Below are 115,343 nucleotides of genomic sequence, written 5' to 3'. Positions count from 1 at the left end.
ACGCCATTTCAGACTGCGGGCCACCCACGCGCTCACAGCTCGACCATCCGCCTTGGTGCCCGTGCGCGTCGACACGTCCGATCTCGCCTCGCTCAAGGAGTAGCCTGAGATCCGCGCGGCTGAGACTGTCGCCGCTCGGGTGGTTGTGATGAATCGTCACTGACCCTGGCACGCCATCAAAAGCTGGCACATCCAGCCGATTTTCAAACTCCCCGCCGAACGACACCGCGGTCCCATCCGCCAGCACCGCCACGCCATGTTCCTTGCCCGTCTCCGTCCCCTTGCGCATCACTTCATCGCGCGCCCGATTGTGGATCGGCCCGAGGTCAACCGGCGTCAGATCGTCCGCCAGGGCGGCTAATTCTTCGGAGCGCATGGCCGGCGATCCTACCATGTCCTCCACGCGACCAATCCGGTCATCCCCAGGCCGCCCCGCGTTTCATCTGCGTGATGGGCGATTCACCCCGCCCCGTGTGTCTCGCGCACGAATCGGCGGATGCGCGCGATCAGCCGCTCGACATCGTCCAGGGTCGTCTCCGGATTCATGAAGACGAGGCGCAGATAGCGCTGGCCCTGGAACTGGGTCGAGGTGACATAGAAGTCGCCCTCCACGAGCAGTTGTCGGCGCAGTTCCAGTTGGCGCGCATCGGTGCCGGGGAGCCGGAAGCAGAGGATGTTCGATTCGGGGGCCACGGGGAGATCCAGATCCTCGATGCCGCTCATCCGGCGATAGGCATCGGCGGTCAGTCGATACTGCCGCTCGACATAATCGGCCAGCCCTCGTTCACCCAGGGCGGCGAGCACCAGATAGAACTTGAGCCCCAACCCGCTCTTGGTGCATTCGACCGCGCGCGGGAGGAAGTCGAAGCCGGGCTGTTCCTTGTCGTGGAAGAGATAGCTCGCCTCTTGGCTGAAGGCGCTGTCGAGGGCGCGGTGATCGCGCACCAGCAGGGCGGCGCAGACGGCGGAGGTGCGCAGCATCTTGTGGGCGTCCCAGGTCAGCGAGTCGGCCAGCTCGACGCCATCCAGCAGGTGTCGATACTCGGGCGAGAGGAGCGCGGATGCCCCATGGGCGCCGTCGACATGGAACCAGATGCCTTCGGTCCGACAGAACTCACCGAGCGGTCGCAGCCGATCATGGACGCCGACGGCGGTGCTACAGGCATTGGCGACCAGCGCCAGTGGGGTTCGGCCATCCGCGTGCACTTGGGCGAGTATCCGGGGAAGCGCGTCGGGATCCATGACGCCGCGCGCATCGGTGGGGACTTGGTAGATGTTCCGCGTCCCCAATCCGAGGATGCCGACCGCACGCTCGATACTGTAGTGATTGTTGCCCGGCGCCAGCAGGGCGAGATCATCGCGGTTGCCCTCGCGCCAGGCATCGGGCCGCACCTTCGAGCGGGCCGCGATCAGGGCCGTCAGGTTCGCCAGCGATCCGCCATGGGTCAGCACACCGCCGCCGTAACCGGCCGCGCCCAACCGTTCCAGATCCAGCGGCGCCGGGGTCCAACCGACCTTTTCCAGCATCCAGTTGATGACGAAGTATTCGATGGCGGCAGCGCCCGGACCCATCTCGTAGATCGCCATGGGGTTGTTGGTCAGGGCGTCGATCAGCGCCCCGAGCGCGGCGCCTGGATGCGGGGCTGCGACCTGATGCCCCAGGTAGCCGGGCTGATGCAGATTGATGATGGTCTTGAGATAACGCCCCATGAAGTCGTGCAGTGCCGCGCCCTCCAGTCCGCCCTGGCGGGCGAAGTGGTCGAGTCGCAGTTCATCGATCAGGGTCGCCAGAGGGCGTTGTGCCAGCACGGGCACGGCGCGGGCGCGCGCTCGGGCGACCTGGTGATCCAGTGCGGTGGCGACGATGTCCAGGTCCGAGCGGAAGGTCATGGGCGGTAAAGAGGGTGTCGTGATATGGATGAGCGTGATGGTAACCTTGGTCATCACCATCTGGAATGGATCGAGCGCATGCCAGCACCGATCTGTTGACTGATATCTGGAAACCCATTGGTGGAATTGGTGGAATTGGTGGAATCGATAAGGAGATTCCGAGGCGCGTGAGTTCCGGCCTCCACGCATTCGATGCGCCCAAAGCTGGCGTGAGCCCGTCTTCGACGGACGCGCCGAACTCTTTGCCTTGTGGCGACCGCTCCACGACGGCTGGCTCGTCACCCTCTCCTTGAGCAACACCCAGGTCGCGCCGGAGATCACGGACAGCGCCAAACAGACCATGGAAAACAACTGGCAACTGCGCGATGGGCGCGTCGTCGCCCGCAAGCGGGCTCCTACAAGCGTTGACGCTTGGTAAACTCATATCCGGAAATCACCTTCACCGCGAACGGATCGATGATTCAGGCGTTGACGCTGGCCCGATCCTCCGTGGGAACCTCCAGAACCGTCTGGAGCAAATCGATGGCCCCGGTTTTAAAGCCAGTCTCGCAATAGGCGAGGTAGTAATCCCACAGACGCCGGAAGCGGGCGTCATAGCCCAGCGCGTCGATGTCCCCGGAGACCTCGTGGAAACGCGCGCGCCAGCGACGCAGGGTCTCGGCGTAGTCGTCGCCATACCAACAGGTTTCCTGGGTGATCAATCCAGCGTCCGCGGCGAGTTGGACCATGTGTTGCGGCGACGGCAGCATGCCGCCCGGAAAGATATAAATCTGGACGAAATCCGGCGTGCTTCGATAGATCGGAAAGATATCGTCGCTGATGGTGATGACCTGGAGCGCGATCCGCCCGCCCGGTCGCACCAGTCGCCGCAAGGTCTGATAGTAGGTCGGCCAGTAGGCTTCGCCGACCGCCTCCATCATTTCGATGGAGACGGCATGATCGAATTGGCCATGGATATCGCGATAATCCTGTAGGCGCAGTTCGACCCAATCCGTCAGACCCGCCGCCGCCATGCGCTGGCGCCCGTAGTCGAGTTGCTCGCGCGAGAGTGTCACGCCCGTCACCTGCATGCCGCGTCGGGCGGCGACCTCGGCAAAGCCGCCCCAGCCACAGCCAATCTCCAGGATGCGGTCACCGGATTTGGCCCCCAGCGCCGCGAGCAGACGCTCGTACTTGCGCTGCTGGGCCGCTTCGAGCGACTCGCTCCCGGCATCCTCGAACAGGGCGGAGGAATAGGTCATGCTTGCGTCGAGCCAGCGCCGATAGAAGTCGTTCCCCAGGTCGTAATGGCGGGCGATGTTGCGCCGGCTATTGCGTCGATGATTGTGGCGCTTGCGATGGACCAGACGATCCAGGGCGCGCGACCACCGCATGCCGCGCCAACCGGACTGCATGTGCTCCTCGTTATTCAAGAGGACTTCGAGCAGCGCGGGCAGATCCGGCGTGTCCCAGTGGCCCTCCACATAGGATTCGCCAAACCCCAACTCGCCGCGCGTCAAGAGGCGCAAAACCAGCATCCAGGGGCGTTTGAGATCCAGCACGCCCGCGCCGCCCTCGAAGCGTCCGCGATAGAGCGTGGCGGTGCCGTCCGGAAAACGCACCATCAGTTGACCGAAGGCGATGCGACCACAGAAGCCGCCAAACAGCCGGGCGGCCAGACTCAATCCGCCTGGCGCGGGACTTTCCAGAATTTCTTCCGCGGACATCAGCTTATCTCCTCTCTCGGTGGTTCCGGTTTCGGGTAATACGTCCCGCCACCGAGCCAGATCCTCAAGGCATGCCAGTGAATCAGGATCACGACTTTGAGGGTCAGCAACGGATAGGCAAACGCGGCCCGCAGCAGGCTCGCATCGGAAAATTCGCGCTCCGTTCCGCGTTGCACGGCCACCAGCATGAGCGCGTCGTCCTGATACTCGCGGATGACGATGTCATGCCGGCCCTGATGGCGGGAAAAACGAAAATGGTAGTCGGCGTTCATGTCGATGAACGGGGACACATAAAACTGCTTGGCGTGGGCGTCGCGAATCGGCCAGGTCATGGCGGCGCCGTCCTGGTGCAGCAGATAGCCATGCGACTCGCCGAAGGTGTTGCTGACCTCGCAGAGCACGGCGACCGGCTCGCCCGCCGGATTGAAGCAGGTCCAGGTGCTCATCGGATTGAAGACGTGCCCGAGTACCCGAGGGAAACACTGAAGCTCGACCCGCCCGATGTCGAAGTGGTGGCCGCGCTGGCGCAGACGGTCCAGGAGCCAGGGCTTGAGCGGCTCGCCGGTACGCGGCCCGTGATCGACATCGTAAAAGGAGAAGAGATTGAAACGGTTGTGCGAGAACCAGCGGGAGCCAGCCGCCGCCTCGCCAACCCGCTCGACATCGACCAGCAGGCTGAAAACGCGGTAGACGAAGCGATAGCGGACCGGGAAGAGTCGGCGGTGCATGACGTCGCCGAATAGGAGTTGCGCGGCGGGTTGGGTCATGCGCTGGCCGCTCCGCTGTTCTCCCAGGGCGGCTCCACCCCCAGACCAGCCGCCACCTCGACCGCCGCGCGCAAACCGTCCTCGTGAAACCCATAGCCCATCCAGGCGCCGCTGAACCACAGACGATCGCGCCCCTGAATCTCGCCCATCCGCCGCTGGGCCGCGAGCGCGTTCGGATCGAACATCGGATGATCGTAGTCGAACTCGGCGATCACGCTCTCCGCGCGCGGCGCCTCCAGCGGATTCAGGCTGACAAAAATGTCGCGCCCCGCCGGCAGCGCCTGAAGGCTGTTCATCCAATAGGTCACCGTCACCGGACGGGTCGGATCCTCGCCCGGCTGCTGGAGATAATTCCAGGAGGACCAGACCCGCCGACAGCGCGGCATGAGTTTGGTATCCGTATGCAGATAAACCTTGTTGCCGCGATACGCGAAGCAGCCCAGCAGCTCGCGCTCCATTTCGGTCGGCGATTCGATCAGCGCCAGCGCTTCGTCGGCATGACAGCCCAGAACCACCGCGTCGAAGGTCAGCCGCTCGCCCGCGACCGTCTCCACCTCCACGCCCCGATCCAGCCGTCGTACCCGTCGCGCCTCGGCGTTCGTCCGACACTGACCTTTGAATTGCGAAAGGATTTTGTCCACATAGGTTCGGCTACCGCCGCTCACCGTCTCCCACTCCGGACGATTCGCGAGATCCAGCAGGCCATGATTGGCGAAGAAACGCGCGAAGGACAGAAAGGGAAAGGCCCGCATATCCTGCGTGGGGCAGGACCAGATCGCCGCCGCCATCGGCAGCAGATAATGGTTGGCGAAGCGCTCGGAGTAGCGTCCGCGCGCCAGAAACTCGCCCAGGGTCAGGGTCGCGCCAGGGTTGGCATCGATGAATGCCTTGGCGGCGGCATTGAAGCGCGGGATCTCGGTGAGCATCCGCAGAAAGCCGAGGTTCAGGAGATTGCGCCGCTGACCGAACAACGTATTGACGTTCGACCCGGCATACTCGATCCGTCCGCCGTCCAGACTGGCCGCAAAGGACATATCGGTCGGATAGGTCGCGACCCCGAGATGCGCGAACAGACCGCAGAGCAAGGGATAATTGCGCCGGTTGAAGACCATGAATCCGGTATCCACCGGAGCCGGCGCGCGGGCGTCGCCGACATCCACCGTGTGGGTGTGTCCGCCCACGTACTCGTTGCGCTCCAGCAGCGTCACCGCATAACGTCGATCCAACAGCCAGGCCGCCCCGAGCCCGCCAATCCCGCCACCGACCACCCCAATGGTTTCCACTGACATCGTTCTTTTTTCCTCGCGATTGATCCGTCGACCGCCATTCCCGAAACGCCGGGGGCATGTCCATGGTTGGTCCAAATATTGGCGCCAGGCATCGACACCACAAGGGGGAAATACGGATACGTGGATGTCGCGGATCCGCTTGATCGGATCCCACGGGATCTATCCGGAAATGACTTGACCAAGCGTCAAACCTCGTAGGAGCCCGCTTGCGGGCGACGGAGGCACGCATGGAAGGCGTCTTGGCGGATCACGTCGCCCGCAAGCGGGCTCCTACGGGAGGATCCTTCACGGAAATCGCCTTAATGGCCGACCCGTTTCAATGACCAACTCGGCAAGCCGATCATTACTCCCCGGCGATGGTCATGCGATCGATCAGCCAGGAGCCAGTGCGCGTACTGCCGGGAAAATCGCAATCGTTGCCGACCGCGACCAGTCCGGCGAACATCTTCTTGAGATTGCCGGCGATGGTGATCTCTTCCACCGGATACTGGATCTCGCCGTTCTCGACCCAGAACCCGGACGCGCCGCGCGAGTAGTCGCCAGTCACCGCGTTGACGCCATGGCCCATCAACTCGGTGACCATGAGTCCGGTTCCCAGCTCGCGCAGCATGGCCGCGCGGTCCTTGTCGCCCATCTCGATACGCAGATTGCGCACCCCGCCAGCATTGCCGGTGGTCGGCAAACCGAGCCGGCAGCCGGAATAGACGCTCAACAGATAGGTTTGCAGCACGCCGCCGCTGACCAGATCCTTGGCGCGGGTCGCCACGCAATCGCCGTCGAAGGGCGCGCTGGCGAGTCCGCGCGGCAGGTGGGGTTCTTCATGAATGCGGACGAACTCGGGGAAGATACGCTCGCCCAGATGATCGAGCAGGAAACTGGAACGGCGGTAGATACTGCCCCCGCTGATCGCCGACATCAGGCTGCGCAGCAGTCCGGTCGCGACATCGGCGCGAAACAACACCGGCGACTCCTGGGTGCCGAGACGCCGGGCGCCGAGTCGCGCGACGGTCCGTTCGGCGGCCCGTTCGCCCACTTGGCGCGCCGGCTCAAGATCCAGCGCCGAGCGCGCGGTGGTCCACCAGGAATCGCGCTGCATCAGGTCGCCTTCCTGACCGATCACGGCACAGTCGAGACTGTGACGGGTGGTCGGATAGCCGCCCATGAAACCCTGCGTGTTGCCGGCGACATGGATGCCGAACTGGGTCGAGAGACTGGCGCCCTCCGAATTGACGATCCGCGGATCGTAATCGCGGGCGGCGTCCTCGCAGGCCACCGCCAGCGCGATGGCCTCCTCGACCTCGATCGACCAGGGATGATAGAGATCCAGTTCAGGGAAATCGGTCGCCATCAGCTCGGGTTCGGCGAGATGGGCGCAGCGATCTTCCTGGGTGTGCGTGGCGATGGCGCAGGCGGCCTTGACGGCATCGCGCACCGCGCCGGGGCTGAGATCCGAGGTACTGGACGAGCCCTTGCGATGGCCGAAATAGACAGTGATGCCCAACCCGTTATCCCGGGTATGCTCCACCGTCTCGACCTCGCCGAGCCGCACCGCGACCTCCAGGCCCGCGCTGCTGCCGACCGATGCCTCGGCGGCGCTCGCGCCCTCGCGTTTGGCCTCCTTCAGCAGATCTTCGATGATGGTTTGCAGGCGCGCCATGCGCTCGGCGGTGTCTTCGGTTGGGGTAATGGGCATAGGGGCAGTTGTCGGTTGTCAGTTGTCAGTCAGCGGTTGGCATGGCCAGTCCTGACTTTTCGGGGAACGTCGGCAAGCCTTGTATGAATCGGCCGGGCCGCAGGTATGCGAGGCAGGGTATCGAAAATGACAGGCTAGAACACCGATTTTTTCACCTGGCCCCAGGAACAGACGGCATTGCTCAGGGCGGGGCGGTTCGCCGCGCTGGACATCGCGAATCCTGCCGACGAGGTGGCGGCCCTTGGAAGACGATAAACCCAGCGGATCTCAATCACGACCAACCGCGACCGATCCAGTCGACACCCTGTCATCGACCGCCAAGCGTCGATCCTCGCGCAGCAGTCGCTCGCATTCCCCGGCCGGCAGCGGGCGGCTGAACAAGAAGCCTTGAATCTCTTCGCACTGATTCGACAGCAGATAGCGCAGCTGGGCCTCGGTCTCCACCCCTTCGGCCACCACGGTCAGGTCCAGGGAGTGAGCCAGCACGATGATGGCGTGCGCGATCGCTTCGTCATGCGCATCGCTACCCAGCGGCGTCACGAAGGAACGATCGATCTTGAGCCGATCGAGGGGAAAGGTGCGCAAGTAGCCCAAGGAGGAATAGCCCGTGCCAAAATCGTCCACCGCCAGCTTGACGCCCAGGCGACTGAGTTCGTTCAGTCGCAGGGTTGCATGGGAGACGTCCTCCATCAAGGCGGTTTCGGTAATCTCGATCTCCAGTTGTCCAGGCTGAAGGCGGTTCAGGGCCAGCGCCGCGGCGATGCGTTGAGTGAAATCCGGAAGGCGAAGCTGACGGGGAGACACATTGATCGCCATGATGCCTGGCGCAAGCCCCAGGGCTTGCCAGTGGGCGTGTTGCGCCAAGGCGTGATGCAGAACCCAGTCGCCGATGCCCAGGATGAGCCCCGATTCCTCCGCCACCGGGATGAACTCCGCCGGGCCGATCGCCCCCTCCTCGGGACTGTTCCAGCGCAGCAGCGCCTCCCAGCCGGAGATACGTCCGCTGAGCAGATCCACACGCGGCTGATAATGGAGGTGAAATTCCCGCCGCTCCAGCGCCTGACGCAGCAGGCCATGGAGTTGATGGCGGCGCAGCGCCCTTTCCGCCACCGGGCCATCGTAGAACTCATAGGTATTGCGCCCCGCCGCCTTCGCGCAACCCAGCGCCAAGTCGGCCTTGCGGACCAACGGGCTTAACTCCTGGCCATCCAAGGGGATGAGGGCGATCCCCAGACTCACGCTCTGGCGATACTCCCAGTCGTTGATGAGAATCGGCGTGTCCAGTGCCGTGCGAACGTCCTCGGCCACCCGAATGACCTGATCGCGGTCCACGTTTTCCAACAGGGCCACGAGTTCGTCGCCGCTAAAGCGCACTAGGGGCGTGCCGGGCGGAAGACATTCGACCAGCCGAGCGCACACGGCCATCAGGAGCAGATCGCCGAACTCGTGGCCCAGACTGTCATTGACTTGCCGAAAGTGGTCCAGATCCATCAGCAACAAGGCGGCGCCAACGCTTACGCCACCGGACGCCGACAAGGTGGCGGCCAGGAGTTCCGGCAACTGCATGCGGTTGGGCAGCCCGGTCAAGTCATCGTAGGTCGCCATCGTCCGCAGCAGGTATGCCTGTTGCTGGTGACCCGTCAGATCGCGCACGAAGGCCGTGATCCTGGGTTTTCCGCCGCTGTCCAGCCAGTTCAATCGAATGTCCGCGGTAAACTCCGTGCCATCTCGCCGCCGCAACAGCGTCGATAAACACTGTTCCGTGGCGGGATCGAGCCGTTGGGGCAGGTTCTTGAGAAACTGGCACAATTCGTCGCGTTGCTGGCGATCGGGGATCAGATCTCCCAACACCCGGCCCATCAAGTCATTGGCCGGATAGCCCACCATGAGCGCCAGGTGCCGGTTGACGTAGAGAAAGCGACCGTTGGCGTCCATGATCAGGATGCCTTCGGGGGCGTTTTCGATCAGCTGCCGGCAATCTTCCGATCCACTGAACAACGTCTGTTCGGCGTCTGCCTGGTCCGCTACGTCTACGTCACGGCGCAGGAGACAATGCAAAAAGGACATTGCCGAACGGGATCTCCAGTGGCCACGATGCCTCATACGCTCGGCTCTCCCGGCCGTGATCGCGGGCCGTTGGCGAACGCCAGAATGGCCCCGGCGAGTTCCTGCAACGGCAGTGAGCGGTCCACGCCGCCCAATTTCACCGCCTCCCTGGGCATGCCATACACCACGCAGGTGGCCTCATCCTGGGCGACGGTCCAGGCGCCCGCGTCGTGCATTTCCTTGAGTCCGCACGCCCCATCGTCGCCCATGCCGGTCATGATGATCCCCATGGCGTTGCGGCCGGCGCTGCGGGCGGCGGAGCGAAACAGGACATTCACGGAAGGTCGATGGCGACTCACGGGTGGGCCGTCCACCACGTCCACCTGATATTGGGCGCCGTTGCGCTGAAGCAGCAGATGACGCCCCCCGGGGGCGATGAGGGCGCGGCCGGGCAACACCCGATCACCCTGCCTCGCCTCGCGTACCTCGATTTCGCACAGATTGGTTAGACGTTGCGCGAAGGCGGCGGTGAACTTCTCGGGCATGTGCTGGACCACGACCAGGCCGGGCGCGGTGCGGGGGAGACTGGTCAGCAACATTTCCAGCGCCTGGGTACCGCCGGTCGAGGTTCCGAGCGCGACGACTTTCTCGGTCGTCTGGTGCATGGCCTGAACCGGAGCGGCGAGCACCACATCGGCGGAATGCTTGGGAGGGGCGGCCACCATCGGTGGCAGGCGTTTCAGGTTGGCCTTCGCGGCGGCCCGCACCGCCGCCGCCACCTCCTTGCCTGCGCCGGTGAGAAAGTCTCTCAGTCCCACGTGCGGTTTGGTAATGATGTCCATGGCCCCCGCCGCCAGCGCCTGAACGGTCGTCTGCGCCCCCGATTCCGTCAGGGAGGAACAGATCACCACCGGCGTCGGGCGCTCGGCCATCAGCTTCTTCATGAAGGTAATGCCGTCCATGCGGGGCATCTCCACGTCCAGCACGATGACATCCGGCCAGTTGCGGTTCATTTTCTCCAGGGCAAATAGCGGATCGGCGGCGGTGCCGATGACCTCGATGTCCGGCTCCGCGTCCAGGAGGCTGGAGAGCACCTGTCGCACGGTCGCCGAATCGTCCACGATCATGACCTTCACGGATGGGCTCATGCGGCTTTCTCCGCGCAGCGGCACTCGCAGTGGTCCGCGCAGGATCCTCCCGCGTGCTTGAGCCAGGCCAGACCCGTGGCAAGGTCGAAAACGAGCTGGCGATGACCCCGTCCCCCCACATGTTCGGCGACCACGCGATGGCCGTACTGCATGGCCAACTCGCGCCCGGCGGCGATGTTGCGCTCCTGGATCCGGATCGGGATGGATTTCGACGACAGTCCCGAGCGGCAGAACATATTGCCGGCACCGAACAGCTTGGCCTCGAACGCCTCCGGTCGCTGACCCGTGGCGCAGAGCTTGGCCTGCAGCAGTTCCATGGCCGTATCGGCATAGCAACCCTCGCGATCCACCCGTCTGACGCTCGGGGAGTGGGAGAGCATGAAATGGCAAATGCCGCCGATGTGCAGAGTCGGATGCCACAGGGTAATGGCAACGCAGGAGCCAAGGGTGGTGCGCAGGCGGGTGCGCCCGCCGCCGAACCAGACTTCGCAGGGATGGATATAGATGTCTTGCATGCGTTGCGCTCCGAGGTCACGCTTTTCGGTAGACGGAAGGCGCCACGCCTTCCAGGCCATTCGCCAGTCCGTGGAGACTCTCCGAATGGCCGACGAACAGCCAGCCACCGGGTCGCAGCCGGGTGAGCAGTCGCTCCACCACCTGGCGTTTGGTCTCGGGCTGGAAATAGATCATGACGTTACGCAGGAAGATCGCGTCAAACATCCCGATGGCGGGCAACGGCTCGGTCAGATTGATCTGCGCGAAACGCACCTGGGCACGGAGCAAGGACGAAACGACGAAGCGGCCTTCCTGGCTGCCGATTCCCTTGAGGCAATAGCGTCGCAGGTGATCCCCGGACAGCCCGGCGGTACGTTCCAGGGAATAGAGGCCGGAGTCGGCCTGCTCCAGCACCCGGGTGCTGAGGTCCGAGCCCAGCACCTCCCAGGGCGCCTCCCCCAACGCGTCCGCCAGGACCATGGCCAGGGTGTAGACTTCCTCGCCGCTGGAACAGGCGGCGCTCCAGACGCGGAACATCTGTCCCGGCGGATGCTTGGGCAGCAGACGCTCGCGCAGCAGCTCGAAATGACGCGGTTCGCGGAAAAAATAGGTCTCGTTGGTGGTGAGCAGATCCACGGCGATCTGCCGCTCGTCCGGATCGGCGGACAGCAGGCGATAATAATCGCCGAAGCTGGCCAGTCCGTGGAAGCGGAGTCGTTTCGCCAGTCGCCCCGCCACCAGGGTTTTTTTGGCCGGGCCGAGATGAATGCCCGCGATGCCATGAATGAATTTCCTGAAGTGAGCGAATTCCAGATCGCTCAGGCTGGACGTGTGCATAGCGCGGTCTTCACTCGTGATGGAACGTTTCGCCTGACGCGACTCGCGGCCATCCCGTCCGATTTTCGTCCGGGCTGGCACGCGCGACCGCGCCACTTTATGGTCCGCTTGCTGCCTGGGTCGCACGTACCACGGCCACCAGGCCCTCGGTGCCGAGGACGCGCTCGACGTCGAGCAGGATCACGAAGCGCCCGTCGACCTTGCCCATGCCGCGGATGAAGTCGGTCTTGATCCGGGCGCCGAAGACCGGGGCGGGTTCGATCTCGGCGGCCGCGATGTCCAGCACCGCCGAGACGCTGTCCACCACCACTCCTACGTCCTGCACCCCCTCGTCCGCCCGCGTCTCGACGATGACGATGCAGTTGCGCTTGCCCGTCGGCGCCACCTGGCCATGGAAGCGCACCGACAGATCCACCACCGGCACCACCGCCCCGCGCAGGTTGATCACGCCCCGGATGAACGCGGGCAGCATGGGCACGCCGCACACGCCGCCGTACTGGATGATTTCCTTGATGGTCAGGATGCCGATGCCATACACCTGCCCGCTCACCGTGAAGGTGAGATACTGGTGCGCGCTCTCTTTCTCGCGCGTCCCGGCCTCCCCGACGGGGGGGCGGATGTCGGTTGCAAGCGATCCCATGACGGTCTCCTCAGAAGCTCACGAACTCGGGATCCAGCGTCGGCGAGGCGACGGCCTGGTGCTTGCTTGAGAAGCTGGACATCGCCTTGGGCCGTCCCGCCGCACTCACCTTGGCGGGCGTCGCCGGGAGCGCCGGTTCCGCGCCGGTCTTGAAGAACCGCATCATCCCCTGGAGCTGCTCGGCCTGACCGCTCATCTCCTCGGCGGTGGCGGCCAGTTCCTCGGAGGCCGAGGCGTTCTGCTGGGTCGCTTGGTTGAGCTGATCCATGGCGCTGTTGATCTGGCGCACGCCGGTGGACTGTTCGCTGGAGGCCGCCGAAATCTCCTGCACCAGGTCCGAGGTCTTGGCGATGGCGGGCACGATCTGCTCGAGCAGGCGCCCGGCCGTCTCGGCCAGGTCCACGCTGGAGCTGGCCACCTCGCCGATCTCCTGGGCGGCCTCCTGGCTGCGCTCGGCGAGCTTGCGCACCTCGGCGGCCACCACCGCGAAGCCCTTGCCGTGCTCCCCGGCGCGCGCCGCTTCGATGGCGGCGTTGAGCGCCAGCAGGTTGGTCTGGTAGGCGATGTCGTCGATGATGCCGATCTTGTTGGCGATCTGTTTCATGGCGCCGACCATCTCCTTGACCGCCGCCCCGCCCTCCTTGGCCTCCTGACTGGCCTTCGCGGCCATGCCGTCGGTCACCAGGGCGTTTTCGGTGTTCTGGGCGACCGAGGCGGACATCTGTTCGATGGAGGCCGAGGTTTCCTCCACGCTGGCCGCCTGTTGCGTGGCCCCCTGGGACAGCGATTGGGCGGTCATGCTGACCTGGTCGGCGGCACTGGCCAGATCGGCGGCGGTGGCGCGCACGTCGCGCATGGTATGCGCTAGGCGGGTGACGGTGTTGTTGACGCTGTCGCGCAACTCCTGCAGCCGCCCCCGATACTGAACCTCGATCGTCTCGCAGAGGTTGCCCGCTTCCATCAGCGCCAGAATGCGCACGACTTCGTTGACCGGACCGATCACCGCGTCCAGCGTGGCATTGATCCCCTCGACGATCCGGCGAAAGTCGCCCCGGTGGCGAGCGGCGTCCGCGCGCACGTCGAGCTGGCCCGCCAGCGCCGCCTGGGACAGCGTGCCCGTGTCGGCGATGACGCTCTTGATGGCACCGACACAGGTATTCACCGCCGTGGCGATGGTATCGTAGGTCTCCTTGACCGCCTGCGTGTCGCCATCGGCGGGCGCGGTCTCGATGCTGAAGTCCACCTCGCCCTCGGCGAGGTGACCGAGCCCCGCCACCAGCTTCAGAGTCTCGGCCTGCTGGTAGTCGGACACCTTTCTGGCCACGCGGGCGCTCTGTTTGATCGCCGTCTGATCGACGATGAACTCGAAGGCGCCGACGATGTCGCCGTTTCGGTTACGCACCGGGGTACCGGTATAGTCGATCTCCAGATCCCGGCCTCCGGGGTGGGCATCAGCCTCGCTGGAGGCCAACTGGCCGCTCGCCATGGCACGGGCAACTGCGCAGCGCTCGGTGCGGCAGTCAGAGGTCTTGAAGTGGTCGTAGCACTTGGTGCCCCGTACCTGCGCCGGGAGTTTGTTGCCGATCCTGGCGCCCATTTCGGTGATGTACTGGACGTTGAAATCGCGGTCCACCGCCATGGCCGGAGCGGGCATGAGATCCAAAAATCCCACCAGGCGGTCCAGGGTGGCGTTGATGCCATCCATGATCGTGCGGTATTCGCCCGCATGCTTGCCAGCGTCGGCGCGCTCGGAAAGCCGGCCCAGCTCCGCCGCCCGAATCAAGTGACGGGTGTCGGCGGAAAGTGCCTGTAGGCTCTCCTGGACCTTGCGTACCGCGCGCAGCAACTGGCCCGTTTCGTCCCGGCCGGTTGCCTCGATCCGCATGCTGAGGTCGCCTTCGGCAAGCTGGTTGGCAGCCTCGACCGCGCGACCGATCGGACGCACGATGGAACGGGTGATGAAGACGGCGAGGATGAGTAGCGCCGCCATGGCGGTCGCGGCGATCCCGCCCAGCGTCATGGCGACTTTCCAGAAGGCCGCGTCCACGTCGTCGATGTAGACGCCGGTACCGATCACCCAGCCCCAGGGGGCATAGAGTTGCGCTGTGGAGAGTTTTTCCACCGGCTTCGGACTGTCCTGCCGGGGCCAAAGGTATTCCAGATAACCCCGGTCGCCACGCTGGGCCATCTCCACCAGTTCGTACAGGACGCGCACGCCATTGGGATCCTTCACATTCGAGACGTCCGTCTCCTCCGTTTCGGGCTTGATCGGCTGAACCAGCATCCGATAGTCCGTGCCGATCACGAACAGATAGTTGCTCTCCTCATAGCGTATGGCCCTGATCGCCTGCTTGGCGGCGGCCTGGGCGGCCTCCTGGGTCATGGCCCCGCTCTCGGCCTGTTTGCCGTAATGGTCCAGGGTGGTCAGACCGACCTCCACCAGATTCAGGAGCTTGTCCTGTTTTTCATGGATCATCGACGAACGCAGGATCGACAGTGAAACCGCCGTGATGGCCGCGAGTACCACCAACACGATCACGATGAGCAGGTTTAGCTTGGTACCGATGCGCAGCTGGTTGAGACTCCATCTCGGGGATCGGTCGACGAGGAGATTGGGGGTGTTTGAGATCTGTTGATTCACGCTTGCACCTATGATGATGGATCGGATTTCAGAGTGGGTTGGCGACGCTCACCCGAGCGCGTTGACATGACCACCTTCAGGCTCGGCCGTCAGCATTCCCGACGCCCCGTTCGCCACCCCGGCCTGGGCCGTCCGAGCCACGGCCACCAGGCCCTCGGTGCCGAGGACGCGCTCGACGTCGAGCAGGATCACGAAGCGCCCGTCGACCTTGCCCATGCCGCGGATGAAGTCGGTCTTGATCCGGGCGCCGAAGACCGGGGCGGGTTCGATCTCGGCGGCCGCGATGTCCAGCACCGCCGAGACGCTGTCCACCACCACTCCTACGTCCTGCACCCCCTCGTCCGCCCGCGTCTCGACGATGACGATGCAGTTGCGCTTGCCCGTCGGCGCCACCTGGCCATGGAAGCGCACCGACAGATCCACCACCGGCACCACCGCCCCGCGCAGGTTGATCACGCCCCGGATGAACGCGGGCAGCATGGGCACGCCGCACACGCCGCCGTACTGGATGATTTCCTTGATGGTCAGGATGCCGATGCCATACATCTGACCAGCCACGGTGAAAGTGAGGTACTGGCTGCCATAGGCGTCGCCACTTGTCATGTCGGCCTCCGGGCGGCGGTTGCCTTCAGGTACGAGCTGTCCCATGACGGTCTCCTCAGAAGCTCACGAATTCGGGATTCTGGGCATGCGAAGCCACGGATTGCTGATGACCGAAGGGCTTGGAGACCGCCCTGGTTCGGCCCGGCGGGCTCGCCTTGGCGGTCGCCGCCTGGACCGCCGGTTCCGCACCCGTCTTGAAGAACCGCATCATCCCCTGGAGCTGCTCGGCCTGACCGCTCATCTCCTCGGCCGTCGCCGCCAGTTCCTCGGAGGCCGAGGCGTTCTGCTGGGTGGTCTGGTTGAGCTGATCCATGGCGCTGTTGATCTGGCGCACGCCGGTGGACTGTTCGCTGGAGGCCGCCGAGATCTCCTGCACCAGGTCCGAGGTCTTGGCGATGGCGGGCACGATGGCGTCGAGCAGACGCCCTGCCTTCTCCGCCAGTTCCACGCTGGAGCCGGCGACCTCGCCGATCTCCTGCGCCGCTATCTGACTGCGCTCGGCCAGTTTGCGGACCTCGGCGGCGACCACCGCGAAGCCCTTGCCATGCTCGCCGGCGCGGGCAGCCTCAATGGCGGCGTTGAGCGCCAGCAGGTTGGTCTGATAGGCGATGTCGTCGATGATGCCGATCTTCTGCGCGATCTGTTTCATCGCCGCGACCGTCTCGCGCACCGCCACGCCGCCCTCGGCGGCCTCTTTCGCGGCCTTGGCCGCCATGCCGTCGGTGACGGAGGCGTTCTCGGTGTTCTGCGCGACCGAGGCGGACATCTGTTCCATCGAGGCCGAGGTCTCCTCCACGCCAGCCGCCTGTTCGGTGGCGCCCTGCGAGAGCGTCTGCGCGGTCATGCTCACCTGATCGGCCGCCGAGGTCAGATCGGCGGCGGTGGCGCTCACATCGCGCATGGTCTGCGCCAACTTGGCGACCGTGTTGTTGACCGTGTTGCGCAACTCTTCCAGTTGCCCCTGATAGCTCGTCTTGATCGTCTCCGACAACTGTCCGTCTTCCATCAGCTTCAGAATTCGCATCACCTCGTTGACCGGGCTGACCACGGCGTCCAGCATGCCGTTGATCCCGTCGACGATCCGCCGGAAGTCGCCCCGGTGACGGGTCGCGTCGGCGCGCAGGTCGAGTTGACCGTTGAGCGTCGCATCGGACAGCAACCGGGTGTCGGCGATGAGTGCCTTGATGTTGCCGCGCACCTGCTCGATGGTCTCGTTGATGAATGCCTTCTTGCCGGGGAAGGCTTGCAGCGGCGCATCCATGTTGCCCTCGCCGAATTCCTTGACGCAGCCGATCGACTCCCGATAGACCGAGATATGGCCGGCGGCCATCTGATTGGCACCCTCGGCCATGGCCCGAAAGGAACCGTTGAAGCGGGAGGCATCGATCCGCGCGTCGATGTCGCCCTGGTCATGCTCGGCGGACATGTGGCTCATCTCCTCGATGATCTGCTGGATGGTCTCCGACATCGTCTTCATCGCCGCCATCAGGCTGCCGGTGTCGCCGGCCTTGAGGTCGATCCGTGAGCCGAGATCGCCGGCCGCGATCCGGTTGGCCACCTCGGCGGCAAAATCGGGCTCGCCGCCCAACTGTTTGAGCAGATTGCGGGTAATGACCACACCGATGAAGGTGACTGTCACCAGGGTCAGGGCGAGGATGAGCAGCGACAGGTTGGTGGCGTCGCGGCGGGTATTGAGTGCCAGGTCGGCGGCCTTGTTGGCCAGATCGACGTTATAGGCGAAATGCTCGTCGAGTATCGCACCGAGATCTTTGGCAATACGGCGGTTTTCCTCCATCAGTTCGAGCGCCCTCTCGGTGTTGTTGGCGCGCGACTGGATCAGCAGGGGTTCGAGTGAGGCGAGATATTTGGCGTACAGTTCCTGCTCCTGGCGATGGAAGGTTCTGTCGGTCTCGTCCGAGATCATGGCCTCATAGGCCCGTAACGCCTCCTCGGTCTTGCGCCGGCTCTCGGCGATGGTCTGTTCGACCTCCTCCATTTTGGCCGGGTCGGTATTGATGATGTGACGCAGGACGAGGATCCGCAGAGTCGAGAAATGCGCACGCAGATCGTCGAGCGCGACCAGACTGGGCACCGAATTGACGGTGCTGTAGTTGGCCGCCTCGAAGACCTTGCTCATCTGCTGGTGACTGACGAAGGCGAGCAGACCGATACCGATCAGGGCCGCGCCAACGAGGAGGCCCATTTTTCGGGCGACGGTCATCTTTCTGGAAAGGGTGAGTTTCATCTGAATGTCCTGTTAAACCGCATAATCAGGTGCGTCTATGACGAGGGATCGGTTTCAGAGTGGGCTGGCGACGCTCGCCCGCGCGCGCTTGTGAAACCGCCTTCACGCTGAGTTGCCACTTGGATCAGCTCATGAATGTCCAGAATCATGGCCACGTCGCCACTGCCCAGGATGGTGGAACCGGCAAAGAAGCCCCGCAGGTGACTCAACAACGGTCCTAGCGGCTTGATGACGGTCTGGAATTCGCCCATCAACTGATCCACCACCAGTCCGACCTGCTGACCGGCGTAGTGAATGACGACAATGTTCTGACGGCGAGTGGGCTGGCCGCCGACCTTGAAGAGTTCGCGCAGGCGCAGAAATGGCAGAACGCGGCCACGCAAGTTGAGGCAGTCGTGCCCCTCTCCCACCGCTGCGGTCTCGAAGCGCAGGCACTCGACCACGCAATCCAGGGGGATGATGTAGGCGGACTCGCCGACCCCGACCAGGAAGCCGTCGATGATCGCCAGGGTTAGCGGCAGACGGATGCTGACGGTGGTGCCCATCCCTGGCCGGTTGTCCAGGCTGACCGTGCCACGCAGGGCATCGATGTTACGGCGCACCACGTCCATGCCCACGCCGCGCCCGGAAAGATTGGTCACCTGCTCGGCGGTGGAAAAACCCGGTTCGAAGATGAGGTTGTCGATCTCTTGCTCGCCGAGGACTTGGTCCGGCTGAACCAAGCCGCGCTCCACGGCCTTGGCGAGGACGCGCTCGCGATTCAGGCCGCCGCCATCGTCGCTGATTTCGATGACGATACTGCCCGATTCGTGATAGGCGTTGAGCCGGATCGCGCCTTGCGCCGGCTTGCCCTGCTGCAATCGCCGCTCGGCCGGCTCGATACCATGATCCATGGCGTTGCGCACCAGATGCATCAGGGGATCGCCAATTCTCTCGACCACCGCCTTGTCCAACTCGGTTTCGGCGCCGGTGATGACCAGCTCGATGTCCTTGCCCAGTTCCTGGGAGACGTCGCGCACCACGCGGCGGAAGCGGTTGAAGGTCTCGCCGATCTCCACCATGCGCAGGCGCAGGGCGCTGTCGCGGATGGACTCCACCAGTCCGCCCACCGCCGTGTTGGCCTCGACCAGTCCGCGGTTGCGGCTACGTCGCGCCAGTAACTCCGCCGCCGCCCCGGCGATCACCAGTTCGCCCACCAGGTTGATGAGTTCGTCCAGCTTGGCGGCGTCCACCCGGATGACCCGCGCCTCGCGGTTTTTCGCCTCGCGGGACCGGCGCTGCTTATCCAGGGCGGCGTCCACGACCTCCTGACGCACCACTTCGCGCCGCACCAGAATCTCGCCCAGGGGTGGCGTCGAGAGGGTCGCGGGCGTGTCGTCGTCGGTGGCATTGTCCACGTCCTGTAACAACAGACCTTCCGCCAACTCCCGGTCCGTCAGGCTGCCGCAGGCCACCAGGATTTCGCCCAGACGCGCGTTGTCTTCCGGTAGGTTCTGAATCAGCTGGAGGTAGGCGCCGATTTGGCTATGCGGCGACAGAATGGTCAGGGTGCAATCGGCCTGGACGAACTCGAAGGCGGATTCGATGGTCGTCTTGTCCGCCTCGGTGGCGAGACGGATCTCGAAGCCCAGATAGCAGGTTTCGGGATCCATCTCCGCGGCGCCGGGAAGCGCGTCACTCACGGTTTCCACATGAATGATCTCGCCCAGGGTGCCCAGGTAACGCACGAAGGAGAGGGGATCGTAGCCGTTGCGCAGCAGGTCCGGCCCGAAACGCACCGAAATGTGCCAGGTCTCGTTCTCCACCCGGCCCCCTTCCATCCGTTCCAGGATGACGGCGCCCGCGTCGGACCGCACGATCTCGCTCGCCGGCGGCGGATCCAGATAGCCCCCCAGACGAGCCACCAGAGCGGCGTCGGCGGTGGCCAGGTCGGCATCCATGGTTTCGTGTCCGTCCGCCAGCCCCTCGATCAGGGTGGCGAGATGGTCCTCGCAGCCCAGCAGCAGGGCGGCGAGTTGGTCGTCCATCCTCAATGCGTTATCCCGCACCCGGTCCATGACGCTTTCCGCCACATGAGCGAAGGCAACGATGTGCTCCAGGCCAAACATGCCGGCCGAGCCTTTGATGGTGTGCATGGCGCGGAAGACCGCGTTGATGGCGTCGGCGTCGTCAGGGGCGGTCTCCAAGGTCAGCAGGGCGTCTTCCATGGCGGCCAGCAGTTCCCGACTCTCTTCGACGAACGTTTCCAGTGCCTTGTCCATGTTCATGAACGCATCCTCAAGGGTTGGACACCAGCACAACGGGATCGCCGAACCGGCCGATCAGGTTGCAGAAATCCAGGATCTCCACAACCGCCGGGCTGTGGTTCAGATAGCGCAGCGTCTTGCCGAGACGGGCGGCCTCCTGTTTGCCCAACAAGAGCAGTTGCAGCCCGGCGGTATCCAGCTCGGTCACGGCGGACAGATCGACCTCCGGATTCGCCGCGCGGGCCAGCGTCTCCAGGAGGCGCAGCTTGATCTCAATGGCGTTGTAGATGGTCACCTCGCCTTCAAGGCGCAGACCGGGGTGTCCGTTCGTCTCGCTCATGGCGTTCTCCCGCCTCAGGGCAAGACCAGCTTGGCCACGGCACTCAACATCTGCTGCGGCTGAAAGGGCTTCACGATCCAGGCCTTGGCCCCGGCTTCCTGGCCCTTGAGCTTCTTCTCCGCCGTCGACTCGGTGGTCAGCATGATCACCGGCGTAAACTTGTAGGCAGGATTGGCCTTGAGCTGTTTGACGAAGGAGATTCCATCCAGATTCGGCATGTTCACGTCGCTGATGACAAGGTGAATCTTGCGCCCATCCAACTTGGCGAGGGCATCCTGCCCGTCGCAGGCGTCCACCACGTCGTAGCCGGCGCCTTTCAATGCAATGGCGACGACCTGGCGAATGCTTGCCGAGTCGTCCACGATCATGACGGTCTTGCTCATGTCAATCTCCATCTCAAAAAAACGTGATATCCGAACTCTCGTTTGAGGAGGACTGGACCCCCTCGTGATTGTCCATCTGCTCGGCGGTGGTGTAGGTGCGGCACAACTCGTCCATCCAATGCGTCGCATCGATGGCCTCGGACTTGACGCCGCGCGCGCGCAGGGTCTGGGTCTCTTCCAGATAGGTCGTCAGGCGCTCCATGTCGCCCGTGGTCTGGCGCAGGATCTGGCTCACGCGATCCTGGAATTGCAACGCCACCAGCACCTCGGCGATTTCTTCCTGAACGGCGCCGTTTTCGTGCTGGAGCACCTTGGCGGAGCTGGACAACCCGTCCGCGCCGCGCTGGAAGTTGTCCACGACCTCATGGATCGCGCGCTCGGCCCCCTGCGCCAATCGGGCATCCTGCTCCGCGTACTGTTCCGCCGTGAGGCGGGTTTGCAGGATGGCTTGGTTGATGGCCCGCACCCGGTCGCTGATATTCCTGCCGGTCTCACCCGAGAGCCCCGAGAGATTGCGCACCTCTTGCGCGACGATGGCGAAACCGCGTCCCGCCGTCCCGGCACGGGCCGCCTCGATGGCGGCGTTGAGCGCCAGCAGGTTGGTTTGGCCGGCGATTTTGGCCACGGCGGCGGCCATGGCTTGAAGGTCGGAGGTAAAGGCCGACAAATCCTGAATTTGCGTGAGCAATGCCTCCTTGGCCTTGGCGGCGGCGCGCAGGGCCACCACCACCTGATCGAGTTCCCGACGGCTGTCCGACAGCATGGCCAACAGGCTGCCCGTCCCCTCCCCGACCAGATCGCCCGCCGTCTGGTGCGACACGTTCATGGCGGTTTCCAGTCGCGCATGGAGACCGGCAAACCGCTCGGCCAGACGGGTGATGGCCTCCTCGGTCTGGGACCGGGCGGTCTCCACCTGACGGCACCAGATGGGCAGCACCTGCACGCACAGGTCGTCCAGTCCCTCGACGGCGGCGGGCGGCGGCGGGCGCTCCGCCAGGCTTTTGGCCTGAGCGGCGACGGCGGCGGCGCGGGCGATCCGTCCCCCGCGGGCGGTCGCGACGCTGCCGGCGGCGCCGACCACGCCCAGAACGCCGGCCCAAACCAGCGGGTTGACGGCAGGCGCGGCGATGACCGCCCCAGCGCCCAGGCATCCCATCGCGGCGGGGAGCGCGATCCGCCACCAGCTTAGTCCACCCGCTTCAGGATTCGACATGCGCGCGGCTCCCGACGATGACGCCCTGTTCCCGCCAATACCCCCGGTCGCTCAACAGGGACAGCAACAGGGGGAACTCCAACGATTTGTCGAAATGCCAGTCGGCTCCCCGGTCCAGGCTGTGTCGCCGTAAGTCCGGGTCGTTGCTGAACACGGCCACTTTGGTGTCCATTCCGGCCGCGCGCAGTCCCTGCAACAGATCCAGACCATTGCCGTCGGGCAGCGAGAGATCCAGCACCAACAAGTCCGGCCGACAGCCAGCCAGAAAGCGGCGCGCTTCGGCGAGCGTATTGGCGTAGGCTAGCAGGGACACGCTGGGAAACTCCTCCAGCATGTCGAACAGGCGCCGCCAGACTGCCGGACTGTCATCGACGATCAGGACTCGCATGGCTATCTCGCCTCGATTTTCAAGACTTGCAGCTTACCCCCGGGGCCGCGAGGAAACGATCAGGCAAGACGACGTTGCGAGGTCAGAGAATCTCCCGCCGACGGTCGGGTTTCCCTGACAGACGCGCGCGCGACCACGACCGGCGCTTGACGATGCGATCGATGTCACGGATCTCGTGGAAGAAACCGAGGAGCAACCAGCAACAAACCGCCTACACTTCTCTCGGGCTTGCGCGGTGGGCCGCGGCGATCGCCTCCGACCGACGATCATCGATTCGCGATGGCGTTCGAGACACGCGGCATTCAGTGAGAAACGGCAAGCCGGCGCGCAAGCGATCGCTGGACGATGGATTGCCCTCGGCGGGCGGTTCGCTGTGTTTCCGGGGTCTGTCTCCCCGTCACGACGTCGATCTTGGGAGATTCGCCAATGTGCATCGGAACCGCGCGCCTGTTTGGCATCCTGTGGCTGGCGATCTCGATCCTGGGGGCGGTCCCGCGGGCACTGAGCGCCGAGCCGCTCGTGATCGGGGGAACCGGCGGGGCGCTCGGCACCATGCGGCACCTGATCGATGCCTATCGAGCGCTGCATCCCGACCGTCCAGTGACGCTCTTGCCCAGTCTGGGCACGGGTGGCGGCGTGCGCGCGCTCAGCGATGGACAGCTTGATCTCGCACTCGCCGCGCGTCCCTTAACGGAATCGGAGCAGGCGCTCGGACTGCGCGTGCTTCGCTATGCGCGCACGCCGCTCGTCTTTATCGCCCAAGAGACGATCCCGGAGCGCGGGTTGACGACCGAGACCCTGATCGAGATCTACCGGGGCACCCGCGTCAACTGGTCCGATGGCCGTCGCTGTCGACCGGTGCTGCGGGCAGCGAACGATGTGGATACGCAGATTCTGCGCGAGTTCGACGCCGATCTCGCGGCGGCGCTCGACGCGGCGTTGCAGCGTCCGGATCTGACGATCACCCTCACCGCCCAGGAGAACGTCCTGGCCATCGAGCGGATTCCCGGCGCCTTCGGGTATGGGGCGCACGCACAGGTGTTGAGCGAGGCCCCGCACCTGAAGATCCTGCGTTTCAATGACGTGGAGCCGACCCTGGAGACGCTGGCCAGCGGCCGTTATCCCTTGGCGGTGGTCTTTTCGCTGGTGGCGGCCGCGGATCCCGAGGACGACGTCAGGCACTTCATCGAGTTTGTGTTTTCCACGCCCGGCAGCGCGATCATCGAGGCCGACGGCGGCCTGGCCGTCACGCCAGCGCCATGAGCGCACTGTTCAGCCTCGTCCGGGGACATTTCGCCAATCTTTTCTTTGGGGGACTCTCCACCGTGGTGCTGGCCCTGGTCATCGCCGTCCCCAGCGTCCACTATTTTCTCGAAAAACAGTATCTCGCCGGTATCCTCGCCACCCTGTCCGAGGTCACGGCCAATCAGATCATGGAGCGCGTGATTGCCCCGAATCCAACGTACTGGATCTATGAGGAAAGCCGTCTGCAAACGCTGCTGCATCCGCAAATGCGGGGGATCTCGATCTGCCAATGCGTCAACGCGGACGCCGATCGGTTGATCCTCGCCGTTGGGGATCGTCCGGCGCCCCCTGCCCTGCGCCAGCGCACGGCGCTGTTGGATGCGGGCGTCGTCGTGGGGTATCTGAACACCAGCGTGTCGCTGCGGCCGCTGCTCTGGCGGAATCTGACATTGGCGCTGATCGCCGGCGCGGTCGGAGCGCTTGCGGTGGCCTTCTTCAGCTATTTTCCACTGCGCCGGCTACGCCAGGCCGAGCAGACCGTTTGCTTTCTGGCCGAGCATGACGCACTGACCGGACTGCTCAACCGCTATGCCCTCGAACCCGTGTTCGAGCAGGAGGTGAAACGGGCCACGCGCTACGGCTTGCGCTTGTCGATGCTGCTCTTCGACATCGACCATTTCAAAATCATCAACGATGTACACGGCCATTGCGCAGGGGATCGTGTTCTGCGCCGGCTGGCCGAGCTGGTGGCGGGCACGATCCGCTCAAGCGACTATCTGGTACGCTGGGGCGGGGAGGAGTTCCTGCTCCTCCTGACCCATACCGACCAGGCCGAGGCCCGCGAACTCGCCGAGAAACTGCGTGACCTCGTCGCGCGCGAGGATTTCTCGCTTGGCGAGCCGGTGACCATCAGTCTCGGACTCTCGACCTATCGCTCAGGAATGTCGCTCCATGCGTACGTCGAGCGCGCGGATCAGGCCATGTATCGCGCCAAGAACGCCGGCCGCAATTGCTGGATCGACGCGGAGGCGGGCGACAGGGCGACGGATGAACGCCAGGATGGGATGAACGCACTGGAGCCGGATTAGGACATGAGGCCGTGTTGGATGGCGTAACGCATCAACTCGGTGTTTGATTTCACGTCCAGCTTCTGCATGAGTCGCATTTTGTGGGTACTGACGGTTTTGGGAGACACATGCAGTGCTTCGGCAATCTCGCTCAGACGCTTGCCCTGAACGATCCGAAGAAAAATGTCGTACTCCCGGTCGGACAGCCGTTCACAGGGAGGCACATCGCCCGCCAGACCCGTTTCGAACACCAATCGCTGAGCCAGGTCGGACGAGACGAAATGCCCACCGCTCGCCACCTGACGCACGGCGGCCAGGAGGATGGCCGGTTCGCTGTCCTTGGTCACATAACCGCCGGCTCCGGCCTTGAGCACGCGGGCCGCGATCTGACTTTCGCCGTGGATGGTCAGCACGAGCACGGGCAATCCGGGATGCTCCTCTTTCACGCGTTTCACCAATGCGATCCCGTTGGGTCCGGGCATGCTCATGTCGGTCAACAGCAGATCGCAGTCGGCGGTTCTCAGCCAGTCGATCACCTGCCAACCGTCCGCCACCTCGCCGACCACGCGGATATCCTCGTTCAAGGCCAGAATCTGGAGCAACCCCTGGCGAACCACGGCGTGGTCATCGGCGATCAGCAGACGGATCATGATGCTTGCCCGCTTTTGATGGGGAGAACGATCTCGAGGGTCGTCCCTTGTTCCGGTTGGCTGTCGATTTTCAGCGTGCCACCGTAGATGATGAGACGCTCGCGGATACCCATGAGCCCGAACGCATTCTTGTTTCTCACCACGGCCGGGTCGAAGCCCCGACCGTCATCGTGCACGTTCAGGTAGAGCAGGCCGCCGGCCGACCTCATCCGGATGTCCACACACGTGGCTTGGGCATGTCGGGCGACGTTGGTGAGGGACTCCTGAAGGATGCGGAAAACGGTGGTCGCCTGGTCGTTGTTCAGTTCAAGCTCCGGGTCGAGCATGTCGAGATGACAGAGCGTTCCCGTACGTTTCCGGTAATCGGCCACAAGCCATTCCGCCGCGGACAGGATGCCAAAATCCAAGACCATGGGCCGCAATCGGCTAATGGCGCTACGCGTCACGGCGATGACGCGATCGATCAGTTGCTTCATGCCCTCCACCCGCTTGGTCAGTTCGGCGTTCTCCTTGGCGAACAGCATCTCGATCAGATTGGCGTCGAGACGCAGGGCGGTCAAGTATTGGCCAAGATCGTCATGGAGTTCCCGGGCGATATGGGCGCGCTCGTCCTCCCTGACCTTTTCCCGATAGGCCGCCAGTGCGCGCAGCTTGGTTCTCGATCGCAGCAGATCCTGTTCCTGCTTCTTCTGTTCGGTCATGTCGCTCAGGATCGCCAGGCATCCGGGCGTCTCGCCCTTCGCCATCGGTCGGCGACTGGTTTCCAGCCTGATCCAGCGGAAGCCGGTGTCCGCATGCCGCAGGCGCAGTTCGCAGGACTGTCTTTCGCTCCCGGTCCAGAGCTGTCCGTGGCATCTGTAATAGCTGTCTTGATCCTCGGGAAGAATGAAACTGCTCAGGGGCTGGCCGACCAAGCTGTCTCGCGTCGCCTCAAGGAGGCTGGCCGCGGCGCGGTTGGCCTCCAGAATCAATCCGGTTTCAGTGAGTTCCAAATACCCGAGCGGAGCCAGGTCGTAGAGGTCGAAAAAACGTGCCCTGGAAACCTCTAGCGCCTCCCGTGTCCGACAGAGTTCCTCGTTCTGCATCGCCAGCTCGATCCGATAGATGCGCAACTCATCGAGCAGCCGTTCCGTCTCTTCGGGCGTCCATGCCTGGAAGGCTGGGCGATCCATCGCATCCCCATGTTCCTCGGCGCGCTGGCGCGGACTGGCCTGAACGGATTGCTCGTGCGTCGAAGAGGGCGGCTGGCCGCAAGAGTCTTGGCGATCATTCGGCTTCTGAGTCATGGGAGTCCTCCCGAGATTCCCTCGGTTTTTCGCCTTCCAAGGGCAGTGGGCCATGCTACCTTTTTTTCTTCCTGTTGCGCGTTGATCCAGCCTTTCAGAAACTGGACAGGCGAAGTGTAACTGCCCTTGCGGTTGAATCTTGACTTGTAGAGGATTGTCGGCAAGCCTTGAGTTTAACGGTCGCGCCGATCGTGTGCGAAGCAGGGTATCGAAAATGACAGGCTACAACACCGATTTTTTCACCTGGACCCAGGAGCAGACGGCATTGCTCAGGGCGGGCCAGTTCGATGCGCTGGACATCGCGAACCTTGCCGACGAGGTGGAAAGCATGGGCAAGTCGCAAATCAGGGAACTGACCAACCGCTTGGCCGTGCTGATCGGACATTTGCTGAAATGGCAATTTCAGATGGAACGCACGCAAGCGAATGAGCGATCCTGGCGATTGACGATCGAGGAACAACGCGACCGGTTGCGCGATCATGTCGAGGATAATCCGGGTCTGAAAAGCCCCGCCATTCTGGAAACCGCGCTTGCCCGCAGCTGGCGCGACGGGCGCCGCCTCGCGATCCGGGAAACCGGACTCGATGACGAGGTGTTCCCAACGCGCCGGCTCTACACGCTCGATGAATTGCTGGATCCTGATTACTGGCCACAACCAGACCTAAAACCATCGACGGATCGAATCGCTTGAACTCGCTACCGTCGGGCATCTATGAACGACTCCTCGATGAAGATCTGCGTGAACTGCTCGACGCCAAGCCCGAGTTGAGGCCCGTGCTGCGTGCGCTCGATGATGAGTCGGCGCCACATGCCTATGCGCAGTTGATCAACCAACTCCTGGTCCAGGCGCTCCGGATCACCGCCGTGGAGCAGCGCATCCCACTCTTGAACCGCATCATCGAACTTTTGTCGTCCACCGACGGTCTCGACTATCTGGCGCGTAAGCGTCTGCTCAGAGCCGATAAATCCCTGCTAACGGCAATTGGTGCTGGGAGCGAGCGATTGCCACGCCCTCAGACGCCGCTAGCCACCAGCACACTCCTCACCGGTCTTGGACATGACCCACCACTGGAGCACGAACTGCGCGCCGAGATGGCGACCGCTGACAGGGTCGATATCCTGATCTCGTTCATCAAATGGTCGGGATTACGGTTGCTAATGCCCGCGTTCGAGCGGCTCGCCGAACGCAAGGTTCCGATCCGTATTCTCTCCACCAGCTATATGGGTGCCAGCGACCCAACCGCACTGGAATGGTTGGCGCAACAACCGAACATCAGCGTCCGCGTCTCCTATGACACCGGCGGCACCCGACTGCATGCCAAGGCGTACCACTTTGTACGCGAAAGCGGCTATTCCACCGCCTATATTGGCTCCGCCAACATGTCGCACGCCGCCATGACCCTGGGTCTGGAGTGGACCGTCAAAGTTACGGCGCAGGACATGCCGCAGATCCTAGCGCGGTTCGTTGCCGAATTCTCCGCCTACTGGGAAAGCCTCGAATTCGAGTCCTATGAAAAGCAGGACTTCCACCGCTTCCGTCAAGCCATCGCGGCACATCAGGCGCGCGCGCACCACGGCACGCCATTTTTTGCCGAGATCACACCACGGCCGTTTCAGTTGCGCATCCTTGAAGCCCTGGACGCCGCCCGCCAGCGCGGCTCGCGCCGCAATCTGATCGTGTCGGCGACGGGGACCGGCAAGACCGTGATCTCGGCGCTGGACTATCGCCGTCACAGCGAGGCCGCTGGCCGCCGGGAGCCGCTGCTCTTTGTCGTGCATCGCAAGGAAATCCTAGAGCAGGCATTGGGCTGCTTCCGCACCGTGCTGCGCGATCAGAATTTCGGCGAACTCTGGGCTAACGCACAGGAACCCAGTGAGTACCGGCATGTGTTTGCATCCGTGCAGACGCTGAATCACCGACAGCCTTGGAACCGGCTCGGCGCTGACCATTTCCGGTACATCATCGTCGACGAGGCTCACCACGGGACGGCTAGCAGCTATCGGGCACTTTTCGACCATTTGCAGCCGGAGATGTTGCTGGGTTTGACCGCGACCCCGGAGCGCATGGACGGCAGCAGCATCCTGCCAGACTTTGATGATCAGCCCGCGGCGGAGATTCGCCTCCCCGAAGCACTGGAAGAAAAACTGCTGTGCCCGTTCCACTACTTCGGCGTCAGCGACAGCATCGATCTCAGCGACGATCAGCTCTGGCGCAACGGACGCTACGATCGCAGCGCGTTGGACAACCTGTTCACCGGCGATGACTTTCGCGCCCGCCAACGCGTGGACACGATTCTGCAGGCACTGCAGCGCTACCAACCGGATCTCTCGACCGTGCGCGCGGTCGGTTTTTGCGCCGGCGTCAAGCATGCCCGGTACATGGCGAACCAATTCAATCGGGCCGGATACCAGGCCGCCGAACTCTTGGGCGATACCCCGATTGAGCTTCGCGCCGAGCGTCTGCGCGCCTTCCGTGACGGTCAAATGCCGTTTCTTTTCACGGTCGACGTGCTTAGCGAAGGTGTCGACGTGCCTGAGATCAATCTGGTGATGTTCCTGCGCCCCACCGAAAGTCTGACGGTGTTTCTCCAGCAACTCGGCCGCGGGTTGCGTCACGCACCCGAAAAAGACTGCCTGACCGTGCTCGACTTCGTCGGTCAGACGCATCGTCGCTACCGACTCGACACCAAATTTACCGCCCTGCTGTCGAATCGACGCCAGCGCATCGACCGCGAGATCGAAAATGATTTCCCCAGCCTGCCGCCCGGTTGCTCCATCCAACTTGAACGGGTAGCGCGGGAGCAGGTACTGAACAAGATCCGTGCGGTGCTCAATCACCTGAACCACTTTATCCCAGAGACCATCCAGACCTGGCACCAGGAAATGAGAGAACCGCTAACCTTTGGTCGCTTTATTGAGGCCACCGGACTCTCTCCCATCCAGGTCCTCGCGAAACACAGTTGGTCAGAATGGAAGGCGTTGGCAACAAGGCAAGCGGCACCCGCAGACCCGGATCTGGCCCAGGCGAAGAAGGCGTTAGCGCGGATTGTGTTGCGAACCGATCCGGCGCAACTGGCCGCCATCGAGGAATTATCGAAGCATCCTGATATGGCAGATCCGGCAGCCCGAGACGGTGAGGCACGCGCAACGGCGCTACACTATTTGCTGTGGGGCAAAAAGGCCGAGGAGATCGGCGTGCAGACGCTCGCCGAGTCGTTGGCCAAATGGCGCGCCAATCCCAGCGTCGCCGCCGATGCCGCCGAGATTGCCGCCTGGCGCAGGACACACCAAGCCATTCCGCTACAGCCAATTGAGCTGCCCTTTGACTGTGATCTTCAGCGACACGGTGCTTACGGTCTGGCCGAGATCAAGGCCGCTTTAGGGCTGGCGAGCATTCATCAAACCGGACCGGTTGGCCAGGGCGTGATCCACGCTGGGCATCTGAAGGCGTATATTCATCTCGTCACCTTCCAGAAAGACGACCGCGATTTCTCGCCGACCACCCGCTATCGGGACTACCCGATCAGCCCTAGCCAACTGCACTGGGAGAGTCAGTCGACCGCCACGCAAGACAGCGCCACTGGACAGAACTACATCCATTTTCAGGAACGCGGCTATACGGTCCTGTTCTTCGCTCGGCTGCAAAAACGAATCGACGGCGAGACGGCGCCCTTCCTCTTTCTCGGTCCGGCCAAATCGCTGCTGGCTTATCAGGGGGAGCGACCGATCCAGATGACTTGGGAACTGCGGCATCCGATGCCCGCTGCGTTGTTCGAGGAGGCGCGCCCGGCGTAACAATCGGCACGCTTTGTTTCTCGTCACACCGCCTCAATCCGGCATTTGGAACCGCAAAAGCGCAAAGGATACAAATAAAAACAAGGACTTGCAATGCGCATCCAATCACCCTTTGGGTGACTGCCGTCATCGAGTCAAGAAATTGAAATTCTTCGCGTTCTTTGTGCTCTTTGCGGTTCAACGACTCTTTTCAGGTTTCATCCTGACTCGTCCCGCCCACCGTCAACGCATCCACCCGCAAGGTCGGCTGACCAACCCCGACCGGCACGCTCTGGCCTTCCTTGCCGCAGGTGCCGACCCCTTCGTCGAGCTTCAGATCGTTGCCGATCATGCTGACGCGGGTCAGCACGTCCGGCCCGTTGCCGATCAGGGTCGCGCCCTTGACCGGACGGCCGATTTTGCCGTTTTCGATCAGATAGGCCTCGCTGGCGGAGAAGACGAACTTGCCGGAGGTGATGTCGACCTGACCGCCGCCGAAGTTGACGGCATACAGCCCCTTCTTGACCGAGGCGATGATCTCGGCGGGATCGTGCTGGCCGGCCAGCATGTAGGTATTGGTCATGCGCGGCATGGGCAGATGGGCGTAGGACTCGCGTCGGCCGTTGCCCGTCGGCGCGCTGCCGGTGAGCCGGGCGTTGAGCTTGTCCTGCATGTAGCAGCGCAGGATGCCGTCCTCGATCAGGACGGTGTTTTGGGTGATGGTGCCTTCGTCATCCATGTTGAGCGAACCGCGCCGCCCCGCCAGGGTGCCGTTGTCGACCACGGTCACGCCCGGCGCGGCGACTCGCTCGCCGATACGCCCGGCGAAGGCCGAACTGCCCTTGCGGTTGAAATCGCCTTCGAGTCCGTGACCGATGGCCTCGTGCAGCAGCACGCCGGGCCAGCCGGCGCCCAGCACCACGGTCATGGTTCCGGCGGGCGCGTCCTCGGCATCCAGATTGGTCAGGGCCAGACGCACCGCCTCGCGGGCATAGCCCAGGGCGCGATCCTCGGCCAGAAAATACCCCAGATCCGTGCGGGCGCCGCCACCGCTGGACCCCTGCTCGCGCCGCCCGTCCTGCTCGACGATGACGTTCACGCTCATCCGGATCAGCGGGCGGATGTCCGCCGCCAGACTGCCGTCGTCGGCGAGCACCAGCACGGTATCCTGAGCCGCGACCAAGCTCGCGGTCACCTCGCGCACCCGCGGATCGAGACGGCGTGCCTCTTCGTCCACCCGATGCAGGAGTGCGACCTTTTCCGGATCGGCCAGACTCTCGATCGGGTTGATCGGGGCGTAAAGCCGCCGCTCGGCCAGCGCATGGCCGACCTTGACTTGGGCCTCCTGACCGCCACGGGCAATCGCCCGCGCAGCCTCGGCTGCCTGCGCGAGGGCCGGGAATTGCAGTTCGTTGGAATAGGCAAACCCGGTCTTCTCGCCGCTGACGGCCCGCAGCCCCGCCCCCTGCTCGATACTGAAGTTGCCATCCTTGATGATGCTGTCCTCCAGCACCCAGGACTGGAGCCGGCTGGACTGGAAATAGATATCCGCCGCATCCACGCAAGAGCTGGTCAGTCGGCCCAGCAGACGGTCGAGATCGTGTTCGACGAGCCCTGCAGGAGCCAGGATGCTGTCGCGGGCAATGGCAATCGGGTCATTCATAGGCGGAACGGGCTCGATAATGAGTCATTTAGTTGTCAGTGTGAACGGGTGGCAGTGATCAGGGCGTGTCATTAATTGTATTCGTGTGGAATTGTCGCCACCCCCCACTGTTCCAGGGCTCGGATCGATGCGCTCGACGCGGATGTTGCGCGGCATCGCCGTAGGGGCGAATTCATTCGCCCGTACCTGCATCCGCGCAACCGACGTGGCAAATCGCTTCGCCCCTACAGGCTTCCAACAACTGCCAACCGCCCCCTTAAAAACTGCGTCCTCAAAAGGAGCATTAAAAGGCGCATTTCAAACGCCGGTGATCGATGGTGGGGAAGTTGCGCCGGACCGAGTCCTGAAACTCGCGGTCGACCGCGCAGCAGATGCAGCCGCGACCGCGCGGTATCTGCGCCAGCACCGTGCCCCAGGGGTCGACGATCATGCTGTGTCCATGGGTCTCGCGTCCGTTCAGATGGAAACCGCCCTGTGCCGCAGCGACGACATAGACCAGATTTTCGATGGCGCGGGCACGCACCAGGGTCTCCCAGTGCGCCTTGCCGGTGATGGCGGTGAAGGCGGACGGGATAGCCAGCACCTCGACGCCACTGTCGAGCATCTTGCGGAATAGCTCGGGAAAGCGCAGATCATAACAAACCGCAATTCCGAGACGCCCGAATGGACTGTCCAGCACCACCAGTTGATCGCCACCCTCGATGGAGGCCGACTCGTGATAACGTTCGTCGGCGCCGGGCAGGGTGACATCGAAGAGATGGATCTTGTCATAGCGGGCCATCCGCGCGCCCTGTTCGTTATAGACCAGACAGGCCGCGCGCACCTTGCCGGAATCCTCTGCGACCATCGGGATGGTCCCGCCGACCAGCCAGATGCCATGCTGTTTGGCAAGACGCGACAGGAACGACTGAAGCGGACCCTCGCCATCGGTCTCGCGCAGCGCCAGTTGATCCTGGCCGTGCTTGCCCATGAAGGCGAAATTCTCCGGCAGGACGACGAGACTGGCGCCGTTGTCGACCGCCTCCTTGATCAAACGCTCCGCCTCGAACAGGTTGGCGTTGACATTGGGACCGGTCGCCATCTGGACCGCGCCGAGCTTGGGTTTTTTTGTCATGATGCTCACCGCTCGGTCCGACGCTCGCGAGGGCGGATCGGACCGGCTGTTAATCGGCTGCTGAATCGATTCCAGTGACGCGGATGCCAGTCCCTGGCCCCGCCGCGCCAGCCATGGCCGGGCCTTGCCAATGGCGCAAGACGGATCGGCCGGAACCGCGTCACTGTTGGAACGATACCACCAGACCCACCACCCCGAAACCGGAAGCTCATTCCAAATCCAGAAACAGGTTTTTTTCGGGTGCGGGCGGCGACGTTTCGGCGTCCTCGCCGATCACGCTCGCTCCGATCAGCGGCTCCCAGCCAATGCGTGTGAAGGCGGGCTCGCTCCAGGGTCCGGTGACCCGATAACGATAGCGACCGAGACGATCGATGGGATTGCCCGCCACCCGGTCGACCAGATAGACGGCGGCGCCGACCACCGGGCCGCCGGCAACCGCGCTCGCCAGCGCGACGCTCGAACCGAGTTTGGGTTCGACCGTCACCGTTTGATCGAACCGCTGGGCCACCAGATCGGCGAGACCCTCGACCATGACCTTGCCCGCCGGTCCGTCGATGACGAAGCCGTCGAAACCGGCCTTGCCGTCGCCAAGCCTGATCCGTCCATCCATTTTTTCAAAGGCGAATCCCTGTCCATAGAGATCGGTAAAATCCATCGCCAGGCGTCGATTCAGTGCCGCGAAATTCAAAAATCCAAGCAGCCGTCCGAGTCCTGGCTCCACCTCCAGAAGCCGTCCCTCTCCCACCTGAAGCGCAATATTGCCGTTTGCTTTCGGCCAGTCGAAATCGCCGAATCCACCCGGCCAGTTCAGTTGCAGCGTCGCCGTGACCTGACCGGCCTCCAGCGCGCTTTTGTCATCGATCACGCGCAGGAGCGCCCCCAGATCCACAGACTTCAAAGCCAGTGCAATCCGGCTGTGTCCGCGTTTGCCGGAGCGCAGCGACTCGCCCTCGCCGCTCAAATCGAGAAGGCCGCCATTCAGGATCAGACGCGGAAGCCGGATCCCCAACGGATCATGACGCAGCCCCAGATCGAGCCTGCCCAGCGAGGCATCGCCCCAGAGCAGATCGCTCACCCGCAGATCGAACGCGGGGAGTTTCATGGGTCGAGACCCTTTGGTGTCCGCCACGCGCGTCCGTTTGCTGTCCTTGGAACTGGACAGCAGTGGCCTTAAATCCAGCCGATCAAGTGCCAGATCCAGCGGGCGGCTCTCCACTGTCGGCGGGAATCGAATCCGCCCGACGAGTTCATCGGCGCTCACCCGAAGCTCCCAGCCATCCGTCGGCGGGGCGATGTCGAGCGCCAGCCCGTGCAGATCGACATCGCCCAGACGCAGACGGTCGATCCGCAGCTGCACTCCGGCCACCTCAGGCGTCCCGCCATCCGCGCGTGCGGCCCCGGACGCCGCGCTCGCACGCGATTGCGTGGACTCGAACCAATCCATCCAGGCCGTCAGGTCAAGCTCTTTCAGCACGCCATCGAGGAAAACGCCGGCCCGCTCCGACGCGGGGGCCGAGGTTGCGCCAAGCCGCAGATGCGCGCCGGTCAGACGGGGCGTGTCCAGCCCCAGATCCAGGCGCAGGTTGGCTCCCAGATCGCCAAGATGACCAGCCACCTTCAGGGACTGGCTTGGCGTCAGGGTTCCGGCCAATTCCAGATCCCGCGCGGCGGGAGCCGGTTTTCCCAGTGGCGGCGGCAGCGTGATGGACAGACCCTGCAAGCGGGAGGACAGGCGATAGTCGAGGGTCGGCAACGCCTCGCCAATCTCGCGATTCTTCAAGCTCACCGCCAGATCCCAATCGAGCGCGCCGTCCAGGCTTGCCCACGTCGGGCTAGGGAAGCGCCGTGCCAACTCGCTGACCGGAGTAAGCGACCGCGCGCCGATTCGGGTGCGCGAATTGGCGGGATCGTCCGCGCCTTCCGTCGCGATGGACAGGCGAACCGGATGCCCCCAGAGTTGAGCCGTCAGCGTCTCGGCGTCAAGACGCTGCTCGGTAAAGCGCAGCGTGCCGCCTAGCTCCGACAGGCTCAATGGCGTGCCCTGAATGCTCAGGGCTGCCGGCGCGGGCCAGGTGAGACGTCCCGCGATCCCAAGATGCCCATGCTTGACCAGAGGCAGATCGATGTCGAGCGCGAGCCGCGACTCACCGCTGACCGACATGACCCCAGCCAGTCGGCCCAGACGATCGGCGAGCGGCGTCTCCGCCAGCGTGCGCAGACCGTCGGAGAATGGCCCTTGCGCCTCGCCGTGGATGCGCATCCGTGTCAGTCCCCGGAGATCGGGAATCAGCACCTCTCCGTCGGTAAAGGCGCTGTCGTAAATGCGACCGTGCTCGACCCGGATGTCCAGACCCTGATTGAGAAACCGCAACTGCCCGGCGGCCGATCGGATCGGCGGCCAGCCTTTTTGATACTCAAGCAGTAGATCCTCGAACGCCAGGAGCAGTTCGAACCGCCCCTGATGCTGGCGAAAGGGATAGTCGGCGAGCGGTCCGCGAAACGCCAGGTCGGCCTCGGTCACGCGCCCCGCGACGATCGACTCGGTCAGCCAGCCGACCAGGTCGGGCTGCATGATGCCCACGGGCAGATAGGTCCGGACATGCGAGGCATCGCCGTCGTGAAAACGCGCGCGCAGATCCAGGAAGGGACTGCTAACTTTGTCGGGACCGGACGCCTGGGGCAACGTCAGATCGAAACGGGCCTGCCCGGCAAGATCGGCGTTCTCCAGATGGAAATCGCGACCGGACACTTGCCAGAGGCCGGTGGGATCGCGCCGCCAGCCCAGCCGTCCGCTAAACTGATCCAGATTCAATCGCTCGCTGAAGAGCGGACTGAGATCCAGAGACAATCCAGTGGAACCGAGTTGCAGTTCGCCGCCATCCTGATCGGCGGACAGACGGGCGCCGAGACCCGCGAACCCAGGCAGGGCGTCCGTCCGCTCGAACGCGAGTTCGGATAGCGTCGCCGATGCCTGCCAGCGCAACGGCCGGTCTTGCCGATTTGGCGGCAGACCCTCGGCCCGCAACCGCAGATCGGTCACCCGCCCATGCGGCCGGGCTTCCACCAGGCGCGCCGCCGACTCGGACAGCCCCCAGGGACTCGCGCGCAGAATCCCCACGGCATCGGCAAGCTCCAGTTGGTCGGCGGCGAGCGCCAGACGCGAGACCGCCCCGTCGCCGTTCGTCCGCAGATCGAGTGCGAGCCCCGAGAGATCGGCGCCGCCGACGCTGGCATTCAGATCGGCGACCTCCAGCCGCCAACCCGAGTCTTGTGGCCGGACGCGCGCCAGCGCACGCACACGCGGCAGAACAAGCGACCGAGGCTCGCCGGGATTCCCGGCCGGTTCGGACGCCCCGGAGCCGGGGCGAAGCGAAAGCCCGAGCAGGTCGACCCGCAGCAGCGACCGCTCCAGCCGGCCAGCGCGGATCCGATGCCAGCTATCCAGCCGAGCGCTTCCGGTCTCGATTGTCCATCCGTTCAGCCGTTCAGCCGGCGCCAGCCAGCCCAGATCCGTCCCGGCGAGGCTGGCATGGAGTTGGCCGCTCCAGGATCGGAGATCGGTCGGCGGCCCGGACAGCTTGGCGCTCACCTGCAACTGGGTGGAACCGGCGTTCGATCCGTCCGGGGGGCGGGCGTCTCGCCCGCCAGACGGGTCAGAGGCCCATCCCCCGTCGCCGAACGCATCGCGTCTTGTCGAATCGCGACCAACCGTCGCGACGTCCGGAGCGATCGGGACGGGACGCGCGGACAGATCCAGCCGATGACTCCGGCCCGCGTTGCGCAGTTGCAGGTTCACCTCGGTCAGACGCAGCGGCACCCCGTCCCGCCCGGCATCGATCAACCGAATCTCGCTCTCGACGAGGTTGAAATGTCCCTGCCCCAGGAATCGCTCAAGCGTCCTTGGGTCATCGCTCTTCAGCGCCTCCAGCCCGACGAGCCGCAGCCCGCCATCGCGAGAACGCTCCAGCGTCAGACACGCTCCCACCAGGGTGATGCGTCGGAATTGGGGTGACGCCAGGCGCAGGTAACCCAGCACATCCAGATCCAGTTCCACCGTCTTCAGACGCAGCGCCTGCGCGCCGGCGCGCGGATCGGACAACCGAACCTGGTCGAGAACCAGGCGCGGCGCAAAACCGGAGAGCCGCACATGCAGCGTGCCGATCGTCACCCGATACCCCAGCCGCTGGCTCAGGGACTGCTCCAGCGCATCCCGAGAACCCTCGAACCAGGGCAACGCCAACCGCGCCCCCGACATCAGCATGGCCAGGGCGATCAAGGCCGCCAGACCAAGCGTCAGGGAAAACGCGGAAAGACGTTTGAATCGACGCATTGGTTTATAGCCTTCGCACCGGAGATCCAGACATATCCTGTCGTGGAGCGGGTTTGAAACCCGCTAAAAACTCAGATCAACACCACGTCATACTGTTCCTGGGTGTAGAGCGCCTCGGCCTGGAGACGGATCGGGCGACCGATGAACGACTCCAGTTCGGCCAGATGGGCGGACTCCTCGTCGAGCAAACGGTCGACCACCTCCTGCGAGGCCAGCACCAGCAGCGTCTCCACATCGAACTGACGCGACTCGCGCAGAATTTCGCGGAAGATTTCGTAACAGGTGGTCTCGGCGGTCTTGATCGAACCGCGCCCGCCGCAGCAGGGACAGGGCTCGCACAAGACATGCTCCAGCGACTCGCGGGTGCGTTTGCGCGTCATCTCCACCAGACCCAAGGACGAGACCTCTGTGATATGCGTCTTGGCATGATCGCGCGCCAGGCACTTCTCCAGCGCGCGCAGCACCTGACGCTTGTGCTCGTCCTCGGTCATGTCGATGAAATCGATGATGATGATGCCGCCGAGATTGCGCAGCCGCAGTTGCCGGCAGATCGCCTGGGCGGCCTCCAGGTTGGTCTTGAAGATCGTCTCTTCCAGATTGCGGTGTCCGACGAAGGCGCCGGTGTTGACATCGATGGTCGTCATGGCCTCGGTCTGGTCGATCACCAGATGACCGCCGGACTTGAGGCTCACCTTGCGCAGCAGCGCCTTTTTGATTTCGTCCTCGATGCCGTAGAGATCGAACAGCGGACGCGCGCCCTGATAGTGGTCGATGCGATCCTTGATCTCCGGGATGTACTTGGCCGCGAAGGGGATGGCCTTGTCCAACATGGCGCGGGAGTCGATGCGGATTCGCTCCACCTCGGGCGTCACCAGATCGCGCAGCGCGCGCAGCGCCAACGGGAGATCGTCATGGATCAGCGTAATTTCGTTGACCACCGAGCAGCGCTGCTTCACGCCACGCCACAATTTGGCCAGAAAGGCCATGTCCTTGCACAGCGCCTCCTCGCTCACCCCCTCGGCGGCGGTACGGCCGATAAAACCGCCCTCGCCCTCATGGGCGTCGACATAGCGTTGCAGGATGTCGCGCAGTCGCCGCCGTTCCTCATCGTCCTCGATTTTCTGAGACACCCCGGTGCTGGCCATCGCGGGCATGCAGACCAGATAGCGCGAGGCGATCGAGATGTTGGTGGTCAGACGTGCGCCCTTGGTGCCGAGCGGATCCTTGACCACCTGCACCACTAGCAGATCGCCCTCGTGCACCAGCTCGTGGATATGATCCTCGCGCGGCTCGCCCTGGACGCCGAGAATATCCGAGGCATGCAGAAAGGCCGCGCGCTCCAGGCCGATATCGACGAAGGCGGCCTGCATTCCCGGCAGCACCCGGCACACCCGGCCCTTGTAAATATTGCCGACCAGACCGCTACGCTCGGCGCGCTCGATGATGATCTCCTGCACCACGCCGTTTTCGACCACGGCAACTCGGGTCTCGGGCGGTGTCACATTGATCAGGATTTCTTCGCTCACGGAATCGTTGTCTCGGTTAATGAGTGGTCAGTGGTCAGTGGTCAGTGGTCAGTGGTCAGTGGTCAGTGGTCAGTGGTCAGTGGTCAGTGGTCAGTGGTCAGTGGTCAGTGGTCAGTGGTCAGTGGTCAGTGGTCAGTGTCAGGGTATCGGGCGGATGGGGGCGAATCAAACGGCTTGCGCGGGCAGGAGTTCGATTCCCGCCCGCTCCAGCAGACGTCCGGTCTCGAACAGCGGCAGCCCCATCACACCCGAGTAACTGCCATCCAGCGCGGCAACAAACAAGGCCCCATGGCCCTGGATACCATAGCCTCCGGCCTTGTCGAGAGGCTCTCCGGTGTGCCAATAACGCTGTATTTCCTCCTCGCCGATCAAACGGAAGGTCACGCGGCTTTCGCTGATTTCGACCCATTCGCGCGCCCCCGCGATCAGAGCCACCGCGGTCAGGACGCGATGGGTTCGACCGGACAGCAGCCGCAGCATGCGCGCGGCATCCTCGCGATCGCGGGGCTTGCCCAAAAGAACGTCAGCGCGGATCACCGCCGTATCCGCGGCCAGCACGGGCCGGTCATCGCCCGCCGGCAGACTGGCGCGCCCCGCCCGCCCCTTCTCCAGCGCCACCCGGCGCACATAGGCATGAGGCGGCTCGTCCGGTCGACGCGCCTCGTCGATGTCGGCGGCGATCGCCGCGAACCGCACCCCGATCTGGGTCAGCAATTCGCCCCGCCGCGGCGAGCGGGAGGCGAGATAGATCTGGTGTTCAGCGTCCACGATGATAGGGGTGACCCTGAATCAGACTCCAGGCACGGTAGATCTGTTCGGCGACGATCACCCGCACCAATGGGTGCGGAAAGGTCAGTGCGGACAACGACCAGCGCTGCGTGGCCCGCGCCAGACACTCCGGCGCGAGTCCGTCCGGGCCGCCGATCAGCAGTGCGCGGTCATGACCATCGGCCAGCCAGTCGCCAAGATGGCGCGCCAGCGTCTCGGTGCTCCAGCACTGCCCCTGGACATCGAGCGCGGCCACGCCAGCCCCCTTGGGAATCGCCTTCAGGATGCGCCGGCCCTCGTCCTCGCGGGCCAGCGCCGGCGGCGTCGCCTTGCCGCGCCGCAGCGGGTCGATCTCCACCAGATGCAGCGCGCATTCGGGCGGCAGACGCTTGGCATACTCGGCGTAGCCCGCCTCGACCCAGGCCGGCATTCTCCGCCCGACGCTGACGAGATGAATGTGCATGTCTAATACGCTTTTGTCATCGATAGGTTGGCACGTATCGTCACTTGAACCGCATACACGTTTCAAATGTCTTTGGGCCGATGATACGCCCTCGTCTGATAGGTGTCCTGAGTCTGCGGCGGCTCGCGCGCCCATGCCTGCCAGGATTCGTGTCGTTCGATCTCAAGGATTAGGCGCAATTCCAGCCGCGTTGCAAGGCGTACTCCACCGCGCAACGCGCCAGTTCCAGGGTGCAGTCGATCAAGCCCAATGAATGCCGCTCGGCATAAACGGCGGCGAGCGGCAGTTCGGTACAACCCAGGATCGCCGTCCGCGCGCCGCGCGTCCGAGCCTTGACGAGCACCCGCTCCAGGCAGGCGCCGGCCGGTTCGGGCTGCCCGGACTTGATCAAACGAATGCAATCGTCCACCAGGACTTGCTCGTCATCCGGCGAGGGGATATCGAAGGGTGTCTCCCAGGCGGCCAGTTCGCGCTGGAAAAAGCCCGAGGCCAGGGCGCCGCGGGTGGCCAGGATCAGGGCGCGCTCGCCCCGCGGCACCCGTGACACCGCCGCCCGCGCGATGTGCAGGATGGGCGCGTGGCTTGCCGCGCTAAGTTCGTCGTACCAATGATGCGAGGTGCTGCACGGAATGACGACCAGACCCACGTCGGCGCGGTTGAGCAGCGCGATGCCTTCCTTGAGAGCGGGTAGCGGATCCTGGCCGCGCCCGAGAATCGCGGCGCTGCGGTCGGGTACCCGAGGCAGCGTGACCACCACGACCGGCAGGTGATCCTGATCGCAGCAAGCGGGCGTCAGCGCCACCAGCTTGGCCATGAAATCGACTGTCGCGGCGGGCCCCATCCCGCCAAGAACGCCTATGAAAGACATGCGGTCTCCGTGACCCGCGCGGGACGCGCGCCGATCAGCGCCACCGAGGCGGTGTTGCCGATCACGAGCACCAGCGTGCGCAGAATGTCGCAGATGGGATCGACCGCCAGAAACAGGATGAAGGCGGCCTCGAAGGGTAGCCCGAGATAGCCGCAGGTGATGCTGGTCAGTGAGACGATCGCCAAACCGGTCATGCCGGCCGAGGCAAACCCGGCCAGGATGGACGCCGTGATGACCAGCGCGAGTTCGCCGGCATCGAGCGCGAGCCCGTAAAGCTGGGCGATGAACAGGGTCGCGCAGACGTAATAGACGATTGGACCAATGCGCAACAGAGACACGCTGAGCGGCACCAGCAGCTCGACCTGAGCGCGGGCGAACTCCAATTGCCGGGTGAGCGAGTAGATCATGCTCGGCATGCAGATCACGCTGTTGCGCGTGGCGATTGCCAGCGCGAAGGGTCCGCGCAGCGCGGCGAGCGTGGCCCCCAGGGACAAAGGGCCGCGCTGCCAGATGATCCAGATGGCCGGCAGGAGCAGGAGCGCCGAGGCCAGCGCGAAGGCGGCCACGAATTGCGTCATGGCCAGCAACGGCTCGACACCGGTCTTGGCCAGTTGTCCGGCGCTCATGGTCAGCAGCACCAGCGGCAGCAGATAATTCATCCACTGCATGATCGTCTGACAGCCCTGATAGAGAGTCTCCAGGGTCTTGCTGAAACCGTCCGAGACATCCCTTGGCACCTGACCGACGGCGATGCCGAGCAGGATGGAAAACACCAGGATCTTGAGCGTCTCGTCCTTGGTCAGCGCCGCGAAGATGTTGGATGGCACCAGACTGAGCAGCAACGTTTCCAGGCCCGTCGCGGGAGGCCGCGGATCCGTTCCGTTGAGTTCCATGGCGAGGTTGTTGGAGTTAAGGTCGCCGCCGACGATCTCGCCAAAGGTGTCCAGCGTTTCCGGCGGTAGATCGGCGCCGGGGCGTAGCGTCAGCATCGTACCGGCACCGATGACGGCGGCGGCGAACGCGAAGACCGCGAACACCAACAATACCCGCCCAAAGAGCCGGCCGCCGCTGCCTTCCTGGATCAGGCGTTGCGTGCTGAGGATGACGGCCGACAGCATGAAGGGCAACACGACCATCTTCATCAGATCCAGATAGACGTGACCCACGAACGCCAGCTTCAGCGACCACGCGGGCAGATAGGCGCCTAACGTCAGGCCGCCCGCCAGACTGAGCAGGATGATCCAAGGGTTTAAGGCCAGGTTTTTCAGCCGGGTCATGAGGGCGACTTACCGTAAATGCGTATCGGCATGCAGAACCTTGTCGATATCGAGCTTGTTGACGCGCTGCGCGAGAAACAGATTGACGACATCGAGCAGCACCGGATCGTCCACGCCGACGGCGATGCTCAGCGTATCCTCGAGATCCGTCAGCGTCACGGTGCGCAGGGTCAGCGAGGCGGTGGGATCGCTTTTCAGCAGACGTTTGATTTCGAATTCGTCGCGATAGACGCCGATGATTTCGCCCGTCCGCACCGCCCGGACGGCCTCTGGCCAGTCTGGATAGGTCTGGATGTTGGCCTGAGGGAAATGGTGCGCGGCGAAATCGGCAAAGGATGAGTCGGCGATCACGCCGAGGGTGCCGCCGAAATCGCGCACGACGCGCTGCACAGGACTGTCCATGGCGAGTTGCGCGAGCGCGAGCCGGTTGAACGCCAGCGCATGCTTGAGCCTGAGATAGGGCTCGGAAAAGCGTACCTGTTGCGCTCTGGCCAGCGTGCGCGACAGCTTGCTGATGCCGACATCCGCCTCCTGCCGTGCCACCAGATCGATCACCTCGTTGAAGCTCCCGGCCTGGCGGTTGAAGCGTACCGCGACCTGAAGCTCGCGCGCCAGATCGCGGGCCATCTCCACCTCCAGACCGACGAGCCGGCCGTCGCGCAGGTAGAAAAAAGGCGGGGTATCCATGTTGGCCATGGCCACCACCAGCTCGCCGCGCGCGACGATGCGGGCAATGTCGGGAGCGATGCGTCGGCCATCGGCGACCGAGACCAGGGGGTCGGGGCGCGTCTCGACCGTTGCCCGGGGGGATTCGGCCAGACTGACCGTACTCAGTGCCAGGAACCCGATGAACAGGGCGATGGCCCAATGCCAGCGCGGGTTGAGCGCAACGGCACCGGGCAGGGCGTTCGGCAAGCGCGTCATGAGATGACTCGGGTGGGATAGGCTCATCTGCTTTCAGGTTCAGGGTCGGATTCAGGCGCTGCCTGGCGCCACTCGGCTTCCATCCGCCGACTGAAATCGGAACGGGGGATGCCCCACTTCTCCTCCAGTCGACCCAGCAGGCCGCTCCGGTGCCAGTGGACGATGGCCTCGGAGATCGCGGCTTCCAGACGACCGCCGCGCGCGTCGCGATGCAGGGCCACGGCCCAGCCGGTCGGATAGAGCGCGGGCAGGATCATCTCATAACGCGCGGCCAGCTCGCGATCCTGCAACATGACCGCGAACACGGCGGTATCGCCGAGAAAACCGTCGCAGCGTCCGTCGCGCAGCGCCGCCAGCGCGATGTCGGCGCTGTACAGGGCCACGATATCCGCGCCGTACTCGACCGCGATCGGGCGGTTATAGAAGGAGCCGCGCCGCGAGCAGATCCGCCGGTTGCGCAGTTCCGACCAGTGTTTGAAGCCTTCGGAGCGGCGCGCCAGCAGACCGGCGCCCGATTCGTAGTAAAAAGGCGACACCAGGGTCAACTGGGCGCGGCGCTCCGGCGTCGCGTTCAGGGTGGCGATCACGACGTCCACCTGCCGCGTTTCCAGCGCCGAGACCCGTTCGGCCGACAGAACCGGAATCAGCTTGAGATCCACGCCCAGTCGCTCGGCCAGATCCCGTGCGAGATCCGGCTCCAGGCCGACGATCTCGCCGCTGGTCTTATCCAACTCGCCCCAGCACGGCACGTCCGACTTGACCCCGACCAGGAGTGTCCCGCGGTCTTGAATCTCGGCGAGCAAATCGCCCCCGGCCTCTGCAAGGTTGAACCAGAGCGCCAGCATGACCGTTACGACCCAGCACGGAAACCGCATCCGGTTGACAAGACTCATGACGCGGCCTCCGCGGTGTCCGCCGGCACATCCAGCTCGGGATCGGCGCCCCGATAGCGCAAGGCGACACAGGTGATGTCGTCGGACTGCTCGACCCCGTTGGCGAATCGATCCACCGCCGCCAGCACCCGTTCCACCGCCGCGCGCGGATCCGGCGGCGGCTGGTCGACGAAGAGCGCGGACAAACGTTTGGTTCCAAACTCCTCGTAGGCTTCATTCATGGCCTCGGTGACGCCATCGCTGAACATCAACAACGTATCGCCGGAGCGCAACTGGACCGACGAGGCGGCATAGTCGAGCCCGTCCATCGCGCCCAGGGCCATGCCCCAGGTGAGTGCCAGTTCAGCCACCTGGCCATCGGCATGAATCAGCAAGGGCGACGGATGTCCCGCGTTGACGAAGTCCAGGCATCCAGTCTCCGGATCGAGCCGGGCATAGAAGAGGGTCACGAACATGCAGCTCTCGTTATCCTCGGCGAGACTGTCGTTGACCTTGGCGATCATCTCGCCGATCGGCAGATCGCCCGGCGTAGCCGCCGAGCGCAGCAGGGTCTTGGAGACCATGCCGAAGAGTCCGGCCGAAATCCCCTTGCCGCTCACATCGGCCACCGCCAGGCCGCGCAGGCCGTCCGCCACCTCGAAATGGTCGTAAAAATCGCCGCCGACCTCCCTGGCCGAACGCATGGTTCCCCAGAGGACGTAGCCTGGATGCTCGGGCCAGCGCCGGGGCAGAATGGACTGCTGCATCTTCGCCGCGATATCCAGTTCCTGGCGCAGCGCGACCAATTGCATCGACTCGTGAAAGGCGTGCGTGATGGTCTCGAACCAGGGCCGCCAACCGCTGGGCACGACCGGGATGGTGGCGGGCTGGAAATTGGACTCGGCGGCGATATGCGCAACCAGCTTGGCGGCTGGGCCGACGAATTCGCGCGAGGTCAGGACATAGGTGAGCGCCATCAACAGGGCCAGTCCCAGCAGGACGCCGACCATGGGCGCGCCCATGTCGGAGGCAAGTTCCAGCCAGAGGGCGGACACTGGCGCCACATAGAATAACGACCAGGGGGCGCTGATCAGCGCATGGCGGATCACGAGATATCCATTGATCGTCGTGGGTTGGCCCGAGGGCAGTTGGCGCAAGCGGTCGATCTCGCCGATCAGCGCCAGCGGCAGGGCGCTCGCCAGGTCTGGCGTGGTATCGACCTCCAGCGGTTTGGCGTACAGCTCCGGGTGGGTCAGCACCTGTTGTCGCTGATCGACCAGCAGAGTGAGGCCCAGGGGGTAGTTGAAATCCGAGTTGATGCGGTTGAGATAATCGATACTGGTATCGATCGAGAGCACCCCGACGAAACGCTGACCGCTATACACGGGCGCCGCGACGGGGGCGACGAGTCCGCGATCCAGGCCCGCGAAGGACACCGGCGCCCAGTACTTTTCGTGGTCGGGGTTATTCGCCGGCTGGCCCAGGATCCAGACGGGTCCGTCGTAAACCTCGGGGTCGAAGGGAAGCTCCGCGGAGCGCTCCCAAGGCAGTACCGCATGAAAGCGGTGGATGGACACGAACCGGGCCTGGACGGCATTCGGCAGGTTGAACACCAGCGAACTCCACTCGCTGTTGAGGCGCAGCGCCGTGCTCAGGTCGGCATAAAACTCCGGGGAGCGCGTTTGCAGACGGCCCTCGCCCACCAGGTTGCCGCCCGCATCGCGATCCGGGAGCGCATCCAGATGAAACAGGCCGAGGTCGGCGTCCTCGCGCAGCCAGGCGCCTGGGGGTTGCGCGAGCAACGTCGGACCAGACGCGGATGACTGTTCGGGTTGGGAGGAGCCCGCCGACATCCGGAAGGTTTCGAGCTGGTCGGCCGAAGAGCGCAGCACGAACTCGAAGAACTGGCCATGCCTGGCCACATGCCCTCGGATCAGATCGATTTCCTCGTGCATCTTGCGGTGCAGCAGATACCCGAAAAACACCATCAACGCGAGGATGAGCAGGGTATAGGCAACGCCGATCAGACGATTATAGTTTTTGAAGAGATTGACGGATTGGCCACTGCTCGGTGCGCTTGTCATGACGGGGTTCCGGGGCGGGAGAGGCTGGAGTCGAGCGTACAGGAGCGACAGCGCATCCAGAGCGAACGGTGTCCTGTTCTCGTCGCTTATTCCAGAAAAACGACATCGAGCCGGTTGAGACCGTCATGACGCGCATAGCGCAGCGAGGCCGTCCGCGACCGCACCATGTGCAGACCAAGACCGCCGATCGGGCGATCCTCGACGGCGGCGTCGAGTGCCGCCGGCGGCGCCTGCGCGGTCGGATCGAAGGGGTGTCCGTCGTCCTCGATCCGCAGGGTTGCCGGCGGACCGAGTCCGAAATCGACGCGCAGAGGATGCTCGTCGCTGTCGTCATAGCCGTACTTGAGGGTGTTGGTGAGCAGTTCCTCAAGCACCAGCCGCACGGTATAGGTCAGCTTCGGACTGGCTGGCACGGACTCCAGAAAGGTCTCAAGCCGGTCGAGCGCCGCGTTGAGGTCATCCGGACGGTTGACGAAGTCGAGCCGCAGGCAAGGCGCGGACATCAGGCGCTCAGGGCTTGCAGCGCCTCATCGAGGCTTGCATAACAGGCGATGATGGTCGCGAAGCCGCTGATCTCGAGCACCTCGCGGATCTGCTCGTTAGCGTTGCACAAGCCGAAGGCGCCGCCCGATTGCTTGAGCTGCTTGGTCGCCTTCAGAAGCACCCGCAGCCCGGCGCTGGAAATGTAGCCGGTCTGGGCGAAATCCACCAGAACGCGCGTCTCGCCCCGCGTGATCGCGTCGACGATCAGCTGATCGGTTTCGGGCGCGCTCTGGGTATCCAGCCGGATGCCCGGCATCACGATCAGTACACCCGCCTCTTTGCTCGACAAAATGCTCATGCGTGGTCATTCCCGGCGTCAATGATTGAAGTGCTGGCGAAGCCGTCGCGCCGCTGCTTGCCCCCTTGCGGCAGCGATAACCGCGGCTGGTCCGATGCATCGAGACCAGATCGGCCACGGGCGATCAACGGGCGCGCCCCGCCGGAATCATACCGCTTTAGACCATCCGCCGCTCCACCGACCGCGCGAACACGTTGCGCAACGAAGGCATGAGCGGAGCGTCGCAATTCCGCCCAAGCCGGGTTGACTGACCGTGCAACACCGAGGATGCTCGCGGTCTCAATCCATGAACCAGACTTGAAGCGGGGGAAAGGGTGTCAGGCATTCTCTATACCTTGATGCAGACGGTAACGCGCGCGCGCTGGCACTCCTTCATGGGGCGCTGTCGCAACCTGGAACAAACCCAGCGGCGCCTGCTCGACGAACGGCTGCGACGCAACGCCACGACCGTTTTCGGTCAGACGCATGATTTCGCGCGCATCCAGTCGCCCGCCGAGTACGCGCGGACGGTGCCCGTGTCGAGTTGGGAGACCGTCGACCCCTATGTCGACCGGATCATCGCGGGCGAAACCAATGTGCTCACTGCGGGTCCGCTGCCGCGTATGTTCAACAAGACCAGCGGCACCACCGGCAAGCCCAAGCTCATCCCGGTCACGCCCGAGAGCACGCGGGGCAATGCGCTCAATCAGAAGGTCTGGGCCTTCGCCGCCCTGGAACGCCACCCGCGCTTTCTGTCGGGCAAGGTGTTTCCGGTCGTCAACAAGGCCGTCGATGGACACACAGCCAGCACCAACATCCCCTATGGCGCGGTTTCCGGGCTGATGGTCCGCGACGCCCACCCGCTGGCGCGCTCCAAATATGCCTATCCCTACGACGCCATCGAGATCGACGACTTCAGCGCGCGCCGCTACGCCATGATGCGCTGTGCGGTACCCGAGTCGGTCTCCTTCATTCCGGGGTCCAATCCCAACGCGTTGCTCAAGCTCTTCGAGAGCGCCGACGCCTGCAAGGCCGACCTGTTCCGCGACATCCATGACGGAACGCTGTCCGAAAACTACGATATCCCAGCCGCCATCCGCGCCGTCCTGTCCCGTCGTTTCAAGCCCAATCCGAACCGGGCGCGCGAATTGGAACGCCGGGCCGGGCAGGCGGGGCGTCTGCAACCGCGCGACTACTGGCCCGAACTCAAGCTGATCGGCTGCTGGAAGGGCGGAACCGTGGGGCAGTTCGCGCCCCATCTCCACGAATGGTGCTCGCCTGAGCTGACGCTGCGCGATACCGGTTACATGGCGAGCGAAGCGCACATCACCATCCCGATCAGCGACGAAGGCAACAGCGGTCTGCTGACCATCCACACCAACTTCTTCGAGTTCATCCCCGAAGAGGAATCCGGCCGCCCCGACGCGCGCGTACTCATGGCGCATGAACTGGAAATCGGCGTGCCCTATCAGATCCTGCTGACCACGGCGGGCGGGCTCTATCGCTATTCAATCAACGATGTGGTCGAGGTGACCGGCTTTTATGCGGGCGCGCCGCTGGTCAGCTTCCTGCGCAAGGGACGCGACGTGATGAATCTGCAGGGCGAGAAGGTCAGCGCCAACCAGATCCTGACGGCGGTGCAGGCCGCCTGCGGCGAGATCGGGGTGACGCCCATGCATTTCATGGTCGTGGGCGAGGCGGCGACCTCGCGCTATCACCTCTATATCGAGCCGGCCGGAGAGGCGCCGGACGAGGCCGTCATGCGCCATCTGCTCGCCAGCTTCAACGAGCGGCTGTGCCACATCAACCATGTCTTCAAGCGCTATCTCGACCTCGACATGCTCAAGCCCACGGCGCTCTCGCTCATGCATCCGGGCTGGCTCAACGAGATCGTGGACCATCAGGTCGCGTCCGGAATGCGCGACACCCAGTTCAAGCCCTCCGTCCTGGGACCAGAGTTGCCGCCGGGCGGGCGGGTCGTTTACTGCCTCGACATCCAATCGTAGAGCGTCATCATGAGTTCATCCGAAGATCGACCCGCGCGCCCGAAAATCGCCGTCGTGCTCTCCAGCGGCGGGATCAAGCCCCTGGCCGCCATTCCGCTCTTTGAATTCCTGGATGAGGCGGACATCCCAGTCGACCTGCTGGTCGGATGCAGCGGCGGCAGCATCATGAGCGCCTTGCGAGGCTCCGGCTACGACTCCGACAAGATTCTCGAACTGATCGGTAAGGTGGCACACCGCAGTCTGTTTTCGTCCGTCGATTTCAGGGCCTTGCTGGGCATGGCCAAATTGCCCTTCGGCCGATTCAATACCCGCACCGGGCTGATTCGTCCGCGCAAGCTCAAGCTCGCGCTGCACGAGATGTTCGGCGATCGCCGGGTCGAGGATCTTTACCCGAAGACAGTGATTCAAGCCACGGACATTCAAACCGGCGAGGGCGTGATCATCGAAGCGGGCCTGCTGCGCGACGCGGTCTATGCGTCAAGCGCCGTCTTTCCGCTGCTGCCGCCGATCGAGGTGAACGGCCGCTGGCTGGGCGATGGCTACTACACCTCGTCGTTGCCCGTCCTGGAGGCCGTGAAACGCGATATCGATGTCATCATCGCCGTGATCTTTCATGATCCGCTCGATCATCGGGCCGACAGCTACACCGCCTGTCTGTCCAATTACTATACGATTCAGGGCGACGCCATCACGCGCTTCCAACTGGCGCTCTCCATCAACCTGCACCACCATGAAATCATCATCATCAAGGTGCCCTTCGCCACTCCCATCAACATGTGGGACGTTCACCATATCCCGCGCATCATCGAAACGGGTCGAGCGGTCGTGGAACAGCAAAAGAGCGAGATCCTCCTGGCCATTCAGTCGTTCTCTCCGCCGTCATCGGTGACCGGGGTCTGAGTTCCAGTACGCCATGCGCACGGCGGGCGGTTCGACCGAACGGCGCCGTGACGCTGCAAGCCAGCACATCGCCCATGACGCCGATCGAGCAGCGATCTCATTCAACAGGAAAGCCAAGAATGTCAAACATCCATTCGTTATCCCCCAAGGAATCCTGGGATCGTCTGCTGGCGGCCAGTCATCTGAGCGGCGAGAACATCGCCGGACTGGAGCAGTGGCAACGCGACGCGGGACTGCTGTTCGGGGATCAACCCTGCGCTCGCACGCTGCGGCCCCTGTTGTTGGAGCCGGAGCAGTTGGAACGCGACCGGGCGATGGCGCGGACCGTGGTCACAGCACTGGTTCATGCCAGCCAGCACCTGGAACGGGATCCGGTCCTGGCCCGGCGCTATCTCGGTGACTGGGTGGATCAGTTCGGCGACCTGCTCACGCTCGATCCAGGCTATCCACAGCGGGCCGTGCTCGCCCGGCTGGATGTGCTGCCGACCTCGGACGGCCCGAAGGTCATCGAATTCAATCCCACTCCCGGCGGCATCCTGCAGGGCGATCAATTGACCGACCTGTTCCAGCAAGTCGCCGAACGGATCGGTTTCGACCAGGAGTGGCAAATCCGTCCGCTGCTGGTGTTTCCGGGGGTCCGCGAGAGCCTGATCAACACCTATCGAGCCTGGGGTGGCCAGGGCGATCCCTTGCTGATTTTCGCCGTGCCGCGTGAATTGAAGGATTTCATCGACCCGATCCAGGCCACCATCGACGCCTTGGCGGCCAGCGGGTTGAGCGCGCGAATCGCCGATCCCGGCGAGCTGGAATTCGCCGATGGCGCGCTGCGTCATCGGGGCGAGTCGGTCGGGGTGCTGGTGCGGGTTTTCCTGCCGAGGATGATCAAGCTGATCCCCGGACTAGACGAACGCCTGCAAGGCATCTACGCGGCGGTGCGCGCCGGAGCGGTCTGCATGGTCACCGCCTTCCGCAATACCCTGCTCGGCCACAAGGCGCTCTTCGCCCTGTGATCAGCGATCCCGAGATCGATCTGGGATTGCCCGCCGAGGTCGGTGAGCTGGTCCGCGCGCATGTCCCCTGGACGCGCCTGCTCATCGAGGGCTCGACCCTCGATCCCGCTGGCCAACGCATCGACCTCTTGCCCTGGGCCATTGCCGAGCGCCAACAACTGGTTTGCAAGCCAGTGTCCGGTTATGGCGGCTCGGACGTTGTGCTGGGCTGGACCCTGGAGCAGGAGCAATGGCGCGAACATCTCGAACAGGCCGCGCGGCGCGGCGGTTCGCTATTACAACAACGGGTGACGCTCGTTCCGCAAACCCATCCCACCCTGGCGGAGGGTCTACCCGGCGCCGAGCTGTACGCCGATCAGAATATTTTCATCGCCGATGGCGAGCTGGTCGGTTACCTGACGCGCCTGGCCACGACACCCATCACCAATGTCTCCCAGGGCGCGAGCATCGTGCCAAGTTTTGTGGTGACGCCCCGAGCCTCGTAGAGCCGCGCCTGAATTTCAGTCTGGATCTCGTGACACCGCAGAGCGGTGTCACGAGCGAACGGCGATTGGAACGCTGGCGCCGTTGTTCGAGAAGCCCAGATCTCTGGGCCGGCCGGTGCGTTACGGCTCGCGCGACGGAACCAAGGCGCCGTTGGAGCCGGCCAGGTCACGGATAACCCGGGTGCTCGTCGGCCAGAACAGGGCCGTCACGGCCAGAACCGCGATCCCACCCGCCAGCGCGGCGCCGTGCAGTCCAAGCATCTGACTCAACCAGCCGCCGAGCAGATTGCCCACCGGGATGGTGCCGAACACGGCCAGCAGATAAAAGGCCATGACTCCAGCGCGATGATCGTCCTCGATACTGAGCTGTAACAGCGTGTTGGCGGCGACGCCCTGCGCGATATAGGCCAGACCGAGCAGGATGGTCGCCAGCATGGCCAGCCAGAAACCATGCGCGATGGACAGCAGGGCCAGCGACAACCCGAGCAGCACCGCCGCAAGCCGGAACATCGGCCAGAGACGGGCGGGCTCCCGCTGCGCGCCGATCAACGCCGCGCCGATCAACGCGCCGGCGCCAATGCCGCCCATCAGCCACCCCAAACCCTGCGGGCCGCCGCCGATCACCTCGCCCGCCCACACCGGAAGCATCACGTAGACCGACATGGCCGCGACCGCCACCAGGGTATAGGACAGGAGCAGATAGCGCAGCGGCGGGGCGGCCAGAATGAACCGCAGGTTTTCCAGGGCGCCCTGAACCCGGCGCGTCTTGGCGCCCTGGAGCGGCGGAGCCAGACACATGAGCAGCAGGGCCGCGATCATGAACAGATAGCTCAGGGCGTTGAGCAGAAAGCAGGGCGCGGGTCCGGTCTGCGCCATGACCCAGCCCGCCAGCGGCGGTCCGATGGCGCGAGCGGTATTGAAGAGCATGGAGTTCAGCGAGATGGCCGCGGGCAGATTGTCGCGGTTGCGCACCAGACGCGGCACGATCGCCTGACGGCTCGGGCTGTCGAAGGCGGTCAGCACGCTCATGAGACAACCCATGAGGACGATCAGCGGCAGGGTCAGCAGCTCGAAATGGGCCAGCACGGCCAGCGCCAGGGCCAGGATGGCAAACAGGGTCTGCAGGACGATCAGCAGCCAGCGCCGCTCGAAGCGGTCGACCAGCGACCCCGCGAAGGGCAGCAGAAGCAGCACCGGCAGATTGATGAGCGCGGTGAGATAGCCGAGCATCAGGGCCGAGTCGGTCAACTGATAGAGCAGCCAGTTGAAGGCGGTGCTCTGGATCCAGTAACCGATCAGGGACAGACCCTGGCCGGCGAAGAAGAGCCGGTAGTCGCGCTCGCGGAAAGTGTGCAGCAGTGTCAGCATGGCGGCGTGATCAGTCGCGCGCCACCGGCTCGGCCGGCAAGACAAGACGCTCGGTCAACCCCGACTCGGCGAGTTGGTAGCCGACGATCTTCGGCTTGGCCTGATAGCCGCCGCCCTGCGAGAGCGCCTCCAGCCAGCCTGGGCACATCAGGCGCAGACGCGGCGGTGCAAAGGTGCCATTCCCGCGACGCAGCTCATAGCCATAGCTCAGAGTCCGCAGTTCGCGGTCGAAGGTGTCGATCAGCGTTCGCCAGTCGGACTCCCCGGCCGCCGCCGGCTCCACGCAGAGTTCATAGCTCAAGGTCGAGGCGTCCGCGATCCATTGAAAATGGCGCACGGCGAGACCGCTGGCGCGCTGAGCCGCCTCCATCGCCATGGCCACCTGACGGGCGTCCAGTTTCTCGCCCAGCAGGTTGAGCACGTCACCCACCTTGCGCAGGAAGGTGACCAGCGGCGCCCGGCCCAGAAAGCCCTGCACCTCGACCAGATCGCCCAAACAGTAGCGATAGAGACCGGCGGCGGTGGTCAGGATCAATTGATAGCGCTGTCCGACCTCCAGCTCATGGGCCAGGAGGGTCGGGGCATCCGGGGTCTGGGTCGCCTCTTCGGGCAGGAACTCGAAGAAAATGCCATGGATGGCGAGCACTCCCGCCGAGGTCTCGTCGCTCATGGGGATCGTCAGCAGTCCCTCGCTGGCGCCATAGCCGTACTCGCGAAAGACGGTTCCCGGCGGACAACGCTCGGCCAGGTCGTTCAGGAAGCGGCCCATCAGACCCGTTTTCCAGCAAACGATCAGGCGCAGATTCGGCCAGGCCGCGCGCGCCGACAGCACATCCAATGCCCGCAGGGCGGCGGCGCGCTCGGAGTTGGGACGCAGCTCGGCCTCCAGACGCTGGCGCAGCACGTCGGACAGCGGTTCCGGGGTCGAGAGCGTACCGGACTCGATGTCGGCGATGAGCGCGGCGGCATGCGTCGGCAGCAGATCGAAGAGCTGGGTGAAATTAAGCGGATTGTTGCCGATCGCCAAGGTCAGATCGCGCTCCAGGGCGAAGCGGAGCATGGCATAGACACGGCTGGCGGGATCCTTGATCTCCAGCACCGCTGGCGGATAGGCGAAACGCTGCCGAAGCTCGGCGGGCGCGCGGGTCATCGACATCCCCGAGGCCGAGCCATAGGGGATGCCGCTAGCGGTCTGGCCGGCAACCGCCGCGTTCGCCAGGGCGAGGATGTCGCCGCGCAGAACCTCCGGGTGGTCGCGCAGGACACCCAGCAGACGCAGGGCCATGGTGACGCCATTGACCTCTTGGGTGGCGTCATTGGCCGGGATCAGCTTGGGCGTGCCCGTAGTACCGCTCGTCATGATGAAGCGCGCGACCGGCTGACCGCTGGTCAACGCCTCCGTTTCGCCCGCGACCAGGGCCGTCACATAGGGTTCGACATCGTTCCAGTCGCGTAGCGGAATCCGACGGCGAAAGTCGTCGACCGACGCGATGCGCTCGAAGCCATGCTCGCGGCCAAAGCGACTGTCGGCGTTGCTGCGAATCAGATCGAGCAGAAATTCCTGCTGAACCGCGTCGGCGCGCTCGCACAGCGCGGCGAACGATTGCCAGAGGGCGGGGCCCGTGAGCGCGCCAAGTTCGGTCGTCAATGTCATGATGGTGCATCCGGCGGAAGTGAAACCCTGAGGCGACAGCCTGACGAGTCTCTCCAGCGACTGGAGAGAACTCGACGCTCCGCTCGTCTCGAACGGACGTTCAGACACCCCTCATCGGGAGCGGCATCAATGCTTTCCGTAAGCCTTTTTATGGTGGGCCGTCAAGGATTTGAACCTTGGACCAAGGGATTATGAGTCCCCTGCTCTAACCGCTGAGCTAACGGCCCGAATACGGTGGGCTTAGCGTGCCGTCCTTGGCCGCCTGTGGATCACTCGTTGTCGAGGAAGCTGCGCAGTTTATCGGATCGCGTCGGATGACGCAGCTTGCGCAGTGCCTTGGCTTCGATCTGGCGGATGCGTTCGCGGGTGACGTCGAACTGCTTGCCGACCTCTTCGAGCGTGTGATCGGTGTTCATGTCGATGCCGAAACGCATACGCAACACCTTGGCCTCGCGGGATGTCAGGCTGGCAAGCATGTTCTGGGTGGCCTCGCGCAGTCCTTCCGCCGTGGCCGAATCGACCGGGGAGATGACGCCGGAATCCTCGATGAAGTCGCCGAGGTGCGAGTCTTCGTCGTCGCCGATCGGGGTCTCCATCGAGATGGGTTCCTTGGCAATCTTGAGCACCTTGCGAACCTTGTCCTCGGGCATTTCCATGCGGATCGCCAACTCTTCCGGAGTGGCCTCGCGGCCCATCTCCTGGATCATCTGACGCGAGATGCGGTTGAGCTTGTTGATCGTTTCGATCATGTGCACCGGGATGCGGATGGTGCGCGCCTGGTCGGCGATCGAGCGGGTGATGGCCTGACGAATCCACCAAGTGGCATAGGTGGAAAACTTGTAGCCACGGCGATACTCGAATTTGTCGACCGCTTTCATCAGGCCGATGTTGCCTTCCTGGATGAGATCCAGGAATTGCAGCCCGCGATTAGTGTATTTCTTGGCGATCGAAATCACGAGGCGCAGGTTGGCCTCGACCATTTCTTTCTTGGCGCGGCGGGCCTTGGCCTCGCCGATGGACATCTTGCGGTTGACTTCCTTGATCTCGCCGATGGTCAGGATGTTTTCGCGTTCGAGTTCCTGCAACTTGCGCTGGGCGCGACGGATATCCTGGGCAAGCTCGGCCAGACGCGGGGCATAGGGTTGGCCGCTCGCGAGTTGCTGTTCGAGCCAGTCCGGATTGGCCTCGTTTTTCGGGAAACTGTCGATGAACAGCTTGCGCGGCATGCCGGCCTGCTCGATGCAGAGCGCCATGAGGAGGCGTTCCTGCGCGCGAATCCGCGCGATGGTGGTCCGCAGGATCTCGGTGAGTTCCTGAAAGACCGGCGCGACCAGCTTGAATTGCAGAAAGACCTCTGAGACCTCGGCCATGGCGGCACGGGAACGCTCGTCGTCGCGGCCGTACTGTTCCAGCGCGGCGCGCAGCACGTCGAAGCGCTCGCGCAGGAGCGCCGCACGCTGGGCCGCGTCTTCCGGATCCGGACCGGTATACACGACTGCCGTGGAGGCGTCGTCGTCGTCGACATCCGCTTCGAGATCGGTGTCGGGCTTGTCGGCCTGAATCTCCGGCTCGACATGGGCATGGACGACGTGCAAGGCCACCTCTTCCTCGCCGTCGTTGAAACCGGAAATGGCGTCGGTCAGGCGCGTCTCCTCGCGTTCGACGCGGTCGAAAATCTCGATGAGCTTTTCGACGGTACGCGGGTAGACGGACAGCGCGGCCAGAACTTGATTGAGGCCGTCCTCGATACGTTTGGCGATGATCAACTCGCCTTCGCGCGTCAGCAGTTCGACCGTCCCCATCTCGCGCATGTACATGCGCACCGGATCGGTGGTGCGGCCGAATTCGCTGTCGACCGTCGCGAGCGCGGCGGCGGCGGCCTCGGCGGCCTCGTCGTCGGAGACGGCGGAATCGCTCAGGGTGTGATCGACGACATCGGGGGCGACCTCTTGGACCATGATCCCCATGTCGTTGATCATGCGCACGATGTCTTCGATCTGATCAGTCTCGACGATACCGGGAGGCAGATGATCGTTGACCTCTGAATAGGTCAGATAACCTTGTTCCTTGCCCTTGGCGATCAGTTGCTTCAGTTGAGACTGTTGCTGTTCTTGATCCATGGGATACCTTGACTGGGGTGCAACGGAAGGCGGATTAAAAGCGAACTTGTAAGCATAGCATGGAATTCCTAAATTGCATGCGGAAATACGATTTTAAGTCTTCCCAGTCAGCAAACGTCTGGAATGCTTCGATTTTTAGACAAACACGCATGGATTGACGGAATCGATCAGGTTTCGTCGCGGCGCACACGAGCCAATTTGGCGTCATGCTCCGCCCGTGCGCGCACCTCTTCGGACCAGTCGGCGGTGCTGCGCTGATTGAACGGACGATGCCGCTCCGCCCGACGCACCTCCTCGGTCAGTCGGCTTAAGGCTCCGACGAACTCGGCGGCAACGTCCCCCTGCGCGACATCCCGCAGAAAAGGATCGACGCTGAGTCGCTGCAAATAGCCGAAATGCGGATGTTCGCGCCAACGCTCAAGCAGGATCGCCTTATTCATATCGGGGTTGGCCGCAAGCGTTTCAAGCAGTTGCGCCAGGATGTCGGTGCCGGGGGACTGGGTGCGGCGCCAGTCGTCGTCCGCTCGCGCGGCCTCGGCAGCCAGCTCGGGGTAATCGAGCAGAAGCGCGATGGCCTGGGCAACGAGACTGAGACGCCCTGGCTGGCCCGGCTGATGGCTCCGGCGTCGGGCGCGCGTCGGGCGCGCGGCCGAGGGGTCGGCCAACCCCGCGAGTTCGGCCAGTCGTTTGTTCAGCAGGTCGCGGTAGATCCCCTTCGGCAGCCGTTCGACCAATGGCCGGGCAAGCTGGGCAAGCCGGGCGCGACCGTCGAGGCTGGTCATCTCGGCCTGTTCGGACAGATGATCGATGAGAAACTCCGACAGCGGGAAGGCCTTTTCGAGGCGCGCCGCGAAGCCGTCCGCGCCCTCGCGGCGGACCAGCGTATCCGGATCGTCTCCCTCGGGCAGAAAGAGAAAGCGGATCGACTGATGGCCGGTGACCAGGGGCAGCGCGGTTTCCAGGGCTTTCCAGGCCGCCGCGCGCCCGGCGCGGTCGCCGTCGAAACAGAAAATCAGCTCCGGAACCGTGCGCAGAAGCAGTTGCAGGTGTTCGGGCGTGGTGGCGGTGCCAAGGGTGGCGACCGCGTTGCCGATGCCGAACTGAGCGAGTGCGATCACGTCCAGATAGCCCTCGACCACCAGCAGCGAGGTCAGCTTGCGATTCGCTTGCTGGGCCTCGAACAGACCATAGAGTTCGCGGCCTTTGTGAAAAACCGGCGTTTCCGGCGAGTTCAAATATTTCGGCTTGCCCTCGCCGAGGAGCCGTCCCCCGAAGCCGATGACCCGCCCGCGGCGGTCGCGGATCGGGAACATGATGCGGTCGCGAAAGCGGTCGTAGCGCCGCCCGTCCTGTTCGGCGATCAGGCCGCAGGTCATGAGGCGCTCGCGCTCGATGGCGCCCGCACCGAGCCGGGACAGGAGGAAGTCGTAGCCGGGCGGGGCGAAACCAAGATCGTAGCGGGCGGCGATCTCGCCAGTCAGCCCGCGGCCTTTCAGATAGTCCACCGCCCTGGACGCCTCCGCATGCTCTCGCAGTTGCTGGCGATAGAGGATGGCGGCCTGTTCGAGCAAATTGAACAGAGGCGTTTGATCGGGCGCGGCTGGCACGGCGTCGCCGCTCGACGGAACCTCAAGCCCGGCCCGCTGGGCCAGTTCCTCGATCGCCTCCCGGAATGGCAGGTGATCGTATTCCATGAGAAAGCCGATCGCGGAACCGTGGGCGCCGCAGCCGAAACAATGATAGAACTGCTTATCCGCGCTGACGGTGAAGGACGGGGTCTTTTCGTCGTGGAAGGGGCAGCGGGACTGATAGTCCTTGCCGGCCTTGCGAAGCTGGATGCGGGAACCGATCAGATCGACGATGTCGGTCCGCGCCAGCAGGTCATCGATGAATTCGGGGGGAATTCTACCGGCCATGCCTGAGTCGCAAGCAATGGGATGGAACGGCGCGGATCAGCCCGCGAGTCGTTGCTTGACCATCGCACTGACGGCGCCCATGTCGGCGCGGCCCTGAACCTGCGGGCGGACGATGGCCATGACCTTGCCCATGTCGCTCATGGCGACGGCGCCGGAGCTGACGATCGCCGCGTCGAGCAGCGTGGTCAGTTCCTCGTCGGTCAGGGCGGTCGGCAGATAACCCTGGATCACCTCGACCTCGAAGCGCTCGACATCCGCCAGATCCTCGCGCCCGGCAGCGCTGTACTGAGTGATGGAGTCGCGGCGTTGCTTCAGCATCTTGTCGAGAACCACCAGAACCTGCGGATCGTCGAGTTCGATGCGTTCATCAATCTCGCGCTGTTTGATGGCGGCCAGGATCAGACGGATCACGCCAAGCCTGACCTTGTCGCCCGCCTTCATGGCGGTCTTCATATCGTCCTGGATTTGCTGCTTGAGCATGGCTAGACGAGGCTCCCTGAACACGGAGGTGTAACGGGTCGAAAAACGGGTTCGGAAAAACGGATCAGGAAACCAATCGCGTGGAACGGCGATTGGATCCAAAAGCGGGAGACCGATCTACTCCATTGGCCGCATCCGGGATAAGCCTGGATGCCAGCCTTCGCCCGATCAGTATGGGCGTTCCCAGCGACGGGATTCGCGTTGCAATTTTTTCTGATGACGCTTGACGGCCGCCGCTTTTTTGCGTTTCCGCTCGGAGGTGGGCTTTTCGTAAAACTCACGACGGCGGACTTCGGCGAGCACCCCTGCCTTTTCGCAGGAACGCTTGAATCGCCGCATAGCGACTTCGAATGGCTCGTTTTCTTTGACGCGAACGCTGGGCATAGAGTGTCCTTGGGTGTCTCCAGATGGGAGGGGCCGGTGAAAAAGATCGCTAATTTTACCGGAATATCCACCTTGATTGCAAAATAAAACCGCGCCCGGTGCGATCGGCGTTGTCACAAGTGTTCGGACAGATTGGCGCGAACCTGCAAACGTCGGCATCGACGCGGTTTAATATGCCCCAAATTCGCTTTAATCTCTGGACGTAAAAACATGCGTGTATTAGGTATCGAGACATCCTGCGACGAAACCGGGGTCGCGGTCTATGACGGCGAACTCGGACTGCTCGCTCACGCCGTTTACAGCCAGGTGGAAATTCACGCGGAATACGGCGGCGTGGTACCCGAATTGGCCTCCCGCGATCATGTCCGCAAGACGCTGCCGCTGATCCGCCAGGTGCTCGACGAGGCCGGGCTGGCTCCAAACGGGATCGACGGCGTGGCCTTCACCGCCGGACCTGGGTTGATCGGCGCGCTCCTGGTCGGGGCTGCGCTGGGTCGCAGTCTGGCCTGGGCCTGGGGGGTGCCGGCCGTCGGCGTGCATCACATGGAGGGACATCTTCTGGCGCCGCTGATCGAGGATCCGGCGCCGGACTTCCCCTTCGTCGCCCTGCTGGTCTCCGGCGGTCATACTCAACTGGTGGATGTCGCGGGCATCGGACGCTACCGGATTCTCGGCGACTCGCTCGATGACGCCGCTGGCGAGGCGTTCGATAAAACGGCCAAGATTCTCGGCCTGCCCTACCCCGGCGGACCGGAGTTGGCCCGGCTCGCCGAACGGGGCGATCCGCTGCGTTTTCGCTTTCCGCGCCCCATGACCGATCGGCCCGGATTGGAATTCAGCTTCAGCGGACTCAAGACCTTCGCACTCAATACGCTCCATCGCGAATTACCGATCGCCGCCGATCCCATGCAAACGCGCGCCGATATCGCGCGCGCCTTCGAGGAGGCTGTGGTGGACACGATGGTCATCAAGTGTCGGCGCGCCCTGCGCGAGACCGGCCATCGTCGGCTGATTCTGGCCGGCGGCGTCAGCGCCAACCGGCGCCTGCGCGAGCGCATGGACACCGCCATCGTGGCCGAGGGCGGCGAGACCTTCTATCCCCGGCCCACCTTCTGCACCGACAATGGCGCCATGATCGCATTCGCCGGCTGGCAGCGGCTGCGCGCCGGTCAGTCCGAGCCGCTCGCCTTCAGGCCAAGGGCGCGCTGGCCGCTGGAAGAATTGCCGCCAGTTTAAAACGCCTCTCACTGATCGCCCCGGCAACCACGAAGCGCGGGGCGCGCACCACCTTCCCGTCACGCTAAACGCGATTTAACGGCAGCGTGAAATGAAACTCGGCGCCTTCGCTCGGATTCGGCTCGGCCCACAGGCGTCCGCCGAGCGCCTCGGCAATCGCCCGACTGATGGCGAGCCCCAGCCCCAAGCTGGCATCGCGCGTCGACTCGAAGATGTTGAACAGCCTTTCATGCTGGTTCGCGGGCAAGCCAGGCCCCGAATCGGTCACGATCAACTCGATCTCGGCCGGCCTCGGCACAACCTCGACAACGACCTCCCGGCGCGTCGATCCAGCCCCATCGATGGCCTGCACGGCGTTGCAGATCAGATTGACTAGCACCTGCTCCACCTGCACCGGGTCGGTCAGGATCTCCGGCAGTTCCGCTGGCGCGACCAGCCGCAACTGGACGCCATGATCCGAGGCGAACCACTGCACCAGATCGAGAGCGTGCCTGAAAACCTGCTCCGCCGACACCACGATCTTTTGCATCTGGCGCCCGCGCAAGAAGGAGCGCAGGCGTTCCATGATGTCGCCGGTCCGCCGGACCTGCTCGTCAATCCGCGCGATCACCTGGATCAGACGCCGCGGATCGGCATTCGGGCCTTCCACCAGTTGCGACGCCGCGTTACAGAAAAATCCAGCGGCGCTCAGTGGCTGAAGCAGTTCGTGGATCAGCGAGAACGCGAGGATACCCACCGCATTGAGCCGGTCGACCTGGGCGATGGCGTCGCGCGCGCGTCGCGCGGCTTCCTCCGCCTGGCGGCGCTCGGTGATGTCCATGTGCACCACAACGGCACCGTTCAGTTCGCCGCCAAGCGGAGCCACGTTCATCAGGAACCAGCGCTGTTGTTGTCGCGAATGGCAGGGATACTCGACGCTGAAACTTGGACGACGACGCTGGATTACCTCCCGGATGCCGGCGGCGGCAGGGGGAACATCCGTGCCGGCGCCCTGCTCTGCCCGCTCGCAGATGTCGAGATAATTCAAATTGATGGCATCGCGCAGCACGTCAGCTCCGCCGTTTTCATCGGCGAATTCGCGCCACGCACGATTGACGGCCAGAATGTGTCCCGCGGGATCCAGGACGGCGATCTGCGCCGGCAGCGCGTCGAGGACCGACTGACGCAGCCGATCGCTCGCCAACCGGCGTTCCTCGGCCTCGTGCTCGGCGGTGATATCGAGCAAAACCGTGAAGCACTCCGTACCGACGGCGCTCTCTCGGCGGATCGAACGCAGCCGCACCACCCGCGCCCGTGACGCATCGTGCAGACGCTCCACGAGATCGAAGGCCGCCGGAGGCACCCCCGCGTCCGCGAAGACCGCCCGAAGGTGCGCAAGAAAGGCGCTGTTGCGCCGACCGACCAGAAAGCGCTGGAAAGGGCAACCCGCAAGCCGATCGGCCGGCTGGCCCAGCAATGCCGCCGCAACGCGGTTGATCGCCCGAATCATGCCCGCCGCATCGAACACCACATAGCCCACCGGGGCGTCCTGGAAGAGACTGGCATAGTGATCGCGGGAGGTTTCCAGGGCCTCCTGACTTTTGCACAGTTCGTGCCCCTGCATCTCCAGTTCGATCTGGTGGCTTCGCAGATCGAGCATGAGCGACTGGGTCGCGTCATTGGCCAGGCGCGCCGAATTGAGCGCGGCAATCAGATTCTGAAACTGCGCCCGCAGCAGCCCTTTATCCAGCAAACCGGTCTCCGCCGGACGCTCGCCCTCCCCGCCATCGCTCGCGGCCAGGGATACTGCGGGGAGCTTCCGCATCTTGTCGCGCATCGCCGTCTCCCGATCAGGGATAACCATAACATCGATCTGTTGATTCAGCCGCCAGCCTCCAGCGTTATTTTATCGAGGTTTTCGCTGGCCAACGTCTTCCCCCGATGGATGAACCGCGGCAAGCGAGGCGCAATGGCCAAGTGTCTGATTCAACAAGCTAGCCGCTGGAGGCTATCAGCCGAAAGCTCTTTATCGGGATGCAGCAAACCCGAACCGGCGTCGCTCGCTCGGGGCACGGTTTACTCCGGCTTCGACACCAGCCGCTCTTCCTTGCCCGTGAGCAGATTCCGGATATTGCTGCGATGACGCCAGATCAGCAGACCGGTGATGATGAGCTGCATGCCGATCAGCACGCGCTCGGGCCAGAACGCCCAGACGATCGCCGGCGCGAGCGCCATGGAAATCAGTCCCGACAGCGAGGAGATCTTGAGCACCTTGGCGACGAAGAGCCAGATGGCCGCGACACAGAGACCGATCGGCCAGTAGAGTCCGAACTGCACGCCCAGAGCGGTCGCCACGCCCTTGCCGCCACGGAATCCGAAAAAGACCGGATAAAGGTGGCCGATGAAGGCCGCCAGACCGATCCCCGCCAGCACCGCCGGACCGACGCCAACCGCATGTCCGACGAGCATCGGAATCAGCCCCTTGAGGCTATCGCCGAGCAGGGTGATGGCGGCCGGTTTTTTGCCCCCGATACGCAGCACGTTGGTCGCGCCGGGGTTATTGGAACCCTGGGTGCGCGGGTCCGGCAGGCCCATCAGCCGGCAAACGATGATGGCGCTGGAGACGGAGCCCAACAGGTAGGCGGCGGCGATGAGCAGGAGGCTGATAATCATGAGTCGGAATTGGACCTGTGATGAAGGTTGAGGTCAAGATAGGATAACTACTCAAGTCGCTGACGTCGTATCCGGAGATTCCCCCACCATGGACATCGTTTTCATCCGCGGTCTGCGGATCGAGACCATCATCGGCATCCACGATTGGGAGAAGCATGCGCGCCGTCCCCTGATCCTGGATCTGGAGATGGCCAGCGACATCGCTCGCGCCGCCGCGACCGACCGGATCGCGGACGCGCTGGACTATGACGCCGTGACCCGTCGCCTTGTCCACACCGTCTCGGAGAACCGCTTCGAGTTGGTGGAGACGCTCGCCGAGCACTGCGCCGCGCTCCTGCGCGAGGAGTTCGGCATCCCCTGGCTGCGCCTGACGCTGAACAAACCGGGCGCGGTGGGCGAAGGCGTCGATGTCGGGGTCGTCATCGAGCGCGGCGAGCGCTCGGCGAACAAAGCCGTCGGCGTCCAGCCTTCAGACGCCAGCCGGTGACACGCCAGCGGCGTTGCGCTGCCACACCAGCGTGCGATTGTTGACCGGCATGGCGTGATTGTCGATGAGCGCCAGGTCATGCCGGGCGGCGAACGTCCGAAGATCGTCCAGGTCGCGCAGCCCCATCCTGGGATCGCGCGCCTTGAGCGCGGCATCGAAACGCCGGTTACTGTCGCTGGTGTAATGTCCGCCTTCGTTGAAGGGGCCGTACAGCGCGAAATAACCGCCGGGCGCGAGCACCGCGCCCACGCCACGAAACAGGACCGCGACCTCTGCCGCCGACATGATGTGCGCGGTATTGGCGCTAAAGATGGCATCGAAAGGCCCGGCCGGCCAGACGCCGTTGACATCGAGGGTCAAGGGCGGCGGAAGGTTGGGCAGCGCGGTCTCCTCCAGCCAGGCGCGGATACCCGGCAGATGCTCCGCGACATCGCTGGTCTGCCAGGTCAGATGCGGCATGGCCGCCGCGAAAAAGACCGCGTGCTGGCCGGTGCCGCTGCCGATTTCGAGCAGATGACGCGCCGACGCGAACAGCGGACGGATCACGGCCAGGATCGGCTCCCGGTTTTCGTCGCAGGAGGAGGCATAGGGTTTCCCGTGCGAGGACATCAGTTGGCCTCCCGGACGAGGTCGGTCACCTCGATCATCACCTCGTTGCGGCGCAGAAAGCCGGGGGTGAAGGGGTCGTTGTAATAGGCATAAACCGGCGGGGCGGCCGGGCAGAGTCCGCGCGCGTCGATCCATTCGCGCAAGGCATCTTCCTGGATCGAGATCGACTCATCCGTGGTTCTGCCGTTGAACCGCACCGCCGCGACGCGGCGCGCCGGCAGCTCGCGCAGACGCACTTCGGCGCCGGCCGGCGTCGGCAGATCTTTCAGACCGTAACTGGCTGGCATGATGAAACGCACGGTCCAAACGCCCTCCGCGTCCTGGGATTGGGTGACCGGCACGGTCATGGCGATGGGCTCGGCGCGCTGCTGGATCACCGGCGCCGTCATGGAGACCCGATCGCCCGCGCGCTCCTTGGCGAAGATGTAATTCGCCAGCGGCGAGAAACCGGCACTGAGCGCCTTCCGACGTTCGCCCCTGGTGGTCACCTCGGCAACCACGAGCGGCGGATAGTCCCGGACTTCAAAGGGGCCATCCTGTTGCACCACCCGATACTCGGGCGTCTCGACGTTCTGCACGACGAAAACGAATACCGCCATCGCGGTGACGGCCAACAGAAGCAGTGCGACAGCACCGATCAGCAGAATTTTCATGGGCTGACATCTCGTGGATAATCAATTGATCTTAAGGCGATTTCCGGGAAGGTTTCGACCGGAATCAACGCTTCAAATGGAGATAATGCTGTCCGGAAGCGGCGAGCGGGACTCGGCCTCTTCGCTCCGACCGGTTGGCCGAGGAGCCGAGTGCAACTCGGCGATCCCAGGGCGGCGCTCGATCAGGGGAGAGGCAGCGACCCATTCTCCGCGTGACCGATCCCGCCGATCCGCAGCAACTGGGCGACCAGTTCGCCAGTCTCGTCGGTCCGGTCGGCCTGCTCGGCCGGGATCCAGGAATAGTCGGTCTCCAGCCGGTAGGAGCCGATGAATCGATCAGGCGTGGAACCGCCCCACTCCGTCGGCGACAGCATGGAGAAGAAGGTGCGGCCATCCGCGCGGCGATAAAGGTGGTAGATCTTGCCGGGGATGCGCTTGAAGGCGCATTGCGCCTGATTCAGCGCCTGATCCTCGCGCGCGTCGTCGAGCACCTTGCGCGCCTCCTGCTGGAGCAGCCGGATCTGATCGGCGATGACCCGCAGCTTGGCGCCCGTGCGCGCGCTCAGCATGGCCTCGGCCCTGGCGACCTCGGCAACCAGATCGCCGGAATCGAAGGCCGGCGCCAGACGGCTGACCGGATAAGGCGAACTGTGCTCGGCGCCGCGATGGAGAATCGCCTTGTGGTTGTCGTTCATCGAAAATCCTCTGGTCGAAGCATTCCACTTTAGGGGGATAATGCCGCACGGGAGAGGCGTCACCTCTTTCGTGAGGTTTCGCCAGGTTTGAGCGTGTCATCCATTGTATTCAGGAAATCCCCTAACCGCCCACCACCGACCGCCGCGGAAAGCCCGAATGAACCATCGCGACACCCCACTCTCGCACGACCGCGACGCGGCGGATCACGCCGACCTCGGCGCCCGACTCCTTGCCCTGATCCGCGCGGCGATCGCCGACGCCGATGGACTGCTACCCTTCGACCGTTTCATGGATCTGGCACTCTACGCCCCAGGGCTTGGCTACTATGTCGCCGGTGCGCCCAAATTCGGGCCGGGCGGCGATTTCGTCACGGCCCCGGAGCTATCCCCACTGTTCGGCCAATGCGTCGCGGCACAGTGCGCCGAGGTTCTGGAGCGTTTAGGCGGCGGCGATCTGTTCGAGTTCGGCGCCGGCAGCGGCGCGCTCGCGGTCAAGGTGCTCCGTGAACTCGACCGGCTCGGCGCCCTGCCCCACCAGTATTGGATTCTGGAACTCAGCCCGGACCTACAGACCCGCCAGCGCGAACGCATCCAGGCCGAGGTACCGCACCTAGCCGCGCGCTGCGGCTGGCTGACGGCACTGCCCCACAACCTGCGCGGCGTGGTGCTGGCCAATGAGGTTCTGGACGCCATGCCGGTCCAACGCTTTCGGGTGCGCGAGGACGGCGGTGTCGACGAGGTCTTCGTCACCGATCGCGCGGGCCAACTGGTCGAGACGACCGCCCCCGTCCGCTCGCCCGGACTCGCCGAGGCCGTCGCCGCCATCCAATCCGAAGGCTTCGCCCAAACCGCCGGCTATGCCTCCGAGATCAATCCGCATCTAGCCCCCTGGCTGTCGGCATTGTCGGATGCCGTCCAATCGGGTCTGGTCCTGTTGATCGACTACGGCTATCCCCGGTCGGGCTATTATCAGGCGGATCGGACCATGGGCACGCTGCTGTGTCACCATCGTCATCAGACGCATGACGATCCCTATCGCCATCTGGGGCGACAGGACATCACCGCCCATGTCGACTTCACCGCCGTGGCCGAGGCCGGACTTGCCGCCGGTTTCGAGCTGGCCGGTTTCACCACCCAGGCGCATTTTCTGCTCGGCTGTGGGATCGACGGTCTGATGACCGACTCGCCCGACGCACTCGCCCGGGCGTTGGGCGCGAAACAGTTGCTCCTGCCCACCGCCATGGGCGAGCGCTTCAAGGTACTCGGCCTGAACAAGGGAATGAGCGACCTGTGGCGCGGGTTTTCGGTGCGGGATCTGCGCGACCGCTTATAGGCCAGCCGCCGATTTCCAGGTCTGACAATTGAGATCGCGCGGACCAACCCCCAGCTTTTCGGGGTCATCGAATCCCTCCGGAACCCGCCATGCCCGATACCTTCACCGCTCAAAACGACCTTGAACGCCAACTGATCGAGGCCCAGGAAGGGCGGATTCCGCCCGAATCCTTCATCGCCACCCTGCTCGGCTCCGAGGTCTTCATGCCGGTCTACGAAAAGCACCAGATCGGCGGTCTGCAAACCCAGCAGAGCGCCCAGCCGCTCAAACTCACGACCGACGAGGGCGACGAAGTCCTGGTGCTGTTCACCAACCCCGAGCGGGCCAAGGCGTTCGTGAAGGATTTTCCCGGCTATGGCGGCGGACTCGTGGCCGACTTCGCCTGGATTCTGGAGAAACTCGGCGTCGGCTTCGCCATCACGCTCAATCCGGGACTGCCGTTCGGCATGGACTTCGAGGCCCAGGATGTCGCCCAGATCGCCGCCATGCCAAGAGCGCATTGAGGACGCCTTAAAATGGCCGCAGCAAATGCTCGCGGTAGTGACGCAGTTCGGCGATGGACTCGCGGATGTCGTCCAATGCCAGGTGCTTGGATTCCTTCTTGAAACTGCTCGCGACCTCGGGCGCCCAGCGCAGGGCCAGAATCTTCAGCGTGCTGACATCCAGGTTGCGGTAGTGACAATAGGCATCCAGTTTGGGCATCCAGCGGGCGAGGAAGCGGCGGTCCTGACAGATGCTGTTGCCGCACAGCGGCGACGCCCCGGCGGGCACGAAGTCCGCCAGAAAATCCAGGGTGGCGGACTCCGCCTCGGTCTCCGAGACGCGGCTCGCGCGCACCCGCTCCAGCAAACCGGACGCACCGTGATGCTCGCGGTTCCAGTCGTCCATCCCGCCCAGAATGTCGTCCGTCTGATGGATCGCCATGACCGGACCCTCGGCCAGAATCCGTAGCTGAGTATCGGTCACGATGGTGGCGATCTCCAGGATGCGATCCTGGAAAGGGTCCAACCCGGTCATCTCCAGATCGAGCCAGATCAGGTTGTTTTCACTCTTGTTCATGTGTTCATGTCCATGCAGTGCCTCGCCAGGGAGGCAGAATGATCGGTCAGCAGGCAATTCTCAGTATGGCTTGACGTTCGCCGTCTCCTGAAGAAGCCGTTCGTGGTGAATCCTGAGCCTGTCGAAGGGTCGAACCACGAATGGCTTCATGCGCCGAGGCCCCGGTTTTCACACCATCGACGCATACTGAGAACTGCTGATTGGTCAGGTGGAAGGGTGCGGGACAACGATGGTTGGTCTACTATGGTTTGTCAAATCGCCACGGAGCCATCCCATGATTTACCGTTTATCTGTTCTTGCGTCCACCCTCGCGGGTCTCGTCCTGATCGCCGGAACCCCTGCCCCCGCGGTCGCGGCCGACGACGCCGAGTCGCTCTATCAAACCCACTGTATCCGCTGTCATGGCAGCGAGATCTATACCCGGGAAGATCGCAAAATCAGCTCCTTCGAGGGGCTGGAACGTCAGGTCCAGCGTTGCGAGCTGTCGCTGGGGCTCCAGTGGTTCGACGAGAACATCAGCGACGTTGCCGCCTATCTGAATCACCGTTACTACAAATTCCCGCGCTGACCCGATGACCAAGCGCCGGCTGTCCGAACGTCAGATCGAACGCATCCGCACCATACAGGAACGTCGCCGCCAACGGCTTGAGTCCCGCCCGGACATTGTGCTAACCGAACTCGACGCGGAGGCCGAACCCGAAGAGGGCCGCGTGGTGGTCCGCCATGGCGCCAATCTAGCCGTCGAGGACAACGGCGGGCATCTCTTCCACTGTCTGTCGCGCCAGAATATCGGTCATCCGGTGTGCGGCGACCGCGTCGTGTGGCAGCGGATCGCCGACGAACAGGGCGTCGTCACGGCCATCCTGCCGCGCACCACCGTCCTGAGCCGGCCCGACTTCAATGGGTACGCCAAGCCGCTCGCCGCCAACCTGACCCGGCTGGTGGTTCTGATCGCGCCCGAACCCGAACCCAGCGGTTATCTGGTCGATCAATATCTGGTGGCCGCCGAGACCATCGGGGTCGAAGCCGTGCTCGTCGGCAACAAGATGGACCTGCTCGACGGCGCGGCGCGGACCGCCTTCCAGAACCGGTTCGCGCACTACCCGACTATCGGCTATCGCACCCTGTGGATCAGCCTGCGCGAACCGGACACGCTCGCCACCCTGATCGCGGGACTGGCCGGCGAGGTCAGCGTGCTGGTCGGACAATCGGGCGTCGGCAAGTCCTCGCTGGTCAAGGCGCTGCTCCCCGATCGGGACATCCAGATCGGGCTACTCTCCAAGGCCACGGGTCTGGGGCGCCACACGACCTCGGCGGCGACCTGCTATCGGCTGACCGGCGAGGGGCTGCTGATCGACTCACCGGGCGTGCGCAGTTTCCGGCTCGGCACCATCGACCGCGCGGGACTTCAGCAGGGGTTTCGGGAGTTCAGACCCTACACGGGGCAATGCCGCTTCGCCGACTGTCGCCACGATCAGGAACCCGACTGCGCGATCCGCCAGGCCGTGGCCGAGGGTCTGATCGCCCCCGAGCGTCTGGCCAATTTCCAGCATCTGCTCGGGGCCTGAAACGGAATCCGGCGGTCTCCGAAGGCGATCCTGCCGATGCCGTCGAGAAAAAACAAACGTAGAACAGCAAGGTACGCGATGCGTACCCTACAGATACCGCAGGGCGGCGATGACCAGCCCGACGCCGGTCGCGATGAACCCAACCAGCCAAATAAACTGCTGATCGTGACGTTTGAGCATCTCGTCGAAACGCTTGTCCAGACTCGCCTGCATCGCCTCGAAGCATTTGTCTACTTGCTCGAAGCGTTTCTCCACCTGCTCGAAGCGTTTATCCATGCTTGCTTGCATCGCCTCGAAGCGCCTGTCCATCTGCTCGAAGCCCTGACGCATCAACTCGCGCTGGTGTTTGAGTTCTTCCTCCACCCGCACCATGCGCTCGCGCAATTCGATCTCGTAGACGACCGGCGGCTTGCCGAGGCTCTGTTCGGCCAGCCACTCGCCGAGGTGGGCTTTGATAAAGGCGATGTCTTCCTGGGCCAGTGCCATGCGGGAAGTTCCTCTGTCACATCATTGAATGCACAAACTTTAGCGGATCGCGGGGCGATCCGACAAGGTGACGGGGCGCGGAACCGCCGCAGTCTCGATGCGGGATAGCAAGACCGGAGCGGTGTAGGGTACGCACCGCGTACCGTTTCGCTCACGCAAAACCGCCGCGTTCCCGGAAGAAACGCGGCGGTTCGAGCGAGAGGTTCGGGGATTCCAGCGGCGTCCGTGGCGGTCGATTGCGCGTCGGGTTAACCAACCCGGTGTTGCACAAACACCCGGCGACTGGCAGTGGCGAGGCCAATCAGGCCGATGCCTAAAAGACCCAGAATGGCGGGTTCGCGGATCGCAGTGACGTAATCGTACCGGATCGAGGCGGTGCCAGAGGCGGAACCGGTATTGCCCGCCAAGACCCAGTTAGTAACCGAGCCACTCTGGGTGCCGCTGGAATTCAGGGTAATGGTGACGGTTTTCGGACCGCCAATGTAGCCCGACAGGTCGGCGCTGTGCGAATACAGGTCGGTGGCGATGGTGGTGTTGACGCTTGCGGTTCCAACGATGTTGATCGACGAATTATCGAGAACCGTACCGATAAACCCTGGGGTCGTGAGGACGTTGGTTGACGTGAGCAGGCCGCCCGCGCCGGACGCGAATATCGTCGCGGTGGCGGTTAACGGCGTCGGATTGCCAACGATCTGATTACCGAAACCAGGGATAACGAATGCGATGTTGTTCAGGGTCTCAACCAAGGTGAATTGGAAATGGACGCTGGTCAGGGTGCCCAGAGACGCATCGAAACCGTCGTACAGTAATGCGATCTGAGTATTGAGCGTCGGCGTGGACCAATTGATCTCCTGCCAAGGGGTATACAGAGTGGTGGCGCTGGCTGGAGTGGCGGCAAACATGCCGGTTGCCGTCAGGGCGAGCGCGAGAAGTGCGTATTTTTTCATCATTGAAAATCTCCGATACCTGGAGTGGATACGAATTCGGTGAAGGGAAACTCTGCTGCCGCAGCCCGTTGATCATATGGGAAGCAAATTTTGAACCGTTTAAAAAATTAAAATTAAATTCAATGAGATCGCCGAGCCCCCTTGACCAAGGAAGGTGCCGCGCGGGCAAAAGCGTAAAAAATTCTGACACCGTTGACGGGCGGATTCCGGTTTGCGCGGGACAGCGCCGGAGCGGCGATGTGGCCCGGTGCGGGAAGGGTTCGGCAACAGTCTGGGCGCGCTTGGCGGGCGGCCTGTGTGCGACGGCGAGGTTCATGGCAAAAAAACGCCCCCGATCTCCGGGGGCGTTCGCGCGTTCGATCTTACGCGGACTTGCGGCGACGGGCCGCGCCTAAACCGAGCAGGCCCATGCCGAAGAGGGCAAGGGTGGCGGGCTCGGGGACAGTGTTCTCAAAAGGAGGTGTGGCCCAAGAGAACGAGAAAGAAGGCGTTGTAGATCCACCTGTTACCTGACCGGTAAGACGGAAGGAAGCAGCCATACTTGTTGCTGGTGCGGTAGCAGTGTACTGAGCGGTGGTATCAGTAAAAGTACCTGTTCCGTACAAATCCATAGCACCCGCCGAAGTCGCGTTGCGGACAAGAGTTAACAGGTCAAACTCATAATTTCCGCCATTCCAGACCAGAAAATTATCCATAGCTGAAAAAGCATTAATGTTTAGGGTCTGCGTAATCACTCCAGAGAAGATATTCGAAGCAACCAGTTCGGTCAGCATGTCGTTAGTGTTGCCCAGATAAGTAGGCGGTAAACCGGAAACAGTGAATGCTGTACTCCCAAAGTCAACAGCGGACGCATTATTCATATCGGAGCCAGTGAAGCTCGCCACAGAAAAAATAGTGCCAACAGTGGCAGAATACGTGCCATTCATCTCAAGCGCATGAGCACTTAATGGCAATGCAACCGTTGCAACCAACAGACCGGAAATCAGATAGTTTTTCATGGTAAACCTCGCGTGAAATTATAGAGATTTAGAGTTCTAAAAAATAACTCTTGTGCCGTCGTATCGAGTCGTCTAAATCAATGCACTCCCCATGCCAAAAATAAATTTATCTTCAATTTCAAATTATTAAAAATTTAGCGACCACCAGGCACCCGGCAGAAATCAAATGTTGTAAAAAATCCTGACACTCGCCCCCCCCGCCGCGCGGTGTCAAATGCCGTTGTTCGCGCCGCTTTTGCCCCTCCTGACCGCGTCAAATTGCCCATTCGCCGGGTGCTCGATAATCATGTATTTGTTTTCAAAAACAAAAAAATTCTCGCACTCTCGATTTTGCAAATGTAAAGAAACCTGACACTTTGGCTGGACTCTGACGGAGCGCGTGAAGCCGTCCGTGGTTCGAGAGCCTCACCACGAACGGCTTCAAGCAGGGCAAACACCTCGCCACGAACGGCTTCAGGCAGCGTGGTCGCCAAGTAGGATGGGTAGAGTGACCGCGCTCCGACCTCGAACCCTTGGCACCGACGCCCGCCGGTCACGAAACCCATCGTGCGACCGCCCTTTCATCCCATTGAAAAATCATGGCAAATCACCTCTGGCTGCTCCGGCTGCGCTGGCCCCCACGCTCCAGCACGAGAGCATGCCGCGACGCTCCAGCGTCGCGTCGCCAGCGTTTGGGAATGCGTCAAGGAAAGTGTAAAAAATCCTGACACTTGGGCGGCACGTAGGGCGTTTGTCTTCGGGATAGAGTGAGTCGGAGGGCTGCGCGTGAAGCCGTTCATGGTTCGACCCTTCGACAGGCTCAGGATTCACCACGAACGGCTTCAGGAAGGGCGAGCGCCTCGCCACGAACGGCTTCAGGCAGGCCAAATGTGGTTAAGGCGAATTCCGGAAATGACTTGACCAAGCGCCAAATCCCGTAGGAGCCCGCTTGCGGGCGACGGGTCACTGCCATTAAGTCAATGAATTTTCCGTTCGCCCTTCGATAAGGCCCTCCTGAGCGCAGTCGAAAGGCTCACCACGAACGGCTTATAGCCATCGAACGTAATAACCGGACGTAGAGGGCGGGTTTAAAACCGCCCCCTACGCGAAGGCTATAACTTAATGGCAGTGGGGCGACGGGTGAGCGCACGGAAGGCATCTTGAAGGGTCACGTCGCCCGCAAGCGGGCTCCTACGGGCAGGCTCTGTCACGGAAAGGACTTGACCCGGAGAGCGCGTTTAAGACGAAAATCGGGAATTCCCGGCATGCACCAAACGTTGCAATTGTTCCACGCGCCGCTCGTGGATAAAGTTGGCGCGTACCCGCTCGCATCCTTTCCGCCCCATCTCACGCGCCAAGGCTCCGTCGCGTAGCAGGCGCGACAGACCCTCGGCAATGGCATCGACCCGATCTCCGTCGACGCGCAATCCGGTCTCGCCATCGAGCACCGCGGAGCCGGTACCGCCGGCCAGGCCGGCCAGGGCCGGTTTGCCGCTCGCGGCAGATTCCAGATACACCAGCCCAAAGCCTTCGGTGTCGCCGTTGATCTCGCGGTTCGGCATGGCAAAAAGATCGCAGGCGTTGTACCAGCGCGGCAGATCCTCGTAACTGACGTGCCCGAGGAAATGCACCCGCTCGGAAACGCCCAGATCGCCGGCAAGCTGCCGCAAGTGTTCCAGATCCTCGCCAATGCCGATCAGGGCATAGTGCGTGTCCAGCCCTTCCGCCAGCAGCGTGGGCAAGGCGCGGATGACATTGTCGAAACCCTTGCGCCGCTGCAGCCGGCCCACCGAGAGAATGAGCCGCGTTGCAGCGCCAAGACCAAGAGACGCACGCAAATCCTCGGCCGGAAGCCCCGGGCGAAAGCGCGTCGCATCCACCGTCGGGTAGACCACCGCGATCCGCTCGGGCACCACGCCAATCAGATCGATGAGCGTGTCGCGGGTAAAATCGCTGTTCGAGAGCACCCAGTCGGCATGACGCAGGGCAAAGCACATGGCGCGGAATTTGTTGCCGCGACCCCAGCCGGTCAGTTCCTCGCCATGGGCATAGGTCAAGACGGGCCGCCCGGTCAGGCGTCCCACGGCCCAGGCCACGAGCCCCTCGGGCAGTGCCCGGCCGGCAAACACGGCGTCGACTCGCGTGGTCATCGCGATCCGAAGCGATGCCAGAAACAGCCGCGTGTACATGAACAGGGATTCCGGCCGCGCCCAGGGAACCCGCTGGAGCCTGAGCCGGTGAATGCTGTTGGGGTGGGTCCGGTCGAACTCCGCGGCACCGGGAACGTCAGCCGTGACGATATGAATGTCCTTGCCGCCCAAACGACGAAAATCGTCATCGAAGGAGATCGCCGTTCCACCCTTGGTGGGCAAGAAAAGTTCGGTAATCAACAATAACTTCAGGCTCATGCACGTCTCCCCGCGAATACTGGCGCCACGACCGACACGACGCTGTCGATAGATAAGCGGCACCCGGAATTGGCATCGGCCATTACGATCGCGGCACCCGATCAATGACGGATAAGGAATCGATACAGGTCGACATAGCGATCAGCAAGCTGCCTGATCGAAAAGCACTCTTCAACCCGCCTCCGCCCCGCCGCGCCCAGCGCTTGCGCCGCCGAACCAAGCCCGCACTGCAAAGCCGCTCGCAACCCCGCGACATCGTCCGGCTCGAACAGACAGCCGGTTTGACCGTCCACCACGAGTTCTCGAGTTCCGCTCACATTGGCGGCGAGACAGGGAAGTCCGCAGGCCATGGCTTCGAGCACCGCGTTCGGCAATCCCTCCGACTTGGAAGGCATGATGAAGAGATCGGCCGCGCGGTAGTAATCGGCAACCTGAACCACCTCGCCCTCGATGCGCAAGAGATCGGGATGCGCCAGGGCGTCTTGGCTCATGGTCTCCTTGAAGTATCCGTGCGGATCCTCGCGGCTGCGCGGTCCGACGGCAAGCAGCAAGGCATTCAACCCGAAACCCTCGGCGCGCAGCCATTCGCGAATCAGCCAGCCCACATTCTTGCGGTCGTCGAAGACCCCCATGTACAGGACGATTTTCTTGTCCAAAGGCAATCCATAGCGGTGGCGCAAGGCTTGGCGCTCATGCGGATCCGCCGGGAACAGCCGTTCGGTATCCACGCAATTCGGAAAATAATGCACCCGTTCGGCGGACACTCCGCCCTCGATGAACTCCCGTTCGAGATCGCGGCTAATGGCGAGGCAGGCATCGACACGCCGGAGCATGGCCAGATGGATACGCCCCGTGATCGTTTGTCCCAAATCGCGCAAATCGTTGTTCGCCAGGCTCGCCTTCGCCAGGGATTTAAGTTTGAACGCATGCCCTAGGGGACCGACGATCACGTTTCGATAATAAGCGCCATGGGTGTGAAGGAAATCGAAATCCCGATGACGGCGTTGCAGGAAACGATAGAGGTTCCACCACAAACGCAGTTCGCGATGCTTATCGCCCCGCCCGCAATCTAGCCGCGTGACGCGAAAGCCGTCAAACGCGTCTTCCGCTGACAAGCCCTCCCAGCGTTGGGTGACAAACTCGATGTGATGCCCCCTCGCGCGCAATTCCTTCGCCAGGGTCACCGCCTGCAAGGCGGCCCCGCTGTACTCGGGCGGGAAATAGCTGCTGAACATGAGGATACGAAAGCCGCTCACGGGTTGCCTTTGGCGAGATGCTACGCGACGAATCGGCGCATTGTAGCAGCCTTCAAGCGTGGCGCTCCAACCAACCAAAGAGCACGACCAGCGCCCAGACGCGGAAGGCTAAACCGTTATCCCCGGCCCGAAAGCGCTCGACCGCGGGCGCGATGGCCGCCTCGCGAATCAGGCGATGACGCGCCAGCACCCGGTGATCGAGATAACGCCTCACCAGGGCGTCATCCTCGTGGCGAAGCAGGCTGACGAACGGAAAATCGAAGCCGTGCTTGGGCAGATCCCAGCGCTCGCGCGGCACATAAAGCGCGAGCAAGGCCCGCAGCAGACGTTTTGGCTCCACCGCCGTGTCGCGGGCAGGGCGCGGAAGTCGATGCACGAGTTCCTCGACCCGCCGGTCCCAGTACGGAAAGCGGATCCGCAGGTCGCTGGACGCCGCGGCCTGATGCACCCGATCATCGGGAAGGTTGCCCATCAGGGCACTGTAACGCTCGAAGTGCGCGGCCCTCGGAAACTGGCGATAGAGCCGAAAAAAGCGCGTCTCCGCGAGCGTCACCGGGGTGTCGCACAGGGTTTCGATCTCCGGTCTCGACCAGCCCTTCCAGCGAATCAAAAAGTCTTCCGGCGTCTCGAAATCGAACATGGGAGCATAACCGGCCAACCGGGGGATCTGTCGCAGCAGTTCCGCCACCGCGTGCCGCAGCGGGCGTGGCAACATGACCGCATATTGCGTGGCGATCCGCGTATGGCGCGCCGGCATGACGCCTAGCAGGGTATCCGCGCCGGTCCCGTCCAGAACGGCGTCGACCGTTTTCCGGCACTCGCGGTAGAGCAGCAAGGTCGGCAGGCCCGCCGGATCGGCAAAGGGCAGATCGACCGTCGCGAGGAAGTCGTCGAAGGCGTCCGCGTAGACCGCCAGGTCATAGCGGATGACGTGATGACGAATGCCGAGCGACTCGGCGATCCGACTGGCCACGGGCGTTTCGTCGAACGCGTCGCCCTGAAATCCCAGGGTGAAGGCATCGATGGCGTCGCGATCGATCTTGGCGGCGATGGCGCAGAGCAGCGCGGAATCGATGCCGCCGCTCAGGAAGACGCCGGTTGGACGGTCGCGGTTGAGTCGTGCGGCCACGCTCGCCTGCAGCGCCGCGTCCAGGGCATCCACGCAAGCCTCAAACGGCGGGGTTTTGGAGCCGCCGGAGCGGTTGCGCGCACGCCCGGGCGGGAAAGGCGCGGGGCCTGGATACGACAGATCGGATCCGCCAAAGCGCGCGGGCAAACCTGGCTCCAACGCCCGGATGCCGACATAGATGCAGTTGGGCGGCGAGATGTCCAGAAACCGCAGATATTCGTGCAACCCCTGGGGCGCGACGGCTTTAGGCACGCCCGGCAGGGTCGTCAGAAGATCCAGTCGGGTCGCCGCCACCGCCCATTCCCCTACCTGATACCAATAAAGTGACTGGGCGCAGGAGCCGTCGCGGTAGAGCACCAGCGTGCCCGTGCGCGCATCCCACAGCACCGTGCAAAAGACACCCTCCAGACGCGCGAATCCGCCCTCGCCCCAGGCCGCGTAGACGGCGGCGATCAGTGCCGCAGGATCGGCCGCGGCCGGGACGCCGACGGCGGCCAACTCTGCCCGGAGCCGTTCCGGTTCATGGAGTTCACCCAGGAACAGACCGCTCGTCTCGTCGCCGGACCAGACCGCAAGCGGGGCAGCGTCCCCGCCGAACCCGAACGCCTCGACCGGTCCAGCGGAAAAGCGTCGACCGCCGCCGCGCCGCTCGGCCCAATCCGTCGCGGCCAGGCGCTGGAACCCGGTCGGATCCCACAGCACCAGAAAACCCGGCGGGTCGAGGGTCGTCGTCATGTTGTCGCGCCCCACGTCAACCCCACCCTCGCGGCGAGCGCGGACGCGAGATAGTAGATGGACCGGAGACTGACCTTGCCGGACAGGGCGCGCAGATAGGCACGGGCCGCGTCGCCGTGGGCGCCTTGGCGCGAATACAGATGTCCGAGTTCCTGGAATTCGCGGGTCATGCGCGACCGGAGAGCCGCCGCGTGAGGGCGGACTCGATCGGCCTCGCGCTGACGATGCGCGTCCAACATGCGCAGGTAAGCCAGCGTCATGGCGATCGGATCGCGCGACGTATTCTCCGGATGGCGGCGACGCAACAGATAGACCGCATCCAGATGCGCCATGGGACAGGCCAAGGCGACCCGGAACCAATATTCAAGATCCTCGACCAGACGCAGTGTCTCATCGAACTCGCCCACGCGCTCCACGCAGGCGCGGCGCATCACGACCGAGCCGGTGGTGATGAAATTTCCGCTAATCAGCTTGGCGTAGGGCGCAACGACCTCGACCGGATCGCCCCAGTAGGCGGAATCATAACCCGCGCTCTCGAACAGCGTTTTGACATAGGGGCCTTGCGCATCGAATTGACGACAGTCGCCAAACGCCAGGCCGATCTCGGGATGCGCCTCCAGCAGCGCGATCTGGCGCGCCAGCTTTCCATCGGGCCACAGATCGTCGCTGTCCAGGAAGGCGAGATAGTCCCCTTGGGCCAGACGCAGCGCGGCATTGCGGGCGGCGGCGGGGCCACGGTTCGGCTGCTCGATGCAGCGCACTCCAGCGTAACCGCGCAGTTCCGCGAGGCTATCGTCGGTCGACCCGTCATCGACAACGATCACATCCAGCGCGAACGGACCGGATTGCGCAAAAACACTGTCCAGACAGTCGCGGATAAAACGCGCCGCGTTATGGACGGGGATGATGGCGCTAACCAACGGACGATTGCGTGAAGGCGGGCGCGCACGGGGCTTCGCGTCGATCAGGATAGCGCTACACACGATTGAGGTCATTTCCGGAAAAGATCGTACCATGCGCCTCCGCCTGAAGCCGTTCGTGGCGAGGCACTCGCTCCGCCTGAAGCCGTTCGTGGTGAGGCACTCGCTCCGCCTGAAGCCGTTCGTGGCGAGGCACTCGCTCCGCCTGAAGCCGTTCGTGGCGAGGCACTCGCTCCGCCTGAAGCCGTTCGTGGTGAGGCACTCGCTCCGCCTGAAGCCGTTCGTGGCGAGGCACTCGAACCACGAACGGCTTCACGCTCCGATGCCAGAATTTCCCGTCCGTCCCACTCAACAGATCCCTGGAGCAGCGCGGAAGCCAGAACCAAGACAGGCTGACCGAAGCCGCCCCGTCACGGCACAAGCTTCACGGTCAATCACTGCCGCGCATCCTCCTCCTCTCCCCCGCCATAAGGCATGGGCCGGGTATCGTTGCGCGGATTGAACAGCGACCAGCGCGCCTCCGAGCGCGACAGACGAATGCGCACGAAGGTCGCCACCAAAAGATAAAGCGTCTTGAATTGGGACAGTCGAAAACGCCGGATCTTGTCCCACAGGCTCCCCTGCGACCACCAATATTGCAACGGCCCCAGCACCCGCTTTGCGACCAGGGCATTTTCCCAATGGCGCGTCAGATCCGGGTCATCGAGCGCCTGCGAACGCTGGTCGAGTTGGGCCAGAATCGCCTCGGCCCGCGCGCCGGTCGCCGGCTCCGGCTGCCCGGCGTCGTTCAGCCACAGCGGATGACGCGCCACCAGCCTGACACCCTCCGCACCGAGTTCGACGGTCAGCGCCAACCCCTCGCGATCGGTTTGGGTCATCCGCGCCTCGAAGCCGCGTGTCGGTCCCTGCCAGTCGACATCCGAATCGGTGCAGTTGCCCAGGCTGTAAGCGATCACCGCGCCGCGATAGGTCTCGATCCCCTGAATCATATGACTGTGATGCCCCAGGATCAGACCGACCCCCGCATCAACCGCCGCATGGGCCAGTTGCACCTGTTCCGGCGTCGGCAGCGGGCTGTATTCGAGCCCCCAGTGCAACAGCAGAATCAGATGGTCGACCTCGCCCCGCCAGCGCCGGACATCCGCCAGCACCGCCGGGGCTTCCAGCGGGGCCACGCCGAAACGATCCGCCGTGGCGAAATCGGAGGGCCGCGTCGAGTCGTGGCAGTAGGCAAGAAAGCCGATCCGTTGTCCGTCGCGCTCCAGAATCCGCGGACGGCTCGCGTCCTCCAGGGTCGCTCCCGCGCCGAGCGCGGCGATCCCGGCATCCGTCAACGCCCTGTCGGTGTCCCGGAAACCGGCCAACCCATGGTCGAACAGATGATTGTTAGCCAGCGACAGGACATCGACACCGACCGCCGCCATGACATCGGCGTAGCGCGGATCGCCCCGCAGGCACAGCTTATCCGCCCTCGGATCATCGGACGCCGTCAAGGGGCATTCCAGATTGCCCACCACGATGTCGGCATCATTCAACAACGCCAGCAGCGGGTTAAAAACACCCTTCGCCTGTCCCGCATCGGCGAGCGCATCGTACCGCCCGCACAGCAGCAGATCTCCAAGGGCCAGCAATCTGAGGATTTTAGACATGAATGGATTTAGAAAGGCGTGTCATTTGCTGAACAACTGACCAGCTTGTAGGTACCTGCGCAAGATAGTCATATCCTTGCAAGCTCGTATTCCGGTCAATTACGCCACACCGATCACCATGGAAACGGCTTTCCACCTTATCGAACGGAAGCAGATATTCAGCAGGCCGGTTGAGTTCTCGAAAGCAAGCAGATCCCATACTCGCGATCCGCTCGATAGCAGGAAATGCATCTTCGCAGATGATCTGCACCGCCGTCTCCGGGAACCGATAGGTTGGAGACCACAAGACTGTCCATCCGCAATTTATGCATCTAATATAGTTAGTAAGTCTTTGGCTAAGGACGTAGGCATCAGATTCAATGTGGATGATCTTCTTGAAACCGTATTGTCGCGCAATCCGAACGGAAAAAGTAAAACTGCGCCACCAACCTGGATAAGAAAAACGGGCTGGCCTGCCGAGCCGCTCTTCAAAAGCGATGATATTCAGGCTACTTGGCAGTATGCATGGCATTGCCGCCGCCTGTATACAAGAAAGACGACTATCAAAATCAATGTTGTCCGGACCATCATTAATCAGAAATAAGTTTTCCGCACCGTAAGCATCAAGCTTAGGATAAAAATAATCGATCCAACGTTTGTAACGCATCACGTCGTTGATATATGAAGTACAGAATATGAGTGTGCGTCCGGGAGGTGCGAGGCCACGCTTATTGCGGAAGAAAAACCCTTGTGATCGACCGATTTCGCGAAGCCATCGATCAAATCTCCAATAGAGCTTCTGGTCACCGATAAAAGTATCAATTGAGCCACTAATGTTCATTAGATTTATCCACCATTAACTCGATTATGGCGATTATGGCGATTATGGCGATTATGGCGATTATGGCGATTATGGCGATTTTGGTAAGTACCCTGCTATAATTAACAAATCAGTAGTCACCTTTTGAGCCATGCGTATATAAGTCTTATCGCTAAAACGGCAACTTCCGATAAAATGAACGAATTTAGTCTCTTTCTCCAAAATTCGATTACAGTCGCAATAACGTGGGTGCGGCAATACCACCGCGTCAGGTGCGTTCGCGAGCATAATGTTTGCCATGACCTGTTCGCTACCCCAAGTTTCCCAAACTGGACCAACAATCGAGCGAATCTCTTTGGAAAAACATTCAATAATGCGACGGTCAAGACTGCCTGATGCAAATCCCATAAAACCAGCACAGCCCCGAACATAATTCAGGTTTTGATAATCCGTAAGCTGAGCGAAGCTTGCCTCCGTTACCAACTGGACATGTTTATTCGGGTGGCGAGACAGGGATTCTTTTGCACTTTCAGTAGCCATCGCCATCGGTTCGATTTCCTGTTTATCCCAGGTAGCAATCGTGAATGGTCGGGCCACTTGAACGTGTTCACGCACCTCGGCTAGATCGCCGAGCGTCAGAGTATCTGCGTCTAATTGAATTACATACGCTTCGCGCGTAAGTTCCGTAATGGCAAGCAGGCGCTCCCAGCAGCCTCCGACAGGACACTGATCGCTACGGAATTTTTCGAGGGCAAGCAGCTTGATACCAGGCACATGCGCTGCCAGTATTCGAAGGTCTTCGGAGCCTAGACTACCGTCATTTACCACCACAACCCGAGAGACGGGGATCCATCGTGCAAAAGACTTAAGAGCCAATAAATACATTAGCATATCTTTGTGCTGCAGCATGGTCGCGACCACTGCTCCGTTATCATGTCCAAGTGCAAGCGGAGGTGTCGCTAGAATTTTAGATGCAACATTAAGAAAACGAGCACGATTGAATTTCCGAGCAACCTGATCAATGAGATTTTTCATGACTTCCTTTTTGCATTATAATTGGCTGATGGCATGATAAGAAGTGAATTACCCGCTAGGATTGACTCTTAAACCTAAGCAATAAATTCAAGTCGATTAAAATTTAATCTGATCATTTTCTGAAAAGCCTTTTTCAAGCGAGGGCAAAGGAATTATCAAGAACGGATCACGCCTCCCATGTTTGCCGGAAACTATCTTGGTTATCCCATCCAATGCACGTTAGGGAAGCGACCCTCCATGGAAAAATTATATACAGCACGACATTTGTAATAATTATTGGCATAAAATTTCACTTCGAGCCCTAATAAAGCTGCGGATATCGCAATATGTAGCCGGTTTGTATGAACAGTTTTAAAGTTAGCCAAGAAACTTAAGACGGCTCGCGCGGAAAGATAAGCTACATCTTTAGTTTCGACTCCAAATTGAAAAAAGGCCGATATATCAATATTCTCTTCCGGAATCTCCAGACTGGTTTTCTCAGGGTCAGTGCGAAAGCAATAGACTTCCCCCGTCCCAAAAGAAAACTGCAATTTCTTGAAATTTCTATCGACCAGAATAGATCGAATCACATTATCGAAAGATGGCGTAGCAATATGAGTAAAGGTTTTGTTGATAGCATAAGATACAAATCTTTCCAAGCGAGACAGTATAATCTCGTCTTCAAGAACATTTCGCACATCTAGGCTAAATGCCACATCATCCATTAAATATACATTTGCCAAGCTAGAAATTTTTTTGACATAATTATAGGAAACAGGCTCACGGCATATAACGTCTACATTTCTCCCAAAATCCTCAATGATAGGCGTCACAGACTTGATTGTATGTGGCAAAATCACCAAGCGTTTTGCTAATTTGCAAGCATCTTTGGCAACGCGAGCTGAGTAAGTGCTTTGCCCTACAAGATTACCGCCCCCCCCGTAGATAACGATTCGATCATGTAAATCACATCCTCCGAACTTTGGCGTCTCATAACTTAAACCAATTTTATCGAAAATTTGGTAAGTAGCAGTAGCTATTACCGAATCACCAGCATTACCAGGATTTGGGAAATAAACAACTTCGCTACCGCAATACTGTGTCAAATATTGTTCTAAATGTGTCGTCACAATATATCCACCAAATCCGAGTGTTGAAGTTATCCGATAGATTAAATGTATTGTCGAGAATAAGCGTCATTAAGCATGACAAGACATCGATCAGCAAAAAAGCAAAGAGGTGCGTTTGGAATAACGGGTAGAATTTTTCTCTCTCATAACGGCCGATTCAGCAGCATCTCTTTGAGCAATCCCAAACCCAGCCGCCCCCGCGCCAGTGGCGCCAGCCGAAAAATCCATGCGACATCCATGAGTGCCGCGCCACGTCGACCGGCGCGACAACACCACTTCGCATAATCGCCGTGAATAGCCGCCATGCAGGCACGCCAATAGCTTCCCTGGAGACCGCTTGGCAGAAGATGCCTATTCTTCTTCATGACCCGAATCGCGGCTTCCCGCATGACATCGAGATTGCGGCTCATGCTGTCGGGACGCTTGAGTACAACGGCCAAGGGTTCTTGCAGGCAAGCATAACCGGAGACGGACGCCAGCCGCATCCACATGTCGATATCCTCAAGGCTGCGCAGGGTTTCATCGAAGCCTCCGGTGCGCGCGAAGAGCGCGTGCCTGGCGATGACGGCCGAACCGCTGCCCGCGACATCGGCTGGGTTGCGAAACAGGTGCACCAAAAATGACCCTTCCCAATGGGCGCAAGTCCAGATGTTCAGGAGATTTCCGCCCGGATCTTCCACCCGCGCGGCCGTTGAGCTGAATCCCAGATCGGGTTGATCGCGCATCAACGCGACCTGACAACCGAGTTTGCCGGGCAGCCACCAGTCGTCGGCGTCCAGGAAGGCGACCAGTTCTCCACGCGCCGCATCGATCCCTGCATTGCGGGCGCTCGACAGCCCCCCGTTGGACTTCTGTACGACACGGATCGCGTCGCCGTAAGCCTCCAGAACAGCCGGGGTATCATCCATGCTGCCATCGTCCACCACAATCAATTCAAGATCGCGAAAATCCTGGGCGAGCACGCTGTCGATCGCCTTGCCCACGCACCAGGCGGCATTGTAGGCGGGGATGACGACGCTGACCGCCGGCGATTCAGTCGTCCGGGTCATAGCCCAGTTCCCGCATCATGGGACGGATCATCGGCAGGATGCGCTCGATGGCCTCGGGATTGTGTGCTTTCCACTTCTGTTTCTTAGGGGCGCCCTTCACGACACTAGTCGGTTGCAGATTGGCGCAGCGCTCCCGAATCTCCAACGTAAAGGGCATGCCGAGCCGCTCATAGGCATCCCGAAACATCTCGACGGGCCGCTCGAAGATGTCTTCGTAACGCAGATGGATCCACTGCTCCGGGGGAATGCGCGGTTTTGCCTCCAGCGCCAGCCGGTTGGCGGAGATCCACTGGAAAGCGCAGACCTCTTCCAGACTGGCGCGGTTATAGTCGCGCCAGCCAGGCGGCACGAAAAAGGCCCACTCGGTAAATTCCCCGCCCTGAATGGCCACGGGATCGGGAAAGGGGCCGAAAAACTGCGACAACTCGAAACGGCCATCGGTACGGCCCATGCGCCAGCCATCCATCATGGAACTGATATTGTCCCGGCCGTCGCGTTGAATAAAGACGAATTTCGCTTGTGGAAACAGCCGGTACAGATAGGGGATGCGCATCACGTTGATGCAGGTCTTGTCCAGAACCTGGCCGACCCCGAGCCGCTGATAGAAATAGCGCAGCGCGGCTTTTCGATGCTCGGGGCGCGCCTGGTCGGCGCCCGCCGCCTCGGACTCCCAGCCGTTGTTGAGCGGTCCGTACAACCCGTCCCAGAACTGCGGAAGTTCCCAGCCAAAACTGAGCAATTGGGGAGAAGCCGCCAGGGTTTCGTAGGTGACGGTGGTGCCGGAGCGAGAACAGCCCACGATGAAGACCGGATCGGGTACGGCGGGGCGGATAATATCGTACCAAAGCCCCCGCATCTCCCACTTAAGTGCACGGATGTTCTTGGCGCGGATTTCACGGTCTAGCAACTTGTAAGCATTGAAGAGCTTGGCCATTGTGCTCCACTGTGATGGTAATGCATTGAATTTAGAAACGGCTCCCGTTGTTTTTGGCGAGCGAAGATCTCAGCAGATGCTTAGCCCGCTTGAGTGTATTGCGGACATTAGTGGGGAGCGCACAATAGATAAGTTTGACCTTCGCCTTTGTAGACAATCATAACGACTGATACCAAAGGTAAATATTGAGATGATTCCATATTCTATCCAAAACAGTTTAACCTAAAGGTAGCTCAAGGCTTAATGGTCCGCGACTCCCACAACCCAAGAAAAGTACCGAGAAAATGGCACACAATGACCTCGCGATTGAATGCTTCGTCGCATGGCTGGGTGAATCGCCCGACAATCGCGTTGATGATCGCACGCAGGAATTGGGGAAACAGATAGAGCGGAATATTGAACTCGCGACGCTCCCCCGACATGCCGCGGCTGACCGCAAGATTCTTGCTGGCCTGAATGCGCCAGCGACGAAAATAACGCTTATTTAACCGAAAGCTTTCGACTTTATGGTGCACCCGCGAATTTCCGAGAAACACCACCTTGAGCCCGTTCGCGAAAATGCGTTCAAACAGTTCACCATCTTCTCCGCTCGCCAGCACCTTGCCCTTGCGGCCCCAAGTCGTATCGAACATGCCAACAAGATCAAAAACATCCCTGCGGAATGCCATGTTCGCACCGAAGGGTGCTGAAGCCGCGTCGGCCATAAGGTAATCGTTGGTGCGGTCAGTACGCACAGCGAGAAAGCCATAAAAGCGCTCGGTTAACCAGCGTGGCGGCGGGATCTCCCAGATCGGCGCGATATATCCGCCGCAGGCATCGGCGCCATGCGCCTTCAAGCCAACGAGTGTGCGTATTAACCAGTCCGGTTCAGGTAGCACGTCATCATCGGTGAATAGCAGTACACTTCCGTGCGAGCAGGCAATTCCATGATTGCGGGCATGAGACAATCCCTGCGTACCCTCGAATTCGTAACGGAGGAATGGCCAGTCCCGACGAAATTCCTCGACGACCTGCTTGTGTGATCCATCGAGCGATTATCGAAGACAATCACTTCCCAGATAAAATCCAGTACCCCGAGTTGAACCCGCAATGCTTGCAACGTATCGCGCAGTGAGTCGGCACGATGATAAGTACCGGGTACAGACAACGATGTAGGCATCCACCGTAACTTTAACCTCGCTTCACATAAAGCATCACAACACTTCAGCGTGAGTTGATCCTTCCCGCGCCTGCGATGGCATCCAGCCATTCCTTAATGTGCTCGTTTTCGGTTCGCATGTCCCAGCGATAGCCTGTGCGCACGAACGGATAGACGCCATTTTCGACAGCCCAGATAAGATCGTCCAAATAAGTCAAATAATTGTCGTCGTGCCTCCAGGGATGAATCGACCAGCTTTCCAGTCCAGTAGTGGTCCAGCGTTCCAGTCCACGCAGCTTGAGCGTATGCGTGATCGAGTTTTCCAGGGGTTCCGCTGATTTGGCTTGAAGGATCGGTAATAGTTTACTTTGAAACCGCGCGCGATCCATCAGGAAATAGCGGGTCGAGAAGGTTTCGGCCTTGAACCAAAAGCTTGGCGGTTTTCCGCCGATCGGACGTTTTAAAAAGCGCTCCAATAGGTTACGAGCTTGAGGCGGCCCCCCTCTGCATGTAGCGAATACAACGCGAGGCTCCCGTCGCAACATCTCAATCGCTTGCGCAAGCCACGATATACCTGGCGTGGTATGAAACAACATATCCGAATCCATGTGGAAGATATAATCGCCCGTACATCGGTCTAGTGCGTAGAGATATTGATAAATAGGTGCTCCGTCAAAATCCTTGAGCGCAATGTCATCCCGATCAAAATAACGCATCAGAACATCGGCTTGGTGTTCTTCGCTCCATGGAACGGTGTCGACACGATCAATTAATCCATCGGCTAACAAGCGGTCGAAAATTGCGAGTATTTCGGCGGAATCGCCCCGTCGGCGGCTATCATACTTTCCCATTGGATTGCCCGGATCGTAAGCGATCAATCGCTCGGAAAACGGGAAATCGAGGCTGCGGAAAACATGTCTTAGCGTTTGCTCAAGAAAAGGGACATCCGTCATGCAGGTATTGACGGTAAAACTGACACTAGGGAACATGTTTAGACTCACTCAGATATTGTTTCGAGTGTCCTGAAGCTCGTAAGCACAAAAGACGACGATCAACGACGAGACTCGACTTAAGTCTTCACGGACGCTTTTAATTCTCCGAAAGTCGCAGCTAAGCGCATCAGATAATAAAAGCGTCGACTCGCATTCAGGGTAAGTAAAGCGTTCAATCCATGCTTCAGGAGTTTCAAAAACATATAAGGCTGTAAGCCATGTGGAGAACTTTGCATGCGCTGCGAAGAAAATGATCTTAGATAGCTTTTGCGCAACATGTAACGTTTGCACATACGCTCCTGCTCGATTACGTGCAATTGCCGTAGGGTAGGCATGTAAAGGATACGATGCCCGTGGGCGAGACAGCGTTGCAGGAATTCAATATCCTCTCCTCCCATAAGATTGTGCCCCTGTGGACCCAACTCGGCAGAGAACTTGCCCACCTGCTGGAACGCCACTCTCCTCAAGGTAATGTTGCCGCCACTGGGGAGTTTATGGCCAGAGAATATCTCTTTTGGCGCATCGCCAAAGTCATATTCCGGAAAAGGACGGATCGGAATGTGATACCGCCCCGTTTCATGTACCCAAGCCGGCTCGCTTCCATCCCAGGCAGGACTGATCTTGCCGCAAATGATGTCATACTCTGGATTTTCGGCGAGGGCTTTTACGAGTGCCGGCAGAAAATCGCTCGCCACGAATTGATCGTCATCGATGAAACAGAGGGCATCTGCATCGGTCTCGGCGATTGCCCGATTTAGCGCATAAGATTTTCCCGGCGTTAGTTCCGAGATCCAGCGTAGAGGCAGATCATTCCAAATCGGATCGCATTCCGTCGTCGCCAGGAAGGCAGGCGTGCCGTCGTTACAGGCATTAGCAACTACCAAGATATCCATGCTCGCATCAGACGCGCGCTGGGCGTGGGATAGCCTAAGCAGGGTTTGGCGAAGCAGTGCCTCACGGTTATGTGTACAAATGACAATCGTGATATCCATGCTTGCCGTCGCTCAAGAACGTGGCCCAAAGGCCCAACCCAGGATCTGCCCACCAAAATAGGCCACGTTCATTTCCTTGCGCAAGGTGGCATCGCGTCCCGAATGGCGCCACTGACTCCATACCGCCCTGACCGCCCGCATGAGTTGCCCGAACAAATAGGGTGGCGGTATCCGCGGGCCTTGGCCGCGCTTGCGGATTGCCTCCATGCGTCCCTGACGATAGTGGAGATCCAGAAAGTAGCTGCGTTTGAGCTTAGCGGCCTGTATACGATGATAAATCACCGCTTCAGGCATCCACCAAACCTGAAGGCCCGCTCTCAAGATACGGCGATAAAAATCGACATCCTCGCCACCGTTGTTCTCCTGACCGCGACGACCCAGCGATGCGTCGAACAGGCCAATGGTTTCGACAATGGCGCGGCGAAAACCAAAGTTCCCCGTATAAAGCGGGGTACTCGAATCCGTTAGCGGTTTGATTTGCTCGCTCCAATCAAGTTTTCCAAGAAATCCAAGCAACTCGTCAGTTAGCCAACGTGGGCGCAGATCTTCAAATAATACTTCGATGCGTCCGCCGAAAGCATCGGGCCGATGTTCGGCGATGAGCTTTTCATAGGCACGGAGCCATTCAGAATCAGCATTTTCATCGTCATCCAGAAAGATCAGGTATTCGCCATGAGCCTCCGCGATTGCCCGATTGCGCGCGTGGGCAATACCCAACTTTTCTTCACAAACAACGCGCACAGACCAATCCTCGGGCCAGATGCGTTGGCGCAGAAACTCCGGAGTGAAATCACGACTACCATTGTCAACGACCAGGAATTCCCAGGATGATCTTGGCTGTTGTATGCCAGCGATGTTGGCCAGAGTGCGCTCCAATCGGTCTACATGATTATGGGTGCACAGAGCGACCGTGAGCAGCGGATTGTTGTTCATCGACTAAAACCGGGTAGATAGCCAACTAAACGTTGAAAATAGTAGCGGATCATATAGGTCAGAGTGCCATCATTGCAGCCCAGATGGATTTTGCGCAGCAGCATTGCCGGACTGTCCGTTCCGTAGACCTCTAGGCGTCGGATACGAAAACGGTTGACATCGGTCCGGTTAAAACCCGGCTGAGTTGAAAAGGCCGCCCTATAACCAGCGGCTTTGGCGGCCGCTTCCACTCGATCATCGACCTGACCGAAAGGATAGGCCAGATAATCCACATCCCGGCCGAGCAATTCGCGTAAATCCTGCCGCGAGCTAGCCAGTTGATCGGTTAACTCCGCATCGTGCAGGCTGGGCAACCTGGCATGATTGCGAGTGTGCGAATGGAAACTGCCCCCCCGCTGCTGCATATCTCGAATTTCGTCGGCATTCAGCAATGGATGCAATCCGCCACTGGGATTGGACTCAAGCGTCCAACCATCCTGACCGCCGATCAATTTGCTCACCAGAAAGACAGTATATGGCCAATTCATTCGCTCCAAAATAGGAAGCGCATGCTCTCGCACATCGCGATAGCCGTCGTCGAAGGTGAGCAGAAAGGCACCAGCAGGTAATTTTGGGGCACCTTCCAACCATTCGACCAAGGTATCGATGGAGATTGCCTGGTATCCAGCCTGTTTTAACGCATGCATATGCGCGGCGAAGCGACACGTCGGAATCGCAAAGCGCGTTTCCCAATCGCTCCCCGGCTCTCCAACCCGGTGATACATCAAAACCGGAACACGATTAGCATTCATGCTTGAGTGCCTTTTCGATCAATCATACCGATCAGAAACCGATAAGCTGAAAGGGGCAGCATTGCGGCAATCAGGATATACCGCAGATCTTTTAGTGCGAATGCCCGCGCTATTGCAGCATGACGAAATAATTTGTGGGCGGAGATCAAGTCACGTTTCCAAAACGCACGATACGCCTGGACCAAGACTAAGCCTTCGGTCATCTCCATCAGTCGTTTAGCTGGAAGGTGGGCGACCAAATGAGGATTGGCGCGAATAAAATCTTTCTGCGCCGCTAGAGCATCAAGCACCTGACGCCATTTTATGGCGGAAATCTGTCCTTGATGATGCCAACGATAAAACGCGAGGACTTCGGGCACGCGCACCATACGCCGTGTTTCGGCCAAGGCACGCAGCCAGAAGTCATAATCCATCGCGGAGTAGCGTCGCTCTGAAAATCCACCAAGCCGTGTTACCAGATCCCGCCGTATCAAGGCGCCATGGATAGGTAGGGGGCAGGTTCGGACAAAGTGGGCGACCGCATCTTCCTGCTCATAAGCTGGCGGGATATAAGGTTCGGCAACGATGCCTTCCCCGACGTTTTGCCAACCACAATAGGCCATGTCGGCATTGGACGCGATCAAGGATGCGTAAAGTTTCTCTAGCGCAGTTGGAGCCCACCAGTCATCGGCGTCAAGGAAGGCGACCAACTCGCCCCTGATCTTTTTAAGTGCTTGATTGCGGGCGGGGAAAGGCCCGACTCGATCCGTATAGTCAAGAAGGATACGATCCGGATGAGCAGCGGCTAAACGGGCCGCGATTTCCGCCGAGCCATCGGTGGAACCATCATCGACGATTACCACTTCAACATTGCCGTAACTTTGCCCCAAGGCTGAGCCAACGGCCTCCTCTAAATACAGGGCTGCGTTATAACAAGGCATGACGACCGAGATAAGTGGCCGAGCAGTGGTAACCGGATTGATCGCATGCAGATTTAACATCGTATCTCCTTGCGGATCACATCCAACCAGGCCCGGCCCCATTTCTGATCGGGCTCGACATGATTGCCTTCCGCCCATTCGTTCCAGGCCTTGAGAAAAACGATACGCTCGTCCGCTGGGTGATCGGTAACCCGATCAATCGCCTGGCGTAAATGCCCGCGAAACAATTCCGGCGTGGCATTGTGGAAAACCAGGCCGCGCATCCCTATGCGCGGGGTATTGTCCCAGTTGGGCAACGTGAGTGGATAATCGCGCCACTCCGTTTGATTCGAGCGGAGCAGAATGGACCTGATCTCTTCATAATCCCAGATCGTCAATTCGTGCCGGTTCCCTTGCAGTGCCAGTTTTAGCTTGGTCCAGGCATAACGACGGGGGATGCGACCATCTCTTCCGGGCAGTGCCTGCATGGTGGATGCATCCAGGCCACGCGGGCGCGGATCCCATTTCTCGCCGCGATGCGAGACGCCAATTAGGTGCAACCCTGGCAAACCGGCCTTGAGCGCGCGTTCGCGCCAGAAATCCGTCACCTTGCGCACATCCGGAATATCATCGGGGCGATAGATCACAAAGATGGGCTTCTCGTCCACCTTCAGATAGCGCGAGTCGGTAAACGCCTGGAGAAGCCAGTCGAAATGGGCGGCATGATCATCCCAACCGGGATACACCTGCTCGATGAGCGACTGGTCCGTTCCCTGCCATGCGGTATTCCAACTGTGATTGGCCCAGCACAGGCAGAACGGAAAATCCGGCTCCCGAGAGAGCAGAATCTCGTTGACGGGTCTCTCCAGAATTCTCTTGCCGCCGAACCAGTAGTGGTAATAGCAGAAGCCCGCGATGCCGTATTCCCTGGCAAGTTCGGCCTGAGCCTGGCGCGCCTCGGGCAGCCGGAGGTCATAAAAACCCAGATCGGCGGGGATATGCGGCTGATAGTGACCCGGATACAGTGGCTTGGCCTTGGCCACGTTGGTCCATTCGGTAAAACCCTTGCCCCACCACAGGTCGTTTTCCGGCGTCGGATGGAACTGGGGGAGATGAAAGGCGATGAGGCGGGCTCGCTTATCCATAAGTTTCGTATGATCTGTTGCAGTTCAATGATTCGATGACATTGCAGCCGTTCGTGGTGACATTGCAGCCGTTCGTGGTGACGTTGCAACCGTTCGTGGTGACGTTGCAGCCGTTCGTGGTGAGCTTGTCGAACCATGAACGGATGCAATGTCGGCCTCGGAGCGCGATTTTCCGATCATCCTTCGACCCTTCGACAAGCTCAGGACTCAGGACGAACGGAAAATCGGGCAATCGCACATCGATCAAAAAATCCGTGACCACAGCGAGAGCGACGAGATGATAAATGTAATCGAAGCCGGCAAAACCAAGAAAGGCGCCTGATGTCATATCGCCATCATGTTGAACATGAATCATGCCGGTCGATTACCGTCATTCTGGACAAGATTGAAAGGCTCAAGCATATCCTGAGCACGGACATAATCCTCTGGCACCCCGATATCGATGAACAGCCCCCCGGTCTCGAAGGCGAGCGGCGCAATTTCGGCGACATGCGGCATCAGCAGATCGGTCTCGAAGGAACAGACACGCGGCAGCGCGTAACGCTCGAAAAGCTCCCGGGACACGAGATAGGTTCCGGCGTTGATTGCGCCTGGCCCCACTCGCCCTTTCTCCAGAAAACCGCGCACCCGCCCGTCCTGTCGTTCCAAGGCGCCGTAACGCGCGACATCCGGCAAGGCATGCACCGCCAGCGAGAGGCTGGCGCTGGCGTCCAAGTGTGCCTTTAGCATCGCTCGATAGTCGACCTGCAGGAAGGTATCGCCATTCACGACAAACACGGTTGGCTCTGTCGCCTGCTCCAGTGCCAGCCGGATGGCTCCGCCTGTCCCGAGCGGCTCGTGCTCCACGGAGTAGTGGAGCCGCAGACGACGATACTCTTCGCCAAAATGGTCGTGGATGGCCTCGCTCCGATAGCCGATGGCCAGAATGGCACTGTCGAAGCCGGCGACGTCGAGTGCATCGAGGACATAGGCGAGGAAGGGCCGGCCATTGATCGGCGCCATCGGCTTGGGCAGATCGGCAATCACACCGCGGAGCCGTGTGCCAAGTCCGCCGGCAAGAATGATCGCCTGCATCTTCAAGCTCTCGGGAAGATTCGCTGCTCGATGATGGAACAGAGCACATGGCCGATCAGGATGTGTCCTTCCTGAATCCGCGGGGTCGAATCCGACGGCACGCGCAAACAATAGTCGCAGCATTCGGGCATGTCGCCACCCTGCCGCCCCGTCAGGCCGACGGTGACCAGTGCTCTTTCCCTGGCCACGCGCAAGGCGCGCCGGATGTTCGGCGAGCGCCCGGAGGTGGAAATACCGACGAAGACATCGCCGCCCTTGCCAACCGCCTCGATCTGACGCGCGAACAGGTATTCGTACCCATAGTCATTGCCGATGGCGGTCAGCACAGAGCTATCGGTCGTCAGGGCAAAGGCCGCCAGCCCCGGTCGATCATAGGCAAAGCGACTGACGATCTCGCCGGCCAGATGCTGGGAGTCGGCGGCACTCCCGCCGTTGCCGGCAAAGAGGATTTTGCCGCCATCCTGAAGCGCCTTCACGCAGGCATCGGCCACCGCCGCGATGCGCTCCAGCAGATCCTCGTCGCCGCTCATCGCGTCGAGGTTGCGGGCGGTTTCGCGCATTTGCGCCTGAATGTGCTCTTTCAGTAGATTTTCCACCCTTCGGTCCCGTGTTTGGTGAAATGACAGGTGTAGATCTGGCCGCGTGTCTGCTGGAGCGCCCGCATCACGTCCATGCGGCGCACCGGCTCGACCAACAGCATCATGAAACCGCCGCCGCCGGCGCCCGAGATTTTGCCCGCGCGCGCGCCCGCCCGGCGGGTCAACTCATAGATCTCCTCGATCTCGGGATTGGAGATACTGCGCGCCATCCGCTTCTTCGCCTGCCAGCCCGCCTCCATGGACTCGATCAGCCCGGCGAAATCGCCCCGCAGAAGATTCTCCTTCATCGCCAGCGCCTCCTGTTTGAGGGAGTGCATGGCCTCGATGGCGGTCGTATCCTGGCGTCGCACATTGGCCGACTGCTCGTCGATAATCTGAGCCGATTCGCGCGACACGCCGCCGAAGTAGAGCAGCAAGGATGCCTCCAGTTCGGACAGGATCCAGTTCTTGATGCGCAGCGGGTTGACCACCACCCGTTCCTCGGGGTGGAACTCCATGAAATTGAAGCCGCCGAAGGTCGCGGCATACTGATCCTGACGCCCGCCGCTGAGCCCCACGTCGACACGTTCGATGTCATAGGCCAGACGCGCGATATCGTACTCGCCAAGCGGCAGATTGAGCCACTCGACAAAGGCCTTGACCATCGACACCACGAGGGTGGACGAGGAACCCAGACCCGAGCCGGGCGGGGCGTCGGTGTGGGTGGTGAGCGTGAGCGAAAGCGGTTCGCAGCAATTGAAATCGCGCACGATCCGGTTGTAGACCCCTTTGTGCAGATCCAGCGTGCCATCGAGCGTCAGCTCCGACTCTGCCTCGCCCTCCCAGCGTTCCTGACGATCCGCCGCGATCAGTCGAACGCGCGCGTCCGCGCCCGGTTCCAGGGTGGTATAGGCGTATTTATCGATGGTCGCATTCAGCACCAAACCGCCGAAGGTGTCGCAGTACGGCGAGACATCGGTCCCGCCTCCCGCAAGGCCAAGCCGCAGGGGTGCCCTGGCTCTGACAAACATGTCTACCTCCGTTGCGTGAGCATGGTCGCCGCGAGGTGCTCAAACACTCGGCCCCAGGTCGCCTCATTGCGCATCAGGCCGATCTTGCGGGCGAAGCTGGATAACGTGTCGTGGGAGTATACCGCCAGACGGCGCATCCGCAACGGATCGCCATCGGCCAGCGCGGGGCCGTACTGCGTGGTGCAGGCGACCCGGTATCCGGCGTCGCGGACGGCTTCGACGACCGCCTGATTGTATGATCCATAGGGATAGGCGAAGCTGGTCACCGGCCGATCGAGGATTTCTTCCAATTCCAGTCGACAGCCCCGAATCTCGTCCGGCAAGCGATCCGCCGGGAGTTCGGCAAGTCGGCAGTGGTGGCGGCTGTGCCCGCCGATTTCCATCCCGGCCTGTGCCATCTCGCGCAGTCGTCCGGCATCCAGCATCGGCCAGCCGGTTGTCGTGTCATCGGACCAGGCCGCCGGTCTGCCGACGTTGGTGCTGACCACGAACCAGGTTGCCGGAATGCCCCGCCTCTCCAATGCCAGGAAGGCCGGATCGTTATCCCGATAACCGTCATCGAAGGTGATGGCGAGGCTGCACCGATCCGACGCATCCTCGCCAGTTAGATCCGAGACGCGGCGGAATTGCCATCCCGCATCGCGCAGTAAGTCGATCTGGTCTAGGAATCGGTTAAACGCCACTGACCAGAGCCACTTGGGTACGGCGCGACCGCCCTGAATCGAGTGATACATCAGGATCACGGGGCCGATCCGTCGCGATGCCTTCGCCAGAGAGCGCGAAAGCGGATCTGGTCCGAACATCGATCATGCCCCGGTGGCAGTGGACGCGCGCATCGGCATCATTTGTAGAGCTTGAGCGCCATGTCGATTTCCATTAACGTGTTGTTCACAACCGGATGAAGCGGGCATCGCGGATAGTCGGCAATCCACTGTTTCGTATACTCCACTTCTTTTTTCGCCTTGCGATAGTAACCTGGTTTTTTTTTGCGATCTTTCTCCGCGCGCGCTTGGTAAAGAGCAATGAGCCCTCCACAGAAGTGATTGGTTCCGACTCCGCATAACTCTCTGGATGGCATTCGATACCCTGCTCCTTCTTTTCCGAAGTAGAGATGACCGCAGTATTTTGGAAGCTTCAGCGCATATTTTAATGGCGCCTTATATTTTCCGGGCGACATGAGTTCTGCTGCATCAGCAAGATTGATACTGCCGATCTGAAGCAACAGGAAAAGCATCAATCCGCTGAGAACGGCATGCGCGAACCTATGCGACAGACTCAAAAACCGATTCTGCATCTCAAGTCCTCCTCAATAGTTCATGATTACATCATCATTAAACTCGCATCCGACGTCTCGCTCGGGTCGAGCGTTTAGCCGTCCATGGTCAATCGGCAAGACATGTTTTCCAGAGGTCGCGCCGTATGATATCACTGCCCCCACACCCATCCGCGGGGAGGAACTTGCATGGATTCCCGAGCTTTCGTCCCGTCGGAGGCGCTCCATTGCAGACTCGATCCAACAGCCTCTTCCCAGGTTAACGCGATCGCTACTCGCGTCGGATTCACCACGAGGAATTCGCGATGCTCGCCCATGCTTAAATTGACGACAACCAGCCGTGGGTCGGCCGCGGCCGGACAGGCCAGTCTGGCGGCCGGCGATACCGCTTCCGTATTCGCGCCCAGCACGGCGGGCGGAACACCCCAACCGCCATCGATCGAGAGCAGCAACGCCTCGGCAAGCCAGCATCGATAACGCGGATCAGGATCCGCCATGCATAAATGCCACAGCGCATCGGCCCAAAAACCAAGCGCGTGACCTTTCTTTCTGTCCTCGACCCAGAAAGCTCCGATGGGCGTCTCTTGGGTGTAATGCAACGCCTTGTCGATGACATCGCCAAGGGATGGGTCGGCAAAACGACGCCGGTAACGGACCAGATCCCAGAGATTGACTGTCTGATAGGCATGACTCACCCCGGTGAGGGATAAGGCCCGGTCGATATACCCGTTAGGCATCACCAGCCTGGGCCACCAGGATCGGATGTAATGCATGCGCGGGATGAGATATTTCCAGGTCATCCGCTTGACCGCGCGCACCGGCAGCGGCAGGCTTCTCGCCTGCGCAACGGGTAGAAAGGTCAGATCGATGAGCTGGTACAGCCAGCGATACAGGGGTTCGAATGGGCGTTGCGCCAGGATTGCAGTCGTCGCCCGTTGCGCGGAGGCGATGAGTTCGTCGAACCGGGCGTCTCCGGTCAGCCGGCGGTAGCGGTCCACGGCGATGACCGTGTCCAGATGGGTGTTGAGAACCATCATGTTGGTGGCGGATTTCCCCAACGCTCGGCTGGCATGCCACGCGAACGGCCCCTGATTCATGGTCTCCCGCGACAACTCAAGGGTGTCGTGAAGGAACCAGGCACCCAGATCGGTTTGGTCGACCAAACGCGCGATAAACTCGGTCGCCGCGCGTAATTTGTCCTTGACGACAGGATCGTCCCGCTCTTCGAGCGCCGTCGCCAACAAATGCATGCCACCACAATGAAGGCGGACATGGCACTCCATGCCCTTGGTCCATTCTCCGTGATACCAGCCGCCATCGTCACGTTGCCGATCCACGATGGCCATGACAACCAATCGCTTCAGAAATCCATAGAGAATCTTGCCGGTTGCCTGTTCGAGCCCCGACAGGATGAGATAGAGCGCATAGGCTTCCAACTCATCGTGAATGCGCCAGCCGGTGGGCCAGGCGGTTTCCCCGTTATAAAGTCGGCCATGAACGAGATGATGAAAAAGATCCGCTGGCTTGCGATAGATACCGTGCGAGGCATAGAGAAAATAGCGCTGCGTCTCCAGTGAATTGAAGCGACTGAGTTCGTCCAGAAGCCCCGCCTGCGCTGGCGCGATCTTGACGACGACGACATCTAGCAGACCGCCCGAGAGCGAGCGGAGTTGAACTTGCAGCCGTTCCGGCGTCAGCTCTAAACCGAGGATCTCGGACACGTTTTCGGTCAAGAGATGTCCTTGATCGTCGACCGTATGCGCCCGAGGAAGCACCGGAATCCAATAATGAGATCCAGATCCAGACTCGCAATGCAGCAGCCACCCGCCCGCCGGAAGCGCCTGTACGCGATAATCGCCATCGAACCGAAATTCGATGCTCTGCTCTGGCGCGAGCGGCACTCTCAAAAACAGGATATCCAATGCCTCGGCCGCATCGGAATCTCGCACCACCTCGCCGACATGCGGCAGGTTCCAGGCGTTTCTCTGTATCCCCAATAGACTGAGTTTCCGGAGTTGGCTCCCGTCATCGAGCCTCTCGAACAGCGATTCGATCATCACCGCATTCAGGGTCATGTCGATGCCCGCCCCAGGATACCCTTCCAGAAGGCAAGCAAGTCCGCCTCTTCATTCTCGGGGGAGTAGGTGGAAAGAATGAAGTCCGATGCACGTTGGCCCATTTCCAGGTACTGCTCTTGACGTGCATCGTAGGTGGTGGTCACGCCCTCCAGGGCTTGTGCGAAGCCAAGAATATCGCCGTATTCGATCGGGAAGGAAAACTCGGGCTTCATGAATTCCCGACCGCCACCGGCATGAAATCCAACCACAATCGAACCGCAGGCCATGGCCTCCGCCGGCGGCAGGCCAAAGCCCTCGTATTGACCGAGGCTAAGGAAGATTGCGGATTCGCGCATGAGTTGAGCAACCTTCTCCTGACTTATTCCGGAAAAGGGAACCAGGCTAAAGCCACTGAGTGAATCGCGGACCTTCAGGATATTGAGCACCTGCTGCACCTCTTGCTCACCCTTGCGAGCCGTGTAACAGATCTGACGCTTCTTCGCGCGACTGTAAGCGAATAAGTGTTTGTCGATACTCAAACGAAAACGAGCGGGTTCGAGTGTCGGGAACACATACTTGAGATAATCCAATCCATCCTCGGAGTTAATCAACACACCCTTGATGTCGGGATGAGTATAAGGATTTGGCAGCCTGTCTTTCTTGATTGAGTAACCGCGAAACGTCAGATAGCAATTCTGATTAAGAATAACCTTTGGAACTCCAACGGCAATCGATTTAATTTCAGGTCCATAGATCTCGGGCAGTACCAGGATATCAGTGTCTTCCAGCTTGGAAGTCGGTGCGCCGACGAGGAATATCTTTCTCGCGGGGTTATTCGAGACATATTTTTTCAGCTTGTGATAGATCCTCCTTTTGATGCTGCTGTCCCAATAAACAATCGGAGTATCATTCTCAAACCAAGTGCAACGATGCCCCAATTGACGATGAAGAACATATGCCTCGAATCCGTTGGCATTCAGGATATCCACATGGCGGTAAATTACGCGGACTCCGCCAGAGGGAAATGTGTAATCTGGAGCAAGAAAATAAATTGCCATACATACCTTCTGCTAATTGCTAAAGCTGCTGTGCCACAATGCATCAAGCCTACATACAGATTTCTACGATGCCTGTACCTTGTACTTCAATGGCGGTGACTACGCGCGGATCTAAGGTGATTGTGCTCCAGCATTCTCGCATATCGGTAGAAAAACCAATGCCATCAAATACAATTATCCCGTTTTTAGAAAGATAATTACATACAATCTCGAATTGCGAAAAAACGAATTTTGACGTATGAATCGCATCAATAAACGCGATATCTATTTTTTCATTGTCTCCTAGCTTTGCAGAAATATTTTCTTCAAAAGTGCCATTTGTTAGCTGGAATCGACTGCTAATAGTTAAAAGATTTTTTTCAGCGAGTTTTGCCCATATAGCATTAGGCTCAAAAGTTAATAATTTCCCTGCATTATTTTTTTCCAAACCAGCTAGCCAATACATGCCAGAAACACCAAATGCGGTACCAAACTCAACAACGACATCCGGCTTTCTAACAGTAACAAGCCAAGTAAAGAAAGAACCAAGCAACCGACTAGTTCTGACTTGCTCAGAAGTACGGGTTACCCCTCTTTGTACTGGCCAAGGATAATCATCAAGATCAGCATAGCCTTCCCACAACGGATGTTCGCCTGACTGCTGGGTTACTTTAGCTCTTTGCTCGATTACCTCGAATATGCGGTAAACGGGAAGGTTAAGTTTTCCTTTTTTTGTAATTTCTGACAACCAAGTTTCAGGCTTTGCTTTTTACCTGAATTTTGTAATTTTTTTTCCATAAATCAATTTCCACAATTTATGTATTTTGTTAAGCATTACGAGTTTCACGTTCTTCAATTCAGCATCTCCTGAAATTCATCATCACAATTAAATATAAGCATTTAACTTTTTGGATTTTCAAATAATACGAGACGTATTTTTATTTTGGAACTTCCAGACAGAAATAGTTTTCAAGAACTCAACAAGTCGTATACTTGTCGATAATAAATCCGATTTTGTTCACGACATTCCTCAAGTGCGTTCGGAAAAACACGAGCTACGGCAGCGAGTAGACGCCAACCAAGCACCGATTTACATGAATAACTAAAAGATTCTTTTCCGCGTATGCGTCGAGAGACTTTAATAAACGATCCTGTTCGCTCCCATACTGACGGGTACAATGTAATAGGATATTTTAGCGTTAGGAATTTTGAGTTAAATGGAAATGCCAAAACCTGACGATTCAGCAGCATACCCCAATACATTCCGTGATAAGAGCTAGTGATGATTGTCTTGCCCGAAGCGAGAAACTCAATCGTTTCATCGAAACTTGCTTGGTCGTTGCGAAGAGTAGGCCAGCCTTCTATGGGTACAGGTCGAGACCGATGTGAATAAACGACAAATTCGTGGCACGGATCTCGGTGTTTATCGAAGGTTGTATGCATGCAACTAACGCAAGGCACCCAAGGAAACTCGAATCCGAAGTCACGCAAGCCAACAAGATCAAAACCTCTCAGAAATTTTTCGTATGGGAACGATTTGAATTGTTGCCACCAAGGCCCTGTGTCTAACTGCTGTCCAATGCCCCATGCGATGAGGCTACCGCCATTTAACCGAGACTTGACCTGATCAATAGACTGCAAAAAAAACTCGTCGAACAATCCTCCTCCTCCAAGAATCACATGTCTATTATTTAAATCTAATTTAGCTGCATCGGCTACATCAGCTTGTATAATCTCAAAGCCTGGAAAATTAAAATATTCGGTTGGAGCACTCATAATATCGCCGACATTCTCGTCCCGACGATGAATATTGATTATTTGCATCACGGCAATTGCTCCTAAGTCCTGCTTCATTCAATGACTAGACGAAAAAGATGAATATGACTCTCCGTCGAGCTTCCATAATGCTGGCAAGGCGAGTAGGCGTGCTGACGCCTCATATGCTTCATTCAAATCAGAAGTGACTACAAATGTCTTAAGGGACTCGCCAATATAAATCATGCGCCGATTTTTATCCAATAAGGCAAAACGTATATTGTATGGCCCAGAAGCCAATGGGAAAGAATCGACTTCATATTCAATTTCATGAATCCCCGCTGACATATCCGGTCGATCACGGATGGAAGCGGTCGAGCCGGAATCTAAATATACAAAATCGGTTGTATGCGTTCCGACAACGATTTCTGGTTTCTCTAAAGGCTCTTTAAGCTCAAATTTGATACGAACATGAAGCTTGCCGCCCGATTCGACCGTATCTGTCGGAAATCCTTGCGTATCGATCAGCGCAATGCTCAGTAGTTCGGCTTCCCCTGAAGTGCTTATACGAGATTGTTTGTGGAGCGCCTCGGAGTGCGCAGCCAATACCTTTTCATTGCTTCTTCGATAAAATAGATCTGCAACTGGTTGGGGATCTCCATCCATCAGGATACGCCCATTACTTAGCAGTAAAACACGGCTACATATCCGCGAAACCTGTCGAATATTATGGCTAACCAGTAAAACTGTTTTGCCTCTGCGTCTAATTAAATCCTCCATCCGATCAAAACACTTCCGCTGAAACGCCAGATCCCCCACCGCCAGTACCTCATCGACGATCAGGATTTCGGAATCGATGCTAGTCGCGACCGAAAACGCTAGTTTGACCTTCATTCCCGAGCTATAGCGTTTCACCGGTGTGTCGATGAACTCTTCCATCTCGGCAAACTCAACGATGTCATCGAATTTGCGGTCGATTGCCTTGCGGGATAACCCCAGGATCGAGGCGTTGAGATAGACGTTCTCGCGTCCGGTGAGTTCGGGGATGAATCCCGCCCCGACCTCGATGAGCGGGGCGATACGGCCGTCGACCCGAATGCGGCCGGACGTGGGCGTGCTGATGTTGGCCAGTAGCTTCAGGAGGGTGCTCTTGCCCGCGCCATTGTGTCCGATGATGCCGACGACCTCGCCCGCTTCGATGCTGAAGCTGACATCGTCCAGTGCCTTGAACAGCGCGCGTTGCTCGACGGGCTGGCCGACGATGCGCCGCGCCTGATTCAGGAAGGTGGTTTTCAGGCTCTCCAACTGTCCGAGCTTGAATTCCTTGGTGAGGTGTTCGACTTCGATGATGGACATTAGCGGTTCGCTGGCTTCGTTGAATAGTTCTGTATCAATTCGCTCGCATAGGCTTGCGCCTTGGGAACGATGGAGAGCAGTTCAGGGGTTAGCGCAGCGACAGCCGCATAGATTTCAGCCAGTCGATCCGCCGCGTATTCATGGGCTATGAGATTTCGCAATTCACGAATACGGATCAAGGTGGCCGCATCGTCCACCCAATGGCGTTTTTCGGCACGTCGAAGTTGGAGTTTATTTTCGATCATAGCGGCATGCCATCCCGCATGGCAAGACGGGCAAAGGGCTTGCTGCAATCGGGATAAACGACAAGGTCAATGCGCTGTTCGCCCAGTTCTTGATGCAGCCGGGCCAGTATATCCAGCTTTTTCATCAAGTCGATCCTTTTCGATAGAACCAGCAAGTCAATGTCTCCGCCTTTCGCTGCTTTATCCGTGCGCGATCCGAACAGATAGACCGTCGCGGCGGGATCGGCCGCTCGAATGGCCTGCGTGATGGCTTGTCGCTCGGTTGGGCTTAGGCGCATGTTTACTTCGGACCGAGCAGCTCGGCCACCTCCGTGGCGTCGAAGATCCGCTCGGCCCAGGCTTCCAGTTGCTCGGCATCGGCCTCGCTCAACCGCGCCACCGCCCACGCCGGCAACTCGCCAAAGCGCCGACGGAGTTGCTTGTTCAGGATGGCTCGGGCCTCTTCCTGTCGGCCTTCCTGTCGGCCTTCTTGTCGGCCTGCCAGGCGCCCCTCCAGGTGCCCCTCTTCCCGGCCAATGCGCTGTACGGACGTCACATAGGGCATGTTTGCATTCCTCTCCAGTTCGCCAATCGCCGACCATAATTGTTGCTCCAACGCCGGAGGCAAATCCAGCAGCCAGTCAATCACCGCGAACAGGTCCAGGATCCGCTGCCGGTCCCAGTCGCGAGCGTAGAGCAGCTTCGTCAAGCGCCATTTGGCCGCATAGCGGGCCGGTGCGTCGCCGCGCGTCTGTCGCGTCAACAGATGCGCCGCCGTCACTAGCGCGAAGGTGTGGGGGTCGACCAGCAAGGTCTCCAGTTCCGGCGCGTAATCCAGGAGCTTGACCGTCGGAAACGTCAGGTGGTGGAAGATAGCGCGTGAGCGCGTCCTTCCAGGGCGTGTCGTAATCGTCCGTTCGAATCCCGTCGAGGTTAGTCATCCAGCCGTTCTCATTGTGGCGTCATCCGCCATCGTAGGAGCCCGCTTGCGGGCGACATAACCTGCCAAAAGCCTTCGGTACTGTCAACCTCCGTCGTCCGTAAGCAAACCAGCAGGCTGGCAAGCTTGCAAATCGCCCGCAAGCGGGCTCCTACGACACGTCGATTGGCATGCCGGCACAAGCTGACGATTGATTGGGTCAGCGATCAAACGTCGTGCTTCCATCAGCTTAACCTGAATCTTGAGAGGATCCGCGCCCTCATGCTTCAAATCACGTCCGCGAAATGCGACTCGGCGGTCTTGAACAGCTTGTACGAAATAGGCAGCAGGATCGCGGTCAGTAAGACGCCGGGCCAGAGGCTGGCGAGATCGGGCGGCAGTCCCTGGAGCATGGTGCGCTGGAAGGCGTCGATGATGCCGGCAAGCGGATTGAGCGTGTAAATGAAATAGAGGATGTCGGACCAGGATCCCGCGGCCTGATCTTCCAGCAGGCGCTGCTTGACCAGCGACAGCGGATAGATGACCGGGGAGAGATACATCATGATCTGCAGCAGCACCGGCAACGCCATGCCGATGTCGCGGTAATAGACGTTGATGGCGGAACCCACCAGGCTGATGACGAGCGCGGCCAGCAGGGTGTAGAGGATGATCAGGGGCACCCAGAGCGCATTCCAGGTCGGGGCCATCTGATAATAGGCCATGAGGCCGGCGAGGATCAGGAAACTGATCAGCAGCTCGATGAGCTTAGTGAGGGTGGCGGTGAGGGGAAAGATCTCGCGCGGAAAGTAGATCTTGCGGATCAGGGACGCATTGCCGACTACGCTGTTGACGCCCTCCGAGGCGGATTCCTGGAACAGGATCCAGGGCATGAGCGCGGCGAAGGCGAGAATAGGGTAAGGAATGCCGCCGGTTTCGATGCCGACGAAGCTCTTGACGACGCTGAAGATCAGCATGAGCAGCAGCGGTTTGATCACGGCCCAGGCGAGGCCCATGTAGGCCTGCTTGTAACGCACGATGATGTTCTTCCAGGCGAGGCTGAGCATTAATTCGCGGTAGTCGTAGAGATTCTTGGCGATGGCGATCATTGCGTTAACGCTTCATAGTCGACGTTGATGTGAGAGATCTCGCCGGGATGGACGCGGGTGTCTTGAGAGTCGGCGAAAGCGCTTCGGGTTTCTGGGCCAACGTCTTTCCTTCGTCATGAATCAGAAAGTCAGTGACCACCGCGAGGGCGACGAGATGATAAATGTAGTCGAAGTAGGCAAGACCGAGAAAGGCGCCCGACGCCATATAGCCGATCATGCTGGCCTGGATCATGGCGGCCAGATCCCCGGCCCATTTGAGATCCGGACGTTTCTTCGAGAATCGAATGATGTGGCTACACTTGAGCCAGGTGAGTGCCAGCAGGAGTAAAAAGAGCGTCAGGCCAGGCCAGCCATGCTCTCCCAAGACCTCGAAATAGATGCTGTGCACGTCATGCACGCGATCAGGCTCGGGGGCATAGGCTTGAAAGGTGGGGTAGCGATACATCTCGAAACCGCCTCCGGTGAACCGCGCATTCGCGACATTAAAGCCCGTCCACCATGCATTGATCCGCCCAAGGGCAGAGTCATCTTCTTGGTAGGTTTCGATGGTATTCATGCGGTCATACCACTCTTGCGGCATGATGCTGACGATCGCCACGACGGCCACGGCAATGAGGAGCGCGGTCGCAAACTTGTTCCGGCTTTTCAGCCAGAACATGGCGCCCATGATGGTCATGCCGACCAGCGCGCCGCGCGACTGACTGCCGATGGCGGCGATGGCCGTGAGTAGCATGGCGCCCGCAAGGCCCATCTGGAGCCATTTGCGAGGTTCCTGAAGATGCAGATAGCGCATGAGCGGAATGGTCATGACCAGGGCGAGAGCCATCTCGTTATTTCCGCCGATAAAAGTCCCCATCGGGCCTTGCACCCGGTACGCTCCGCCATTGAGGATGGTAAAAATCCCCCCCTTGATCCCATAAAAGCCCAGCGAAAGAGCGATGACCCAGACGAACAGGTGGACCCGTTCTTTTGAGGTGAGCAGCATGATGGTCATGACCGTCAAGATCTGAATCTTGACGACCTTATCGTACTGTTCAAGGGCGAGGTCGAAGTAGAGGGCCTGGGTGGTCGTGATTCCCATCCAGACGACAAAAAGCAGGAGCACGATGGTTTCCCGGCTCCAGATCATCCGCATCTTCTCTTTCGAGGCCAGCATCGCGATCATGGTGGTCAGGGCAACCACCAAGACGACGGGAAAGCTGAGCATGAAGCCGTAGCAGAGACGGTGCGCGTTCATGTAGCCGAGCCAGGCCGACAGGTAGACGCCCCAGACCGGCCGCGAGAGTACGAACGGCAACAGACCGAAGATGATAAGCGCTAGGACGATGTCTCTCATCTTGGGCTTGCCCCGACGGGGAACCGCCGCGCTCTTTTAAGGCGATTTACGGAAAAGCTCATACCCAGATTACATCCGCTGGTCGCGACATTAAATCCGTTCGTGGTGACATTAGGCGATTTCCGGAAAAGCGCATACCCACTTTCGTGGTGACATTGCATCCGTTCGTGGTGAGTCCTGAGCCCTTCGGCTTCGCTCAGGACAGGCTGCCGAAGGGTCGAACCATGAACGGATGCAATGTCGGCCTCGGAGCGCGATTTTCCGGTCATCCCATTCGACAAGCTCATGACAGGCTTCGACCCTTCGGCAGCCTGTCCTGAGCGAAGCCGAAGGGCTCAGGACTCACCACGAACGGAACATCGGTAAAGGCTTTTCCAGATATCCCCTAACCTGTCGCAGCTTGTCCGCGAGAATCGTTCGGCGCGGAGATGGAATTTCATGGACGCGAGCCCTCGGAGAAGATGTCCAACAGTCGGGATACCCGTTCGTCCCATGCGTTGGCGCGGGCATACGCCAAGACGGTTTCGCGCTCCCAGGGCTGGCCCAACGCTTTATCCAGGGCTTGAACCAAAGCCGCTTGATCGTCAAATGGCACGATGATTCCGAGATCGTCGGTGGCGACGACTTCCCGATTGCCGCCCACGTCGGTCGCAACCACGGGCAAACCGCAGGCCATGGCCTCCAGAATCACATTCGCCCAACCCTCGTTGCTGCTCGCGAGCACGAAGATGTCGGCGGCCGAGAACGGCCATTTGAGTGCGTCGGGCGGCAAGGCTCCCAGGAAGTGTACCCGCTCCACCAGATGTAAGCGATCAACCTGTTGACGAAGGGCGGCGCTGTTGTCGCCTTCCGGGCTGGAGCCGCCGACGATGAGATAGTGAAGATCTGGATGGCGCGCGAGCAAGGTGGGCAGGCAGTCGATCACCCGATGAAAGCCCTTGCGCTCCACCAGGGCGCCAACGGAGATCAGGACGGACGCCTTCGCGGGCAAACCCAGCCGTGCCCGTGCCTCGTTTCGATCCACAGGCTGGAAGCGTTGCGTGTCCACACCATTGCCTACCACGACACCCTTGTCAGGCGGCATACCCAGACCGATGGCCAGGCGCTTCAGCGAATCGGACACCGCGATCACGCGCTTCGCCTTGCTGAAAACCTCCCGCATCCGAGGGCGCAGCTTCGGATTGCGGCTGTGGGGAACCTCTGTCCCACGCAGGGTGACTGTCACGGGCAAGCCGAGCCACTGTCCTAAACGGACGGCCGAATGACCATCGGGGTAGGCAAAGTGAGCATCAATGAGGTTGTAGCCCTGTTTTTTGAGGCGCAGCAGGGTCGGATAACTGCCCAGTGCCATCGAGAGGCTGTCCAGATTGCGCAGCAGACCGGGCAAGGCCAGGAAACGGGGGAAGAGCACATCGATGCCGTCTTGCCGCTCCTGGTGCCCGGGCATCGGACGGTAATGAGGGCGAAACCGGCGGATCAGCTCTTGGCCAGGGAACCAGGGTTTAGGCGAGACGACCACCAGCGGCAGATGTTGGCCAACGCGGAACAGGCGTTCGCGGATGAACAGACCGGCATTGGGTTGGGCGCTGTTGGGAAACAGGCTGGAAAAGACGATCAGCGCCGGCGGTTTGGACATCAGTCGATTTCGCCTCGTGTTTCCGGGGCTTGAGCGGTGCTCCAGCGAAACACCGGGGAGCGGGCGTCTCGCCCGTCAAACGGGACGGAAGTCCGCCAGACGATGGACTGCTTACCGCCTGTTTTTGAATCGCCACTCAGCATTAGACCGCCATCGATAAAAGACGGGGAGCCGCAACCGGCGCATCGGCGGCTATCCTTAAATGTCGGGATTGTACAATAGTCAGACGCTAACCGGAAAATCTCTGGAACCGCCCTCATCACCTATCACATTCTGGCAAACTGCCGCTCAGTCGATGTTGAGGTGATTGAGGATCATGGGAAGCGTCAAACGATTGGCTGATGAAGTGGCGTGCGGGCTGCGCGAGGTGCACCCGCGTCTGCGCAAGACGGTGGTGAGCAAGCTGGCGTTGGCGGTCGGGGCGATGATCGAAGGCCAAACCCCGAACACGGTGGAGTTGGCCAATCTGCTGCCCTTGGACACCGAGCGGCAGGACATGCGCGAGCAATGGCTGAGGCGTTTGCTGAAGAATCCGCGGTTGGGTCCGGGAATGGTGATTGAGCCCTTTGCACGAGCGGAGTTGGCGAAGGCGGCCAGCCATGGTCAGACGGTGTTGTTGAGCCTGGACCAAACCGATTTGGGTGATCGGATGGCGCTGCTGATGGTGGCGTTGCGGGTGGGTGATCGCGCGATACCGCTGGCGTGGCGGGCTGAGGAAGGGGCGGCCAATCTCGGCTTCGCGGGCCAGCAGGTGGTGTTGGAGCCGCTCCTGGCCTGGCTGCCGTCCGGGGCGCGCGTGCTGCTATCGGCGGACCGGTTCTATCCGTCGGCGGGCCTGTTCGGGTGGCTCCAAGCCCGGGGCTGGAGCGACCGGCTGCGCCTGAAGAGCAACGTGCTAACGGATACCGGGCAGGGCGATGAGACGACGACGGGCGCGTTGGCACACGGGGTGACGGAACGTTACTTCACCGGTGTGCGCCTGTTTGCGCAGGGGGTGATCACGAACCTCGGGATCCTGCACGAGGATGGCCACCCCGAGCCGTGGATCATTGCCATGGACGCCGCCCCGACACGGGCAAGCGTGCTTGACGACGCTGCTCGCTGGGCCATCGAACCGATGTTCTCCGACGTCAAGGGCCGGGGCTTCGACTTGGAGGATTCGCAACTCCAGCATGCCGAGCGTTTGGAGCGACTGGTGCTCATCATGGCCTTGGCCATGTACTGGTGTGTTCGCGCCGGCCGAGACGAGGGGCTGAACGATCCGACACCACTCGAAAAAAAGTCCAGGCGCAGAACGACCCCGCGCATTGGAGCTTCAGGAAACTCTATCGTAGCCTGGTCTCGTGGTTCACGCGCGGCCTGCGCCGTCTGAAGCGGTGCCTTCAAAACGACCTCCCGTTGCCCGCTTTTCATGCCCGTGAGTAACTGATAGGTGATGAGGGAACCGCCACGGCAGTTCTCATGTTGGTGCCACCCGCTATCGTAGGCGCCCGCTCGGGCGACATGACCTGACAGTCGCTTGGGGTGTGCCTCACCCCGCTACCCCACTGCCATTAAGTTAAGCCGTTCGTGGTGAGTCCTGAGCCCGTCGAAGGGTCGAACCATGAACGGCTTAACTTTCAGGCGCCCAGGATTTTCCGTTCCTTCTCTAGCCAACTCAATTACAATCCGACCGGTCAAGTGTGGCTGCAAGTGACGATTTTCCGATCCCACCAAACCAAGCCGCGTTGCGCATGAATACTGTCTTCAAGGAATTCTAAGTCACCACCCTCGGCGGCGACTGGCAATGGATGTCGCGTCCTTTTGGGCAGCGACCCTTGCGCCTCGGTTCGCGACCGTATCGATAGCCCACGAGCGTGCCCGCTGACGCGATTTAGGTTTGAACGGAGAAGTTGTTGATGGCGATCGTCGAACCTCCTGAAGCTTCTGTCATCATCAGCACTCCCTTGTCTGGCCGCATCCGGGTCGACAGCCGCATCGTCCCGCTCATCAAGGGCGGGGCGGGTTTCATTCCCGAACTCGCCGGACGCAAGAACGCTTTATCCATCTTAATGATGTCGATGCGCGCACCCATTGCCATCGAGGCATGATCGATGTTCCAACCAGATCCGCTTTCGCGATCCATCGCAAAAGCATCGCGACTGACCGGTCCCTTGATCCTGATGTATCACTCGATTCAGGACGGTCGCACCGCACCCAAGTGGATCTGGTCCGTGGCGTTGCACCGGTTTGAACCGCCCCGGGTTTCGCGGAGGCTGGTTGGTTTAAGTTGAGACCACCGTCTCGGTTTTTTCGGCGAGTTGCCGATAGTCGTTTGCTTCAGCTTCGGCAGGCGGAATGTCGCCGATGGACTCTAGCAAACGTTGGTGGTTGAACCAAGACACCCATTCGAGGGTGGCTAGCTCCACGGCCTCACGGGTCTTCCAGGGCGCGCGCCGGTGGATCATCTCGGCCTTGTAGAGCCCGTTGATGGTTTCCGCCAGGGCGTTGTCGTCGCTGTCGCCCTTGCTGCCGACCGACGGTTCAATGCCGGCTTCTGCCAGTCGTTCGCTGTCGCGGATCGAAACGTCTTGCGAGCCGCGATCCGAATGGTGGATGCGCGAGTTGTCGCGCTCGGGCTGGCGCTCATAGAGGGCTTGTTCAAGTGCGTCGAGCACGAAGTCCGTCTGCATAGATCGGCTGACCCGCCAGCCGACGCTGTGGCGCGCGAAGACGTCGATGACGAAGGCGACAGCGACAGAGACCCAGCCCTGCCAGGTCGAGACGTCGGTGAAGTCCGACACCCAGCGCTGGTTAGGGCGGTCAGCCTGAACTGCCGGTTAACCCGGTCGAGCGGACAAGGGGCGGTCGCATCAGGCACCGTGGTGCGAACCACCTGGCCTCGAACGATCCCGCGCAGCCCGAGCCGGCGCATGCGTCGCTCGACGGTGCAGCGCGCCACGGCGATGCCTTCGCGGTTGAGCTGACGCCAGACCTTGTCGGCTCCGTCGATCTGCAGGTTGGCCTGCCAGACCCGCTCGATGTGGGCCGCCAGTCCCTCGTCACGCTTGGCTCGCGCGCAGCGCCGATCAGGCTCGCGCTGTTCGGCAGCGTCGCGCCTGTCGGCCGATGGGGCGACCTGCAGCACTCGGCAGATCGGCTCGACCCCCAGGGGCCTCGCGATGCGCGTCGATGAAGGGCCTCACGACGTCACGCGGCGGTCGAACTCCGCCTGGGCGAAATCGGCGCTGGCCAGGCGCAGGATCTCAGTCGCTTTGCGCCGTTCCTTGACCTCGCGCTCAAGCGCCTTGATGCGCTGCTGCTCGCTGCTGGTCGGACTATCTTGCTGACCGGTACCGCGCTCGTGCTGTCGAACCCAGTTGTGCAGCGTCTGAGCCGTGCCGCCGATCTGGGCGGCGATCAATTCAACCGCCGCCCAGAGGGACGGATGATCGGGTCGCGACTCGAACAGCATGCGTACTGCACGCTCGCGGATCTCGGGGGAAAACTTCACAGACTTCTTCATGGCTCCATCTTCTCAAGAGTTGGAGCCTCCGCGAAACCCGGGGCGGTTCACTCCCAGGAAGCACTCACGGGTTACGTGCCGACGAGGGCGATGCGTTTGCCGTTCTTCGCATGAAGTTTCACTGCGCCCGCAAGCGCGAATAGGGAGCCTCGTAGCGTGCGACGCTTTGCCGCCAGTTGCGCACTTCCTCGACAAATCGCCGGCCTGCCAGCCGCATCGTCGGCCAGTCCGATTGGTGGTCGAGCATGTCGCCGATCGCAGCGGTCAGGGCGGCAACGTTGCCGGCGGCGAACAGACGCCCGGTCTCGCCATCGCGGATCAGTTCCTGGTGGCCACCAACGTCGGAGGCAATGAAGACGCGCCCCTGAGCCATGGCTTCGAGCGGTTTGAGGGGGGTCACCAGTTCGGTGAGCCGCATCGAGTGGCGCGGGTAGGCGAGCAGGTCGATCAGGTCGTAATAGCGACTGACTTCGCGATGCGGGACGCGACCGGCGAAGACGACCCGCTCGGCCACGCCGAGACGCCGGGCCTGCGCCTTGAGGTTTGCCTCCTGGGGACCGCCGCCAACCAGCAGCAGGCGCAGTTCGGGGCGGGCGGCGAGCAGCCGGGGGAGTGCATCGACGAGCAGGTCTAGTCCTTCGTAGGCGTAGAAAGAGCCGACGAATCCGATCACGGTGGCCCCGTCCAGTCCAAGTTGCTTCTTGAGGGCGGCATCAGGTTCGCCCGAGAGCTGGAAGCTTTCGATGTCGACGGCATTCGGGATGACGGTCATTTTGTTCGGCGAGATGCCGCGCGCGATGATGTCGCGCCGCAATCCCTCGCAGATGGTAAAGACGTGGTCGACCCGCTTCAGCGCCCAGGTTTCAAGCGCGCGGGTGGCACGGTAGCGCGGACTGCCTTCGCGCGTGGTGCCATGATCGACAGCGGCATCTTCCCAGAAGGCGCGGATTTCATAGACGACCGGAATCCCCAGGCGGCGACCGGCACGCAGTGTCGGGATGGCATTGAGGACCGGCGAGTGGGCGTGCAGAAGATCCGGTTTCAGGGTCTTGGCGAGGCCCAACAAGCGCTGCTCGGTCAGGCGCATTTCCAGCCAGGGACGCAGCAGCGGCAAGTCGCCGAGCACGCCGGTCGGTGGCGGTGTGCGAAAGAAGTGCAAACCTTCGGCGTCTTCTTCCGCCTGGGAACTGCCACTCTGTCTGGGGCTGGTGAGATGAAAAGTTTTCCAACCGAGCTTGCCCTGTTCGCGCAAAATGCTGGCGGTCCGAAACGTGTAGCCAGAATGGAGCGGTAACGAATGGTCCAGAACGTGCAGGATACGCATCGGTGCCTTTTGGTATATCTAGGGTTGGATTTTTTGTCATTGCAACCCGTGCCAGTTGGCACGGTCATCCGTTTGCGGTGCGTCCTAGGGCTGAAAGGAACGGAAAACCCTTCATACAGGATTAATGCCTTGGGATGGCGACGACGGCTGATCGGGGAGATTATCACGCTTGGACATGACAGATCGCCGAACTGATCTGGACACGGCAATTCTTATTTTAACGTAGGCGCCCGCTTGCGGGCGACTGGCGGGTCTGCGGCGGGCGATGGGGTTTGACCGCGTCAAGGCTTTTGGCAGGGGCGTGTCGCCCGAACGGCGCGGACAGCATTTTTCGCGCGCAAAGCAACGCCCCCGACCTTTTTGAGGACGGGGGCGTTGGGGAGAGGGCCCTGGCGGTGACCTACGTTCGCATGGGGAGGCCCCACACTAGCATCGGCGAGCCACCGTTTCACGTCTGAGTTCGGGAAGGGATCAGGTGGTTCCAGTGGTCTATGGCCGCCAGGGAAAGCGTTGACGGCGTCCGCCGGGGCGGGGCCATCGAAACTTGGCGTGATCGTTGTGAATCCGGACCCAACGCGCTTGGGTGTTATATGGTCAAGCCGCACGGTCAATTAGTACGGGTTAGCTCCATCCATTACTGGACTTCCACATCCCGCCTATCCACGTCGTAGTCTTCGACGGACCTTCAGAGGCATCGAGTGCCTAGGGAGACCTCATCTTGGGAGGGGCTTCCCGCTTAGATGCTTTCAGCGGTTATCCCGTCCGAACGTAGCTACCCGGCAATGCCACTGGCGTGACAACCGGAACACCAGGGGTTCGTCCACTCCGGTCCTCTCGTACTAGGAGCAGCTTCCCTCAAGTCTCCAACGCCCACGGCAGATAGGGACCGAACTGTCTCACGACGTTCTAAACCCAGCTCGCGTACCACTTTAAATGGCGAACAGCCATACCCTTGGGACCGACTTCAGCCCCAGGATGTGATGAGCCGACATCGAGGTGCCAAACACCGCCGTCGATATGAACTCTTGGGCGGTATCAGCCTGTTATCCCCGGAGTACCTTTTATCCGTTGAGCGATGGCCCTTCCATACAGAACCACCGGATCACTAAGACCTACTTTCGTACCTGCTCGACGTGTCTGTCTCGCAGTCAAGCACCCTTATGCCTTTGCACTAAACTCCCGATTTCCGACCGGGATTAGGGTACCTTCGTGCTCCTCCGTTACGCTTTGGGAGGAGACCGCCCCAGTCAAACTACCCACCATGCACGGTCCCTGCTCCGGATGACGGAGCGAGGTTAGAACGTCAAACAGACCAGGGTGGTATTTCAAGGATGGCTCCCTCGGAACTGGCGTCCCAAGTTCACAGCCTCCCACCTATCCTACACAAGTCGGTTCAACGTCCAGTGCAAAGCTATAGTAAAGGTTCACGGGGTCTTTCCGTCTAGCCGCGGGAACTCGGCATCTTAACCGAGAATTCAATTTCACTGAGTCTCGGGTGGAGACAGCGCCGCCATCGTTACGCCATTCGTGCAGGTCGGAACTTACCCGACAAGGAATTTCGCTACCTTAGGACCGTTATAGTTACGGCCGCCGTTTACCGGGGCTTCGATCAAGAGCTTCTCCTTGCGGATAACCCCATCAATTAACCTTCCGGCACCGGGCAGGCGTCACACCCTATACGTCCACTTTCGTGTTGGCAGAGTGCTGTGTTTTTAATAAACAGTCGCAGCGGCCTGGTCACTGCAACCCCGTTCGGCTCCGCCCGCAAGGGGCTTCACGTACTTGGGGCGTACCTTCTCCCGAAGTTACGGTACTATTTTGCCTAGTTCCTTCACCCGAGTTCTCTCAAGCGCCTGGGGATTCTCACCCTGCCCACCTGTGTCGGTTTGGGGTACGGTCACGCACGACCTGAAGCTTAGAGGCTTTTCTTGGAAGCGTGGCATCGATCACTTCGTGCCCGTGGGCACTCGTCGTCACGCCTCGGCATTAAGGGTCCGGATTTGCCTAAACCCTCTGCCTACACGCTTGAACCGGGACAACCAACGCCCGGATGACCTAGCCTTCTCCGTCCCCTCATCGCAGTCGTGCCTGGTGCCGGAATTTTAACCGGCTTCCCATCGATTACGCGTTTCCGCCTCACCTTAGGGGCCGACTCACCCTGCGCCGATGAACGTTGCGCAGGAAACCTTGGGCTTTCGGCGGGGGGGACTCTCACCCCCCTTGTCGTTACTTATGTCAGCATTCGCACTTCCGATACCTCCAGCATGCCTTACAGCACACCTTCGACGGCGTACGGAACGCTCCCCTACCATGCCAGTTGCCTGGCATCCGCAGCTTCGGTACATGGCTTGAGCCCCGGTACATCTTCCGCGCAGGCCGACTCGACCAGTGAGCTATTACGCTTTCTTTAAAGGATGGCTGCTTCTAAGCCAACCTCCTGGCTGTCTGGGCCTTCCCACATCGTTTCCCACTGAGCCATGATTTAGGGACCTTAGCTGGCGGTCTGGGTTGTTGCCCTTTTGACGACGGACGTTAGCACCCGCCGTCTGTCTCCCGCGATGGCACTTGCCGGTATTCGGAGTTTGCATCGGGTTGGTAAGCCGGGATGGCCCCCTAGCCGACACAGTGCTCTACCCCCGGCAGTGAACTCGCGAGGCGCTACCTAAATAGCTTTCGGGGAGAACCAGCTATCTCCGAGCTTGATTAGCCTTTCACTCCGACCCACAGCTCATCCGAATCTTTTTCAACAGATCCCGGTTCGGGCCTCCAGTGGGTGTTACCCCACCTTCACCCTGGCCATGGGTAGATCGCCCGGTTTCGGGTCTACTCCCAGCGACTGAACGCCCTATTCAGACTCGCTTTCGCTACGCCTCCCCTAGTCGGTTAAGCTTGC

Annotated in this window: 100 protein-coding genes, 1 tRNA gene, 2 rRNA genes, 3 pseudogenes and 1 other annotated feature (2 of these 107 running past the window's edge); of the genes and pseudogenes, 18 read left to right on the top strand and 88 right to left on the bottom strand. The window is 61.2% G+C overall.

All coding sequences use genetic code 11. The features are described from left to right. Nucleotides 1-376, bottom strand: the 5' portion of a protein-coding gene (locus THIVI_RS19955; protein ID WP_014780334.1) for a hypothetical protein. It extends 203 nt beyond the left edge of the window; the window shows 376 of its 579 coding nt (coding positions 1-376); its start codon is at nt 374-376; its stop codon lies off the left edge, out of view. 83 nt (nt 377-459) lie between these two features. Next, complete coding sequence (locus tag THIVI_RS19950; protein ID WP_245537319.1) at nt 460-1,944, bottom strand: pyridoxal phosphate-dependent decarboxylase family protein; 1,485 nt, start codon at nt 1,942-1,944, stop codon at nt 460-462. 193 nt (nt 1,945-2,137) lie between these two features. Between THIVI_RS19950 and THIVI_RS24930 the strand changes: the two genes are divergently transcribed. Continuing rightward, nucleotides 2,138-2,308, top strand: coding sequence for a hypothetical protein (locus THIVI_RS24930; RefSeq protein WP_157174520.1), 171 nt, complete (start codon nt 2,138-2,140; stop codon nt 2,306-2,308). Nucleotides 2,309-2,351: 43 nt separating this feature from the next. Here THIVI_RS24930 and THIVI_RS19945 read toward each other — a convergent pair whose 3' ends face one another. The 4 genes from THIVI_RS19945 to pmbA form a co-directional block, all read right to left on the bottom strand. Beyond that, nucleotides 2,352-3,596, bottom strand: coding sequence for an SAM-dependent methyltransferase (locus THIVI_RS19945; RefSeq protein ID WP_014780332.1), 1,245 nt, complete (start codon nt 3,594-3,596; stop codon nt 2,352-2,354). Continuing rightward, the gene (locus THIVI_RS19940; protein WP_014780331.1) at nt 3,596-4,363 is read right to left on the bottom strand and encodes a DUF1365 domain-containing protein; all 768 of its coding nucleotides are present in this window, start codon (nt 4,361-4,363) and stop codon (nt 3,596-3,598) included. The genes THIVI_RS19945 and THIVI_RS19940 overlap by 1 nt, the downstream gene beginning before the upstream one ends. Then, the gene (locus tag THIVI_RS19935; RefSeq protein WP_014780330.1) at nt 4,360-5,652 is read right to left on the bottom strand and encodes an NAD(P)/FAD-dependent oxidoreductase; all 1,293 of its coding nucleotides are present in this window, start codon (nt 5,650-5,652) and stop codon (nt 4,360-4,362) included. The genes THIVI_RS19940 and THIVI_RS19935 overlap by 4 nt, the downstream gene beginning before the upstream one ends. 343 nt (nt 5,653-5,995) lie before the next feature. Then, entirely contained in the window at nt 5,996-7,345 is a 1,350-nt protein-coding gene (gene pmbA / locus THIVI_RS19930) for a metalloprotease PmbA (protein ID WP_014780329.1), read from the bottom strand. 150 nt (nt 7,346-7,495) lie between these two features. Between pmbA and THIVI_RS26365 the strand changes: the two are divergent. Continuing rightward, a pseudogene (locus tag THIVI_RS26365) lies at nt 7,496-7,600 on the top strand (DUF29 family protein); the annotation flags it as partial. 12 nt (nt 7,601-7,612) lie between these two features. Here THIVI_RS26365 and THIVI_RS19925 read toward each other — a convergent pair. The 13 genes from THIVI_RS19925 to THIVI_RS19865 form a co-directional block, all read right to left on the bottom strand. Then, the gene (locus tag THIVI_RS19925) at nt 7,613-9,412 is read right to left on the bottom strand and encodes a putative bifunctional diguanylate cyclase/phosphodiesterase (RefSeq protein WP_245537318.1); all 1,800 of its coding nucleotides are present in this window, start codon (nt 9,410-9,412) and stop codon (nt 7,613-7,615) included. 32 nt (nt 9,413-9,444) lie between these two features. Further along, nucleotides 9,445-10,539 carry a protein-glutamate methylesterase/protein-glutamine glutaminase gene (locus THIVI_RS19920; RefSeq protein WP_014780327.1) on the bottom strand — a complete coding sequence of 365 codons (1,095 nt, stop codon included), beginning with the start codon at nt 10,537-10,539 and terminating at the stop codon, nt 9,445-9,447. Further along, nucleotides 10,536-11,054: a chemotaxis protein CheD gene (locus tag THIVI_RS19915; RefSeq protein ID WP_014780326.1), complete on the bottom strand. Its 519-nt coding sequence runs from the start codon at nt 11,052-11,054 to the stop codon at nt 10,536-10,538. Before THIVI_RS19915 ends, THIVI_RS19920 begins: the two co-directional genes overlap by 4 nt. Before the next feature lie 16 nt (nt 11,055-11,070). Next, nucleotides 11,071-11,871 carry a CheR family methyltransferase gene (locus tag THIVI_RS19910; protein ID WP_014780325.1) on the bottom strand — a complete coding sequence of 267 codons (801 nt, stop codon included), beginning with the start codon at nt 11,869-11,871 and terminating at the stop codon, nt 11,071-11,073. A 97-nt stretch (nt 11,872-11,968) separates the two neighbouring features. Next, nucleotides 11,969-12,511, bottom strand: a complete 543-nt coding sequence (locus THIVI_RS19905; protein WP_014780324.1) for a chemotaxis protein CheW — start codon at nt 12,509-12,511, stop codon at nt 11,969-11,971. A 10-nt stretch (nt 12,512-12,521) separates the two neighbouring features. Then, entirely contained in the window at nt 12,522-15,152 is a 2,631-nt protein-coding gene (locus THIVI_RS19900; RefSeq protein ID WP_014780323.1) for a cache domain-containing protein, read from the bottom strand. 48 nt (nt 15,153-15,200) lie between these two features. Then, complete coding sequence (locus THIVI_RS19895) at nt 15,201-15,800, bottom strand: chemotaxis protein CheW (RefSeq protein WP_014780322.1); 600 nt, start codon at nt 15,798-15,800, stop codon at nt 15,201-15,203. 10 nt (nt 15,801-15,810) lie between these two features. Beyond that, nucleotides 15,811-18,000 carry a HAMP domain-containing methyl-accepting chemotaxis protein gene (locus THIVI_RS19890; RefSeq protein ID WP_014780321.1) on the bottom strand — a complete coding sequence of 730 codons (2,190 nt, stop codon included), beginning with the start codon at nt 17,998-18,000 and terminating at the stop codon, nt 15,811-15,813. 35 nt (nt 18,001-18,035) lie between these two features. Continuing rightward, a complete protein-coding gene (locus THIVI_RS19885; RefSeq protein ID WP_014780320.1) occupies nt 18,036-20,267 on the bottom strand; it encodes a chemotaxis protein CheA in 2,232 nt (743 codons plus the stop codon). 10 nt (nt 20,268-20,277) lie between these two features. Beyond that, entirely contained in the window at nt 20,278-20,586 is a 309-nt protein-coding gene (locus THIVI_RS19880; RefSeq protein ID WP_014780319.1) for an STAS domain-containing protein, read from the bottom strand. 14 nt (nt 20,587-20,600) lie between these two features. Then, nucleotides 20,601-20,969, bottom strand: a complete 369-nt coding sequence (locus tag THIVI_RS19875) for a response regulator (protein ID WP_014780318.1) — start codon at nt 20,967-20,969, stop codon at nt 20,601-20,603. A 13-nt stretch (nt 20,970-20,982) separates the two neighbouring features. Continuing rightward, nucleotides 20,983-22,182, bottom strand: a complete 1,200-nt coding sequence (locus tag THIVI_RS26110) for a methyl-accepting chemotaxis protein (RefSeq protein WP_014780317.1) — start codon at nt 22,180-22,182, stop codon at nt 20,983-20,985. Further along, nucleotides 22,169-22,570, bottom strand: coding sequence for a response regulator (locus tag THIVI_RS19865; RefSeq protein WP_014780316.1), 402 nt, complete (start codon nt 22,568-22,570; stop codon nt 22,169-22,171). The genes THIVI_RS26110 and THIVI_RS19865 overlap by 14 nt, the downstream gene beginning before the upstream one ends. Nucleotides 22,571-22,996: 426 nt before the next feature. Between THIVI_RS19865 and THIVI_RS19860 the strand changes: the two genes are divergently transcribed. After that, a complete protein-coding gene (locus THIVI_RS19860; protein WP_014780315.1) occupies nt 22,997-23,833 on the top strand; it encodes a PstS family phosphate ABC transporter substrate-binding protein in 837 nt (278 codons plus the stop codon). Continuing rightward, nucleotides 23,830-24,903, top strand: a complete 1,074-nt coding sequence (locus THIVI_RS19855) for a GGDEF domain-containing protein (protein ID WP_014780314.1) — start codon at nt 23,830-23,832, stop codon at nt 24,901-24,903. The genes THIVI_RS19860 and THIVI_RS19855 overlap by 4 nt, the downstream gene beginning before the upstream one ends. Here THIVI_RS19855 and THIVI_RS19850 read toward each other — a convergent pair. After that, nucleotides 24,900-25,532: a response regulator gene (locus THIVI_RS19850; protein ID WP_014780313.1), complete on the bottom strand. Its 633-nt coding sequence runs from the start codon at nt 25,530-25,532 to the stop codon at nt 24,900-24,902. The two genes, THIVI_RS19855 and THIVI_RS19850, sit on opposite strands and share 4 nt — an antisense overlap. Next, nucleotides 25,529-26,818: a PAS domain-containing sensor histidine kinase gene (locus THIVI_RS23075; RefSeq protein WP_014780312.1), complete on the bottom strand. Its 1,290-nt coding sequence runs from the start codon at nt 26,816-26,818 to the stop codon at nt 25,529-25,531. The genes THIVI_RS19850 and THIVI_RS23075 overlap by 4 nt, the downstream gene beginning before the upstream one ends. A gap of 154 nt (nt 26,819-26,972) precedes the next feature. Here THIVI_RS23075 and THIVI_RS19840 point away from each other — a divergent pair, with 154 nt between their 5' ends. Together THIVI_RS19840 and THIVI_RS19835 are read left to right on the top strand one after the other, a co-directional pair. Then, a complete protein-coding gene (locus THIVI_RS19840; protein WP_245537317.1) occupies nt 26,973-27,509 on the top strand; it encodes a DUF29 domain-containing protein in 537 nt (178 codons plus the stop codon). Next, nucleotides 27,506-30,613 carry a DEAD/DEAH box helicase gene (locus tag THIVI_RS19835; protein WP_014780310.1) on the top strand — a complete coding sequence of 1,036 codons (3,108 nt, stop codon included), beginning with the start codon at nt 27,506-27,508 and terminating at the stop codon, nt 30,611-30,613. The genes THIVI_RS19840 and THIVI_RS19835 overlap by 4 nt, the downstream gene beginning before the upstream one ends. 190 nt (nt 30,614-30,803) lie before the next feature. Here THIVI_RS19835 and tldD read toward each other — a convergent pair whose 3' ends face one another. The 13 genes from tldD to THIVI_RS19770 all read right to left on the bottom strand — a co-directional run bounded on the left by tldD (nt 30,804) and on the right by THIVI_RS19770 (nt 47,322). After that, nucleotides 30,804-32,255, bottom strand: a complete 1,452-nt coding sequence (gene tldD, locus THIVI_RS19830; protein WP_014780309.1) for a metalloprotease TldD — start codon at nt 32,253-32,255, stop codon at nt 30,804-30,806. A gap of 283 nt (nt 32,256-32,538) precedes the next feature. Continuing rightward, complete coding sequence (locus THIVI_RS19825; protein ID WP_014780308.1) at nt 32,539-33,369, bottom strand: carbon-nitrogen hydrolase family protein; 831 nt, start codon at nt 33,367-33,369, stop codon at nt 32,539-32,541. Nucleotides 33,370-33,577: 208 nt separating this feature from the next. Then, nucleotides 33,578-37,699: a YhdP family protein gene (locus THIVI_RS19820; protein WP_014780307.1), complete on the bottom strand. Its 4,122-nt coding sequence runs from the start codon at nt 37,697-37,699 to the stop codon at nt 33,578-33,580. 71 nt (nt 37,700-37,770) lie between these two features. Then, entirely contained in the window at nt 37,771-39,225 is a 1,455-nt protein-coding gene (gene rng, locus THIVI_RS19815; RefSeq protein ID WP_014780306.1) for a ribonuclease G, read from the bottom strand. 165 nt (nt 39,226-39,390) lie between these two features. After that, a complete protein-coding gene (locus THIVI_RS19810; RefSeq protein ID WP_014780305.1) occupies nt 39,391-39,993 on the bottom strand; it encodes a Maf family protein in 603 nt (200 codons plus the stop codon). After that, nucleotides 39,983-40,456: a 23S rRNA (pseudouridine(1915)-N(3))-methyltransferase RlmH gene (gene rlmH, locus THIVI_RS19805; RefSeq protein ID WP_014780304.1), complete on the bottom strand. Its 474-nt coding sequence runs from the start codon at nt 40,454-40,456 to the stop codon at nt 39,983-39,985. Before rlmH ends, THIVI_RS19810 begins: the two co-directional genes overlap by 11 nt. Nucleotides 40,457-40,625: 169 nt before the next feature. Beyond that, nucleotides 40,626-41,324, bottom strand: a complete 699-nt coding sequence (cuyB, locus tag THIVI_RS19800) for a cysteate racemase (RefSeq protein WP_014780303.1) — start codon at nt 41,322-41,324, stop codon at nt 40,626-40,628. Beyond that, nucleotides 41,312-42,601 (bottom strand): dicarboxylate/amino acid:cation symporter, encoded by a 1,290-nt coding sequence (locus THIVI_RS19795; RefSeq protein ID WP_014780302.1) that lies wholly within the window; start codon nt 42,599-42,601, stop codon nt 41,312-41,314. The genes cuyB and THIVI_RS19795 overlap by 13 nt, the downstream gene beginning before the upstream one ends. Nucleotides 42,602-42,610: 9 nt before the next feature. Beyond that, nucleotides 42,611-43,525, bottom strand: a complete 915-nt coding sequence (locus tag THIVI_RS19790) for an ABC transporter substrate-binding protein (protein WP_014780301.1) — start codon at nt 43,523-43,525, stop codon at nt 42,611-42,613. 23 nt (nt 43,526-43,548) lie between these two features. Beyond that, the gene (locus THIVI_RS23070; protein ID WP_014780300.1) at nt 43,549-44,418 is read right to left on the bottom strand and encodes a transporter substrate-binding domain-containing protein; all 870 of its coding nucleotides are present in this window, start codon (nt 44,416-44,418) and stop codon (nt 43,549-43,551) included. Beyond that, nucleotides 44,415-46,481 (bottom strand): SpoIIE family protein phosphatase, encoded by a 2,067-nt coding sequence (locus tag THIVI_RS23065; protein WP_014780299.1) that lies wholly within the window; start codon nt 46,479-46,481, stop codon nt 44,415-44,417. The genes THIVI_RS23070 and THIVI_RS23065 overlap by 4 nt, the downstream gene beginning before the upstream one ends. A gap of 86 nt (nt 46,482-46,567) precedes the next feature. Further along, a complete protein-coding gene (locus tag THIVI_RS19775; RefSeq protein ID WP_014780298.1) occupies nt 46,568-46,984 on the bottom strand; it encodes an ATP-binding protein in 417 nt (138 codons plus the stop codon). Continuing rightward, entirely contained in the window at nt 46,984-47,322 is a 339-nt protein-coding gene (locus tag THIVI_RS19770) for an STAS domain-containing protein (protein ID WP_014780297.1), read from the bottom strand. The genes THIVI_RS19775 and THIVI_RS19770 overlap by 1 nt, the downstream gene beginning before the upstream one ends. Nucleotides 47,323-47,636: 314 nt before the next feature. On the opposite strand from THIVI_RS19770, the gene THIVI_RS19765 reads away from it, so the two are divergent. The 4 genes from THIVI_RS19765 (at nt 47,637) to THIVI_RS19750 (ending at nt 51,702) form a co-directional block, all read left to right on the top strand. Further along, nucleotides 47,637-49,307, top strand: coding sequence for a GH3 auxin-responsive promoter family protein (locus THIVI_RS19765; RefSeq protein ID WP_014780296.1), 1,671 nt, complete (start codon nt 47,637-47,639; stop codon nt 49,305-49,307). 9 nt (nt 49,308-49,316) lie between these two features. Beyond that, on the top strand, nt 49,317-50,207 hold the full coding sequence (locus tag THIVI_RS19760) for a patatin-like phospholipase family protein (protein WP_014780295.1): 891 nt from the start codon (nt 49,317-49,319) through the stop codon (nt 50,205-50,207). 119 nt (nt 50,208-50,326) lie between these two features. Further along, a complete protein-coding gene (locus tag THIVI_RS19755) occupies nt 50,327-51,217 on the top strand; it encodes a hypothetical protein (RefSeq protein WP_041447113.1) in 891 nt (296 codons plus the stop codon). After that, nucleotides 51,214-51,702: a hypothetical protein gene (locus THIVI_RS19750; RefSeq protein ID WP_041447112.1), complete on the top strand. Its 489-nt coding sequence runs from the start codon at nt 51,214-51,216 to the stop codon at nt 51,700-51,702. Before THIVI_RS19755 ends, THIVI_RS19750 begins: the two co-directional genes overlap by 4 nt. Nucleotides 51,703-51,822: 120 nt before the next feature. Here THIVI_RS19750 and THIVI_RS19745 read toward each other — a convergent pair whose 3' ends face one another. The 7 genes from THIVI_RS19745 to rpsU all read right to left on the bottom strand — a co-directional run bounded on the left by THIVI_RS19745 (nt 51,823) and on the right by rpsU (nt 59,624). Further along, nucleotides 51,823-53,070 (bottom strand): MFS transporter, encoded by a 1,248-nt coding sequence (locus tag THIVI_RS19745; protein WP_014780294.1) that lies wholly within the window; start codon nt 53,068-53,070, stop codon nt 51,823-51,825. A 10-nt stretch (nt 53,071-53,080) separates the two neighbouring features. Continuing rightward, nucleotides 53,081-54,724, bottom strand: a complete 1,644-nt coding sequence (locus tag THIVI_RS19740; protein WP_014780293.1) for a GH3 auxin-responsive promoter family protein — start codon at nt 54,722-54,724, stop codon at nt 53,081-53,083. 151 nt (nt 54,725-54,875) lie between these two features. Beyond that, nucleotides 54,876-54,951 (bottom strand) — tRNA-Ile (locus THIVI_RS19735). 42 nt (nt 54,952-54,993) lie between these two features. Further along, nucleotides 54,994-56,844 carry an RNA polymerase sigma factor RpoD gene (gene rpoD / locus THIVI_RS19730; protein WP_014780292.1) on the bottom strand — a complete coding sequence of 617 codons (1,851 nt, stop codon included), beginning with the start codon at nt 56,842-56,844 and terminating at the stop codon, nt 54,994-54,996. A gap of 167 nt (nt 56,845-57,011) precedes the next feature. Then, a complete protein-coding gene (gene dnaG, locus THIVI_RS19725; RefSeq protein ID WP_014780291.1) occupies nt 57,012-58,760 on the bottom strand; it encodes a DNA primase in 1,749 nt (582 codons plus the stop codon). 36 nt (nt 58,761-58,796) lie between these two features. Beyond that, a complete protein-coding gene (locus tag THIVI_RS19720; protein WP_014780290.1) occupies nt 58,797-59,240 on the bottom strand; it encodes a GatB/YqeY domain-containing protein in 444 nt (147 codons plus the stop codon). 168 nt (nt 59,241-59,408) lie between these two features. After that, nucleotides 59,409-59,624: a 30S ribosomal protein S21 gene (gene rpsU / locus THIVI_RS19715; protein ID WP_007041206.1), complete on the bottom strand. Its 216-nt coding sequence runs from the start codon at nt 59,622-59,624 to the stop codon at nt 59,409-59,411. A 210-nt stretch (nt 59,625-59,834) separates the two neighbouring features. Between rpsU and tsaD the strand changes: the two genes are divergently transcribed. Next, nucleotides 59,835-60,860 (top strand): tRNA (adenosine(37)-N6)-threonylcarbamoyltransferase complex transferase subunit TsaD, encoded by a 1,026-nt coding sequence (tsaD, locus tag THIVI_RS19710; protein WP_014780289.1) that lies wholly within the window; start codon nt 59,835-59,837, stop codon nt 60,858-60,860. A gap of 64 nt (nt 60,861-60,924) precedes the next feature. Here tsaD and THIVI_RS19705 read toward each other — a convergent pair whose 3' ends face one another. After that, a complete protein-coding gene (locus THIVI_RS19705) occupies nt 60,925-62,676 on the bottom strand; it encodes a PAS domain-containing sensor histidine kinase (RefSeq protein ID WP_014780288.1) in 1,752 nt (583 codons plus the stop codon). 239 nt (nt 62,677-62,915) lie between these two features. After that, nucleotides 62,916-63,512: a glycerol-3-phosphate 1-O-acyltransferase PlsY gene (gene plsY / locus THIVI_RS19700; RefSeq protein ID WP_014780287.1), complete on the bottom strand. Its 597-nt coding sequence runs from the start codon at nt 63,510-63,512 to the stop codon at nt 62,916-62,918. 88 nt (nt 63,513-63,600) lie between these two features. Here plsY and THIVI_RS19695 point away from each other — a divergent pair, with 88 nt between their 5' ends. Next, on the top strand, nt 63,601-63,999 hold the full coding sequence (locus THIVI_RS19695) for a dihydroneopterin aldolase (protein WP_014780286.1): 399 nt from the start codon (nt 63,601-63,603) through the stop codon (nt 63,997-63,999). Here THIVI_RS19695 and THIVI_RS19690 read toward each other — a convergent pair. The 3 genes from THIVI_RS19690 to THIVI_RS19680 form a co-directional block, all read right to left on the bottom strand. After that, a complete protein-coding gene (locus THIVI_RS19690; RefSeq protein WP_014780285.1) occupies nt 63,982-64,608 on the bottom strand; it encodes a DUF938 domain-containing protein in 627 nt (208 codons plus the stop codon). The genes THIVI_RS19695 and THIVI_RS19690 overlap by 18 nt on opposite strands. Further along, nucleotides 64,608-65,261: an SOUL family heme-binding protein gene (locus THIVI_RS19685; RefSeq protein WP_014780284.1), complete on the bottom strand. Its 654-nt coding sequence runs from the start codon at nt 65,259-65,261 to the stop codon at nt 64,608-64,610. The genes THIVI_RS19690 and THIVI_RS19685 overlap by 1 nt, the downstream gene beginning before the upstream one ends. A gap of 182 nt (nt 65,262-65,443) precedes the next feature. Beyond that, nucleotides 65,444-65,956 (bottom strand): DUF2452 domain-containing protein, encoded by a 513-nt coding sequence (locus tag THIVI_RS19680; RefSeq protein ID WP_014780283.1) that lies wholly within the window; start codon nt 65,954-65,956, stop codon nt 65,444-65,446. A gap of 157 nt (nt 65,957-66,113) precedes the next feature. Here THIVI_RS19680 and THIVI_RS19675 point away from each other — a divergent pair, with 157 nt between their 5' ends. Together THIVI_RS19675 and THIVI_RS19670 are read left to right on the top strand one after the other, a co-directional pair. Further along, on the top strand, nt 66,114-67,289 hold the full coding sequence (locus tag THIVI_RS19675) for a class I SAM-dependent methyltransferase (protein ID WP_014780282.1): 1,176 nt from the start codon (nt 66,114-66,116) through the stop codon (nt 67,287-67,289). A gap of 89 nt (nt 67,290-67,378) precedes the next feature. After that, nucleotides 67,379-67,792: an SseB family protein gene (locus THIVI_RS19670; protein ID WP_014780281.1), complete on the top strand. Its 414-nt coding sequence runs from the start codon at nt 67,379-67,381 to the stop codon at nt 67,790-67,792. A 7-nt stretch (nt 67,793-67,799) separates the two neighbouring features. On the opposite strand, the gene orn is transcribed toward THIVI_RS19670, so the two are convergent. Next, complete coding sequence (orn, locus tag THIVI_RS19665) at nt 67,800-68,348, bottom strand: oligoribonuclease (RefSeq protein WP_014780280.1); 549 nt, start codon at nt 68,346-68,348, stop codon at nt 67,800-67,802. Between the two features lie 274 nt (nt 68,349-68,622). On the opposite strand from orn, the gene THIVI_RS19660 reads away from it, so the two are divergent. Together THIVI_RS19660 and rsgA are read left to right on the top strand one after the other, a co-directional pair. Further along, a complete protein-coding gene (locus THIVI_RS19660; RefSeq protein WP_014780279.1) occupies nt 68,623-68,916 on the top strand; it encodes a hypothetical protein in 294 nt (97 codons plus the stop codon). 4 nt (nt 68,917-68,920) lie between these two features. Beyond that, complete coding sequence (gene rsgA, locus THIVI_RS19655) at nt 68,921-69,916, top strand: ribosome small subunit-dependent GTPase A (protein ID WP_014780278.1); 996 nt, start codon at nt 68,921-68,923, stop codon at nt 69,914-69,916. Nucleotides 69,917-70,003: 87 nt separating this feature from the next. Here rsgA and THIVI_RS19650 read toward each other — a convergent pair whose 3' ends face one another. The 37 genes and pseudogenes from THIVI_RS19650 to THIVI_RS19500 form a co-directional block, all read right to left on the bottom strand. Continuing rightward, entirely contained in the window at nt 70,004-70,402 is a 399-nt protein-coding gene (locus THIVI_RS19650) for a hypothetical protein (RefSeq protein ID WP_014780277.1), read from the bottom strand. Between the two features lie 248 nt (nt 70,403-70,650). Beyond that, a complete protein-coding gene (locus tag THIVI_RS19645; RefSeq protein ID WP_014780276.1) occupies nt 70,651-71,352 on the bottom strand; it encodes a choice-of-anchor E domain-containing protein in 702 nt (233 codons plus the stop codon). Between the two features lie 359 nt (nt 71,353-71,711). Beyond that, a complete protein-coding gene (locus tag THIVI_RS24080; protein ID WP_014780275.1) occupies nt 71,712-72,347 on the bottom strand; it encodes a PEP-CTERM sorting domain-containing protein in 636 nt (211 codons plus the stop codon). A 1,217-nt stretch (nt 72,348-73,564) separates the two neighbouring features. Continuing rightward, a complete protein-coding gene (locus THIVI_RS19640; protein WP_014780274.1) occupies nt 73,565-74,734 on the bottom strand; it encodes a glycosyltransferase family 4 protein in 1,170 nt (389 codons plus the stop codon). 101 nt (nt 74,735-74,835) lie between these two features. Next, nucleotides 74,836-75,990, bottom strand: coding sequence for a glycosyltransferase family 4 protein (locus tag THIVI_RS19635; protein WP_014780273.1), 1,155 nt, complete (start codon nt 75,988-75,990; stop codon nt 74,836-74,838). Nucleotides 75,991-76,042: 52 nt separating this feature from the next. Beyond that, nucleotides 76,043-77,854: an asparagine synthetase B family protein gene (locus THIVI_RS19630; protein WP_014780272.1), complete on the bottom strand. Its 1,812-nt coding sequence runs from the start codon at nt 77,852-77,854 to the stop codon at nt 76,043-76,045. Beyond that, the gene (locus THIVI_RS19625) at nt 77,851-78,849 is read right to left on the bottom strand and encodes a glycosyltransferase (protein WP_157174517.1); all 999 of its coding nucleotides are present in this window, start codon (nt 78,847-78,849) and stop codon (nt 77,851-77,853) included. Before THIVI_RS19625 ends, THIVI_RS19630 begins: the two co-directional genes overlap by 4 nt. 359 nt (nt 78,850-79,208) lie before the next feature. Continuing rightward, a complete protein-coding gene (locus THIVI_RS23060; RefSeq protein WP_014780270.1) occupies nt 79,209-80,423 on the bottom strand; it encodes a CapA family protein in 1,215 nt (404 codons plus the stop codon). Next, nucleotides 80,416-81,243, bottom strand: coding sequence for a hypothetical protein (locus THIVI_RS24925; RefSeq protein ID WP_014780269.1), 828 nt, complete (start codon nt 81,241-81,243; stop codon nt 80,416-80,418). Before THIVI_RS24925 ends, THIVI_RS23060 begins: the two co-directional genes overlap by 8 nt. 69 nt (nt 81,244-81,312) lie before the next feature. Further along, the gene (locus THIVI_RS24920; protein WP_014780268.1) at nt 81,313-82,257 is read right to left on the bottom strand and encodes a hypothetical protein; all 945 of its coding nucleotides are present in this window, start codon (nt 82,255-82,257) and stop codon (nt 81,313-81,315) included. Nucleotides 82,258-82,457: 200 nt separating this feature from the next. Further along, the gene (locus tag THIVI_RS24070) at nt 82,458-83,366 is read right to left on the bottom strand and encodes a polysaccharide pyruvyl transferase family protein (protein ID WP_014780267.1); all 909 of its coding nucleotides are present in this window, start codon (nt 83,364-83,366) and stop codon (nt 82,458-82,460) included. Between the two features lie 143 nt (nt 83,367-83,509). Further along, on the bottom strand, nt 83,510-84,415 hold the full coding sequence (locus THIVI_RS19615) for a glycosyltransferase family 2 protein (RefSeq protein ID WP_014780266.1): 906 nt from the start codon (nt 84,413-84,415) through the stop codon (nt 83,510-83,512). Continuing rightward, nucleotides 84,399-85,349, bottom strand: coding sequence for a sulfotransferase family protein (locus THIVI_RS19610; protein WP_014780265.1), 951 nt, complete (start codon nt 85,347-85,349; stop codon nt 84,399-84,401). The genes THIVI_RS19615 and THIVI_RS19610 overlap by 17 nt, the downstream gene beginning before the upstream one ends. Before the next feature lie 233 nt (nt 85,350-85,582). After that, nucleotides 85,583-86,305 (bottom strand): annotated as a pseudogene (locus THIVI_RS19605) (glycosyltransferase family 2 protein); the annotation flags it as partial. Nucleotides 86,306-86,552: 247 nt separating this feature from the next. Then, complete coding sequence (locus tag THIVI_RS19600) at nt 86,553-87,476, bottom strand: glycosyltransferase family A protein (protein WP_014780264.1); 924 nt, start codon at nt 87,474-87,476, stop codon at nt 86,553-86,555. Between the two features lie 80 nt (nt 87,477-87,556). Further along, on the bottom strand, nt 87,557-88,471 hold the full coding sequence (locus THIVI_RS24065; RefSeq protein WP_014780263.1) for a glycosyltransferase family 2 protein: 915 nt from the start codon (nt 88,469-88,471) through the stop codon (nt 87,557-87,559). A 12-nt stretch (nt 88,472-88,483) separates the two neighbouring features. Next, entirely contained in the window at nt 88,484-89,404 is a 921-nt protein-coding gene (locus tag THIVI_RS19590) for a glycosyltransferase family 2 protein (protein ID WP_014780262.1), read from the bottom strand. After that, nucleotides 89,401-90,195: a polysaccharide deacetylase family protein gene (locus THIVI_RS19585; protein ID WP_014780261.1), complete on the bottom strand. Its 795-nt coding sequence runs from the start codon at nt 90,193-90,195 to the stop codon at nt 89,401-89,403. Before THIVI_RS19585 ends, THIVI_RS19590 begins: the two co-directional genes overlap by 4 nt. Further along, the gene (locus tag THIVI_RS19580) at nt 90,192-91,175 is read right to left on the bottom strand and encodes a glycosyltransferase (RefSeq protein WP_014780260.1); all 984 of its coding nucleotides are present in this window, start codon (nt 91,173-91,175) and stop codon (nt 90,192-90,194) included. Before THIVI_RS19580 ends, THIVI_RS19585 begins: the two co-directional genes overlap by 4 nt. Further along, entirely contained in the window at nt 91,169-92,239 is a 1,071-nt protein-coding gene (locus tag THIVI_RS19575) for a glycosyltransferase WbsX family protein (RefSeq protein ID WP_014780259.1), read from the bottom strand. Before THIVI_RS19575 ends, THIVI_RS19580 begins: the two co-directional genes overlap by 7 nt. Next, nucleotides 92,232-92,594 carry a hypothetical protein gene (locus THIVI_RS19570; protein WP_014780258.1) on the bottom strand — a complete coding sequence of 121 codons (363 nt, stop codon included), beginning with the start codon at nt 92,592-92,594 and terminating at the stop codon, nt 92,232-92,234. The genes THIVI_RS19575 and THIVI_RS19570 overlap by 8 nt, the downstream gene beginning before the upstream one ends. Next, nucleotides 92,591-93,313 (bottom strand): nucleotidyltransferase family protein, encoded by a 723-nt coding sequence (locus THIVI_RS19565; RefSeq protein WP_014780257.1) that lies wholly within the window; start codon nt 93,311-93,313, stop codon nt 92,591-92,593. The genes THIVI_RS19570 and THIVI_RS19565 overlap by 4 nt, the downstream gene beginning before the upstream one ends. A 2-nt stretch (nt 93,314-93,315) precedes the next feature. After that, on the bottom strand, nt 93,316-93,909 hold the full coding sequence (locus THIVI_RS19560) for a D-sedoheptulose 7-phosphate isomerase (RefSeq protein WP_014780256.1): 594 nt from the start codon (nt 93,907-93,909) through the stop codon (nt 93,316-93,318). Then, a complete protein-coding gene (locus THIVI_RS19555) occupies nt 93,894-94,922 on the bottom strand; it encodes a GHMP family kinase ATP-binding protein (protein ID WP_014780255.1) in 1,029 nt (342 codons plus the stop codon). Before THIVI_RS19555 ends, THIVI_RS19560 begins: the two co-directional genes overlap by 16 nt. A 2-nt stretch (nt 94,923-94,924) precedes the next feature. Then, nucleotides 94,925-95,656 (bottom strand): polysaccharide deacetylase family protein, encoded by a 732-nt coding sequence (locus THIVI_RS19550; RefSeq protein ID WP_157174515.1) that lies wholly within the window; start codon nt 95,654-95,656, stop codon nt 94,925-94,927. 107 nt (nt 95,657-95,763) lie between these two features. After that, the gene (locus THIVI_RS19545; protein WP_014780253.1) at nt 95,764-96,216 is read right to left on the bottom strand and encodes a hypothetical protein; all 453 of its coding nucleotides are present in this window, start codon (nt 96,214-96,216) and stop codon (nt 95,764-95,766) included. A gap of 131 nt (nt 96,217-96,347) precedes the next feature. Then, nucleotides 96,348-98,270: a hypothetical protein gene (locus tag THIVI_RS19540; protein ID WP_014780252.1), complete on the bottom strand. Its 1,923-nt coding sequence runs from the start codon at nt 98,268-98,270 to the stop codon at nt 96,348-96,350. Continuing rightward, nucleotides 98,267-99,310 carry a glycosyltransferase gene (locus tag THIVI_RS19535; RefSeq protein ID WP_014780251.1) on the bottom strand — a complete coding sequence of 348 codons (1,044 nt, stop codon included), beginning with the start codon at nt 99,308-99,310 and terminating at the stop codon, nt 98,267-98,269. Before THIVI_RS19535 ends, THIVI_RS19540 begins: the two co-directional genes overlap by 4 nt. Before the next feature lie 49 nt (nt 99,311-99,359). Next, nucleotides 99,360-100,037 (bottom strand): O-methyltransferase, encoded by a 678-nt coding sequence (locus tag THIVI_RS24060; RefSeq protein WP_014780250.1) that lies wholly within the window; start codon nt 100,035-100,037, stop codon nt 99,360-99,362. Between the two features lie 221 nt (nt 100,038-100,258). Further along, a complete protein-coding gene (locus THIVI_RS24055; protein ID WP_157174514.1) occupies nt 100,259-101,143 on the bottom strand; it encodes a glycosyltransferase family protein in 885 nt (294 codons plus the stop codon). Then, nucleotides 101,144-102,400: an ABC transporter ATP-binding protein gene (locus THIVI_RS19530; RefSeq protein WP_014780248.1), complete on the bottom strand. Its 1,257-nt coding sequence runs from the start codon at nt 102,398-102,400 to the stop codon at nt 101,144-101,146. Next, nucleotides 102,400-102,645 carry a hypothetical protein gene (locus THIVI_RS19525; RefSeq protein WP_052315069.1) on the bottom strand — a complete coding sequence of 82 codons (246 nt, stop codon included), beginning with the start codon at nt 102,643-102,645 and terminating at the stop codon, nt 102,400-102,402. The genes THIVI_RS19530 and THIVI_RS19525 overlap by 1 nt, the downstream gene beginning before the upstream one ends. Next, nucleotides 102,642-102,923, bottom strand: coding sequence for a nucleotidyltransferase domain-containing protein (locus THIVI_RS19520; protein ID WP_014780247.1), 282 nt, complete (start codon nt 102,921-102,923; stop codon nt 102,642-102,644). The genes THIVI_RS19525 and THIVI_RS19520 overlap by 4 nt, the downstream gene beginning before the upstream one ends. A gap of 2 nt (nt 102,924-102,925) precedes the next feature. Continuing rightward, on the bottom strand, nt 102,926-103,435 hold the full coding sequence (locus tag THIVI_RS25405) for a DUF4351 domain-containing protein (protein ID WP_052315068.1): 510 nt from the start codon (nt 103,433-103,435) through the stop codon (nt 102,926-102,928). Nucleotides 103,436-103,830: 395 nt separating this feature from the next. Further along, nucleotides 103,831-104,649: an ABC transporter permease gene (locus THIVI_RS19510; protein ID WP_014780246.1), complete on the bottom strand. Its 819-nt coding sequence runs from the start codon at nt 104,647-104,649 to the stop codon at nt 103,831-103,833. Nucleotides 104,650-104,653: 4 nt separating this feature from the next. Then, nucleotides 104,654-105,985 (bottom strand): putative O-glycosylation ligase, exosortase A system-associated, encoded by a 1,332-nt coding sequence (locus tag THIVI_RS19505; RefSeq protein WP_014780245.1) that lies wholly within the window; start codon nt 105,983-105,985, stop codon nt 104,654-104,656. Between the two features lie 436 nt (nt 105,986-106,421). Next, nucleotides 106,422-107,621, bottom strand: a complete 1,200-nt coding sequence (locus tag THIVI_RS19500; protein WP_014780244.1) for a glycosyltransferase — start codon at nt 107,619-107,621, stop codon at nt 106,422-106,424. Nucleotides 107,622-107,937: 316 nt separating this feature from the next. Between THIVI_RS19500 and THIVI_RS19495 the strand changes: the two genes are divergently transcribed. Together THIVI_RS19495 and THIVI_RS24915 are read left to right on the top strand one after the other, a co-directional pair. Next, on the top strand, nt 107,938-108,993 hold the full coding sequence (locus THIVI_RS19495) for a transposase (RefSeq protein WP_014777014.1): 1,056 nt from the start codon (nt 107,938-107,940) through the stop codon (nt 108,991-108,993). 526 nt (nt 108,994-109,519) lie between these two features. Then, nucleotides 109,520-109,711, top strand: a complete 192-nt coding sequence (locus THIVI_RS24915) for a hypothetical protein (protein ID WP_157174513.1) — start codon at nt 109,520-109,522, stop codon at nt 109,709-109,711. A 174-nt stretch (nt 109,712-109,885) separates the two neighbouring features. Here the strand turns inward: THIVI_RS24915 and THIVI_RS19485 are convergent. From THIVI_RS19485 to THIVI_RS19465, 4 genes and pseudogenes are all read right to left on the bottom strand, one after another. Next, nucleotides 109,886-111,126, bottom strand: a pseudogene (locus tag THIVI_RS19485) (IS3 family transposase). Continuing rightward, nucleotides 110,731-110,848 (bottom strand) — a sequence feature (AL1L pseudoknot). (Overlaps the previous pseudogene by 118 nt.) Nucleotides 111,127-111,244: 118 nt before the next feature. Continuing rightward, nucleotides 111,245-112,450, bottom strand: coding sequence for a TIGR04063 family PEP-CTERM/XrtA system glycosyltransferase (locus tag THIVI_RS19475; RefSeq protein ID WP_014780243.1), 1,206 nt, complete (start codon nt 112,448-112,450; stop codon nt 111,245-111,247). Nucleotides 112,451-112,837: 387 nt separating this feature from the next. Next, a 5S ribosomal RNA gene (gene rrf / locus THIVI_RS19470) occupies nt 112,838-112,953 on the bottom strand. An 87-nt stretch (nt 112,954-113,040) separates the two neighbouring features. Continuing rightward, nucleotides 113,041-115,343: ribosomal RNA gene (locus THIVI_RS19465) — 23S ribosomal RNA — on the bottom strand (it continues 589 nt past the right edge of the window).

This window comes from Thiocystis violascens DSM 198, assembly GCF_000227745.2.
Classification (GTDB): domain Bacteria; phylum Pseudomonadota; class Gammaproteobacteria; order Chromatiales; family Chromatiaceae; genus Chromatium; species Chromatium violascens.
The sequence above is the reverse complement of the archived record's forward strand: the minus strand, read 5'-3'. Positions and strand labels throughout refer to the sequence as shown.

Coding starts and splice junctions, on each gene's coding strand:
- THIVI_RS19950 (WP_245537319.1), bottom strand. CDS start 1,944: ATGACCAAGGTTACCATCACGCTCATCCATATCACGACACCCTCTTTA.
- THIVI_RS19945 (WP_014780332.1), bottom strand. CDS start 3,596: ATGTCCGCGGAAGAAATTCTGGAAAGTCCCGCGCCAGGCGGATTGAGT.
- THIVI_RS19940 (WP_014780331.1), bottom strand. CDS start 4,363: ATGACCCAACCCGCCGCGCAACTCCTATTCGGCGACGTCATGCACCGC.
- THIVI_RS19935 (WP_014780330.1), bottom strand. CDS start 5,652: ATGTCAGTGGAAACCATTGGGGTGGTCGGTGGCGGGATTGGCGGGCTC.
- pmbA (WP_014780329.1), bottom strand. CDS start 7,345: ATGCCCATTACCCCAACCGAAGACACCGCCGAGCGCATGGCGCGCCTG.
- THIVI_RS19925 (WP_245537318.1), bottom strand. CDS start 9,412: ATGTCCTTTTTGCATTGTCTCCTGCGCCGTGACGTAGACGTAGCGGAC.
- THIVI_RS19920 (WP_014780327.1), bottom strand. CDS start 10,539: ATGAGCCCATCCGTGAAGGTCATGATCGTGGACGATTCGGCGACCGTG.
- THIVI_RS19915 (WP_014780326.1), bottom strand. CDS start 11,054: ATGCAAGACATCTATATCCATCCCTGCGAAGTCTGGTTCGGCGGCGGG.
- THIVI_RS19910 (WP_014780325.1), bottom strand. CDS start 11,871: ATGCACACGTCCAGCCTGAGCGATCTGGAATTCGCTCACTTCAGGAAA.
- THIVI_RS19905 (WP_014780324.1), bottom strand. CDS start 12,511: ATGGGATCGCTTGCAACCGACATCCGCCCCCCCGTCGGGGAGGCCGGG.
- THIVI_RS19895 (WP_014780322.1), bottom strand. CDS start 15,800: ATGGGACAGCTCGTACCTGAAGGCAACCGCCGCCCGGAGGCCGACATG.
- THIVI_RS19890 (WP_014780321.1), bottom strand. CDS start 18,000: ATGAAACTCACCCTTTCCAGAAAGATGACCGTCGCCCGAAAAATGGGC.
- THIVI_RS19885 (WP_014780320.1), bottom strand. CDS start 20,267: ATGAACATGGACAAGGCACTGGAAACGTTCGTCGAAGAGAGTCGGGAA.
- THIVI_RS19880 (WP_014780319.1), bottom strand. CDS start 20,586: ATGAGCGAGACGAACGGACACCCCGGTCTGCGCCTTGAAGGCGAGGTG.
- THIVI_RS19875 (WP_014780318.1), bottom strand. CDS start 20,969: ATGAGCAAGACCGTCATGATCGTGGACGACTCGGCAAGCATTCGCCAG.
- THIVI_RS26110 (WP_014780317.1), bottom strand. CDS start 22,182: ATGTCGAATCCTGAAGCGGGTGGACTAAGCTGGTGGCGGATCGCGCTC.
- THIVI_RS19865 (WP_014780316.1), bottom strand. CDS start 22,570: ATGCGAGTCCTGATCGTCGATGACAGTCCGGCAGTCTGGCGGCGCCTG.
- THIVI_RS19860 (WP_014780315.1), top strand. CDS start 22,997: ATGTGCATCGGAACCGCGCGCCTGTTTGGCATCCTGTGGCTGGCGATC.
- THIVI_RS19855 (WP_014780314.1), top strand. CDS start 23,830: ATGAGCGCACTGTTCAGCCTCGTCCGGGGACATTTCGCCAATCTTTTC.
- THIVI_RS19850 (WP_014780313.1), bottom strand. CDS start 25,532: ATGATCCGTCTGCTGATCGCCGATGACCACGCCGTGGTTCGCCAGGGG.
- THIVI_RS23075 (WP_014780312.1), bottom strand. CDS start 26,818: ATGACTCAGAAGCCGAATGATCGCCAAGACTCTTGCGGCCAGCCGCCC.
- tldD (WP_014780309.1), bottom strand. CDS start 32,255: ATGAATGACCCGATTGCCATTGCCCGCGACAGCATCCTGGCTCCTGCA.
- THIVI_RS19825 (WP_014780308.1), bottom strand. CDS start 33,369: ATGACAAAAAAACCCAAGCTCGGCGCGGTCCAGATGGCGACCGGTCCC.
- THIVI_RS19820 (WP_014780307.1), bottom strand. CDS start 37,699: ATGCGTCGATTCAAACGTCTTTCCGCGTTTTCCCTGACGCTTGGTCTG.
- rlmH (WP_014780304.1), bottom strand. CDS start 40,456: ATGCACATTCATCTCGTCAGCGTCGGGCGGAGAATGCCGGCCTGGGTC.
- cuyB (WP_014780303.1), bottom strand. CDS start 41,324: ATGTCTTTCATAGGCGTTCTTGGCGGGATGGGGCCCGCCGCGACAGTC.
- THIVI_RS19795 (WP_014780302.1), bottom strand. CDS start 42,601: ATGACCCGGCTGAAAAACCTGGCCTTAAACCCTTGGATCATCCTGCTC.
- THIVI_RS19790 (WP_014780301.1), bottom strand. CDS start 43,525: ATGACGCGCTTGCCGAACGCCCTGCCCGGTGCCGTTGCGCTCAACCCG.
- THIVI_RS23070 (WP_014780300.1), bottom strand. CDS start 44,418: ATGAGTCTTGTCAACCGGATGCGGTTTCCGTGCTGGGTCGTAACGGTC.
- THIVI_RS23065 (WP_014780299.1), bottom strand. CDS start 46,481: ATGACAAGCGCACCGAGCAGTGGCCAATCCGTCAATCTCTTCAAAAAC.
- THIVI_RS19775 (WP_014780298.1), bottom strand. CDS start 46,984: ATGTCCGCGCCTTGCCTGCGGCTCGACTTCGTCAACCGTCCGGATGAC.
- THIVI_RS19770 (WP_014780297.1), bottom strand. CDS start 47,322: ATGAGCATTTTGTCGAGCAAAGAGGCGGGTGTACTGATCGTGATGCCG.
- THIVI_RS19760 (WP_014780295.1), top strand. CDS start 49,317: ATGAGTTCATCCGAAGATCGACCCGCGCGCCCGAAAATCGCCGTCGTG.
- THIVI_RS19755 (WP_041447113.1), top strand. CDS start 50,327: ATGTCAAACATCCATTCGTTATCCCCCAAGGAATCCTGGGATCGTCTG.
- THIVI_RS19745 (WP_014780294.1), bottom strand. CDS start 53,070: ATGCTGACACTGCTGCACACTTTCCGCGAGCGCGACTACCGGCTCTTC.
- THIVI_RS19740 (WP_014780293.1), bottom strand. CDS start 54,724: ATGACATTGACGACCGAACTTGGCGCGCTCACGGGCCCCGCCCTCTGG.
- rpoD (WP_014780292.1), bottom strand. CDS start 56,844: ATGGATCAAGAACAGCAACAGTCTCAACTGAAGCAACTGATCGCCAAG.
- dnaG (WP_014780291.1), bottom strand. CDS start 58,760: ATGGCCGGTAGAATTCCCCCCGAATTCATCGATGACCTGCTGGCGCGG.
- THIVI_RS19720 (WP_014780290.1), bottom strand. CDS start 59,240: ATGCTCAAGCAGCAAATCCAGGACGATATGAAGACCGCCATGAAGGCG.
- rpsU (WP_007041206.1), bottom strand. CDS start 59,624: ATGCCCAGCGTTCGCGTCAAAGAAAACGAGCCATTCGAAGTCGCTATG.
- tsaD (WP_014780289.1), top strand. CDS start 59,835: ATGCGTGTATTAGGTATCGAGACATCCTGCGACGAAACCGGGGTCGCG.
- THIVI_RS19705 (WP_014780288.1), bottom strand. CDS start 62,676: ATGCGCGACAAGATGCGGAAGCTCCCCGCAGTATCCCTGGCCGCGAGC.
- plsY (WP_014780287.1), bottom strand. CDS start 63,512: ATGATTATCAGCCTCCTGCTCATCGCCGCCGCCTACCTGTTGGGCTCC.
- THIVI_RS19695 (WP_014780286.1), top strand. CDS start 63,601: ATGGACATCGTTTTCATCCGCGGTCTGCGGATCGAGACCATCATCGGC.
- THIVI_RS19690 (WP_014780285.1), bottom strand. CDS start 64,608: ATGTCCTCGCACGGGAAACCCTATGCCTCCTCCTGCGACGAAAACCGG.
- THIVI_RS19685 (WP_014780284.1), bottom strand. CDS start 65,261: ATGAAAATTCTGCTGATCGGTGCTGTCGCACTGCTTCTGTTGGCCGTC.
- THIVI_RS19680 (WP_014780283.1), bottom strand. CDS start 65,956: ATGAACGACAACCACAAGGCGATTCTCCATCGCGGCGCCGAGCACAGT.
- THIVI_RS19675 (WP_014780282.1), top strand. CDS start 66,114: ATGAACCATCGCGACACCCCACTCTCGCACGACCGCGACGCGGCGGAT.
- THIVI_RS19670 (WP_014780281.1), top strand. CDS start 67,379: ATGCCCGATACCTTCACCGCTCAAAACGACCTTGAACGCCAACTGATC.
- orn (WP_014780280.1), bottom strand. CDS start 68,348: ATGAACAAGAGTGAAAACAACCTGATCTGGCTCGATCTGGAGATGACC.
- THIVI_RS19660 (WP_014780279.1), top strand. CDS start 68,623: ATGATTTACCGTTTATCTGTTCTTGCGTCCACCCTCGCGGGTCTCGTC.
- rsgA (WP_014780278.1), top strand. CDS start 68,921: ATGACCAAGCGCCGGCTGTCCGAACGTCAGATCGAACGCATCCGCACC.
- THIVI_RS19650 (WP_014780277.1), bottom strand. CDS start 70,402: ATGGCACTGGCCCAGGAAGACATCGCCTTTATCAAAGCCCACCTCGGC.
- THIVI_RS19645 (WP_014780276.1), bottom strand. CDS start 71,352: ATGATGAAAAAATACGCACTTCTCGCGCTCGCCCTGACGGCAACCGGC.
- THIVI_RS24080 (WP_014780275.1), bottom strand. CDS start 72,347: ATGAAAAACTATCTGATTTCCGGTCTGTTGGTTGCAACGGTTGCATTG.
- THIVI_RS19640 (WP_014780274.1), bottom strand. CDS start 74,734: ATGAGCCTGAAGTTATTGTTGATTACCGAACTTTTCTTGCCCACCAAG.
- THIVI_RS19630 (WP_014780272.1), bottom strand. CDS start 77,854: ATGACGACGACCCTCGACCCGCCGGGTTTTCTGGTGCTGTGGGATCCG.
- THIVI_RS19625 (WP_157174517.1), bottom strand. CDS start 78,849: ATGACCTCAATCGTGTGTAGCGCTATCCTGATCGACGCGAAGCCCCGT.
- THIVI_RS23060 (WP_014780270.1), bottom strand. CDS start 80,423: ATGTCTAAAATCCTCAGATTGCTGGCCCTTGGAGATCTGCTGCTGTGC.
- THIVI_RS24925 (WP_014780269.1), bottom strand. CDS start 81,243: ATGAACATTAGTGGCTCAATTGATACTTTTATCGGTGACCAGAAGCTC.
- THIVI_RS24920 (WP_014780268.1), bottom strand. CDS start 82,257: ATGAAAAATCTCATTGATCAGGTTGCTCGGAAATTCAATCGTGCTCGT.
- THIVI_RS19615 (WP_014780266.1), bottom strand. CDS start 84,415: ATGACCCGGACGACTGAATCGCCGGCGGTCAGCGTCGTCATCCCCGCC.
- THIVI_RS19610 (WP_014780265.1), bottom strand. CDS start 85,349: ATGGCCAAGCTCTTCAATGCTTACAAGTTGCTAGACCGTGAAATCCGC.
- THIVI_RS19600 (WP_014780264.1), bottom strand. CDS start 87,476: ATGTTCCCTAGTGTCAGTTTTACCGTCAATACCTGCATGACGGATGTC.
- THIVI_RS24065 (WP_014780263.1), bottom strand. CDS start 88,471: ATGGATATCACGATTGTCATTTGTACACATAACCGTGAGGCACTGCTT.
- THIVI_RS19590 (WP_014780262.1), bottom strand. CDS start 89,404: ATGAACAACAATCCGCTGCTCACGGTCGCTCTGTGCACCCATAATCAT.
- THIVI_RS19585 (WP_014780261.1), bottom strand. CDS start 90,195: ATGAATGCTAATCGTGTTCCGGTTTTGATGTATCACCGGGTTGGAGAG.
- THIVI_RS19580 (WP_014780260.1), bottom strand. CDS start 91,175: ATGTTAAATCTGCATGCGATCAATCCGGTTACCACTGCTCGGCCACTT.
- THIVI_RS19575 (WP_014780259.1), bottom strand. CDS start 92,239: ATGGATAAGCGAGCCCGCCTCATCGCCTTTCATCTCCCCCAGTTCCAT.
- THIVI_RS19570 (WP_014780258.1), bottom strand. CDS start 92,594: ATGATTCATGTTCAACATGATGGCGATATGACATCAGGCGCCTTTCTT.
- THIVI_RS19565 (WP_014780257.1), bottom strand. CDS start 93,313: ATGCAGGCGATCATTCTTGCCGGCGGACTTGGCACACGGCTCCGCGGT.
- THIVI_RS19555 (WP_014780255.1), bottom strand. CDS start 94,922: ATGTTTGTCAGAGCCAGGGCACCCCTGCGGCTTGGCCTTGCGGGAGGC.
- THIVI_RS19550 (WP_157174515.1), bottom strand. CDS start 95,656: ATGTATCACTCGATTCAGGGCGGTCGCGCCGTACCCAAGTGGCTCTGG.
- THIVI_RS19545 (WP_014780253.1), bottom strand. CDS start 96,216: ATGCAGAATCGGTTTTTGAGTCTGTCGCATAGGTTCGCGCATGCCGTT.
- THIVI_RS19540 (WP_014780252.1), bottom strand. CDS start 98,270: ATGACCCTGAATGCGGTGATGATCGAATCGCTGTTCGAGAGGCTCGAT.
- THIVI_RS19535 (WP_014780251.1), bottom strand. CDS start 99,310: ATGGCAATTTATTTTCTTGCTCCAGATTACACATTTCCCTCTGGCGGA.
- THIVI_RS24055 (WP_157174514.1), bottom strand. CDS start 101,143: ATGAAGCAGGACTTAGGAGCAATTGCCGTGATGCAAATAATCAATATT.
- THIVI_RS19530 (WP_014780248.1), bottom strand. CDS start 102,400: ATGTCCATCATCGAAGTCGAACACCTCACCAAGGAATTCAAGCTCGGA.
- THIVI_RS19525 (WP_052315069.1), bottom strand. CDS start 102,645: ATGATCGAAAATAAACTCCAACTTCGACGTGCCGAAAAACGCCATTGG.
- THIVI_RS19520 (WP_014780247.1), bottom strand. CDS start 102,923: ATGCGCCTAAGCCCAACCGAGCGACAAGCCATCACGCAGGCCATTCGA.
- THIVI_RS19510 (WP_014780246.1), bottom strand. CDS start 104,649: ATGATCGCCATCGCCAAGAATCTCTACGACTACCGCGAATTAATGCTC.
- THIVI_RS19505 (WP_014780245.1), bottom strand. CDS start 105,985: ATGAGAGACATCGTCCTAGCGCTTATCATCTTCGGTCTGTTGCCGTTC.
- THIVI_RS19500 (WP_014780244.1), bottom strand. CDS start 107,621: ATGTCCAAACCGCCGGCGCTGATCGTCTTTTCCAGCCTGTTTCCCAAC.
- THIVI_RS19495 (WP_014777014.1), top strand. CDS start 107,938: ATGGGAAGCGTCAAACGATTGGCTGATGAAGTGGCGTGCGGGCTGCGC.
- THIVI_RS24915 (WP_157174513.1), top strand. CDS start 109,520: ATGGCGATCGTCGAACCTCCTGAAGCTTCTGTCATCATCAGCACTCCC.
- THIVI_RS19475 (WP_014780243.1), bottom strand. CDS start 112,450: ATGCGTATCCTGCACGTTCTGGACCATTCGTTACCGCTCCATTCTGGC.